Source organism: Embleya sp. AB8, assembly GCF_049739465.1.
Taxonomy (GTDB): domain Bacteria; phylum Actinomycetota; class Actinomycetes; order Streptomycetales; family Streptomycetaceae; genus Embleya.
The window spans coordinates 1-115,343 of sequence record NZ_JBMHHY010000016.1 but is presented as its reverse complement, the minus strand read 5'-3'; the positions used below and the strand labels follow the sequence as shown (position 1 = coordinate 115,343).

96 protein-coding genes and 1 riboswitch (1 of these 97 running past the window's edge) are annotated in these 115,343 nt (G+C 71.4%); of the genes, 46 read left to right on the top strand and 50 right to left on the bottom strand.

Annotated features, from left to right (window positions below):
• The 4 genes from ABIA38_RS24385 to ABIA38_RS24370 all read left to right on the top strand — a co-directional run.
• Window positions 1–298, top strand: partial view of a TetR family transcriptional regulator gene (locus tag ABIA38_RS24385; RefSeq protein WP_424640929.1) — the end only. Its footprint begins 329 nt before the window's first position; only the last 298 of its 627 coding nucleotides appear in the window; its start codon lies off the left edge, out of view; the stop codon is at window positions 296–298.
• A gap of 89 nt (window positions 299–387) precedes the next feature.
• Entirely contained in the window at window positions 388–2,448 is a 2,061-nt protein-coding gene (locus ABIA38_RS24380; RefSeq protein ID WP_424640928.1) for a HelD family protein, read from the top strand.
• A gap of 123 nt (window positions 2,449–2,571) precedes the next feature.
• The gene (locus tag ABIA38_RS24375; RefSeq protein ID WP_424640927.1) at window positions 2,572–3,207 is read left to right on the top strand and encodes an SGNH/GDSL hydrolase family protein; all 636 of its coding nucleotides are present in this window, start codon (window positions 2,572–2,574) and stop codon (window positions 3,205–3,207) included.
• A gap of 116 nt (window positions 3,208–3,323) precedes the next feature.
• Window positions 3,324–4,892: a DUF2079 domain-containing protein gene (locus ABIA38_RS24370; protein WP_424640926.1), complete on the top strand. Its 1,569-nt coding sequence runs from the start codon at window positions 3,324–3,326 to the stop codon at window positions 4,890–4,892.
• On the opposite strand, the gene ABIA38_RS24365 is transcribed toward ABIA38_RS24370, so the two are convergent.
• The gene (locus ABIA38_RS24365; RefSeq protein ID WP_424640925.1) at window positions 4,870–5,664 is read right to left on the bottom strand and encodes a maleylpyruvate isomerase family mycothiol-dependent enzyme; all 795 of its coding nucleotides are present in this window, start codon (window positions 5,662–5,664) and stop codon (window positions 4,870–4,872) included. The genes ABIA38_RS24370 and ABIA38_RS24365 overlap by 23 nt on opposite strands.
• A gap of 254 nt (window positions 5,665–5,918) precedes the next feature.
• Between ABIA38_RS24365 and ABIA38_RS24360 the strand changes: the two genes are divergently transcribed.
• Entirely contained in the window at window positions 5,919–6,188 is a 270-nt protein-coding gene (locus ABIA38_RS24360; protein WP_424640924.1) for a type B 50S ribosomal protein L31, read from the top strand.
• A 318-nt stretch (window positions 6,189–6,506) separates the two neighbouring features.
• Window positions 6,507–7,364 carry an SAM-dependent methyltransferase gene (locus ABIA38_RS24355; RefSeq protein ID WP_424640923.1) on the top strand — a complete coding sequence of 286 codons (858 nt, stop codon included), beginning with the start codon at window positions 6,507–6,509 and terminating at the stop codon, window positions 7,362–7,364.
• A gap of 46 nt (window positions 7,365–7,410) precedes the next feature.
• On the opposite strand, the gene ABIA38_RS24350 is transcribed toward ABIA38_RS24355, so the two are convergent.
• On the bottom strand, window positions 7,411–8,445 hold the full coding sequence (locus ABIA38_RS24350) for a Gfo/Idh/MocA family protein (protein ID WP_424640922.1): 1,035 nt from the start codon (window positions 8,443–8,445) through the stop codon (window positions 7,411–7,413).
• 72 nt (window positions 8,446–8,517) lie between these two features.
• Window positions 8,518–9,117: a TetR/AcrR family transcriptional regulator gene (locus ABIA38_RS24345; RefSeq protein WP_424640921.1), complete on the bottom strand. Its 600-nt coding sequence runs from the start codon at window positions 9,115–9,117 to the stop codon at window positions 8,518–8,520.
• A gap of 199 nt (window positions 9,118–9,316) precedes the next feature.
• Here ABIA38_RS24345 and ABIA38_RS24340 point away from each other — a divergent pair, with 199 nt between their 5' ends.
• Window positions 9,317–10,501 (top strand): MFS transporter, encoded by a 1,185-nt coding sequence (locus tag ABIA38_RS24340; RefSeq protein ID WP_424640920.1) that lies wholly within the window; start codon window positions 9,317–9,319, stop codon window positions 10,499–10,501.
• Window positions 10,502–10,514: 13 nt separating this feature from the next.
• On the opposite strand, the gene ABIA38_RS24335 is transcribed toward ABIA38_RS24340, so the two are convergent.
• The 7 genes from ABIA38_RS24335 to ABIA38_RS24305 form a co-directional block, all read right to left on the bottom strand.
• A complete protein-coding gene (locus tag ABIA38_RS24335) occupies window positions 10,515–11,114 on the bottom strand; it encodes a TIGR03086 family metal-binding protein (protein WP_424640919.1) in 600 nt (199 codons plus the stop codon).
• A gap of 241 nt (window positions 11,115–11,355) precedes the next feature.
• Window positions 11,356–12,159, bottom strand: a complete 804-nt coding sequence (locus tag ABIA38_RS24330) for an SDR family oxidoreductase (RefSeq protein WP_424640918.1) — start codon at window positions 12,157–12,159, stop codon at window positions 11,356–11,358.
• Window positions 12,149–12,559: a hypothetical protein gene (locus tag ABIA38_RS24325; protein WP_424640917.1), complete on the bottom strand. Its 411-nt coding sequence runs from the start codon at window positions 12,557–12,559 to the stop codon at window positions 12,149–12,151. The genes ABIA38_RS24330 and ABIA38_RS24325 overlap by 11 nt, the downstream gene beginning before the upstream one ends.
• A 155-nt stretch (window positions 12,560–12,714) precedes the next feature.
• Entirely contained in the window at window positions 12,715–15,036 is a 2,322-nt protein-coding gene (locus ABIA38_RS24320) for a hypothetical protein (RefSeq protein ID WP_424640916.1), read from the bottom strand.
• The gene (locus ABIA38_RS24315) at window positions 15,033–15,830 is read right to left on the bottom strand and encodes a hypothetical protein (RefSeq protein ID WP_424640915.1); all 798 of its coding nucleotides are present in this window, start codon (window positions 15,828–15,830) and stop codon (window positions 15,033–15,035) included. Before ABIA38_RS24315 ends, ABIA38_RS24320 begins: the two co-directional genes overlap by 4 nt.
• A gap of 87 nt (window positions 15,831–15,917) precedes the next feature.
• Window positions 15,918–16,616, bottom strand: a complete 699-nt coding sequence (locus tag ABIA38_RS24310) for a Crp/Fnr family transcriptional regulator (protein WP_424640914.1) — start codon at window positions 16,614–16,616, stop codon at window positions 15,918–15,920.
• Window positions 16,617–16,637: 21 nt separating this feature from the next.
• Entirely contained in the window at window positions 16,638–17,132 is a 495-nt protein-coding gene (locus tag ABIA38_RS24305; RefSeq protein ID WP_424640913.1) for a Pycsar system effector family protein, read from the bottom strand.
• Between the two features lie 804 nt (window positions 17,133–17,936).
• Here ABIA38_RS24305 and ABIA38_RS24300 point away from each other — a divergent pair.
• Entirely contained in the window at window positions 17,937–19,517 is a 1,581-nt protein-coding gene (locus ABIA38_RS24300; protein WP_424640912.1) for an alpha/beta fold hydrolase, read from the top strand.
• Window positions 19,518–19,602: 85 nt separating this feature from the next.
• On the opposite strand, the gene ABIA38_RS24295 is transcribed toward ABIA38_RS24300, so the two are convergent.
• From ABIA38_RS24295 to ABIA38_RS24280, 4 genes are all read right to left on the bottom strand, one after another.
• Window positions 19,603–21,213 (bottom strand): MFS transporter, encoded by a 1,611-nt coding sequence (locus tag ABIA38_RS24295; RefSeq protein WP_424640911.1) that lies wholly within the window; start codon window positions 21,211–21,213, stop codon window positions 19,603–19,605.
• A 181-nt stretch (window positions 21,214–21,394) separates the two neighbouring features.
• On the bottom strand, window positions 21,395–22,102 hold the full coding sequence (locus ABIA38_RS24290; RefSeq protein ID WP_424640910.1) for a TetR/AcrR family transcriptional regulator: 708 nt from the start codon (window positions 22,100–22,102) through the stop codon (window positions 21,395–21,397).
• Between the two features lie 228 nt (window positions 22,103–22,330).
• Window positions 22,331–23,320: an aldo/keto reductase gene (locus tag ABIA38_RS24285; RefSeq protein WP_424641045.1), complete on the bottom strand. Its 990-nt coding sequence runs from the start codon at window positions 23,318–23,320 to the stop codon at window positions 22,331–22,333.
• Between the two features lie 93 nt (window positions 23,321–23,413).
• Entirely contained in the window at window positions 23,414–24,835 is a 1,422-nt protein-coding gene (locus tag ABIA38_RS24280; protein ID WP_424640909.1) for a PLP-dependent aminotransferase family protein, read from the bottom strand.
• A gap of 121 nt (window positions 24,836–24,956) precedes the next feature.
• Between ABIA38_RS24280 and ABIA38_RS24275 the strand changes: the two genes are divergently transcribed.
• From ABIA38_RS24275 to ABIA38_RS24260, 4 genes are all read left to right on the top strand, one after another.
• Complete coding sequence (locus ABIA38_RS24275; RefSeq protein ID WP_424640908.1) at window positions 24,957–25,823, top strand: SCO6745 family protein; 867 nt, start codon at window positions 24,957–24,959, stop codon at window positions 25,821–25,823.
• Complete coding sequence (locus ABIA38_RS24270) at window positions 25,820–26,614, top strand: crotonase/enoyl-CoA hydratase family protein (protein ID WP_424640907.1); 795 nt, start codon at window positions 25,820–25,822, stop codon at window positions 26,612–26,614. The genes ABIA38_RS24275 and ABIA38_RS24270 overlap by 4 nt, the downstream gene beginning before the upstream one ends.
• Before the next feature lie 621 nt (window positions 26,615–27,235).
• On the top strand, window positions 27,236–28,552 hold the full coding sequence (locus tag ABIA38_RS24265) for a hypothetical protein (RefSeq protein WP_424640906.1): 1,317 nt from the start codon (window positions 27,236–27,238) through the stop codon (window positions 28,550–28,552).
• A gap of 65 nt (window positions 28,553–28,617) precedes the next feature.
• Window positions 28,618–29,184 carry a DUF1203 domain-containing protein gene (locus tag ABIA38_RS24260; protein ID WP_424640905.1) on the top strand — a complete coding sequence of 189 codons (567 nt, stop codon included), beginning with the start codon at window positions 28,618–28,620 and terminating at the stop codon, window positions 29,182–29,184.
• Between the two features lie 137 nt (window positions 29,185–29,321).
• Here ABIA38_RS24260 and ABIA38_RS24255 read toward each other — a convergent pair whose 3' ends face one another.
• Window positions 29,322–30,188 (bottom strand): alpha/beta fold hydrolase, encoded by an 867-nt coding sequence (locus ABIA38_RS24255; protein WP_424640904.1) that lies wholly within the window; start codon window positions 30,186–30,188, stop codon window positions 29,322–29,324.
• Window positions 30,189–30,370: 182 nt separating this feature from the next.
• Here ABIA38_RS24255 and ABIA38_RS24250 point away from each other — a divergent pair, with 182 nt between their 5' ends.
• Entirely contained in the window at window positions 30,371–30,940 is a 570-nt protein-coding gene (locus ABIA38_RS24250) for a Uma2 family endonuclease (protein WP_424640903.1), read from the top strand.
• Here ABIA38_RS24250 and ABIA38_RS24245 read toward each other — a convergent pair.
• Window positions 30,909–31,931: an Lrp/AsnC family transcriptional regulator gene (locus tag ABIA38_RS24245; RefSeq protein ID WP_424640902.1), complete on the bottom strand. Its 1,023-nt coding sequence runs from the start codon at window positions 31,929–31,931 to the stop codon at window positions 30,909–30,911. The two genes, ABIA38_RS24250 and ABIA38_RS24245, sit on opposite strands and share 32 nt — an antisense overlap.
• Before the next feature lie 86 nt (window positions 31,932–32,017).
• Between ABIA38_RS24245 and ABIA38_RS24240 the strand changes: the two genes are divergently transcribed.
• Window positions 32,018–33,454, top strand: a complete 1,437-nt coding sequence (locus ABIA38_RS24240) for a UbiD family decarboxylase (protein ID WP_424640901.1) — start codon at window positions 32,018–32,020, stop codon at window positions 33,452–33,454.
• Window positions 33,451–34,059, top strand: coding sequence for a UbiX family flavin prenyltransferase (locus tag ABIA38_RS24235; protein WP_424640900.1), 609 nt, complete (start codon window positions 33,451–33,453; stop codon window positions 34,057–34,059). Before ABIA38_RS24240 ends, ABIA38_RS24235 begins: the two co-directional genes overlap by 4 nt.
• Window positions 34,060–34,242: 183 nt before the next feature.
• On the opposite strand, the gene ABIA38_RS24230 is transcribed toward ABIA38_RS24235, so the two are convergent.
• Together ABIA38_RS24230 and ABIA38_RS24225 are read right to left on the bottom strand one after the other, a co-directional pair.
• Window positions 34,243–35,460 carry a beta-propeller fold lactonase family protein gene (locus tag ABIA38_RS24230; RefSeq protein ID WP_424640899.1) on the bottom strand — a complete coding sequence of 406 codons (1,218 nt, stop codon included), beginning with the start codon at window positions 35,458–35,460 and terminating at the stop codon, window positions 34,243–34,245.
• Entirely contained in the window at window positions 35,460–36,287 is an 828-nt protein-coding gene (locus ABIA38_RS24225; protein WP_424640898.1) for a polysaccharide deacetylase family protein, read from the bottom strand. Before ABIA38_RS24225 ends, ABIA38_RS24230 begins: the two co-directional genes overlap by 1 nt.
• A gap of 470 nt (window positions 36,288–36,757) precedes the next feature.
• On the opposite strand from ABIA38_RS24225, the gene ABIA38_RS24220 reads away from it, so the two are divergent.
• Complete coding sequence (locus ABIA38_RS24220; protein WP_424640897.1) at window positions 36,758–37,408, top strand: Type 1 glutamine amidotransferase-like domain-containing protein; 651 nt, start codon at window positions 36,758–36,760, stop codon at window positions 37,406–37,408.
• 69 nt (window positions 37,409–37,477) lie between these two features.
• Here the strand turns inward: ABIA38_RS24220 and ABIA38_RS24215 are convergent, their stop codons facing one another.
• Window positions 37,478–38,410, bottom strand: a complete 933-nt coding sequence (locus ABIA38_RS24215; protein ID WP_424640896.1) for a hypothetical protein — start codon at window positions 38,408–38,410, stop codon at window positions 37,478–37,480.
• 207 nt (window positions 38,411–38,617) lie between these two features.
• On the opposite strand from ABIA38_RS24215, the gene ABIA38_RS24210 reads away from it, so the two are divergent.
• Window positions 38,618–40,102 carry a hypothetical protein gene (locus ABIA38_RS24210; protein WP_424640895.1) on the top strand — a complete coding sequence of 495 codons (1,485 nt, stop codon included), beginning with the start codon at window positions 38,618–38,620 and terminating at the stop codon, window positions 40,100–40,102.
• Between the two features lie 392 nt (window positions 40,103–40,494).
• Here ABIA38_RS24210 and ABIA38_RS24205 read toward each other — a convergent pair whose 3' ends face one another.
• From ABIA38_RS24205 to ABIA38_RS24190, 4 genes are all read right to left on the bottom strand, one after another.
• The gene (locus tag ABIA38_RS24205; protein ID WP_424640894.1) at window positions 40,495–41,751 is read right to left on the bottom strand and encodes a transglycosylase family protein; all 1,257 of its coding nucleotides are present in this window, start codon (window positions 41,749–41,751) and stop codon (window positions 40,495–40,497) included.
• 4 nt (window positions 41,752–41,755) lie between these two features.
• A riboswitch (cyclic di-AMP (ydaO/yuaA leader) is annotated at window positions 41,756–41,953 on the bottom strand.
• 696 nt (window positions 41,954–42,649) lie between these two features.
• Window positions 42,650–43,798, bottom strand: coding sequence for a (Fe-S)-binding protein (locus tag ABIA38_RS24200; RefSeq protein ID WP_424640893.1), 1,149 nt, complete (start codon window positions 43,796–43,798; stop codon window positions 42,650–42,652).
• The gene (locus ABIA38_RS24195; protein ID WP_424640892.1) at window positions 43,795–45,180 is read right to left on the bottom strand and encodes an FAD-binding oxidoreductase; all 1,386 of its coding nucleotides are present in this window, start codon (window positions 45,178–45,180) and stop codon (window positions 43,795–43,797) included. Before ABIA38_RS24195 ends, ABIA38_RS24200 begins: the two co-directional genes overlap by 4 nt.
• 298 nt (window positions 45,181–45,478) lie before the next feature.
• Window positions 45,479–46,246: an SDR family NAD(P)-dependent oxidoreductase gene (locus ABIA38_RS24190; protein ID WP_424640891.1), complete on the bottom strand. Its 768-nt coding sequence runs from the start codon at window positions 46,244–46,246 to the stop codon at window positions 45,479–45,481.
• A gap of 116 nt (window positions 46,247–46,362) precedes the next feature.
• Between ABIA38_RS24190 and ABIA38_RS24185 the strand changes: the two genes are divergently transcribed.
• From ABIA38_RS24185 to ABIA38_RS24140, 10 genes are all read left to right on the top strand, one after another.
• Window positions 46,363–47,136 carry an IclR family transcriptional regulator gene (locus tag ABIA38_RS24185; protein WP_424640890.1) on the top strand — a complete coding sequence of 258 codons (774 nt, stop codon included), beginning with the start codon at window positions 46,363–46,365 and terminating at the stop codon, window positions 47,134–47,136.
• A gap of 352 nt (window positions 47,137–47,488) precedes the next feature.
• The gene (locus tag ABIA38_RS24180) at window positions 47,489–48,340 is read left to right on the top strand and encodes a fumarylacetoacetate hydrolase family protein (RefSeq protein ID WP_424640889.1); all 852 of its coding nucleotides are present in this window, start codon (window positions 47,489–47,491) and stop codon (window positions 48,338–48,340) included.
• A gap of 23 nt (window positions 48,341–48,363) precedes the next feature.
• Window positions 48,364–49,236 (top strand): SMP-30/gluconolactonase/LRE family protein, encoded by an 873-nt coding sequence (locus ABIA38_RS24175; RefSeq protein ID WP_424640888.1) that lies wholly within the window; start codon window positions 48,364–48,366, stop codon window positions 49,234–49,236.
• Between the two features lie 127 nt (window positions 49,237–49,363).
• Window positions 49,364–50,299, top strand: coding sequence for a zinc-dependent alcohol dehydrogenase (locus ABIA38_RS24170; RefSeq protein WP_424640887.1), 936 nt, complete (start codon window positions 49,364–49,366; stop codon window positions 50,297–50,299).
• 51 nt (window positions 50,300–50,350) lie between these two features.
• A complete protein-coding gene (locus tag ABIA38_RS24165; protein WP_424640886.1) occupies window positions 50,351–51,646 on the top strand; it encodes an alpha-glucosidase/alpha-galactosidase in 1,296 nt (431 codons plus the stop codon).
• Between the two features lie 29 nt (window positions 51,647–51,675).
• The gene (locus ABIA38_RS24160) at window positions 51,676–52,767 is read left to right on the top strand and encodes an amidohydrolase family protein (RefSeq protein ID WP_424640885.1); all 1,092 of its coding nucleotides are present in this window, start codon (window positions 51,676–51,678) and stop codon (window positions 52,765–52,767) included.
• Window positions 52,764–53,687: a carbohydrate ABC transporter permease gene (locus ABIA38_RS24155; protein ID WP_424640884.1), complete on the top strand. Its 924-nt coding sequence runs from the start codon at window positions 52,764–52,766 to the stop codon at window positions 53,685–53,687. Before ABIA38_RS24160 ends, ABIA38_RS24155 begins: the two co-directional genes overlap by 4 nt.
• A gap of 10 nt (window positions 53,688–53,697) precedes the next feature.
• Window positions 53,698–54,660 (top strand): carbohydrate ABC transporter permease, encoded by a 963-nt coding sequence (locus ABIA38_RS24150; protein ID WP_424640883.1) that lies wholly within the window; start codon window positions 53,698–53,700, stop codon window positions 54,658–54,660.
• 19 nt (window positions 54,661–54,679) lie between these two features.
• Complete coding sequence (locus tag ABIA38_RS24145) at window positions 54,680–56,050, top strand: ABC transporter substrate-binding protein (protein ID WP_424640882.1); 1,371 nt, start codon at window positions 54,680–54,682, stop codon at window positions 56,048–56,050.
• 41 nt (window positions 56,051–56,091) lie between these two features.
• Window positions 56,092–57,975, top strand: coding sequence for a spherulation-specific family 4 protein (locus tag ABIA38_RS24140; protein WP_424640881.1), 1,884 nt, complete (start codon window positions 56,092–56,094; stop codon window positions 57,973–57,975).
• A 104-nt stretch (window positions 57,976–58,079) separates the two neighbouring features.
• On the opposite strand, the gene ABIA38_RS24135 is transcribed toward ABIA38_RS24140, so the two are convergent.
• The 3 genes from ABIA38_RS24135 to ABIA38_RS24125 form a co-directional block, all read right to left on the bottom strand.
• On the bottom strand, window positions 58,080–58,952 hold the full coding sequence (locus ABIA38_RS24135; protein WP_424640880.1) for an aldo/keto reductase: 873 nt from the start codon (window positions 58,950–58,952) through the stop codon (window positions 58,080–58,082).
• A 182-nt stretch (window positions 58,953–59,134) separates the two neighbouring features.
• Window positions 59,135–60,157: an endo alpha-1,4 polygalactosaminidase gene (locus ABIA38_RS24130; protein WP_424640879.1), complete on the bottom strand. Its 1,023-nt coding sequence runs from the start codon at window positions 60,155–60,157 to the stop codon at window positions 59,135–59,137.
• Between the two features lie 238 nt (window positions 60,158–60,395).
• A complete protein-coding gene (locus ABIA38_RS24125; RefSeq protein ID WP_424640878.1) occupies window positions 60,396–60,647 on the bottom strand; it encodes a hypothetical protein in 252 nt (83 codons plus the stop codon).
• Window positions 60,648–60,867: 220 nt separating this feature from the next.
• Between ABIA38_RS24125 and ABIA38_RS24120 the strand changes: the two genes are divergently transcribed.
• The 6 genes from ABIA38_RS24120 to ABIA38_RS24095 all read left to right on the top strand — a co-directional run bounded on the left by ABIA38_RS24120 (window position 60,868) and on the right by ABIA38_RS24095 (window position 68,451).
• A complete protein-coding gene (locus tag ABIA38_RS24120) occupies window positions 60,868–61,020 on the top strand; it encodes a hypothetical protein (protein WP_424640877.1) in 153 nt (50 codons plus the stop codon).
• Window positions 61,020–61,484 carry a S26 family signal peptidase gene (locus ABIA38_RS24115; protein ID WP_424640876.1) on the top strand — a complete coding sequence of 155 codons (465 nt, stop codon included), beginning with the start codon at window positions 61,020–61,022 and terminating at the stop codon, window positions 61,482–61,484. Before ABIA38_RS24120 ends, ABIA38_RS24115 begins: the two co-directional genes overlap by 1 nt.
• 146 nt (window positions 61,485–61,630) lie before the next feature.
• Window positions 61,631–62,797, top strand: coding sequence for an L-rhamnose isomerase (rhaI, locus tag ABIA38_RS24110; RefSeq protein ID WP_424640875.1), 1,167 nt, complete (start codon window positions 61,631–61,633; stop codon window positions 62,795–62,797).
• A gap of 57 nt (window positions 62,798–62,854) precedes the next feature.
• On the top strand, window positions 62,855–64,897 hold the full coding sequence (locus ABIA38_RS24105) for a bifunctional aldolase/short-chain dehydrogenase (protein WP_424640874.1): 2,043 nt from the start codon (window positions 62,855–62,857) through the stop codon (window positions 64,895–64,897).
• Window positions 64,898–65,824: 927 nt separating this feature from the next.
• The gene (locus tag ABIA38_RS24100) at window positions 65,825–67,312 is read left to right on the top strand and encodes a rhamnulokinase (RefSeq protein ID WP_424640873.1); all 1,488 of its coding nucleotides are present in this window, start codon (window positions 65,825–65,827) and stop codon (window positions 67,310–67,312) included.
• Window positions 67,313–67,392: 80 nt separating this feature from the next.
• Entirely contained in the window at window positions 67,393–68,451 is a 1,059-nt protein-coding gene (locus ABIA38_RS24095) for a LacI family DNA-binding transcriptional regulator (RefSeq protein WP_424640872.1), read from the top strand.
• A 6-nt stretch (window positions 68,452–68,457) separates the two neighbouring features.
• Here the strand turns inward: ABIA38_RS24095 and ABIA38_RS24090 are convergent, their stop codons facing one another.
• Window positions 68,458–71,013 (bottom strand): collagenase, encoded by a 2,556-nt coding sequence (locus ABIA38_RS24090; RefSeq protein ID WP_424640871.1) that lies wholly within the window; start codon window positions 71,011–71,013, stop codon window positions 68,458–68,460.
• A 1,794-nt stretch (window positions 71,014–72,807) separates the two neighbouring features.
• On the opposite strand from ABIA38_RS24090, the gene ABIA38_RS24085 reads away from it, so the two are divergent.
• Window positions 72,808–75,132, top strand: coding sequence for a glycosyl hydrolase family 18 protein (locus ABIA38_RS24085; RefSeq protein ID WP_424640870.1), 2,325 nt, complete (start codon window positions 72,808–72,810; stop codon window positions 75,130–75,132).
• Window positions 75,133–75,281: 149 nt separating this feature from the next.
• On the opposite strand, the gene ABIA38_RS24080 is transcribed toward ABIA38_RS24085, so the two are convergent.
• The 7 genes from ABIA38_RS24080 to ABIA38_RS24050 all read right to left on the bottom strand — a co-directional run bounded on the left by ABIA38_RS24080 (window position 75,282) and on the right by ABIA38_RS24050 (window position 83,519).
• Entirely contained in the window at window positions 75,282–76,736 is a 1,455-nt protein-coding gene (locus tag ABIA38_RS24080) for an amidase (RefSeq protein ID WP_424640869.1), read from the bottom strand.
• 443 nt (window positions 76,737–77,179) lie between these two features.
• Entirely contained in the window at window positions 77,180–77,950 is a 771-nt protein-coding gene (locus ABIA38_RS24075) for a tyrosine-protein phosphatase (protein ID WP_424640868.1), read from the bottom strand.
• Window positions 77,951–77,976: 26 nt separating this feature from the next.
• Window positions 77,977–78,915, bottom strand: a complete 939-nt coding sequence (locus ABIA38_RS24070; protein WP_424640867.1) for a carbohydrate ABC transporter permease — start codon at window positions 78,913–78,915, stop codon at window positions 77,977–77,979.
• A 101-nt stretch (window positions 78,916–79,016) separates the two neighbouring features.
• Window positions 79,017–79,979, bottom strand: coding sequence for a carbohydrate ABC transporter permease (locus tag ABIA38_RS24065; protein ID WP_424640866.1), 963 nt, complete (start codon window positions 79,977–79,979; stop codon window positions 79,017–79,019).
• A 9-nt stretch (window positions 79,980–79,988) separates the two neighbouring features.
• Window positions 79,989–80,840, bottom strand: coding sequence for a metallophosphoesterase (locus ABIA38_RS24060; protein WP_424640865.1), 852 nt, complete (start codon window positions 80,838–80,840; stop codon window positions 79,989–79,991).
• Between the two features lie 80 nt (window positions 80,841–80,920).
• Complete coding sequence (locus ABIA38_RS24055) at window positions 80,921–82,294, bottom strand: ABC transporter substrate-binding protein (protein ID WP_424640864.1); 1,374 nt, start codon at window positions 82,292–82,294, stop codon at window positions 80,921–80,923.
• Window positions 82,295–82,364: 70 nt separating this feature from the next.
• On the bottom strand, window positions 82,365–83,519 hold the full coding sequence (locus tag ABIA38_RS24050) for an ABC transporter ATP-binding protein (RefSeq protein ID WP_424640863.1): 1,155 nt from the start codon (window positions 83,517–83,519) through the stop codon (window positions 82,365–82,367).
• A gap of 400 nt (window positions 83,520–83,919) precedes the next feature.
• Between ABIA38_RS24050 and ABIA38_RS24045 the strand changes: the two genes are divergently transcribed.
• Window positions 83,920–86,463, top strand: a complete 2,544-nt coding sequence (locus tag ABIA38_RS24045) for a hypothetical protein (protein WP_424640862.1) — start codon at window positions 83,920–83,922, stop codon at window positions 86,461–86,463.
• Between the two features lie 18 nt (window positions 86,464–86,481).
• Here the strand turns inward: ABIA38_RS24045 and ABIA38_RS24040 are convergent, their stop codons facing one another.
• From ABIA38_RS24040 to ABIA38_RS24010, 7 genes are all read right to left on the bottom strand, one after another.
• On the bottom strand, window positions 86,482–86,961 hold the full coding sequence (locus tag ABIA38_RS24040) for a VOC family protein (RefSeq protein ID WP_424640861.1): 480 nt from the start codon (window positions 86,959–86,961) through the stop codon (window positions 86,482–86,484).
• Between the two features lie 151 nt (window positions 86,962–87,112).
• On the bottom strand, window positions 87,113–87,886 hold the full coding sequence (locus ABIA38_RS24035; protein WP_424640860.1) for a copper homeostasis protein CutC: 774 nt from the start codon (window positions 87,884–87,886) through the stop codon (window positions 87,113–87,115).
• Between the two features lie 308 nt (window positions 87,887–88,194).
• Window positions 88,195–89,235 carry an asparaginase gene (locus tag ABIA38_RS24030; protein WP_424640859.1) on the bottom strand — a complete coding sequence of 347 codons (1,041 nt, stop codon included), beginning with the start codon at window positions 89,233–89,235 and terminating at the stop codon, window positions 88,195–88,197.
• Window positions 89,232–90,092: an amino acid ABC transporter permease gene (locus ABIA38_RS24025; protein ID WP_424640858.1), complete on the bottom strand. Its 861-nt coding sequence runs from the start codon at window positions 90,090–90,092 to the stop codon at window positions 89,232–89,234. The genes ABIA38_RS24030 and ABIA38_RS24025 overlap by 4 nt, the downstream gene beginning before the upstream one ends.
• Complete coding sequence (locus tag ABIA38_RS24020; protein ID WP_424640857.1) at window positions 90,089–90,733, bottom strand: amino acid ABC transporter permease; 645 nt, start codon at window positions 90,731–90,733, stop codon at window positions 90,089–90,091. The genes ABIA38_RS24025 and ABIA38_RS24020 overlap by 4 nt, the downstream gene beginning before the upstream one ends.
• A 619-nt stretch (window positions 90,734–91,352) precedes the next feature.
• Window positions 91,353–92,291 (bottom strand): glutamate ABC transporter substrate-binding protein, encoded by a 939-nt coding sequence (locus tag ABIA38_RS24015; protein ID WP_424640856.1) that lies wholly within the window; start codon window positions 92,289–92,291, stop codon window positions 91,353–91,355.
• Window positions 92,292–92,449: 158 nt separating this feature from the next.
• Complete coding sequence (locus ABIA38_RS24010; RefSeq protein ID WP_424640855.1) at window positions 92,450–93,217, bottom strand: amino acid ABC transporter ATP-binding protein; 768 nt, start codon at window positions 93,215–93,217, stop codon at window positions 92,450–92,452.
• Between the two features lie 147 nt (window positions 93,218–93,364).
• Here ABIA38_RS24010 and ABIA38_RS24005 point away from each other — a divergent pair, with 147 nt between their 5' ends.
• The 5 genes from ABIA38_RS24005 (at window position 93,365) to ABIA38_RS23985 (ending at window position 98,005) form a co-directional block, all read left to right on the top strand.
• On the top strand, window positions 93,365–94,519 hold the full coding sequence (locus ABIA38_RS24005; RefSeq protein ID WP_424640854.1) for an ROK family protein: 1,155 nt from the start codon (window positions 93,365–93,367) through the stop codon (window positions 94,517–94,519).
• A 156-nt stretch (window positions 94,520–94,675) separates the two neighbouring features.
• Window positions 94,676–95,338 carry an isochorismatase family protein gene (locus tag ABIA38_RS24000; RefSeq protein WP_424640853.1) on the top strand — a complete coding sequence of 221 codons (663 nt, stop codon included), beginning with the start codon at window positions 94,676–94,678 and terminating at the stop codon, window positions 95,336–95,338.
• Window positions 95,339–95,428: 90 nt separating this feature from the next.
• The gene (locus tag ABIA38_RS23995; RefSeq protein ID WP_424640852.1) at window positions 95,429–96,385 is read left to right on the top strand and encodes a sporulation protein; all 957 of its coding nucleotides are present in this window, start codon (window positions 95,429–95,431) and stop codon (window positions 96,383–96,385) included.
• Between the two features lie 294 nt (window positions 96,386–96,679).
• A complete protein-coding gene (locus tag ABIA38_RS23990; protein WP_424640851.1) occupies window positions 96,680–97,339 on the top strand; it encodes a zinc ribbon domain-containing protein in 660 nt (219 codons plus the stop codon).
• Window positions 97,340–97,624: 285 nt separating this feature from the next.
• The gene (locus tag ABIA38_RS23985; protein ID WP_424640850.1) at window positions 97,625–98,005 is read left to right on the top strand and encodes a winged helix-turn-helix transcriptional regulator; all 381 of its coding nucleotides are present in this window, start codon (window positions 97,625–97,627) and stop codon (window positions 98,003–98,005) included.
• A 91-nt stretch (window positions 98,006–98,096) separates the two neighbouring features.
• Here ABIA38_RS23985 and ABIA38_RS23980 read toward each other — a convergent pair whose 3' ends face one another.
• Window positions 98,097–98,675 carry a TetR/AcrR family transcriptional regulator gene (locus ABIA38_RS23980; protein ID WP_424640849.1) on the bottom strand — a complete coding sequence of 193 codons (579 nt, stop codon included), beginning with the start codon at window positions 98,673–98,675 and terminating at the stop codon, window positions 98,097–98,099.
• 236 nt (window positions 98,676–98,911) lie between these two features.
• Between ABIA38_RS23980 and ABIA38_RS23975 the strand changes: the two genes are divergently transcribed.
• A complete protein-coding gene (locus ABIA38_RS23975; protein WP_424640848.1) occupies window positions 98,912–99,499 on the top strand; it encodes a LuxR C-terminal-related transcriptional regulator in 588 nt (195 codons plus the stop codon).
• An 85-nt stretch (window positions 99,500–99,584) separates the two neighbouring features.
• Here the strand turns inward: ABIA38_RS23975 and ABIA38_RS23970 are convergent, their stop codons facing one another.
• From ABIA38_RS23970 to ABIA38_RS23935, 8 genes are all read right to left on the bottom strand, one after another.
• Window positions 99,585–101,429 carry an ATP-binding cassette domain-containing protein gene (locus ABIA38_RS23970; protein ID WP_424640847.1) on the bottom strand — a complete coding sequence of 615 codons (1,845 nt, stop codon included), beginning with the start codon at window positions 101,427–101,429 and terminating at the stop codon, window positions 99,585–99,587.
• On the bottom strand, window positions 101,426–103,717 hold the full coding sequence (locus ABIA38_RS23965; RefSeq protein ID WP_424640846.1) for an ABC transporter transmembrane domain-containing protein: 2,292 nt from the start codon (window positions 103,715–103,717) through the stop codon (window positions 101,426–101,428). The genes ABIA38_RS23970 and ABIA38_RS23965 overlap by 4 nt, the downstream gene beginning before the upstream one ends.
• Window positions 103,718–103,858: 141 nt before the next feature.
• Window positions 103,859–103,987, bottom strand: coding sequence for a SapB/AmfS family lanthipeptide (locus ABIA38_RS23960; RefSeq protein ID WP_424640845.1), 129 nt, complete (start codon window positions 103,985–103,987; stop codon window positions 103,859–103,861).
• A 102-nt stretch (window positions 103,988–104,089) separates the two neighbouring features.
• Entirely contained in the window at window positions 104,090–106,726 is a 2,637-nt protein-coding gene (gene lanKC, locus ABIA38_RS23955) for a class III lanthionine synthetase LanKC (RefSeq protein WP_424640844.1), read from the bottom strand.
• Between the two features lie 550 nt (window positions 106,727–107,276).
• Window positions 107,277–108,146, bottom strand: a complete 870-nt coding sequence (locus ABIA38_RS23950; RefSeq protein WP_424640843.1) for a biotin-dependent carboxyltransferase family protein — start codon at window positions 108,144–108,146, stop codon at window positions 107,277–107,279.
• A gap of 202 nt (window positions 108,147–108,348) precedes the next feature.
• Window positions 108,349–108,969 carry a 5-oxoprolinase subunit B family protein gene (locus ABIA38_RS23945; protein WP_424640842.1) on the bottom strand — a complete coding sequence of 207 codons (621 nt, stop codon included), beginning with the start codon at window positions 108,967–108,969 and terminating at the stop codon, window positions 108,349–108,351.
• On the bottom strand, window positions 108,966–109,748 hold the full coding sequence (locus ABIA38_RS23940; protein WP_424640841.1) for a LamB/YcsF family protein: 783 nt from the start codon (window positions 109,746–109,748) through the stop codon (window positions 108,966–108,968). Before ABIA38_RS23940 ends, ABIA38_RS23945 begins: the two co-directional genes overlap by 4 nt.
• Window positions 109,749–109,750: 2 nt before the next feature.
• Window positions 109,751–110,473 carry a GntR family transcriptional regulator gene (locus tag ABIA38_RS23935; protein WP_424640840.1) on the bottom strand — a complete coding sequence of 241 codons (723 nt, stop codon included), beginning with the start codon at window positions 110,471–110,473 and terminating at the stop codon, window positions 109,751–109,753.
• A gap of 156 nt (window positions 110,474–110,629) precedes the next feature.
• Here ABIA38_RS23935 and ABIA38_RS23930 point away from each other — a divergent pair, with 156 nt between their 5' ends.
• The 5 genes from ABIA38_RS23930 to ABIA38_RS23910 all read left to right on the top strand — a co-directional run bounded on the left by ABIA38_RS23930 (window position 110,630) and on the right by ABIA38_RS23910 (window position 115,008).
• Window positions 110,630–111,379 (top strand): DUF969 domain-containing protein, encoded by a 750-nt coding sequence (locus ABIA38_RS23930; protein ID WP_424640839.1) that lies wholly within the window; start codon window positions 110,630–110,632, stop codon window positions 111,377–111,379.
• The gene (locus tag ABIA38_RS23925; protein WP_424640838.1) at window positions 111,376–112,344 is read left to right on the top strand and encodes a DUF979 domain-containing protein; all 969 of its coding nucleotides are present in this window, start codon (window positions 111,376–111,378) and stop codon (window positions 112,342–112,344) included. The genes ABIA38_RS23930 and ABIA38_RS23925 overlap by 4 nt, the downstream gene beginning before the upstream one ends.
• A gap of 50 nt (window positions 112,345–112,394) precedes the next feature.
• Window positions 112,395–113,039, top strand: a complete 645-nt coding sequence (gene pcp / locus ABIA38_RS23920; RefSeq protein WP_424640837.1) for a pyroglutamyl-peptidase I — start codon at window positions 112,395–112,397, stop codon at window positions 113,037–113,039.
• Window positions 113,040–113,600: 561 nt separating this feature from the next.
• The gene (locus ABIA38_RS23915) at window positions 113,601–114,119 is read left to right on the top strand and encodes a hypothetical protein (RefSeq protein WP_424640836.1); all 519 of its coding nucleotides are present in this window, start codon (window positions 113,601–113,603) and stop codon (window positions 114,117–114,119) included.
• 268 nt (window positions 114,120–114,387) lie between these two features.
• Window positions 114,388–115,008: a class F sortase gene (locus ABIA38_RS23910; protein ID WP_424641044.1), complete on the top strand. Its 621-nt coding sequence runs from the start codon at window positions 114,388–114,390 to the stop codon at window positions 115,006–115,008.
• Window positions 115,009–115,343: the final 335 nt, after the last annotated feature.

Here is a 115,343-nt window from a genome sequence, read left to right as displayed (position 1 = left end):
TCCGCGCGTGGTGGCCTTCCACCGGCTGGTCTTCGGCACGCCGGGCCTGGTCGCCCGCCTGGCCGCCTACACCGAGGCGGCCGAGGCGGCGCTGGCCGAGGCGCTGGGCGGCCCGGATCCGGTCGAGGCGCGCCTGGCGGCCGGGCAGATCGTCGCGGTGCAGCGGATTCTGGCCCGGGAGACCTGGCGGCGGATCGCGGCGGGGGAGCGGGCCGCGGCCCTGTATCCGCAGGCCGTCGCGGCGGCGGAGCGGGCCTTCGCGGGATTGGCGGGGGGCCTGACCCGCTATGCCCGGTAGGCGCGGCATCCGCGGGCCAGCGATCATGCAACCGAGTTAGATCTTTAACCGAGTAACATCTTTGACCGAGTTGCATTACCCTGGTCGGCATGACGTCACTCGATGCGGAACTCCGCCGCGAGCGTGCCTACCACGAGACCTGCCGTACGGCACTGGCCGCGATGGTCGAGCGGGCCGCCGAACACGTGGTCACCGGCGTCGACGTGTCCGCGTCCGGCGCCGATGCCGAGGCGCTCGGCTACGCACTGCGCAGCCGGGCGAAGGAGATGGGCGAACTCCCGGACAGCCCACTGTTCTTCGGCCGACTGGACTTCGCCGACACGGACGCCGCGGGGGAGCACCGGGGGCGGCACTACCACATCGGCCGGCGGCGGATCACCACCGACCTGGCCGCCCCACCGCTGGTGGTGGACTGGCGCGCGCCGATCTCCCGGGCCTTCTACCGCGCCAGTGCCCGCGACCCGCACGGGGTCGCGGTACGCCGCCGATTCGGCTGGGCGCCGTGGAGCGCGGGCGCCGCCGAGGACCTGACCAGCCTGGAGGACGAGCACCTGGGCGTCCCGGGCGGCGCGGCGGGCCTCGGCGCGATCCTGGCCGGCGAACTCGGCCGCCCCCGGGTCGGTCCGATGCGCGACATCGTGGCCACCATCCAGCCCGAACAGGACGACCTGGTCCGCCGCGACCCGGCCGCCTCGTTGTGCGTGCAGGGCGCGCCCGGCACCGGCAAGACCGCCGTCGGCCTGCACCGCGCCGCCTTCCTCCTCTACGCCCATCCGCAGCGCATCCGCCGCGGCGGCCTGCTCGTGATCGGCCCCAACCGGGCCTTCCTGCACTACATCGCCGAGGTACTGCCCTCCCTCGGCGAGACCGGCGTACGCCAGGCCACCATCGAGGACGAGGTCGGTCGACAACCGATCCGCGCCCGGGACGAACCGGCCGCCGAGGCGGTCAAGCACGACGCGCGGATGGCCGCCGTCGTGCGCCGCGCCCTCTACGCCCGGGTCACCGCGCCGACGCAATCGGTCGTCGTCCCCGACGGCGCCTACCGGCGGCGCATCCCGCTGGAGCAACTGGCCCGGATCGTCGAACTGGTGCGCGCCGAGGACACCCCGTACGACATCGGCCGAGAGCGGGTCCGGGCCCGCGCGGTGACCGTGCTGCAACGCCAGGCCGAGCGCAACTCCGGCCCACCGACCGGGGATTGGCTGCGCCGGATGGGCCGATCCCGGCCGATCGGCGAATTCGTCGACCGGTGCTGGCCCAGGGTCCACCCCGAGCAGGTGCTCGCCGAACTGCTCACCGAGCCGGACCTGCTGGCCGCGGCGGCAGCCGGCCTCCTCACCGCCGCCGAACAGCGCACCATCACCTGGGCCAAGCCGCCGCGCTCATGGAAGAGCGCCCGCTGGTCGGCCGCCGACCTGGTCCTGCTCGACGAACTCGCCGGCCTGCTCGAACGCCCGCCCACCTACGGCCACGTCGTGGTGGACGAGGCGCAGGACCTGTCCCCGATGCAGTGCCGGGCGCTGGGTCGGCGGATCGGCCTCGGCTCGGTGACCGTGCTCGGCGACCTGGCCCAGGGCACCACCCCGTGGTCCGCCCGGACCTGGCCCGAACAACTCGCCCACCTGGGCCGCCCCGATGCCGCGGTGGCCCCGCTCACCGTCGGCTTCCGCGTCCCGGCGGTCCTGGTGGCGCTCGCCAACCGGCTGCTCGCCGCCCTGGACGTGGACGTACCCGCGGCCCGATCACTGCGCGACGACGGCGAGTTGACCATCCGTCAGAGCGCCGACCCGGTCGCCGCGACGGTCGCGGCGGTGCGCGCCGCACTGGCCCGCGAGGGCTCGATCGGGGTGATCGCGCCCGACGCGCAGACCGAGGCGTTGCGCGCCGCGCTGACCGAGGCCGGCATCGCCACCGACACACCCGAGGCGCCGGCTCCGGGCGGCACGGCGCGGGTGACGGTGTTGCCCGCGACGCTGGCCAAGGGACTGGAGTACGACCACGTGGTCGCGGTCGAACCGGCCGCGATCGTGGCCGCCGAGCCACGCGGGATCGGCCGGCTCTACGTGGTGCTGACCCGGGCGGTGTCCCGCTTGGACATCGTGCACGAGCACCCACTGCCGGCCGAGTTGCGCGCGGCGACGACATAGTGCCGCATCCGGCCGTGCGCCACCCGTTCGCGGTAGTCGGGCGGGCGGGGCGTGGGCGGCCAACCTACCGTGTGGGGAGGACCGGAGCCGGGACCTGGCCGCCGGCTCGACTCGGGAGGAACGATGACCGGCGCGCGGCACGAGATCCCGGTGATGATCGCCGGCGACGCGATCGGGCACGTCGGCAGTGGCGACCGAACCTGGCGCTATCGACTGTGGCGCCACCTGCGCGCCCACAATGTACGGCTCGACCTGGTCGGTTCCAAGGACCCGCTCGACCACATCGAGGCCGAGGTCGCCGAGTACCACCCCGACTACCTGCTGGTGCTGCTCGGCGTCGACGAACTGCGCCGGCCGCCGATCGACCCGGCCCGCTTCGAGCGCAACCTGCGCGCCTTCATCGCCGACGCCCGGCGCGCCGACCCGCGCCTGCGGATCGTGCTCGGCCACGTGTTGCCCACGCATCATGCGGGCCCCGACCCGGAGTTCGCCGCCCGGGCGGCCGGGTACAACGCGCGCATCGACACGATCGCGGCCGAACTGGGCACCGAGGACTCTCCGATCGTGGTCGCCCCCACTGACGCCGAGTTCGACGCCGCCACGCACACCGGCGACGGCCTGCACCCGAACCCGGCCGGCGAATACCGCATCGCGGCGGCCTTCGCCGACGTCCTCGCCGACCGCTTCCACCTCGGCGTCCACTACCCGCGACCCTTCCCCAGGGTCGGCGACATCCCCAAGCGCGGCGGCACGAGCTGACCCCGAGGCGCGGGGACGGGCCTGTGGCGCTCGCTGCGCCTGCCGCGCCCGCCAAGCCCGCCCCGCCCGCCGCGTTGCTCCGGCGGCGGCGCATACCGGCCGATAGCCTGCGCAGAGTGAGTGAGCATGGATCCACCACCAGCCTCCCCTCCCCGGCCACCTCGGGGGTTCGAGACGGACTGCGGCGGCGGGCCGAGGGCGTGCGGGAGCGGATCGCACGGGCCGGACGGGCCGGACGGGCCGGACGGGCCGATGACGCGCCGCCGGCGCTCGTGGTGCGCGGGTTGTCCTGGCTGCTCGCGGTGTGCGCCGGCGCGCTCTACGTCGCGCACGGCGTGCGGCGGCAACATCGACTCGAGACCACCGGCTACGACCTGGGCATCTTCGAACAGGTCGTGCGCTCGTACGCACATGGACGTGCTCCCGTGGCCGACCTCAAGGGCCTCGGATACAACGCGTTCGGCGACCACTTCCACCCGATCCTGGCCCTGCTCGGCCCGATCTACCGGATCTTCCCGGGCGCCGAGACACTGCTGATCGCCCAGGCCGTACTGGTCGGCCTGTCGGTGCTGCCGGTGACCAGGGTGGCGATCCGGCGCTGCGGGCCGGCCGGCGGCCTGGCGCTCGGCGTGGCCTACGCGTTGTCCTGGGGGCTGCAGAGCCTGCTCCGCTTCGACTTCCACGAGGTCGCGTTCGCCGTACCACTGCTCGCCTTCGCGCTCGCCGCGCTGATCGAGGGCCGATATCGCGCGGCGGTGGCCTGGTCCGTACCGCTGGTCCTGGTCAAGGAGGACCTCGGCGTCACAGTCGCCGTACTCGGCCTGCTGATCGCCTGGCGCGCCCACCGCGCTCCCGTACCCGACCGCTCGGCGGTGCGTGCCGGGCTGGTACTGGCGGTCTTCGGCCTGGTCGTCGCGGCGCTCGTGGTGGGTGTCGTACTGCCCGCCGCCAACCCGAACGGCGGCTACGCGTACTGGGATTCGCTGGACGGCAGCAGGTCGGACAGCCCCGGCCCGGACATCCGGCTGCACGAACAACTGCGCACGGTATGGCTCTTGTTGCTCGTGGTCGGCTTCGCGGCGCTGCGTTCGTCGGTGGCGCTGGTGGGGCTGCCGACGCTGGGTTGGCGGTTCCTGTCCGATGTGCCGCTGCACTGGGGGACCTCGTTCCACTACAGCGCGACGCTGATGCCGGTGCTCTTCCTCGCCGCGGCGGACGCGTGGCCGGGGCTGCGCGCGGCGCGCCCGTGGCCGATGCGCGCGTACGCCCGAGTGTTGCCGGCGGGCTGCCTGCTCGTGGCGCTCGTCCTGGTCGACGACTTCCCGTTCCGGGACATGCTGCACGGCTGGTTCTGGCGCACCGACGCGCGCTACGTGGCGACTCGGCACATGGTCGACCTGGTGCCGGACGGGGCGCACGTGTCCGCCTCGAACCACCTGGTGCCGCAACTCACCTCACGCACGGTGGTGTCGCTGCTCCCGGACCCGCGGATCCGCCCGCAGTGGGTGGTGGCGGACACCTGGGCGGGCGGGTTCCCGGTGTCGTTGGCGGAGCAGAACGTGTATCTGGACCGGCTGCGCGGCGCGGGTTGCGCCCAGGCGGGCGCGGAACTGGGCATCGTGGTGTTGCACTGCGCGGCCGGAACCGCGCCGCCGGCGGAGCCTATACCGCAGGCGCCAAAGTGAAGTAGCGGTCCAGTACGGCCCGGTCGCCGGTGACGGCCAGGCGGTCCGCCGGGATCCGCTGCCACAGGAACAACACCAGGTCCGACGCCGTACCGGCGATCTCCACCTGCCCGGGCGACTGCGGGTCCTCGATCAGGAACCGGTCACCGGCGAAGCACACCACCCACGCCCCCTCGCCGTCGGTCCGCCGAAAGCGCAGCCGCTCGCCCGAGCCGGGCGGTGCCTGCCGCCGGGCCCGCCGCGCCGGTACCAGTACCTCGAAGTTCCGGTCGATCGCATCGAGGGCCAACTCGACGGCCATCGGCCCGGCTTGGCCCAGGGCGTGTTCGGCGTCCCAACGGTGTACCGCCGTCTCGATGGCCTGCATGCGCTGCCAGAAGCCGACGCTCTGCTCCGCGGACCAGGTCCAGACCACCCGGTCGGCCGGGGTCTGCTCGAAGCACGTCGCCAACGCCTCGGCGCCGGCGGCGAACCAGTCGACCAGGCCGACCGGCAGCGGGCCCCGGGTGGGCGTGCGGCCGGGCTCCGGCCAACCCGTGCGGTCGGCGGGCAGTCGGTAGAAGGTCGGGTCGCCCGGTTCGGGTGGTGTGCTCTGCCGGGCCTCGATCACCCCGGTCACCTGGCGGTGCACGATGCCGAGGTGGCCGACCAGGTCGGTGACGGTCCACTCCGGACAGGACGGTACGGCGGGAGCCTCGGCGGCTGCCAGGGCGCGCCGCGCGGCGGTCTCGAAGGCCCGGGCCTCGCGGCGGAAATGTGTGATGTGGTCCATGGCCCGATTATTCGCCGGGTGCGGCGGGCGGCGGGCCGTGACCGGCCGAACGCGGGGCGCAATCGTGGCGGGCCGGCGGCGTTGCGCCGTACGGACGTGTGCTCTCGCGGGTGGCGGCGATGTTGGCGAGGCTGTTGGCGAGTCGCCCCGCGAGTCGCCCGCCGCATGGTCCGGCGCGTCGTCGGAAGAACTCGCGTGCGTCGTGCGTTGGCGCGTGCGCACGTCGGAACGCAGCCCGCAACCGAGGAGCAGCCATGAAGCAGGACAAGCACCCGCCGTACGGCCCGGTGGTCTTCCGGGACCGGTCCGCCGGATACGCCTTCCTGACCAAGTCCACCGCGGTCAGCGAACAGACCATCGAGTGGGACGACGGCAACACCTATCCGGTGATCGACGTGGAGATCTCCTCGGAGAGCCATCCCTTCTACACGGGCAACGCCCGGCCGGTGGACCCCGAGGGGGAGATCGCCAAGTTCGAGCGCCGTTACGGGAAGGGCGAGGGCGGCGGGGAGCAGGCGCGCTGACGGGCGCGCCGACCGGGCGGTGGGCGGTGGGTGGTCGGCGGCGGGGTGGTCGTCCCGCTCGCCGACTGCCGCCCGTCGTAGGGGAGTTCGTGGGACGGGCCGGCGTCGGGCGGGCGTCCGCCGGGTGTCGTCCGGGAGTTGCGCGGGTGTCGTCCGGGAGTTGCGCGGGAGTTGGGCGGGAGTTGGGCGGAGTCGGACGGCCGGTTTCCGGGAAAACGTCACAGTTGGTGCTTGGCGGTGGCAATAACCGGAGAAGATCACCAATAGGCTTACCACCAACGGGAACCGACGATTCCATATCCTACGGTTGGAGCCTTCATGACTGACGACTCGCGCACGGCCGACGACCACGCGGCGAACGGTACGGGCGAGCCGGACGACGGCTGGCGCCCGGTCGGCATCGACATCTCCACGCCCAGCATCGCGCGCGTCTACGACGCGGTGCTCGGCGGCAAGGACAACTACCCGGTCGACCGCGCGATAGCCCAGGCGTCGTTGGCGATCGTCCCGGAGATCGGCGACGTCGGCCGGTACAACCGGGAGATCCTCGGGCGCGGGGTGCGGTTCATGGCCGAACAGGGCATCCGCCAGTTCCTCGACCTCGGGTCCGGCCTGCCGACCGTGCAGAACACCCACCAGGTGGCCCAGGCCCACTCGCCCGAGGCCCGGGTGGTCTATGTGGACAAGGACCCGATCGTGCTCGCGCACGGCCGGGCCCTGCTCGCCGAGAACGACCGGACCACCGTGGTCACCGCCGACCTGCGCAACCCGGCGGAGATCCTGGACCACCCGGACGTGCGCGCGCTGATCGACTTCGACGAGCCGATCGGCCTGATGCTGGTCGGCGTCGTGCACCACCTCAACGACGACGAGGGGCCGGGGGACATCGTCGAGGAGTACAAGAAGGCGCTGCCGCCCGGGAGTTACCTCTTCCTCACGCACTTCTGCGCGTCCAGCCCGGACGCGGTCGCGCTGGAGAAGGCGCTGCTCACCGACCTGGGTTCGGGACGCTTCCGCACCCTGGAGGAGATCGGCGCCTACTTCGACGGCTTCGAATCGGTCGAGCCCGGTGTGGTGTTCCTGCCGCAGTGGCGTCCGGAGGAGCCGGTCGAGGAGCCGCTGACGGTCGGTCAGAAGCTGATGGCGGGCGGCATCGCCCGGAAGCCGACGGCCTGACCCGCCGTCCCGGAGTTGCCCCACGAGCGTCGCGGCACGCGAAGTCTCAGCGTGCCGCGGCGAGTTGGCGTTCGGCGCGGGCGATCACCTCCTGGAGGTAGAGCCCGCGGCGGACATCGCAGACATGCTCGCCCCCGTCCCGGACCAGCGCCGCGAACTCCGCGCGCAGCACGGCGAATGCGGCGGCGTCGATCGCCTCGGTCAGGTCCAGCGCGAGCGCCCCGGTCGACCCGTACAGCTCCACGTCGTAGCGGTGCCCGCCGGTCGCGGTACCGCACAGCACCACCTGGGACACCGCGCCGCCCGCGTGCACGAGCTGGAGCGCGGTCCACCCGGCGCCGGGGGAATCGGCGCGCACGTCCACGACATCGCCGAGCGCGACGCTCATCAGGTCGAACGCGTGCGGGCCGATGTCCAGGATCGCCCCGCGCGTCTGCCGCCACGGCGAGGCGGCGAACGGACCGTCCAGGAACGCGCCGCTGACACAGCTCAGCCGGCCGCCGCGCCAGGGCGTCTCGGCGTTCTCGGCGTGGGCCAGGAACTCCCGTACGCGCGGCGCGTATCGCGCGCTCAGCGCGACCATCGAGCCGACCCCCGCCGCGCCGATCACCTCGGCCAACCGGCGCGCGGTGTCCGGGTCGGCGGCGATCGGCTTCTCCAGGAGTACGGCCTTGCCCGCCCGCGCGGCACGTTCGGCCAGCGCGGGTTGTGCCTCGGGGGCGACCGCGAATACCACCGCCTCGCACCGATCGAGCAGCTCGTCGTACTCGACGCACGCGACCGCGCCGTAGGGCTCGGCCAGCGCGCGGGCCGCCTCGGGGCGGCGGGCCCAGACGGCGGTCAGCCGGGTCTCGGGGCCGGCGGCGAACACGGGTGCGTGGACCCGGGTCGCCCAGGGGCCGGCGCCGACGAGTCCCACGGCGACGGGCGCGCGCTGCGTGGTCTGGTCGGTGCGCTCGGAATACTCGGTGCGCTCGGTCTGCTCGGTCTGCTCGGAGTGCTCCGTGGGCTTCGTGTGCTCCGCAGGCTTTGTGCGCTCTGTTTGTTCCGTTTGTTCTGTGTGTTCTGTGTGTTCCGCCATCGTGCCTGCCTCCGCTGTGTGCGCCGCCCGTCCCCGCCGGGCGAGCGTACCGGCGGGGTGGCGCCGGCTCGGTTACGCCGCGCGTGTGCGTAGGCCGAGCAGGACCAGATCGACACTGCGGGTGACCAGGTCCCGGTCCAGCGGGGCGTGCCGGAACAGCGCCCGGTAGTAGCTCGGCGCGGCCAGCGCGTCCAGCACGAAGGCCAGCTCTGCCCCGTCCGGTTCGCGGATCTCGCCGCGCGCGGCGGCGCGGCGCAGGACGGTCTCGGTGCTGTGCCGACGGGCCTGGAAGACCCGGTCGAGGAAGCTCTCGCGCAACTCCGGATCGCGGGCCAGGTCGGCGATCAGGGCGGGCAGTACGGACCCGAGCACGGTGCTCTCGAACGCGGTCACCAGGGTCCCGATGCCGGCCAGCAGATCGGCACGCAGATCGCCGGTGTCGGAGGTGGGCTCGGTGCCGATCAGGTCGGCGACCGCGTCGGTGACCAGGTGCTGTTTGGACGGCCAGCGGCGGTAGATGGCCGGGCGGTAGACGTCGGCGTTCTTGGCCACCTGACCGATGGTCAGCTCGGCGTAGCCGACCTCGGCGAGCAGGTCGAGGGTCGCGGCCCGGACGGCGGCGTCGATCTGCGGGTCCTTTTGGCGACCGGCGGCTCGGGGGGCGGGGGGCACGAGCGGGTCCTTCCGGGAGTTGAATTGATACAGGTCGTACTGTATCACTTTCGGGGTGGCCCTTCGTTGGGGAGGGCCCTTCGGCTTGGGAGGGCTTCGCATGCCCATTTCCGCTTCTCGTCCTCGTCTTCGGCCTCGCCCGTCTTCGCCTTCGCGTTCTCGTTCTCGTTCTCGTCCTGGTATTCGGCGGTCTGCGGTCGTGGGTTCCGGCGCACGGCCCGGGCTCGCGTTCGGCGCGCTGCTCGCGCTGGGTCTGGTCGCGCTCGATCTGCGGGCACCGGTGACCGCGACCGGTCCGCTGCTCGCCCGGATCCGGGCCGACCTGGGCCTGTCCGGGGCGGCCGTCGGCGTGCTGACCTCGCTGCCGGTGTTGTGCCTGGGCGTGTTCGCCTTCGTCGGCCCGGTGCTCGGTCGGCGGTGGGGGGAGGCGCGCGTCGTGCTCGCGAGCCTGGTCCTGCTCGTCGCCGGCGCGGCGTTGCGGCTGATCCCGGCGGCCTGGGCGCTGTTCGCCGGCACGATCCTGGTCGGCGCGGCGATCGGCCTGGCCAACGTGCTGCTGCCCGGCCTGATTCGGCGGCGGTTCGCGGGGGCGGTGGCGGGGGTGACGGCGTTCTACTCCGCCTGCCTGACCCTCGGCGGCGCGGGCGGGTCCGCGCTGGCGGCGCCGCTGGCCGAGGCGACCGGATCGAGTTGGCGGGCCCCGCTCGCACTGGTCGCGATACCGCTGTCGGTGGCGGCGATCGCCGCGTGGTGGCCCGGAGTTCGGGCGGACGCTCGGCAGCCGGGCGGGACGCCGCCGGTGCGGGTGCGGCTGTGGCGGGACGCGACGGCGTGGCGGGTGACCGTGTTCTTCGCGGCCCAGGCGCTGTTGGCGTATGTGGTGTTCGGCTGGCTGCCGACGATGGCGCAGGATCGTGGGATCGGCGAGACGGGCAGCGGGTTGCTGCTGTCGCTGACCAGCCTGGTGGGCGTGGCCGGTGCGGCGTTGTTGCCCTCGGTGTATCGACGGTTGCCCGATCAGCGTGGACCGGCGGTGCTGGTCGCGCTGCTCAGCGGCGCCGGGTTGGCCGGGGTCGTACTGGCGCCGGCCCCGGCGGGGGTGTGGGTGGCGGGTGTCCTCCTCGGGCTCGGCCAGGGAGCCGGTTTCGCGATCGCGCTGAGCCTGATCGGGCTGCGGACGCGCACCGGCGACCAGACCGCCGCGTTGTCCTCGATGGCCCAGGGCGTCGGGTTCCTGCTCGCCACGATCGGCCCGTTCGGCGCGGGCCTGTTGCACGACGCGAGCGGTGGGTGGCGGGTGCCGTTGGTGGCGCTGTTGGTGGTATGCGCCGTGCAACTGGCCGCGGGGCTGGGCGCCGGGCGGGTCCGGGAGGTGGCGGGGTGAGCGGACTCCCGGGCTACTTCGGCCAGTTCGGGGAGCGGCCCAGAACCCGCAGCACCTGGTCGAGGGTGGCCGGCTCGTCGGGTCGGTCGAGGGAGAGGGCCGGGGCGAACGAGGCGCCGGGGCGGGTCCGGGCCGTACCGCCGGGGACGGCTTCGGCGATCGGCAGGACGGCGGTCAGCAGGTCGGCGTCGAACTCGACGGTGACCCCGATGGCGGCCGCGACATCCCACGCGTGCACCACGTAGTCCACGAAGTGGAAGCCCATCGCCTCCGCCCCCGGGAACGACTGGCCGCCGCGCACCTCCGGCAACCACCACTCCCGCTCCAACGCACCGGCATCGGCGAACGCCGCGACGATCTCGGCCGCGGACGCCGCGAACACCTTGCCGGGCTCGGCCCCCACGGGCCGGTCGACCCACGCACTCGAGTCGGTACGCTCCCCCCGAGCCGCCGCCGCGAAGCCATGGTTCTGCCCGGTCATGTGCGCGAGCAGCTGCCCCAAATCCCAGGCGGAGCAGGGCGTGGGCAACGAGAGCTGGTCGACGGTCACCCGATCGACGACCTTTTGGGCAACGTGCAGGGCCCGCCGATCCAATTCAGCAAGATCACTCATCCCGCGAGCCTAGCCGGCCCGGCGGTCGAGGGCATCCGAAATTTCGGAGCAGCCGGGTGCCTCCCGTCCCGGTGTCGCTCCGCCGGTCTTCACACGCCGAGTCGGTGGCCGGGGACGCGAGATGGCCCCGTCGATGTCGTTCGGACGTGACGAACGGTTGCGGAGGGATCGGATCCGCAACCGTTCGTGGCTGCCCTCGGCCATGCGCCGCGCTCGGTAGCGCGCAGCCGTCGTGTCGAGGTCAGCGGGCGAATCTCTCGGCCAGGTATTCCTCCCAGGTGCGCTTGCCCGCCGCCCGGTCGGGGGCGGTCAGGGCGCCGGAACGGATGGCTGCTCCGAGCTTGCCCGGGATGAAGACGGGGAGGACGGGACGGCGCTTGCCCGCCGCCCGTAGCCAGTCCTTGGCCAGGCGGTCGGCCCGGTACACCGTGGGCCCGGCCAGGTCCGGCACTCTTCCCCAGCCCCCGGCCGGGGGCGCCCCCGTGGCCGCGTCGCCCAGGGCCAACTCGAGGAGCCGGTCCGCCACTTCGCCCTGGTGTACCGGCTGGCAGTCGGTGCCGCTCGGTACGATGACCACCGGCAGCTTGGACATGACCCCGAAGGCCCGGTCGAGCAGGTCGGGAAACTGGGTGGCGCGCAGATTGGTCCAGCCGATCCCCGAGGCGGCGAGCAGCCGCTCCCCCTCCAGCTTGATTCGGTAGTAGGAGTACGGGATCCGGTCGACGCCGACGATCGAGATGTTGACGACGTGCTCGACCCCGGCCCGCAGCGCAGCCGCCAGTAGGTGTTCGAAGGCCGGGATGTCGTTCTTGACGTGCCGGACGTCGCTCGCGCAGTGGATGATCGTACGGACCCCGGCGAATGCCTCGTCCAACCCGGCGCCGATCGTCAGGTCACCGGTGAACCAGGCCACCTCCGAGTCGTCCGGCAGCACGGTCTTGCGGGTGAGGGCGCGCACCGGCGGCCCGGCGCCGCGCGCGCGGTCCAACACCTCGCGGCCGAGCACACCCGTCGCGCCGGTCACCATGATCGCGTCATTCTCCATCGGCCACAGCCCTTCTCGTCTTCGTCGTCACTGTCGTCACTGATGAAGAACCGAAGACGCACGTGTTTCGTGACGGCTCGGGCAACCGATTCGCGAGAGAGGCCGACCCATCCGGGTTTCGGGTGATTCGGATCCCGATGATCTCGGCCTTGCCGATCGCCGGCACCCCGAACGAGGTCAGCGCACCGTTCTCCCAACCGGGCGCCACCGGACAGCCGTTCGCATCGACGATCTCGATCCGCACCCCGCCCGCCCACCGGGCCCCACCGGACAGGCGGACCCGCCACGAACCGGGCCCGTTCGCCCGGCCGACCACCGACTGCCGGGTCGCTGCCACTGCGCTGCCGCCGTCCGAACAGGCGAGCATCTGGTTGGCAAGAAAATCCTCCAGACGTGCCATCGCTCCCCCCCCGCCTCCAGGAACCGAGCAAGGAACTCACTGCCCAGCCTTAGCGAGGAGACGAACCTCGCCCGGACATCGGTCAGATGGTGCTTGGCCCGGCGATACAGCTGCAGCGCGTTCGTCTCCGACCAGTCGTGGTAGTGAGTGCACGGTTACTCACCCCGGTGTCGGTGGCGAACGATCGCTTCTTTGAGGACCCGCCCCCAGAATGATTCGAAGAAGCCGGGGTCGTCAGCGAAGAATCGATGCAGGCCGTTTTGGTGGATGTCCGGCTCGTAAACATCGGCGAACAGATCGATCAAAAGGTCTCGCGGTAGGAGGCCTCGCTGCACAAGATCGCTCCACCTGCTCATTTGGTCATAGGTGATATCCCTGGCCTCGGCGAGGTTCAGGAGCCGCTGCCAGGCTCCGACGAAGCGCTGTCTGCCACCTTCCGTCGAAGCGTCAGTGAGCAGGAGGATCGCGCCTTCGTCACTGGAGGCGAGAGCAAGGAAGACGACCAGCGCCTGATGCGCCAACTTCTCATCGCCGAGCCAAGCCACCACAGCTCCACGGACTTCATCAGGGCGGGCCGATGCCAGACGGCTGAAGGCGCTGATGGCCGCCGGGAAGCCGAAACCGCCCTGCTCGGCAGCCCACCGAAGTCGGGTCAATGCGATCGTGGGCTTCTCCACGCCCAGTTTGCCGCCACAGATCTCCGTGACGAGAGTGATCCTCTCGTTGGTCGAGGCGGCTTTTGCCCACACGTAGAGGAGATTTCTGACGATGGGACCGATCTGCGGGTCCAGCGCGGCTGCGGAGAGCGTTTCAACGGCCAGCGGACGGCGCCGACCGACCAGGACCGTTCCGATCTCTTCCAGAATCCCGCCGTGGGGCTGCGCGATCGCCAACTGGAGCAGCATCGTGGAGGCTCGTCGAGCGTCCTCCTCCGGAATCGCCGGGTCGGCGACTACAGACACGACCCACTCGCGCAACAGGCGGGTTTGGGTCGGGAATTCCTCCCACAGATTCTGCACAACGGCAGTCGCCAGGTCGTGCTTGTCCTCCTCGTGAAACGCTCGGCCGTCCCGCGCGGTGAGTCTTGCGGCTTGGAGACGCCGCGAGGAGGTGGCGTCCGCAAGGACGTCTCCCGAGCGGCGCGAGACGGCCAGTTTCTCCAGCAACTTGTCTGCGGCTTTGAGGACCGAACGGGACAACCCGCCGTGCAACAGGGCGCCCGCCCACACCATGGCTCGCGTGGCCAGCAGGTCCGGGTGCCCCGGCCCACCGGGGACCGGGTTGAGGAGTTCCTCGATGTGGTCTTGCCAGCCGCGGAATTCATCGACGATCCGGGCGAAATTGGCTTCCTTCGCGTCTGTGATGATGCGTGCGAGGCGGCGCGCCTCTCGAGCGGATGGGTTCGATTCCCAGATCTGCTTGAACGCTGGATCCTCGAGCCAGTCCAAGCGGTCGGAGCCCGAGTGCGCGCCCAGTTCCTTGACGATGAGTGCTCTGGCGTCGGGGGACGAAAGTTTGACCGTGAAGTCGAGGGTCGGTTCGACCCAAGTCCCTTTCCATGCCTGCGGAGTGGTCAGAATGACCAGGAAGCTGTCCCGGACGAGTGCCTCGCGTCCGTAGGCGGCCAGGTCTCGTCCGAAGCGGCCGTCCGGTTCGTCCGCTACGAACTCCGATAGATCGAGCACGTAGCCGTGGCTCTTTCCGGTGGGCAATCCCGCGACATCAGGTTTGGACCAATCGGGCTCGAGGTCGAAAAGCTGGAGGGGGTGAGAAGCCGTCCGGACCGTACGCAACAGTCGCAATGCGGTCGTTCGACGTCCGTTTCCGGGAGTGGCGTTGAGAACCACTACGCCGCGGGCGGCCAACAACCCGATGGCCGAGTCCAACTGTTCCGGCATGCGAGGCGCGACGAAGCGGAACTCGGAGCAGGCTTCGAGATCGGCGCTGGACACCGGCACTGGCCTGACGTAGTCACCCCTCCCATAGTTGTGGATGCTTTGGGTGATCGCCTGGTAGGTGGGGCCGGATCCTAGCGCGTTGAAGACTGCGTTCTTAGGCTGCTCGGGCGTAGGAGCGTCCGACGCGTCCGTGTGGGGGAGTTCGTTCTCGGTACGAACGATCTTACTATCGGTGGGTTCGGGTGCCCCGTCGTCGGGAGCGTTCCCCTCCGCTGCCGAACCGATCGGGGATCCGGGCGGTCCCGAACTCGGGGACGGTGGCTGAAACCAGTGTTCCTCATCGTCGAGACTCTCGTACCGTTCCGGTAGCGGGCCGTCCGCCGCGCTCGGCTCGTCGACCTCCGCCTGATCCGGCACCCGGTGCGAGGGAAGGCTTATTGCGCGGGAATCGTTCCGCCACACGTACCAGCCGGAGCTGGGCCACATGAGGTCATCGGCACTGACCGGATCGGTCTCCTGATACGCGTCTCGGAGCACGTCACCGTCGGACAGGCCATGGTTGGAATGGCCGTTCGTCACTGTTGTCGCCCTCCGAACGTGTTGTGAATCGTTTGGTCGTAGCCGTGAATGGCGTGGTCGCCGCTGCTGTTGAAAGTCACGTTGGTTGGGGCAGCCTCGGCGAGCGTCGTGGCGGCGAGCCGTGGTGCGGCCGGCAGGCCCTCGATGGGCAACGTGCCTTTGGGTGACTCGAAGATGGCCGGGTCGGCCAACCGCCAATCCAAGCCCGGCACATGGAGCCAAGCGGGCTGTTCGAAGGTCTTGACTTTCACCAGGCGCCGCGAGTATCGCTGATCCACCGTCTCTCCGGTCGCACAGCCGCTGTCGAACACGTCCTCGTACACTCGCTGGGAAATGATCACCGCAGTATTGGTGATCTCGGGGTTTGCCCGCGCCAGCAGGCTCCGCAGTGCCTGGTCGTCCAGCAGCCGATGGGTATGCACCATCGGAACACCGAGTCCACTGGCGGGCAATGGGCCGACATGGATGCTCACCCGGAGCTGCAATGGTGGCTGACCGGGGTGCTTGGTCCGCCACGTCGACAGGACCTCACGCAAGGCATCCGGAAAGCATCCCACTAGCCCCGGGAGCACCTCGGGGTCCAGGCCGGCAACGTAGCCGTCACCGGTGTGTTGCCCGAACATCCGGCGTTCCCAGCGGCCGCTCAGACCGATGGTGGTCAGCGCGCGGGCCAGGAGTTGCTGGATGTCCGAGTTCACCTGCTGCATGACCTTGCTGGTGTGGGCACTGAAGTTCCGGGCATCGACGGCCAGGACCGCTCGATAGGGCCACAGTGCTTCCCAGGACGGCGTCATGGTCACTCCCTTGTCCGCATTGTTCGAGTAGCCTCATCGGCTACTTTTCTGGACTGCGGAAACCGGAACCGTCCAGGATTGGACGTTCTAGTTGTGACGTGCCTCATATGCACTGTCTCGGCCCGGCTCCGCACTTGGAGCGGCCGCGGCTTCCAGGCCGACCGGATCCAGCACGATCAAGTGGCTCCGACCCAGCGAGAGGACGGACGCCACTCGCAGTCGATTCAGCACGGGCATGGCGGTTGATCGACTCATCGCCGCCATGGCGGCCAACTCTTCGCGTGGCATGCCAAGTTCCACGAGTACGCCATCGTTTACGGGCCGGCCGATCTCCCGGGCGAGACATGCCACGACGCGCGCCAGCCGAGCCGCCGGAGGCAATCTGACAAGGTCGCTACGCAGGCGTTCGTTCTCCTGCATGCGATCTACCGCGAGGCGATACACCTCGGTTGTGAGCCGGTGTCGGTCGACGTAGCCGCGGAAGGCGTGAGCGGGGAGAACATATCCGACACAGGCCGAGACGGCCTGGATCGTCGCCGAGCGGCGGCGATCGAGGAGTGCCCCCATTTCGCCCAACACTTCTCCGGGGCCACGCAGCATGAGAGTGAGGGTGTCGCCGTTTTCCGCACTCTGCACCACTTTGACGATGCCCTCGGTCAGGGCGATGACCGACGTGGCCGATTCTCCCTGGCGCAATAACTGGGTGCCGCGTCGATAAGGTCTCCGCCGACCCCGAGCGATGAGCTCCTGCCAGGCGGATTCCGGGACGATGTCACGAAAGTTCACCCCGACTCCTTCGACCAACCGTTACCCGACGGCTGCCGTCAGGCCCAGGGTCACCGATCCGGCCACTGCCAAGGCGAGCGACCACTGCACACGCCGGTGCTTGGACCAGGCGATCTCACTCATCACGATCAACTGCCTGGACAATGCCGGCAGGAGATCGTTGTCTCGCAGCGCGGTCTCGAGTGCGACCGGATCCCAGGTGCGCATGTGACCGAAAAACAGGAAGTCCCCATCCGCGTCCGGGCCGCGCCGTTCCTTGCGCAGGTTGGGCGAGATCGCAACGGCGGCGCAGGCGGCGCCACAGGCCAGGAAACCGGCGGCCACGCACAGGATCGGCCGCGCCGTGCCGGAGCCGAAACCTCGGGATCCCTGATCCGATCCGACCAGCACCCCCAGAACAGCAAGGATTGTCGACTGGAAGGTCAGGGCGAACGACGCCTTCGCATCCGCCTTTCCGGTCCAGTCCGCGAGCGCGCCATGTATTCTCCACGCGGCCTCGAGCGGATCTGCGGGCATCGTTCCCCCTTGACTGCCACATGGATGCCGTCCGGCCCTCGACTGCTGCGAGCCCTCCTCCCGAAGCCGCATTCCATGGTAATAGGACATGCTCGTACGAGTGGCGAAATCCGTTATTTTTGGAAATGAGCAGACCGTAACCGCTTGGCACATCCCGAAGCGATGCAACCGCCGATGCTGTCGATGCACGCGGGCAGCTGGCATCAGCGGATTCAGCACCAATCATGACTATATCGGGTGAAATATCCCTTCATCGTTTCGGCGTCACCGGCTTGAACTCCGCCGATTGCGGGTGGTCGGCAACCAAGAAGGCTGCGGGCGACAGCGGGGAGCAGATGCGGGCTTCAACAGGGCAACGGCCCGCGCGACTCCGGCGCTTGCCGGACCGGCGGGAGTTCGGGTGGGTGCGTGTCACCCGCGCGTGGGGAGTGCACAGGCCGTGCGCCGGTCGGTTGGGTGGGGGATCGGTGGCGGGGATGCGGCGGGGATGCTTCGCCCGGCTGTGCGGGCGGGGATGTGGCGCGGGTGAGCGGGAACATACCGTTGTCGGGACGCCTTGCCCCGGCCGAGTCCCGGTCCTACCCGTTTGCTTCGGGCCCAGGCCCTGTCCCATCCGTTTGCTTCGGGCCGCGGCCCTGTCCCGCCCGTTCGTCCGGGTCGAGGCCCGGCCCGGCCCGCTTGCTCGGATCGAGTCCCGGTTCATCCGTGCCTGTTCGACTGGAGTCCCGCATGCAGCCGATCGACCCACCGGCCCCGGCCCCGGCACCGTTGCCATCGCCGTCCCGGTCGGCGTTTCGTCGGTCCGTGGTGCGGCGGCGGGCGCGGGTCGGGGTTTCGTGTGCGGTGTTGTTGGCCGGTGTGGCCGGGACCCTGGTGGGGACCAACGCGCAGGCCGCGGGCGGTGTGGATGCCGCTGCCGGGGTGGTGAATCCGTACGGGGCACTCGGGGCGCAGCGTCCGCAGTGGCAGGTGTGTGACTGGTATACCGCTCCCGGGCCGGATGATCCCGATTGGCGGGAGTATCCGGTCACCTACTGCGCGGACGTGCGGGCGCCGCTCGACTGGTACGACCGGAGCAAGGGCACGATCACCGTACGGGTGACCCGAGTTCCCAGTACCGGCGGCCCGGCCCGGCGCGGCGTGCTCCTGGTCAACCCGGGCGGTCCCGGCAGCGACGGCTCGCAGTCGGCCACCCGGACCGCCAAGTCGCAGCCCGAACTGCAGCACGCCTACGACCTGATCGGCTTCGCGCCGCGCGGCGTCGCGCCCTCGACGAGGGTGGACTGTGCCGTCGACTGGTCGCGATACGACCCGGTCGCCGACACCCGGGACCGTTCGCCGGGCAACACCGCGCGGCAGCTCGAGGACGCGCGCCTGGTCGGACGGGCCTGCGCGGGCGCGGCGTTCGCGCCGTACGCGACCAGCGATCAGACCGCGCGGGACATGGACCTGATCCGGGCCGTGCTCGGCGAGCGGCGTACCAACTACCTCGGCTTCTCCTACGGCACCTGGCTGGGCGCGTGGTACGCGGCCGGCTTTCGCAACCGCGTGGACCGGTTCGTCCTGGATTCGAACATGAACTGGCTCGCCACTCCGGAGGACGTCTACGTGGACGCGTGGGCGCGTGGCTTCCAGCGCCGCTTCGATGTGCAGTTCCTGCCCTGGCTGGCCCGTCACGACGACCGGTACGGGTTCGGTGCCACGCCGGAGGCGGCGTACGCGGCGTACGAGGAGTTGCGGGCCGCGGTCGCCGAGCAGGAGCGCGGTACGGCGTTCGACGCGGCGCAGGCGACCGTGCTGTACAACTCGGGTGATTGGCCGCGTTGGGCCGAGCAACTGCGCACGATGCGCGCCGATCCGAGTCGCGCGCCGGCCCTGCTGGCGCCGCCGAGGGTGCCGGTCGGCAAGCCGGACAGCGGGGCGCACTGGGCGCTGCGCTGCGGGGACGCCCGGTGGTCGCAGGATCCCGCGTACTGGGTGGAGCGGGGCGATCGGCTCGGCGCGCGTTTCCCGGTGGCCGGTTCCCTGGCCACCGAACAGCCCTGTGCCTTCTACCCGTTCGCCACCGCGCACGCCGCCGCGCCGAATGCGGCCAAGCTGCCCCGGATGCTCATGGTGCAGAACCAGCTCGATCCGGCGACGCCGGCCGACGGCGCGTTGGCCGCCGCCGCGGAGTCCCGGCAGCCGATGATCTTCGTCCGGGACGCGGGCGATCACATCGCGTACAACAGCGGCAACGCGTGCGTCGACGCCCGGGTGAACGACTACCTCGTGCGCGGCGGCCGGCCGACCACGGTGATCTGCGAGGGACTGCCGCTGCCCCTGGACGACGTGGTCCACCCGGTGGGCGCGGCCGGGCCACAGCCCCCGCAGCCGACGCGCTAGCCGGACACGACGCGGGCCCCATCGCCGACCAGGTCGGCGATGGGGCCCGCGTCTCGATCACCCGATCGGGGCGGAGACCGGTGGATCAGTGCACGAGCACCGGGATCGGTACCTCGTCGGCGTCCGTGTCCCCGTCCGCGTTCTTGTCGTTCGCGGCGACCATCGTGCTGTCCCCGTGTCCGACGGTGATGAACGTGAACGCGATCGTCGAGGCCACCGCCAGGATGCCGACCGCCCACCAGATCGCGGTGGCGTAGCCGTGCACCATGGCCTGCATCTTCAGCGCCTCCAGGCCACCGGAGCCGGCCGCGTGCGAGGCCACGTAGGACGTGGTGGCACTGGCCGCGATGGTGTTCAACAGCGCCGTCCCGATCGCGCCGCCGACCTGCTGCGACGTGTTGACCATCGCCGAGGCGACGCCCGCGTCGCGCGGCTGGACGCCGTACGTGGCCAGGCTCATCGCCGGCATGAACGCGGTGCCCATGCCCAGGCCGAGCAGGATCTGCGCGGGCAGGATCAGCCCGACGTAGGAGCTGCCGACCTCGAGCTGGGTGAGCAGCAGCATGCCGACACCCGCGGTCAGGAAGCCGGGGCCCATCAGCAGCCGGGCGGGCACCCGGGTCATCAGCCGTGCGCCGATCTGGGTCGAGCCGGTGATCATGCCCGCGATCATCGGCAGGAAGGCCAGGCCGGTCTTGACCGGCGAGAAGCCCTTGACGATCTGGAGGTAGTAGGTGAGGAACAGGAACAGGCCGAACATCGCGATGATCGCGAGGCCGAGCGAGAGGTAGATACCGGCCCGGTTGCGCTCGCCGAGCACCCGCAGCGGCAGCAGCGGGGCCTTGACCCGGCTCTCCACGAAGACGAACGAGGCGAGCAGCACGACGGCGGCGACGAACAGACCCACGGTGCTGCCGGCGGTCCAACCGTGGCTCTCCGCGCGGGTGAAGGCGTAGACCAGGGTGCCCAGGCCGACCGAGGACAACACCACGCCGGGGATGTCCAGCGGCGAACGGTTGCGGGTGCCGAACGGCTCCCGGATCACCAGCACCGCGCCCGCGATGGCGACCACGGCGAACGGGATGTTGACGAAGAACGTCCAGCGCCAGTTCATGTATTCGGTCAGCACGCCGCCCAGGATCAGGCCCACCGCGCCACCACCACCGGCGATCGCGCCGAAGATGCCGAACGCCTTGGCACGTTCCTTGGCGTCGGTGAACATCACCGCGAGCAGGGACAGTGCGGAGGGGGCGAGCAGCGCGCCGAAGATGCCCTGGAGCGCACGGGCGCCGAGCAACATCCCGGTGCTCGCGGCTATGCCGCCGAGCGCGGACGCGGCGGCGAAGCCGGTCAGGCCGACGATGAAGGTGCGCCGCCGACCCCACAGGTCGGCGATCCGGCCGCCGAACAGCAGCAGCCCGCCGAACGCGAGGGCGTACGCGGTGATCACCCATTGTTTGTTGCCGTCGGAGATGCCCAGGTCGGTCTGGGCGGACGGCAGCGCGATGTTCACGATGGTGCCGTCGAGGACGACCATCAGCTGGGCGACGGCGATGAAGATCAGCGCTTTCCAGCGCCGGGGGTCGGGGCCGCCGGTATCGGGCACCGGGCTTTTGAGGCGGTCGGGTCCGGACCGGGCGGACGCGGACGAATCGGACTTGGACAGGTCGGTCTTGGGCGGGGTGGTTCCAGACATGGGGGTACTCACCTGGGGGTGCGAAGCGACGGTGGGCGTCGCGATGGGGTGGACGGTGCGCCCTCGCCCGCGCGCTGGGCGCGCGGCGACGGTGAAGTGTTGCCGGGGCTATCGGTACATGGTCACAGGCGGGTCCGACATCCGATGGAGTCGCCGGAGTCGCCGGAGTCGGTGGGACGCGTCAGCGCCGGTCGGGCCGGGCCTGGTCCTCCTCGGTGTCGGTCAGGTGTTCCAGATCCCGCATCGACACCGCGGTGCCGGGCAGCGGGGTGGGGTCGGGTGCGCGCAGACCGTCGAGCAGCACGTCGAGGTGACGGTGTACGAACCGGTCGTTCACCATGCAGCCGCCCATCCCGGGCAGCGGTCGGGTGAGTTGGGTGATCGCCATCAGCAGATCACCCGAGCCGATGTCGGCCCGCAGCCGGCCCTCGGCCCGAGAGCGCGTCATCAGCGTCTCGACCAGGTGCTCCAGCCGCGTCCGGGCCGCGATCAGCTCGGGGTGTGTCTTGTCGACGGTGTCGGACATCAGCGTGCACAGCGCGCCGATCCGCTCCTCCGTCGCGCCGTGTGCGAAGCGCCGCAGGGCCGTGAAGGCCTCCGGCTCCTCGGCCGCGGCCAGCTCGCCCTGCTCGGTCATCCGTTCCAGGACGGAAAGGATGACCCGATGGGCCAGCTCGCCGCGGTCGGCGAAGTGGCGGTAGAGGGTCGCGTTGCCGACCCCGGCGCGACGCGCGACCTCGTCGAACGGCACGTCCGCGCCGTGCTCGACGAACATCTCGCGCGCCGCGGCGATGATCCGCTCGCGGTTGCGTCGGGCGTCGGCGCGAAGCCGCGGACCACGGTCCTCGACGACGTCGGTGATGACGGCGACGCCTGCGGTGCTGCCCATGATCCGGCTCCTTCCCATCCTGTCGGTGTGTGCTGACCGAGGCCCGATGCACAACCGGGGAAAGAATCCCCGATTGTTGATTCGCTCGGTTAAACGGACAGGAAGTCCCCGGATATTTCGATTGGCGACGTGACCTGGGTCACATTGTTCGAATCGGGTGTTCGTCGGGTGCTTGTCGGCTGGTCGTCGGGTGCTCGTCGGGTGCTCGTCGGGTCTCCCGCAGGCTCCCTACCAGGCGAAAGACTCCGGAGCCGGGCCCGGGCCGGGGAAGATCCGGTCGAGTTCGGCGAGCGCGTCCGCGTCCAGCTCGACGCTCAGTGCGCGTAGCGCCGACTCGAGTTGGCCGAGCGTACGGGGGCCCACGATCGGCCCGGTCACCTCCGGCCGGGTGAGCAGCCAGGCCAGCGCGACCTCGCTCGGCGGCGTGCCGAGCTTGGTGCACAGTTCCTCGTACGCCTCGATCTGCCCGCGCCGCGCGGCCAACTGCGTCTGCGCCCGGTCACCGCCCGTGCGATGCCGGCCGCCCTCGCGCTCCTTCTCCAGTACGCCGCCGAGCAGGCCGCCCTGTAGCGGCGACCACGGGATGACGCCGAGTCCGTACGCCTGCGCGGCCGGCAGTACCTCGGCCTCCGCCGCGCGTTCGGCCAGGTTGTACAGGCACTGCTCGCTGACCAGCCCGAGCGACGAGCGGCGGGCCGCGGCCTCCTGGGCCTGGGCGATATGCCAGCCGGCGAAGTTGGACGAGCCGACGTAGAGCACCTTGCCCTGGGCGACCAGCAGGTCCATCGCCTGCCACAGCTCCTCCCACGGCACCCGCCGGTCGATGTGGTGCATCTGGTAGACGTCGATGTGGTCGGTGCCCAGCCGGCGCAGGCTGTTCTCGCACGCCTGACGGATGTGCCGGGCGCTCAGGCCGCCCGAGTTGGGCAGATCGCCCCAGCTTCCGTAGACCTTGGTGGCCAGGACGACCCGGTCCCGATGGTCGCCGCGGGCCAGCCAGCGCCCGACCAGTTCCTCGGTCGCGCCCCGGGCACCGGCGCCGGTCAGCTGGGAACGTCCGTATACGTCGGCCGTGTCGAAGAGGTTGATCCCGGCGTCGAGCGCGACGTCCATGATCCGGCCGCTGTCGCGTTCGTCGGTGGCGGGGCCGAAGTTCATCGTGCCCAGGACCAGCCGGCCGACGGTGAGTCCGGTGCGGCCGAGTTGCGTGTAGGGCATGTCGATCGAGGGCGTGGCGGTGGGGGAGGAGGTCATGTCCTGGTCGCTGCCCAGCGCGGTGGGCGCGGAACCGCCGATCGGGCGCCGGGTCGGTCAGCGACTTGCCGCCAGCCGCCGGGTGTGCTCCTCCCACGCGGCGGTCAGTCGGTCGACGGCGGATTCGAGGGTGGCCGCCGATTCGGCGAAGGACAGGCGTACGCCGGAGCGGTGCCGGCCGTCCACGCACGCGGCGACGCCGGGGGCGACCAGGACGCCGTAGCGCGCGGCCAGGTGCACAAATGTGGTGGCATCGGCGACCGGCAGCGCGGCCCACAACGACAGGCCCGCCTGCGGCGGGTCCACCCGCCACGCCGGCAACTGGCCCGCCACCAGGTCGAGCAGCAGGTCCCGGCGCTCGGTCAGGGCGCGGCGCAGCCCGTCCTGCCAGGGCGCGTCGGCGGCGCGCAGCAGCCGGGCGGCCAACACCTGCGCCGGCACGCTCGGCGCCACCGCGCCGGTCGCGGCGGCCTGTGCCAGGTAGCCGCGCAGTGCGCCCGGGGCGCGCAGCCAGCCCACCCGCAGGCCGGCCCAGAACATCTTGGACAACGAGCCGATCGCGATCACCGCGTCGTCGCCGGCGGCGAGTGGGCCGGGCCGGTCGGCGCCCGGGGCCAGGTCCAGGCCGGCCTGGGCCAGGTCCTCGACCAGGACCGCGTCCCGGCCCCGGGACACCGCGAGCAGCGCGCGGCGCCGGGTGCCGGCCAGGGTCGCGCCGGTGGGGTCGTGGGCGGCCGAGGCGACCAGGATCACCGGCGCGTGCAGGCGGGCGGCGGCCCGGTCGACGGCCGCCACGTCCAGCCCGAGCGTGTCCACCCCGACGCCGATCAGCCGGCCCCCGGCCGCCGCCACCGTGGCGGCCAGGCCGGGTGTGGTCGGGCAGCCGGTGAGCACCGTGCGCCCCGGCGAGACCAGCGCCGCGATCACCAGGGACAGCGCGTGCCGGGCGCCGGCGGTGACGATCAGCTGGTCGGGGGTGGTCGGCAGGCCCAGGTGGGTGCTCAGGTGCGCGGCCAGTGCGGCGCGCAATTCGGGCAGGCCGCCGGGGTGCAGGCCGTGGCCGTCCCGACCGGACAGGGTGAACGAGCCGTCCACGGGCGGGAGATGGCCGGTGCCGGCTGGGACGGACAGGGACAGGTCGAGGACCTCGGCATCGGGGACGAGGCGGCGGACCGGGAGTACGGCGGCGGTGGGCGGGTGGGTCCAGCCGGGGCGCGGTTCGACGAACGTGCCGGCGCCCTGGCGGCGCTGGACCAGGCCGGCGGCGGCGAGCGTCTCGTAGCCGCGGACGACGGTGCCGCGACCGACGCCGAGGGCGTCCGCGAGCGGGCGCTCCGCGGGGAGGCGGGCGCCGGCGCCGGCCAGGCCGCGTTCGATCGCCTCGGCCAACGACTCGGCGATCCGCCGGTGGCGCGGGCCGGGCCGGGCCTGCCACTCGTCCAGGGCGATCCGTACCCACCAGCCCAGATCCTGGTCCATTCGCTCAGATTGGCACTGTCTCGGGCGTGGGACAACGGGCAGGGTGGCTGTCGTTATCGGTGATCGGTGCCGGTATTCGGCGTTCACCCGCCGTTGTCGGCTCGCAGGGAGAGGCCCGCCGTTGTCTTCCACCCCCACCCCAACCCTGGCCAGACGCTTCTGGGAAACGATCGAACCCGTCCACGCGGTCGCCTACTTCGCGCCCGAACCGGCCGAGGCGGCCCGCGCGTTGGGCCTGATCGGCTGGTGGATGGGGTACTTCGCGGGCCGCCTCGCGCCACTGGGCCCGCTGCGCGCACCCGAGGCCAACGCGCTGTGCTTCGCGTTCGCGCCCGCCCGGGTGGCCCGCGCGCTGCCGGACGCGTGGGCGTACACGACGCCCGCGAAGGTGCTGGACACCCGGATCGGCGCGGTCGAGGCGGCGCTGACCCGGGTCCTGCCTCCGGTCGGCGACCGCCTCCTCGAACGGCTCGCCGACCTGCTGGAGCGGGCCGTCGAGGGATGCGGGTACGAGGGCCGGCCGCTCGCCGCGGCCTGGTCGGGGGTGCGGCGTCCGGACAGTGTGGTCGGCCGGCTGTGGCTGGCCACTACGGTGCTGCGCGAACATCGCGGCGACGGGCACATCATCGCCGTCGTACACGCCGGCCTCACCGGCATCGAGGCCACCCTCACCCACGCCGCCACCGGCAACGTCCCGCGCGACCTGCTGCAGAGCAGCAGAGGCTGGTCCGACGCGCAGTGGGAACTGGCCCGCCGCCGCCTGGTCGCGCGCGGCCTGCTCGACCGCGACTCCCGACTCACCAAGACCGGCGGAGCGTTGCGCCGCGACATCGAACACGCCACCGACCGCCTCGCCGCCGACCCGGTCACCCTGCTGGGCGCCGCCGGCGTGGAGGAGGCGATCACGCTGGCCACGCCGCTGGCCCGACACCTGGTCGACAGCGGTCTGATCCCCGTACCCAACCCGATCGGAGCACCACGCCCGTGAAGCCCCAGGCACCATTCGACACGGTCCGCGTCGAGCGCGACGGCGCCATCACCACGCTGACCATCGACCGGCCGAAGAAGCTCAACGCGCTCGACTACGCCACCATCGACGCGCTCACCGCAGCGCTGGACGCGGTGGAGGCCGACGACACACAACGGGCTGTCATCCTGACCGGCGCGGGCGAGCGCGCGTTCAGTGCCGGTGCGGACATCGGCGACCTGGCCGGCAGCATCGCCGGCGGCGTCGATCGGGCGCTGCGCGAGATCGTCGGCCGCGGCCAGGGCCTGACCCGACGCATCGAGAACTTCCCCAAGCCGATGATCGCCGCAGTCAACGGCCTTGCCTACGGCGGCGGTTGCGAGATCACCGAGGCCGCACCGCTGGCCGTCGCGGCCGAGCACGCCACGTTCGCCAAGCCCGAGATCACCCTGGGCTTCCCGCCGCCGTTCGGCGGATCGCAGCGGTTGCCCCGGCACGTCGGCCGCAAGCTCGGCCTGGAACTGATCCTGACCGGCGACCCGATCGACGCCCCGCGCGCCGCCGAACTCGGCCTGGTCAACCGGGTGGTACCGGCCGAGGACCTGATGCCGACGGCGGTCGCCCTGGCCGAGCGGATCATCCGGCATCCGGCGAGCGCGGTACACGCGTGCCTGGCCGCGGTGACGCGGGGGATCAACCTGCCGATCGACGAGGGTTTGGCGGTGGAGGCGTCGTGGTTCGCGACCACGGTCCCGACGGCGGGCGTCACGGCGGGCCTGGAACGCTTCCTGAGCCGAACGCGGACGATGTAGGCGGGGGTTGGTCGCTGTTGGGTGCCGTGCCGGCCCGGGGTGCGGTCGCCGGGTTGAGGTGCGTCCCGGGTTGACTCGGAGCCTGGCTACCGGGCCGGGCCGGGACGCGTCCGGGGCCGACCCGGGGCGTGGCTGCCGGGCATGGATGCTTTCCGGGCCGGAGGCGTCCGGGGTAGGCGGGGGTTCGTCGTTGCCGGCGGTCTCCGCGCCGATTGGGGGCGCCATCGGGGCAGGGTGCTTCCTGGGTCGGAGGTGTGTGTTGCGGGCGGCTGTACACCGTCGTTCGTCGCCTTCGTGCCTATCGGGGGTGTCCCTGCCGGGGCGGGGTGCTTCGTGGGTCGAACGCGTCCGGTGTGGGCGGGGGTTCGCCGTCCGTGGTCTTCGTGCCGGTCGTGGCGCCGTGGCGTCGTAGCACTGCGGCGCCGAGGCCGGTTCGGTGTGTTCCCGGGCTGAACGCGTACTTTGTGGGCGGCGGTTCATCGATTGCGGTCTTCGTGGCGGCAGGGGTTCGTCGCCGGGTTGGAACGCTTCGTCGGCGAAATGCGTCCGTTGTAGGCGGGGGTCGGCGTTCGACCGCCCTCGCCACGGTCGGCCCGCCGACGCGGATCGCTCCCGATCCGCGTGGTCGGCCGGCCACGACGCAGGGGGACGATCCACATCGCCATCGCCGAACCCGGGCGAACCGCCAAGGAGCCGGGCGGACTTGCCGCCGATGTCGACGCCGACGCGGAAAACGCGGACGCGGATTCCCAGGCCAAGGCCGGTGCCGGTGTCGGTGCCGAGGGCGATGCCTCGGCGCACCGGGCCGGTGTCCGCGAGGTCGATGCGGCCGATGCGGCCGACGGTCGGGCCGACTCGCCCGAGGCCGACGGGCCCGCTGCGGCGCCGCCGCGTCGAGGGTGGTTGCGGCGTCGGTGGCGGTCGTGGAGTCGGTGGCGGCGGATCACCGTCGTCGTGCTGCTCCTGGTGAGTCTGCCGGTCGTACCCGTCGCCGCCGCCGCGCTCGCGCTGCGCCTGGAGTACGCCGGCGACCCGTCGGACCAGGCCCGTACCCGCGGCCGGGACGCGATCTGGCTCGGCCACGCGTGGGTGGACGGCCGCAAGGGCCCGGCCGAACTGGCCGCGCTGGCCGGGCGGTTACGCGGTACCGGCATCCGCGACCTGTACGTGCACACCGGCCCCCTCGAAGACGACGGCACACTTCCGGCCCGCGACTACCCCAGGGCGAGGTGGCTGATCGACGCGGTACACCACGAACTGCCGGGCGTCCGCGTCCAGGCCTGGCTCGGCAACATCGTCTCGCACGGCGGCCCCGGCCTGCACCTGGACCAACCGCGTGTCCGCGAGGCCGTCACCGCGTCGGCCGCCCACGTCCTCGATGCCGGTTTCGACGGCGTGCACTTCGACCTGGAACCGATCTGGTCCGGAAACGAGGACTTCCTGACCCTGCTCACCGCCACCCACGCGCTCACCACCGCCCGCGGCAGGCAACTCTCCGTCGCCGCCGCCCAGATCGACCCGCTGCCGGCCCTGCACTCGGCCGCGCAACTGCTTCGCGACCACCCGAAGTGGTGGTCCCAACGCTACTTCGGCCAAGTGGCCCGCCGCGTCGACCAGATCGCGATGATGTCCTACGACACGTCGATGCCGCTGGAGTCCCTGTACGGCGGCTACGTGGCCGAACAAACCGCCCTGGCCCTCGAAGCGACCCCGTCCCGGGTGGACGTGCTGATGGGCCTACCCGCCTACTACGCCGATACGTGGGGCCACCGCGGCTCCGCCGAAACCGTCCCGGCGGCGATCCGAGGCGTCCGCCTGGCCGTCACCCGGCACGCCCTGCACCGCCCCTCCGTCGGGGTGGCCCTGTACGTCGACTTCACCGCCACGGACGAGGACTGGTCGGCCTACCACAAGGGTTGGTGCCGCCTGGACTCGTAGCCCACCCCCAACGCGCCGTCCGAATCCCGCCGGCACCCGAGCCGAACCCCCAGCACCCTGATCCCATGACGACCGCCACCACGGCAACCACCGAATCCCCCGAGTCCACCGAATCCCCCGAGTCCACCGCATCAACCACCCCCGCCATCCCGACCTTCACCGTCCACGCGATCCCCCCGGACCTGCTCGGCAAGGTCCGCAGCACCGGCCTGGATGTCTCCGGCAACCCGATCGAGTTCCGCGTCGCCGGCGGCGGCGAACCGCTGCGCTGCTGCCTTCGCGAGGCCGCCCCGGCCGAACCCATCATCCTGTTCGGCTACGAACCCCCGCTCCCGACGAGCCCGTACCGAGAGATCGGCCCGGTCTTCACGCACGCCGCTCCCTGCCCCGGCCCCACCACCGACGCCTACCCGCCGCACTGGCGAAACCGCGCCCAGATCTTCCGCGCCTACGACGCCGACGGCCGCATCCACCCCACGTCCCGAGCGCACGACGGCGGATCCCCGGAGGAAACCCTCACCACGATCCTCGCCGACCCGGAAATAGCCCAGATCCACATCCGCAACATCACCTACGGCTGCTTCATGTTCGTTGTCACCCGCCCGACAACTCTCGCGACAACTCCCGCCTGACCCACGCGAGTTCGCGGGCCGCGCGGCCACGCGTCCGCGCGGCCACACCGAAGCGATTGCCGCGGCAGCCGGAGGAACCCAAAAGCACGACGCCCCCGGCAACCACGGTCGACGACAACCGATGTCTCGTCGACGGATCAGGCGTCGGGAGTGGCAACCGCCTGTTCAGCGGTAGGCCCGCCGGCCTCGACGTCCGGCCGGTTGCCCAGGAATCCGGCGACCAGGTCGCGGAATTCCGCCGGCTTGTCGATCCAGGGCCAGTGTCCGCATCCGGCCAGCACCTGCGACCGGGCGGCCGGGTAGCAGGACGCGACGAGCCGCGTCGGCGCGGTGCCTGCCACGCCGTCCTCGGCACCGGCGACCGCCAGCACCGGGCCGAGCACAGCGGCGCGGCGGGCAACTTCGGCGGTGGCAGCCGCGGTGGAGGCGGGGCGCACATAGAAGGCCTCGCGCAGCCACGAAGGCGGCTGCGGATAGCCGGCCTCGGCCTCGTAGTGCCTTCGTGTCGCCTCCGACCAGGCGCCGTAGCTCCACGGCGACACCCCGGCGGCCAGCGCCTCGGCACTTCCCGGCTCGCAGGCCCGCCGCTCCCGAATGGCAGCCACCTCGGCCTCGTCCACCTCCCGGGCGACCAGGCCGACCGGGGTAACCAGTACCAGCTTGCCCAACCGCTCCGGGTGGCGGGCCGCGAATTCCTGAGCCGTCAGGGTGCCGGCCGAGTGGCCGAGCACGTCCACCCGCTCCATGCCCAGGTGTCGGCGCAGTTCCTCGACGTCCCGGCCCTGCTCGGTGAAGGCGCAACTGCCACGGTCCGCGGGGACGTCGGACCGCCCGGCGGCCCGGGCATCGAGGAGTACCAGAGTGTGGTGGCGATCCAGTCCGCCGAGATCGCCGAGATCGCGGACGTCCGCCCCCGGCCCGCCCGCCAGGCAGACCAGCGCCGGGCCGCTCCCGGTGGTCGAGTAGTACAACCTGGTTCCGTCAAACGAAGTGAAGTAAGGCACGAGACGCATCCTCGCAGGGAATGGCTTCGCCGGTTGCGGGTGTTGTCCGTACCCGAACGTGACCGTCGGCGATCGGGCGCGGTCAGGTCATCCCGACCGGTTCGCCGGGATCAGGACGGCACCGGGAAGCGCCGCGCGGGCCGGGAGGCCGAGTCGTGGGTCGGCGGATGCAAGGATGGAGCATGGCTGATTTCCGGATCCCCGAGCGTCACGCCCAGTTGCTCGAGTACGCGCAGAGCCTGACCCCGCCATCTGGCTGGAAGATCGAAGTCTCCGGCGACGAGATCATCATGATGGCAGGGCCGTCGGTGATCCATCAGCGCAATCTGCTGATCGTTCGCGAGCAGTTCGACACGCATCGGCCGGGTGATCTGATGCCGAGCGAGAACACCGATCTGGCATCGCCGAATGTCGGAAAGTTGCGTAATCCGGATCTGACCTACATTCCCGTCGCGGTGGTCGAACTCGGCGGCAACGACGTGCCGGCGGAACTGGCGGCGATTGCGGTGGAGATCGTTTCGCCGTCGAATCCGGAGAATGATTTGGTCGGGAAGGTGCGGGACTACCCGCTGATGGATATCCCGCTGTACCTCCTGGTCGATCCGCGCGAGGCGGCGATCACGCTCTACTCCGAACCGGGTGACGGGCGTTACCACCGACAGTGGAACGGGAAGTTCGGGGACACCGTGCCGATTCCCGAACCCTTTGGGTTCGGGTTGGTTACCGCCGGGCTTGTTCGTTATCCGGTTTGATCGGGTGGACCTTCGGGATTGTGCCCACTCGTTTCACGGTGCGGATTATCGGGGCGGTTTCCACCGTTTCGATGCCTGGTAGTGGGCCCAGGCGGTCGGCCAGGTAGGTGTACAGGGCCTCGTCGTCGGCGGTCAGGGTGGTGGCCACCAGGTTGGTGCGGCCTGTGGTGGCGGCTGCGTAGGCGACCTCCGGGTGGGTGGCCAGGGTGGCGCCGATGGTGGCCAGGTGGGCCGGGCGCACGGTCAGCCACATGGCGGTGGCGGACGGGTTGCCGATCGGGCGTTCGTCGACTTCCAGGTCGAAGAAGAGGGCGCCGGCCGTGCGCAGGTGGGTGATCCGGCGGCGGGCCGTGGACTCGTGGCAGCGCGCGGTCGCGGCGAGCGCGGCGTGTGGGGCTCGGCCGTCGCGGCTGAGCACGGCGAGCAGGACGTGGTCGAGGTCGGTGAGTTCGACCGGGCCGGATCGGGCGTCGGGGGTCGGGTAGGGCGGGGCGAGCGCGTCCTGTTGGGCCTGGCTCAGGGCGGGCCGGCCGAGTACGCTCGCCGGGCCGTCCCACGAAGTGGGGCCGCCCTTGAACAGCCGCAGCAGGCGGTGTGCGGTGATCGAGGTGACCCGGCGGCCGGCCGGGATGCGGTCCAAGAGGAGTTCGTCGCGGTCGTCGTCGCCGGCGCCGGCCACCACCAGGTGGCAGACGATCTCGGTGCCGCCGGAGGCAAGCCGGACCCAGCGGGTGTCCTCGCGCTCGGCCAGCGCGCGGGCCAGACCGAGCGCCGCGTGCGGGACGCACTGGAGGCGCAGCACCCACACGCTCTGCCCGACCGGTCGCGGGTTGAGCCGGCCCACCACGCGCAGTGCGGCGGTCTCGCGCAGGCGCGCATAGCGCCGGGCCACCATCTGGTCGGAGACGCCGAGCGCCGACGCGATTCGGCGCAGCGGCGCGCGTCCGTCGATTTTCAGTGCGTGGATCAGCTGTAGATCGAGGTATTCCACGTATAGGGAGTCTATATCCGGCAGGATCCGGCGTCCGGCTCGCGACTCGTTGCCTCGGGTGGTGGTGGGTTCGGATCCTCGTTCCCATGAGCAATTTCAAGGATCTGCGGCACTACATCGAGAACCTGACCACCACCCTCGGCGCCGACGAGGTCCGGCAGGTCGACGGCGCCGACCGGGACGCGGACATCGGCGGGATCACCGAGCTGATGGCGGAGCGTGAGGGGCCCGCGCTGATGTTCGACAACATTCCCGGATTCCCGGCGGGCTTCCGGGTGTTCACCAACTTCATGGGTACGCCGGCGCGTACCGCGGTGGCCCTGGGCCTGCCGCCGGACACCGCCAAGCTGGACATCGTGCGGGCCTGGAAGGACCTGAGCAAGCGGCTGGAGCCGATCCCGCCGGTGACCGTGGACACCGGTGCGGTCCTGGAGAACGTACTGGTCGGGGACGACGTGGACCTCGGCATCTTCCCCGCACCGCAGTGGCACGACGCGGACGGCGGTCGGTACATCGGCACCGCGTGCATGGTGATCACCCGCGACCCGGACACCGGGTGGGTCAACGTGGGCACCTACCGGGCCTGCGTCCAGGGTCGGGATCGGCTCTCGCTGTGGATGCTGGGCAACCGGCACGCCCGGGCGATCGCCGAGAAGTACTGGGCGCGCGGGCAGACCTGTCCGATCGCGGTCGTGGTCGGCCAGGACCCGATCCTGTCCACCGCGGCGGCGATCGCGGCGCCGGCGGGGATGTCCGAGTACGACCTGGCCGGCGGGCTGCGCGGGGAGGGCGTCGAGGTGCTGTTCGCCCCCGGCAGCGATCTGCCGGTACCGGCCCACGCGGAGATCGTGATCGAGGGCGAAATGCCGTCGCCGGCGGAGGAGTCGGTACTGGAGGGCCCGTTCGGCGAGTGGACCGGCTATTACACGCACTCCGGGCAGGAGACGGTGGTGCGGGTGACCCGGATCCTGCACCGGAACGATCCGATCATCCTGGGCGCGCCGCCGATGTTGCCCACCGTGCCGGCCGGCGATCAGGCGGTGCCGCTGTACTCGGCGTCGGTGACCTGGGATCACCTGGAGGCGTCCGGCGTACAGCACGTCAAGGGTGTATGGGCCTACGCCCGTCAGCTGATGATGGTCGTCTCGATCGAGCAGACCGGCGCGGGCGACGCGATGCACGCGCTGTTCGCGGCGCTCGGCCGCAAGCGCACCGGCGGGATGGAGCGCTACTTCGTGGTGGTCGACGAGGACATCGACATCACCGACATCAACCACGTGTTGTGGGCGATGTTCACCCGGGTCGACCCGGCCGAGTCGATCCAGGTGTTGCGCGCGCCGACCACCGCGATCGATCCGCGGCTGTCGCCGGACAAGCGGGCGGCGGGCGATCTGTCGATGGGCGTGGTGTTGATCGACGCGTGCAAGCCGTTTGCGTGGAAGGACCGGTATCCGGCTGCCAACCGCTTCGACGAGGCGAGCCGCGAGGCGCTGCGCCGGCGCTGGGCGGGCGTCCTGTCGTGACCACCGTCGCCGCTCCCGGCCGGCTGATCGTCGGGGTCACCGGCGCCACCGGGGCGCCGATCGCGGCCCGGATGTTGGAGATCCTGCGCCGGGTGCCGTACCTGGAGACCCATCTGATCCTGAGCACGTGGGCCCGCTCCACGATCGAGGTGGAGACCCCGTACTCGGTCCGCGAGTTCAGCGAACTGGCCGATGTCACGCACAGGTTCGGCGAGCTGGGGGCGACCGTGTCGTCCGGGTCCTATCCGGTCGCGGGCATGGTGGTGGTGCCGTGCAGCATGAAGTCGCTCGCGGCGATTCGGCACGGGTTCGCGGACAATCTGCTCACTCGGGCGGCGGATGTCACGCTCAAGGAGCGGCGTCCGCTGGTGCTGGTGCCGCGCGAGACGCCGCTGAGCGAGATCCATCTGGAGAACATGCTGGCGCTGGCTCGGATGGGGGTGCGGATCGTGCCGCCGATGCCGGCGTTCTACGACCGGCCGGGCAGTGTCGCCGAGGTCGTGGACCACATCGTGATGCGCGTCCTGGACCAACTCGGCCTGCCCGCCGCCGACGCGGAACTCGGCGAGCGTTGGCCGGGATTGTCCGACCTACGCGCCCGGTGAGGTGGAGGCGGTGAAGTGGAGGCAGTGAAGCGGATGCGGTGAGGCGGAGGTGGTGAAGCGGATGCGGTGAGGCGCGGGGTGCGGCGCAAGCGGCGAGGGATGCCCGTCCCTCGCCGCCCGCGTGTGTGGGCACCCGGCGCCGCGCCCGGTGCCGGTGCCGCGCCCGGCACCAGGGTCGTCCGGTCAGCGGAAGACGCCGGTGTGGCCGAGCGAGTAGCGGCCGGGTTGCGGGTAGACGCACAACCCGTGCGGGCCGATGCCGACCGGGATCCGGGCGAGCAGCTTGCCGTCGGTGGTGTCGATCGCGTACACCTCGGCGTTGTACCGCCCGCTGAGCCACAACACCTTGCCGTCGGCGGACACCCCGCCCATGTCCGGGCTGCCGCCGCCGGGGAGTTGCCACTTGGCGGCCAGCGTGCCGGTGGCGAAGTCGAGTACCGAGATCGAGCCCTCGCCCCGGTTGGAGATGTACAGGCTCTTCGAATCGCGGCTGGCGTAGAGGCCGTGCGCGCCCTTGCCGGTCTTCAGCTTGGTGGGGGTGGTGAAGGCGTCGCCGTCGAGCACCCAGACGCCGTCGGCCATCATGTCGGCGATGTACCAGGTGCGGCCGTCGGGGGAGATCTTGACGTCCTGCGGCATCGAACCGGACTGCGGGATCTTCTGCTTGGCCAGCACCTTCATCTCGGCGGTGTCGACCTTGAGCAACTCGCCGGAGAACTCGCACGAGACGATGAAGTACTTGCCGTCGGGCGAGAAGTCGGCGTGGTTGACCCCCGCGCACTGGCTCGGCACGGACTTGACCACGGCCATCGTGTGCGCGTCGCGGAACACCAGTTGGCGGTCCATCGAGGCCATCACGACCGCGTATTTGCCGTCCGGCGTGAAGTAGAGGTTGTACGGGTCGTGCACATCCACCGGCTCGCCGGTCTTGCCGGTCGCCGGGTCGAGCGGGGTCAGCGTGTTGCCGAGGTCGTTGTTGACCCACAGGGTCTTCAGGTCCCAGGACGGCACCACGTGTTGCGGCTGCCGGCCGACCTTGATCGTCTCGACGACCTTGTAGGTGGTCGGGTCGATCACGCTGACCGTGTTCGACTCGGTGTTGGGTACGTAGACCCGGGACGGGAAGTCCTTGACCGCGTCGGCGAGCATGCCGGGGCGGTCGGCCGCGTACAGGTCGTGCGGGTCGAGCGGCGGGGGCATCCCGGGGAGCAGGTTCGCGGTCGCCGCGGCCGGCTCGGGCGCCGGGGCCGAGGGGACGACGGCCGCAGGTTTGCTCGGGGAGGGCGTCGCCGTCGACCCCGTGGAGGACCCGCAGGCGGCGGCCAGCAGGCAACATCCCGCCAACAGCAGGGCGGCCGGGCCGGGGACGCGGCGGCGGGTGGGGGATAGGTGAGTGGTCATCAGGTGACGAGCTCCGACATCGTGACCGCCCGCAGACCGCGGGTGCGTAGGCCGTCGAGGATGGCGGGCATCGCGGCTACGGTGCCCGGGTGTCCGAAGTGCAGGCTGACCACCGAGCCCGGCCGCACCGCGGTCAGCACGGTACGGGTGACGGCGGCGGGGCCGGGGTCGGTGAAGTCCAGTGAGTCCAGGTCGTAGCCCAGGCAGTGCGCGTATCCGGCGCGGCGGGCCTGGTCGCCGACCAGGGCGGTGCAGTCCTTGGCCCGGGAGGGGCGGAACCAGCGGCCGATCGAGCCGGTGAGCCGGCGCAGGCGGTCGGCGCACTGGGTGATCTCGGCGTAGGTCTGCTCGGCGGACATCGTGGAGATGTCGCCGTGATGCATGGTGTGATTGCCCAGCTCGTGGCCGCGGGTGAGGACTCGGTGGGCCATCTGTGGCTGTTCGTCGAGCCACGAGCCGACGGCCAGTACGGTGCCGTGCGCGCCGGCCGATTCCAACTGGCCGAGCAGCGATTCGGCGAGCTGCGGACTGCCCTGGCCGTGGAAGGTCAGCGCCACCTGGGGGCGACCCGCGGGGCCGGAAGTGAGCTGGAACGGCAACCCGGCGGGCAGCGGTGGTGGCTCCGGATAGGCGGCCGGCGCGGAGCTGTTGCCGCCGGTTGTTCGTGCGGCGGAGGAGGTGGACGCGTGCGGGGACGCCTTTGGGGACGCCGGCGGGGACGCCTGCGAACCCCCGTCGCCACACCCGGACGCCACCGCACCGGCGGCACCGAGCGCGGCGGCGCGGGCCAACTGCCGAAGCAGGCTCCGACGATCGAGAGGCGTCACCCTGGCGACCCTACGGGTCGAGGCCGCCCGAGAGCAGTAGGTGTGCGCTTGACTACTCAGCGTGTCGCACGCACCTCGCTGCGCTCGGCCCTGCCTGGTGCCGGCGCGGTGCCCGTCGCGGGCCGGGCCAGCCTGCGGCTGTGGCGTCCTCAAACGCCGGACGGGCTGGTTTGGTTGGCGTTTCGGGAGCTGGTTGCGGTTCGGGGCGGTGGGCTGGGGCCGGGCCGGGTCGGGTCGGTGTCGTTGCTGGGCTTGGCATTGCCCGGTGCGCACCTCGCTGCGCTCGGCCTTGCCTGGTGCTGGCGCGGGGTCCGTCGCGGGTCGGGCCGGTCTGTGGCTGTGGCGTCCTCAAGCGCCGGACGGGCTGGATTGGTTGGCGTTTCGGGAGTTGGTTGCGGTTTGTGGCGGTGGGCCGGGGTCGGGTCGGTATCCGGCTCCGGGCCGTGGTCGGCTTCGGTTAGGGTCCGGTGATGCGGTTGTATCTTTCGTCTTTTGGGGTCGGGGACCACTCGGCGCGGTTGCTCGCGTTGTTCGAGCGGGCCGAAGGGGCCGAGGTTGCGGTGGTCGTCAATGCGATCGACGAGCGGCCGGCGGCCGTGCGTGCGCTCGGGGTCGAGCAGGAGTCGGATGCGATGCGGGCCCTGGGGCTGCGGCCGACCGAGGTCGACCTGCGTGCGTACTTCGATCGGCCCGCCGCCGAAGTCGCCGCCGTGCTGGGCCGGTTCGCCGCAGTGTGGGTGCGCGGCGGCAATGTGTTCCTGCTGCGCCACGCGCTGGCCCGCAGCGGGGCGGACACCGTACTGGTGGACCTGTTGCGCCGCGACGCCATCGTCTACGCGGGCTACAGCGCCGGTGCCTGTGTCCTCGCGCCCAGCCTGCGCGGGCTCGAACGGTGCGACGACGCGGACGTGGTGACCGCGCTGTACGGCGACCCGGTGTGTTGGGACGGCCTGGCGGTGCTGGACCACGCCGTCGTACCGCACTTCGACACCCCCGGTCACCCCGAGAGCGAGGTACTCGGCCGGGTGGTGGCCGAATATCGCGCCTCGGGCGTGCCGCACCGCACGCTGCGCGACGACCAGGTGCTCGTACACGACGGCGACCGCGTCGAGGTGCACTGACCTCGACCGGCGGCCGGGCGGCGCCGCCCCGTGGTGGGCGCCGTCCGGCCGTACCGAGGTGTCCTGGCCTCAGCCCTGCGTCGGCGGCACCGCCCCCTGCCACGCGCGCAGGATGTTCAGCGCCTCGATCGTGACGCCGGGGCGGGACTCCACGCGTACCGTCGGGGACCACTCCGCCCAGCGGATCGGCCAGCCCCCGTCGGCCTCTTGGGCTTCGGCCAACGCGCGCAGGCCCACCCGCAGTTCCGCGTCGGTGAACCAGGTCCGGGCCACGTTGTCCGGGTGTGGGGCGTAGTCGTGCGGCAGGTGGTATTCGCCGACCGCGTAGCCGGGGGCGAGTCGGGCGCGGTCCGGGTGCGCCGGGTCGAGCAGGACCAGCCTTTGCTCGCGCACCAGTTCGCCCAGCCGGCGGGACTGCCGCTCGGCCCAGGCCCGATCGGGGGTGTGGTCGAGGAAGGTGACCGCGGCCTCGATCTCGTACGGGTGGGTGTCGGCCAACTTCTCCACGGCGGTGTGGCAGAACTCGGTCGCCGCCGTCACCCACGCGTGTTCGACCCCGGCCCGGAGCAGCGGCCCGAGGATCCAGCCGGTCGGAATCAGGCCGGCCACCGGCGGCTCCGGGACCACCAGCCACGGCGGGTGCGGGTAGTCGCGCAGCGCGGGCAGCGCCGGTGGCACCCCACCGACCTCCGTGGACACGCTCGCCAGCCAGTCGCACAGCCGGGACATCCGGGCCGCGTCGCGCAACGCGTCGGTCTCCACCAGGACCGGCATCGCTGTGCGCAGGGTGGCCGGGTGCGGTACGGGTCCGCGTACGTCCGGCTCCAGGCCGTACGCGTAGCCCCCGTCCGGGGTCAGGTAGGCGTCCAGCGCGGCAAGCACCCCGGCGGGCGCCTCGCGATCGCCGAACAGGTATGCGAAGCGGCGCTGTTCCAGCACGCGACCGGATGTCCACAGGAACTGTTCGGCCCGCGCGAGCATTTCATCCGTGATCCATTGCATGTCTCGACGCTAGGTGTCCGACCGCGACCGGTCTTGAACGAATCGGACATCGGGCGCGTCGCCGAGGGATGCGTGGCCGGTGCGTGTCGGGACGTGGGCCCGGCGGTGACGGTTGGTGGAATTCGACCGCGCGGGGGTTGGCCCGCGAGCCCTTCGCCGGCCACGGTGGGCGGGTCAGGCTCGCCGATTTTGTTCGGGGGATTGCTCGTGTTCGCTCGATCTCGCATCCAAGGGCCGCGCCGCGCCGTGTTGGCCGGCGCCGTACTGGCCGCCGCGGTCGGCCTGGTTGGTCCGGTCCCGGCGGCCCAGGCCGCCGAGTCGGCCGAGTCGGCCCAGTCGGCCGATTCGGCCCAATCCGCCGACGCGCACGGCACGTTCTCCGTGCGGCGTGGCGGCCGTCCCGTCGTGGTCCCGTTCCGGACCGGGCGCGACGGCGAGGCGCTGGTCACGCTGACCCTGGCCGCGCCCGGCGTCGACTGGGGCAAGGCCGGCGCGGAGTCGGCGGTCGTACAGCTGTTCGTCGACGGGCGGCCCGCCGGCGACGTGGTGGTGTTCGGCAACGAGCCGACCGAGCGCAGCTTCGCGCTCGGCGCGCTGCGCAAGGGCCGGCACGAACTCGGCGTCAAGTTCGCCGAGGACCGCTCGCCGGGCGGCACCGTGGTGCGGATCTCCCGACTGCGTACCGAGAACATCGCGGTCGGCGACCGGCGGCACGCCGTGGCGGCGAATGCGCCGATCCTGTACGGCCGAAACATCCCGAACAACCCGGGCGGCGCGACCGGCCCGTTCCAGAACGCGGTCACCGACACACCCATCCTGGCCTGGTCCCAGGAGGCGCCGGCGCCCACGGCCGGGCATCGGATACTGACCTACTCGATCATCTGGAGCAACGAGGACGGCGGTACCTCGACGCCCGCCCTGATGGCCCGTTGGGGTCGGACCACCGACATCGAGTGGGTGTACCACGTCGAGGTGGACGGCCGTGGCAAGGTGGTGCCGGGCACGGCGTTCTTCCAGTCGGCCGAGCACGGCACCCAGCCGTTCACCGGGCGCTACGAGGACGGCCATCCGCTGCTGCAGACCTGCACGTTGAACAACAACATGTGCGATGTCGTGGACGACCCGATGCGGTTCGCGCCGTCGGCGATGGAGCGGCTGGCCGACCCGACCAAGACCGCGCGCGAGGAGATCATGGACCGGCACCCATGGGTGTATCCGGTGATGGCCAAGGAGATGCGCCGCGAGGGCCGGGTGGTCGCCGACCCGCCGGCCGACACCACGACGCTGATCGCCGACCCGCAGGACTACCTGTACGCGGTGGTCCGCAAGACCACGTCGGCCAAGCCGCCCGGCGCGACCGGCTGGAACGGCGTCGCGCTCGGCGTGCGGATCAAGGGTGACGCGACCCTGTACCGCTCGGACCGCGGCCGGCCGGACTGGTCCCTCGAGCGCGACCTGCCGGCGGCGACGACGGTACGGCTCCCGCACGGGACCAAGGCGTCGGACATCGTCGAGGTGGTGGCGATTCGCACGGTGAAGGGGGTCGATCCCGGGTCCACCATCACGGTGAACGGGATCAACCGGGCGTTTGTGCTGGACCGGAACGACCGGCCGGGAGCGGCGGTGCCGGTCCACCCGAAGCCGGTCACGCTGACCGCGGCGGCGCCGGAGGCGGTGCTGTATCGCCGGTGAGCCGGTTGATACCGGACGCCGGCCGGGCTTGATGGGGTGTTCTCAAGCGCGGTCGGACACCGGTGCCGCGCTCCGCGACGGGCGCGGCACCGGGGATACCGAACGCCGGCCGGGCCGAATGCGGCCCGGCCGGCGTTCGGGCTCCGTCGTGGACCCGGCGCGGCCTGCGGCCCAGGCGTCCTCAAACGCCGGACGGGCTGTCTTGGTCGGGGTTGTGCAGAATCGGTTGCGGTTTGCGACCGGGGCGCTCGCCGGGCCGGAACGCCGCAAGGGCCGGGCTCGTCGACTGGTGGTCGACGGGCCCGGCCCTTTGGCTACCGCGTTACTGCGCTACTGCGTTTTTGCCGTGCTGCGTTACTGCCGTACTACGGAACTGCCCGGTGACGCGACGATCAGAGGTTGACGCCGTGCGCGCGCAGGTAGGTGACGGGGTTGATGCCGCTGCCGTAGTTCGGGGTGGTGCGGATCTCGAAGTGCAGGTGCGGGCCGGTCACGTTGCCGGTCGCGCCCGAGAGGCCGATCTGCTGGCCGGTGCTCACCGTGGCGCCGGCGCGGACGCCGATGCTGGAGAGGTGGGCGTACTGCGAGTACTTGCCGTCCGCGTGCTTGATCACGATCTCGTTGCCGTACGCACCGCCGTTGCCGGCGCTGACCACGGTGCCCGAGGTGATCGCCTTCACCGGGGTGCCGGTGCCGACCACGAAGTCCTGGCCGGTGTGGCTGCCGCTGGACCACATGCTGCCGCTGGTGCCGAACGCGGTGCCCAGGGCGCCGTTCACGGGGGCGACGTAGCCGGACGAGTTCACCGCGGTGCTGCCGGCCTTGGCCGAGGTGTCCTTGGTGGTGTCCGCGGCCTTGGCCTTGGGGGCCACCTGCACCGACGCCGACGGCAGCGACTCGGTCTTGGTCTCGGTCTTGGCGGCCGGGGCCTCGGTCTTGGCGGCGGCCGTGGCCTTGCCGGCGAGCGAGAGCTTCAGACCGATGTCGATCAGGTCCGGGTTGCCACCGATGGCGGCCTTGTTGTCGGCGTACAGCTTGTGCCAGCCGCCGGCGATGTCCTTGTCCGCGGCGATCTTGGACAGGCTGTCGCCCTTGACCACGGAGTACGTGGTGGTGGCGGCGGTGGCCTCGGCGGCCGGGACGACCTCGATCTTCGGGGCCGGGGCGGTCGTCGGCGCGTCGGCCGGCTTCTCGGCGGCCTTCGGGGCGACCTTGACGGTGGTCTTGGCCGAGCCGGACTTGGCGCTCGGAGTCACGCCCGGGGTCGCCATGCCCTTGGTCAGGCCCGCCGGGCCCGAGGTGTTCGGCCACGCGCCGGGACCCTGGACGGCCAGGACCTTCTCGGCGATGGCGATCTGCTGCTCCTTGGTGGCCAGGTCGGCACGCGGGGCGTACTGCTGACCGCCGAACTCGTTCCACGTGCTCTGGGTGAACTGCAGGCCACCGTAGAAACCGTTGCCGGTGTTGATCGACCAGTTGCCCGAGCTCTCGCCCTGGGCGACCTTGTCCCACACGGAGACGGGGGCGGCGTTCGCGGTGGTCGCGAAACCGGTGATCAGCGGGGCGGCGACGATCGCGCCGGCCAGGCCGAGAGTAAGCGCGAGACGCGCGTTCTTGGGCTTGCGGGCAGGGGTGATGAACGACTGCACGAAGATTTTCCTTCTCCCACGCCTACGAAGTGAGCTGTCGGATTCGGGCTGGAGAGTCTCGCCCGGCCGTGTTCGGCTCCTCGTCGTGCGAGGAGTCGGGCACGGCTTCACCCCAAGCCGTTCGGATATCCGCGTTGTCGCGGACGCCCGGGACGGCGTTCCACTTGGTTCCCCCGCTCCTGCCTTTCGGGTTTCGTACCGTGGCCTCTCCGGCGGCAGGATTCGGCGAACCGGGAGACGCATTCCGCCGAGCACCGGACCGGTGTGGCGGAGCACCAAGCTACGCACACACCCGACGCGGATCCAAACATCACGATTCGCCGAAACCGAAGAATCGGGTCGGAAGGGTGGAATAACGGGACCGAAAGTCCCGAGAGCCGTACGCATTGTGCCCGAATCGGTTACGCATTGCCGATATCGAAATCACGCCGAGTGAGAATCGGGAAAACTCGGTTTACGGTGCGTGCGAGTTCCTGACAATCGGTACGCACGATGTGACCTGCGTCATAGGGTTTCGGGCGATCGGGGCCGAATGCGGTTCGGGTCCTCGGCCGGCGGCGGAGAAGCCCAGGTGGTGGCGGGTTCGGCGCGGGTTGCGCGACGCGGGGGTGACGGAACGCGATGCGGCGGGGGCGGGGCGGGGGCCGGCGACCGGGCGACGCACCTGGCAACCGGGCGACGCACCTATGGAAGTGGAAGCCGCACCTATAGAAGAAGCCGCACCTATAGAAGGGGAGCGGTCCATGAAGGGGAGCGGCCCGCGCCCGCGGACCGGGCACGACGCACGCGGCTCCCCCCGTGTGGAGTCGCATGCGTCGAACGCGGCCCGCGGGCGCGGGCCCGACGGGTCGGCGCGGTGGCCGGAAGCGGGTGGGCGCCGGCGGATCGGCGCGGTGGGTCAGCGCACGCGCGCGCCGCCGTCCGCCTCGGTGAGGAACTCGGCCAGGTGCACCGCGCGCACCCGCGACTTTCGCCGGCGCAGCCCGGTGCGCAGCTGACGCAGGCAGCCCGGGTTGACCGCGACCACGACATCGGCGCCGGTCGCCTCGATCGCGTCCAGCTTGCGATCCAGGATCCGGCGGGACTCGATCGGCCGGAGCAGGGAGTACGTGCCGGCCGCGCCGCAGCACTCCCCGGCGCCCGGGGTCTCCACGAAGTCGGCGACCTGGGCCAGGAGTTCGCGTGGTTCGCGCCAGACGCCCAGGCCGTTGCGCAGGTGGCAGGAGTCCTGGAGGGTGACCTTGACCCGGCGGCCGGCCACCCGGCGTTCGGGCAGCTCGGATACGTCGACCACCTCGGACAGTTCGGCGACCCGATCCCGGCCGATCACGTCGGCCAGGTGCGCCGCGCAGCCCCCGGAGGTGGTGACGATCCGGCCGGGCAACTGCTCGCCGAGGCGTTCGGCCATGACGCGCCCCTTCTTCAGCTCGCCGTTGTGCGCGTGCAGCGCGCCGCAACATCCCTGGTTGTCGGGCACGGCGAGGCCGGGCAACAACTTCCGGGCGGCCCGGGCCACCCTGGGGAACATCGCGCGTTCGAAGCAGCCGAGCATCAACGAGGCGCCCGCGCCCGGGACTTGCTCGCCGGCTGCCCTGGCGCTCGCGGCGGCTGGGGTCGGGGTCTTGGCCGGGGTCTTGGCAGCAGGAGCGGTCGCGCGCTTTCGTGCGGCGGGCAGTACGTACCGTCCCCACCCCATCGCCCGGACCACCGGTGGCATGCTCACCACGACGGTCAACAGCCGGGCCAGTGGCGGGCGTTGCCGACCGCGCCACTGGTGTTCGCGCCACTGTTCGAGCAGCGAGCCGTACGGCACACCCGCCGGGCAGACCGGTTCGCAGGCCCGGCAGCCCAGGCAGGCCGAGGACTGTTCGAGCAGGACCGGATCGTCGGCGTCGAGCTTTCCGGTTTCCAGGGCCCGCATCAGATTGATCCGGCCGCGCGGCGAGGACGCCTCGTCGCCGGTCTCCGCGTAGGTCGGGCAGGCCGGCAGACAGAACCCGCAGGAGATGCAGCGGGAGAGTTCCTCGGGATCGAATACACCGGTCATGAGCCGAGCTTTCCGGGATTGAGGATGCGGGCCGGATCGAAGGCGGTTTTGATGCGGCGCAGCAAGTCGAGCTGATCGTCCCCGAGTTGGGCCCGCAGGTGGGGCAACTTGGCGGCGCCGACGCCGTGTTCCCCGGTGATCGTGCCGCCCAGCTCGATCGCGGTGCGGAAGATGTCGTCGAACGCGGCGTGCGCGCGCTCGACCGACTCCGTGTCGTTCGGGTCGGCCACCACGCAGGTCGGGTGCAGGTTGCCGTCGCCGGCGTGGCCGAAGGTGGCGATGGTGACGTCGTGCTTGTCGGCGATCGTGTCGATCCGGTCGACCATCTCGGCGATCCTCGGGCGCGGCACGGTGGCGTCCTCGAGGATGGTCAGCGAGCCGAGGCGGGACAGTGCGGGCAGCGAACAGCGGCGTGCGGTGAGCAGTGCCTCGGCGCCCGCCACGTCCTCGGCCAGGGTCCATTCGGTGGCACCGGCCGCGTCGCACAGTTCGGCCATCCGGGCCAGATCGCGCGTGACCGCGTCGGCGGCGCCGTCGTCGCCGAACAGCAGCAGGGCCCCCGCGTCCCGGCGCAGACCCAGGTGGGCGAAGTCCTCGACCGCGTTGATACAGCTGCGGTCCAGGAATTCGAGCGTCGCGGGCACGATGCCGGCCGAGAGGATGTCGCCGACCGCGCGGCCGGCGTGCGCCAGGTCGGGGAAGTAGGCAAGCCCGGTGCCGGTGTCGGCGGGGGCCGGGAGGAGGGCGATGGTGATCTCGGTGATCACCGCGAGGGTCCCCTCCGAGCCGGTGAGCAGCCGGGTCAGGTCGTAGCCGGCCACGTCCTTCCACAACCGGCCACCGGTGCGGATCACTTCGCCGGTGGGCAGCACGGCCTCCAGGCCGAGTACGTAGTTGCGGGTGACGCCGTATTTGAGTCCGCGCAGGCCGCCCGCGCAGGTGGCGACGTTGCCGCCGACGGTGGAGACCGTACGGCTGCCCGGGTCGGGCGGGAACAGCAGGCCGTGTCCGGTCGCGGCGGTCGCGAGCGCCGCGGTGGTCACGCCGGGCTCGACCACGGCGAGCAGTTCGGCCGGGCTGATCTCGCGGATCCTGTTCATCCGGGTGGTGACCAGCACGATGCCGCCGTCGAGCGCGACGGTGGCGGCGCACAGGTTGGAGCCCGCGCCCCGGGGGACGACCGGGACGCGGTGTTCGGTCGCCAGGCGCAGTACGGCGGCCACCTCGGCGGTGTCGGCCGGGAAGACCACGGCATCCGGGAGCCGGTCGAACAGGGGGGTGGCGTCGCGTGCGTACGGGACGAGTTCACCGGCGGCGTGCCGGACGTGTTCGGCGCCGACGATCGCGCTCAGGCGATCGATCAGGTCCGTGGACAGGGGCATGCGACGTGCTCTCCCTCGGTCGAACGGGCGGCTCCAGCGGGGCTGTCGGGTGGCGCGGGTGGTTCGGGCGCCGCTGCGCTGGTGCCGGGTGGAGCGGTGGTGCGGGGCTGCCGGGTGGCGCGGGTGGTTCGGGTGGTTCAGGCGCTGCGATGGTGCCGGGTGCCGGGTGCCGGGTGGCGCGGCGGTGTCGGGTCGTACGGGAGGTGCGGTGGTGCTGGGTGCTGCGGGTCATGCTGTGGCCGCGTGGCCGCGTGGCGCCGGGCCACCCGGCGGGTACGCGTGGCCGGGCGAACTCGGGCTACATGACCGCGAGTTGGCCGCCGTCGATGACCAACTCCGCGCCGTGTACGAAGGATGCGTCGTCGGAGGCGAGGAACGCGTAGGCGGCGGCCACGTCTTCGGCCAGGCCGGCCCGGCCGAGCGGGATCCGGTCCTTGATGTAGTCGGTTTCGAAGTCGCCGTCGGTCATTGCGCCGGCGATGGAGGCGTTGAGTGGTGTACGGATGTATCCGGGACACAGGGTGTTCACCCGGATCCCGTGCCGACCCAGTTCGACCGCCATGGTCTTGCCGAGCAGGAGGACTCCTCCCTTGGAGGCGTTGTAGTGCGCGTAGTCCTCCTCGCCCGCGATCCCGTTCGTGGACGACATGTTGACGATCACCCCGGCCGCGCCGCGGGCGACCAGGTGTCGGCCGACGGCCTGGCCGACCAGGAACATCCCGCGCAGGTTCACCGCGAGCATCTTGTCGAAGTGCTCGGGGGTGATCTCCAGGAACGGTTCGCGCCAGGCGATGCCGGCGTTGTTCGCGAGTACGTCGACGGCGCCGAGTTCGCGTACGGCAGCCGCCATGAGCGCGGCCACGTCCGACTCGCGGCTGACGTCGAAGGCGCCGCCGGCGACGTCGCCGTGCGGGCGCAGTTCGTTGACCGCTCGTTCGACCTCGGTCGGGTCGAGGCCGCTGACGAAGACGCGACAGCCCTCCTCGAGGAAACGGCGGGCGGCGGCGAGGCCGATTCCGCTGCTGCCGCCGCTGACCAGCACCCGCTTGCCGATGAGTCCGCGCATCGCTTCTCCTCCATGGGCTCCGATGAGCCGGGACGGTATCAGCGATTACGCGATACGGTCTATCATTCCACTAGACGGAACGCCATCCCATTTATGCCTCGTCCCTAGGGGGGACCTTGACCGGCAACAGCGATTCGCCCGTGATCAGCGTGGATCGAGCACTGCGGATCCTGATGCGGATGGGCGAAATGCCCCGAGGTATCACGCTGGAGGAACTCGCGGGTGATCTGGACGTGCCCAAGAGCACGTTGCATCGGCTGCTCGGGGCGCTCAAACACCGGGGGTTCGCGACCCAGCCCGAGGTGAACGGCCCGTACTTCATCGGCAGTCAGCTGCTGGCCACCGCGTTTCGCTTCCACGACGACATCGATCTGCGCACGATGGTCCATCCGCTCCTTGCCGACCTGCGTCGGTTGACCGACGAGACCGTGCACGTGGCGATCCTGGACGTGGGCGAGGTGGTCTACCTGGACAAGGTCGAGGCGTCCGGCGCGGTCAAGCTCTCGTCGGTGATCGGCGGGCGCAATCCGGCGCACAGCACGGGGGTCGGCAAAGCCCTGCTGGCCTGGACATATCCCACCGACGAGGCACTGCGGGCATGGGCCACGCCGCGGTTGCCGCTACGCGCGGCGACTCGGCATACGCTCACGTCGGTGCCGAAGTTGGCGGCCGAGTTGGACGAGGTGCGCAGGCGCGGGTACGCGACCGACCTGGAGGAGAACGAGTTGGGGCTGCGGTGTGTCGCGGTGCCGTTGTTCCTGGGGCGGTCGGCGCCCGCCGCCGCGATCAGCGTGACCGGGCTCAAGTCGCGGATGACGTCGGCGCGGATCGCGGAGCTGGCCGACGCGCTTCGCTCGCGTGTCGCGGAGTGGGCGGGGTCGGTCGACTAGGTCGCTGACCTGTGGGCCCGGTCGCGGGCCGGGCCCGGCCCGCGACCGAGGCGTCCGCAAACGCCGGACGGGCTCGAACACCGGACGGGCTGTGTTGGTCGGCCTTCGGGAGTCGGCTGCGGTCTGTGACGACTTGCTCGTACATACCGTTCGGTTGTCCCTAAAGGGCTGGATTACTGATACGCAGCGTGATCCAACTGGCCCTGCCCGTAAGCGAATTACCTTGGACCCCCGAATCGGCGAGTGGCCGATTCGGGGGTCTCTTGACATCCCCCGTTGGCCGTTGTTTTACTCACCTCGCCACTTGGAATTGCATTCCGTCAGACGGAATGATGAAGGACGGGGAAGCGGCATGAGGCTGGCGACAGTCGAGTACGAGGGACGGCCGGTGGCCGTGGTCGAGCGCGACGGGGGGCTGTATCGGCTCGACGGGCCCGGCGACGGCACGCTCGGTGCGCTGGTCGCGGCCGGCCCCGAGGCGGTGCGCGAGGCGGCCGACGCCGCCGCCGAGGAGATCGTCGCGACGCGCTACCTGGCGCCGCTGCGACCGGGCAAGATCGTTGCGATCGGCCTGAACTACCTGGACCACATCCGCGAGGCCGGCGTCGAACCGCCCACCAGTCCGCTGGTGTTCGCCAAGTTCCCGTCCAGCGTGATCGGCACCGGCGAGGCGATCGTCGTCGACGCCGAACTCACCAAGGACGTGGACTGGGAGGTCGAACTGGGCGTGCTGATCGGCCGCCCGCTGCGCAACGCGGACAAGGACGAGGCGATGGCGGCGATCGCCGGCTACACCGTCGCCAACGACGTCTCGGCCCGTGATCTGCAGTTCGCCGACGGCCAATGGGTGCGCGGGAAGAGCCTGGACACCTTCTGTCCGCTGGGCCCGGTCGTGGTCACCCCCGACGAGGTGGCCGACCCGCAGGCGCTGGCGCTGCGCACCCGGGTCAACGGGGAGACCGTCCAGGACTCCTCGACCGCCGAAATGGTGTTCGGCATCGCCGAGCTGTTGTCCTACTGCTCGCGCGCCTTCACCCTGGAGCCCGGCGACCTGGTGCTCACCGGCACCCCGTGGGGCTGCGGCGCGTTCATGGACCCGCCGCGCCGGCTCGTGCCCGGCGACGTGCTGGAGACCGAGGTCGAGGGCATCGGACTCCTGGTCAACCCGGTGGTCGGCGCCGAGACATCGCCGGAGCGCGGGTGATCCTCGGCGGTTCCGTTCCCGACGTGGGAGCGGGGCCGACCCTGCTGTCCCCGCCGGCGACGGTGCTGGGCGAAAGCCCGTGCTGGGACCGACACACCGGACGCCTGCTGTGGGTGGACATCCCGGCGGGCCGGATCCACTACCTGGTACCGGACACCGACCTGCACGGCCGGTACGACATCGGCCGACCGGTCAGCGCGGTGGTCCCGCGCGCGGCGGGCGGCTACGCCCTCGCGGTGCGCGAGGGGTTCGCCGTACTCGACCTCGACGGCGAGGTACGGATCGTCGCCGAGGTGGAGGGCGACCGACCGGGCAACCGGATGAACGACGGCGCCTGCGACCGCGCCGGCCGGTTCTTCGCCGGCACCAAGGCGGAGGACGACACCCCCGGCGCGGGCGCCCTGTACCGCCTGGACCCACCCACCGAGGACGACCGACACCCGCGACCGGTACAGGTGTTCGCGGACGTGACCATCTCCAACGGGATCGGCTGGAGCCCGGACGAGACACTGCTCTACTACGTGGACACCGACACCCGTCGGATCGACGTCGCCGACTACGCCGCCGACACCGGCGCCGTCTCCGGCCGCCGACCCTTCGTCGAGATCCCCGCCGACGCCGGTTGGCCGGACGGGCTGGCCGTCGACGCCGAGGGCGGCGTGTGGGTCGCGCTGTGGGAGGGCGGCGCGATCCGCCGCTACACCCCCGACGGCCGGCTCGACCGGATCCTGTCCGTCCCGGCCCGCCGGGTCACGAACTGCGGGTTCGGCGGCCCGAACCTGGACGTGCTGTACGTGACCACGGCCGCGACCGACGACCGGGAACCGCTGGGCGGCCGGTTGTTCGCGTTCCGGCCCGGGGTGCGCGGCCAGGCCGCGCACCCCTACCGAGGCTGACCTCCACCCGCGGCCGAGTACCGCCGCGACCCCACGATCGACCCAACGCCCGCCCCAGGGCGAGATGGAGAGTGCACGTGATGGGCAATCAGCGCACCGGCGACGCCACGACGCAGGGGGCACGACGGTGAGGGCACTCGTGTTCACCGGGCCCTCGACCGTCGAGATGGACGACGTTGCCGAACCCGAAGTGGGCGAGGACGAGGTCCTCGTACACGTGCGCAGCGCGGGCATCTGCGGCAGCGAACTGCACGGGGTACGCACCCCCGGCTTCCGGATCCCGCCGCTGGTGATGGGACACGAGTTCGCCGGCGTCACCGACGACGGCATCTCGGTCACCGTCAATCCGATCCTGTCCTGCGGCACCTGCGACCTGTGCCGGACCGGCCTGCGTCAGGTCTGCCGCGAGCGTCGGATCATCGGCGTACACCTGCCCGGCGGCTTCGCCGAGCGGGTCGCGGTACCGCGCGCCGCGCTGCACAAGCTGCCCGACGACATGTCGTGGGAGGCGGCGGCGGTGGTGGAACCGGCGGCCAACGCGGTCCACGCCTGGCGGCTCGCGGACGTGGCCCCCGGCGCCCGGGTCGGAGTGATCGGCGCCGGCGCGATCGGCCTGGTCTGCGTGCTGGCCGCGTCGACCGAGCAGACCGCGAGCATCGCGGTCGCCGACCGCTCGCCCGAACGGCGGCGGATGGCGGCCAAGTTGGGCGCCGACACGGTCGGCGGCGAACTGGCCGGCGAGTACGACGTGGTCTTCGACGCGGTCGGCACCGCCGAGACGCACGAGCAGTCGGTCCGGCTGCTGCGCCCGGGCGGCGTGGCGATCTGGCTCGGCCTGGCCGGCGCCGACGCCGGATTCGACGCGACCGTGCTGGTGCGTACCGAGAAGCGGGTGCTCGGCTCGTTCGCCTACACCAACGAGGAGTTCGAGCGGGCCCTCGACCTCGTCGGCGGCTGGGGCCTGGGCTGGACCGCCAGCTACCCGCTGGAGTCCGGCGCGGAGATCTTCACCGAGCTGATGCGCGGCGGCAGCCACCCGGTCAAGGCGATCCTGCGCCCCTGACCCCGCGTCAACCGCCCGACCCGAAGCCGCTATTACGAAGGTGACTGGAACATGGCAAGGATCGTGCTCATCGGAGCCGGCAGCATCACGTTCGCCAAGAACCTGCTCTCCGATCTGCTGACCTACCCCGAACTGACCGACGAGATGACCGTCGTGCTGCACGACATCGACGTCGAACGGCTGAACACCGCCGAGCAGATGACCCGTTGGATGATCGACCACCTCGGCGTCGGGGCCAAGGTCGAGGCGCACCTGGGTCGCCGCCGGGCGCTGGCCGGCGCCGACTACGTGATCAACGAGATCGCGGTGGGCGGGGTCAAGGCCGCGCACCTCGACTTCGAGATCCCCGCCCGCTACGGGCTGCGCCAGACCATCGGCGACACCCTCGGCATCGGCGGCATCTTCCGCGCGCTGCGCACGATCCCGGTGATGGTCGGGATCGGCAAGGACATGGCCGAACTGTGCCCGAACGCGGTGCTGATCACCTACAGCAACCCGATGTCGATGATCCCGCGCTCGGTCTACGAGGGCACCGGGATGAAGAACGTGGTCGGCGTCTGTCACTCGATCCGCGACACCGAGGCGACGCTCGCCAAGCTGGTCGGGGTGCCGAAGGAGGAGATCTCCTTCCGCACCGCCGGCGTCAACCACCAGGCGTTCGTGCTGCGCTTCGAGCACAACGGCGAGGATCTGTACTCCCGCCTGGACGAGGTGATCGCGGCGAACCCGGAGATGCAGCGCCGGGTGCGGGTCGAGCTCTACCGCCGCTTCGGCTACTTCCCGACCGAGTCCAGCGAGCACGGCTCGGAGTACCTGCCGTGGTTCCTGTCCCGCGAGGACCAGGTGGAGCAGTTCCGGCTGCCGATCGGCACCTACCTGGACTGGCTCCAGGACAACCTGGACACCTACGAGTCGCTGGTCGCCGGACTGCGTGCGGGTGACGGCGTGGAGATCAAGCCGGGCAACGAACTGGCCTCGCTGATCATCCACTCCACCGAGACCGGCACCCCGCGGGTGCTGCACGGCAACGTGATCAACGACGGGCTGATCACCAACCTGCCCTCGGACGCCTTCGTCGAGGTGCCGTGCCTGGTGGACAAGGCCGGCGTCCAGCCCACCCGGATCGGCGCGTTGCCCCCGCAGTTGGCCGCGCTCAACCGGAACTACCTCAACGTCGGCGACCTGACCGTGCGTGCCGCCCTTGAGGGCCGCCGCGACCACGTCTACCACGCCGCCATGCTCGACCCGAACGCGTCCGCGACGCTGACGCTCCAGCAGATCCAGGATCTGGTCGACGAGTTGATCGTCGCACACGGCGCCGCGCTGCCCGACGGCATCCGCAACTGATCCGTCCGACCCCGACAGGGAGCGAGTAGATGATCCCGCACTTCCCCCACGAAACAGTCGTGCCGGCGCACGTCAAGGACCTGCCGCTGGCCCAGTACACGCCGCGCTCGCGGCTCGTCGTCGGGGCGCACGAGGTCGAGCGGGCCTCGCTCCCGGTCGTGGACGCGCACATCCACCTCGGCCGCTGGCTCAGCGAGGACGGCGGCTGGGTGGTGCCCGACGTGGGTGCCCTGATCGCGATGATGGACGAGTTGGGCATCCGCGGCATGGTCAATCTGGACGGGCGCTGGGGCAAGGAACTCGACGAGAACCTGGAGCGCTACGACCTCGCCCACCCCGGCCGGTTCGCCACCTTCTGCCACGTGGACTGGCGCGAGCTGGACACCCCCGGATTCGCCGAACGGATCGCGGCCGGCATCCGGCGGGCCGCCGAATCCGGCGCGGTCGGGCTCAAGGTCTGGAAGGACCTGGGCCTGCAACTGCACGACCACGACGGCACGTTGGTGATGGTCGACGACCCGCGTCTGGACCCCCTGTGGGCCACCGCGGGCGAGGTCGGGCTGCCGATCTGGATCCACACCGCGGATCCCGTCGCCTTCTTCGACCCCATCGACGAGCACAACGAACGACTGGAACTGCTCCTGGCCCGACCCGACTGGTCGTTCGCCGACGAGCGTTTCCCCAGCTTCGAGCGCCTGGTCGAGGCACTGGAGAACGCCGTGTCCCGGCACCCGGACACCACCTTCATCGGGGTGCACATGGGCTGCTACCCGGAAAACCTCCAGTGGGTCGGCCGGATGCTGGACACCTACCCCAACTTCCACGTCGACATCGCGGCGCGGATCGCCGAGTTGGGCAGGCAGCCCAGGGCGACCAGGGAGCTGATCCTGCGGCACCCCGACCGGGTGTTGTTCGGCACCGACGAGATCCCGCCGGACAGGGGCAGCTACCAACGACACTTCCGCTTCCTGGAGACCGCGGATGAGCATTTCCCGCACTCCGACCAGGACCCGCCGCTGATGGGTCGCTGGGCGATCAGCGGGCTCGACCTGCCGCAGGACGCGCTGCGCAAGGTGTACGCGGACAACGCGCTGCGGCTCGTGCCCAGGCTGGCCTCATGAGCCTGACCCTGGCGCGCAGCAAGAGCCCGACCGGCACGGCGAAGAGTCGTGCCCGGGCCAAGGAGACCCGGGCCGCCGGCCTGTTCCTGCTGCCCGCCTTCATCGGCTTCGCGGTCTTCTACCTCTATCCCACCGGTCGCGGCATCTGGATCTCGCTCACCGACTGGAACCTGCTCTCCGACCCCAAGTACGTCGGCACCGAGAACTACGCCGAGGTGATCAAGGACCCGCAGTTCTGGAACGCGATCAAGGTCACCGCGTACTTCGTCTTCATCACCCTCGGCGTGCAGGTCGTCGTCGCCCTCATGCTCGCCGCGATCATGGTCCGACTCACCGGCTCGGTGGTGGTCCGCGCCCTGCTCCTGGTGCCGTGGCTGGTGCCCAACGTGACCATCGGCCTGATCTGGTTGTGGATGCTCGACGCCAACCTCGGCTTCGTCAACCACCTGCTCGATTCGTCCGGCGCCGATACGCACGGCTTCTTCGCCTCGCCGGACGAAGCCCTCGCGAGCATCTCGATGGTCAACGTCTGGGCGGGCACCGGATACGTGGCCCTGCTGCTCTACGCCGGGATGTTGCAGATCCCGGGGGAGCTGTACGAATCCGCGTCGCTGGACGGCGCGGGCGAGATCCGGATGTTCTTCAAGATCACCCTGCCCCTGCTGCGGCCGATCCTGGCCCTGGTGATGGTGGTCTCGGTGATCGGCTCGTTCCAGATCTTCGACACGATCGCGGTGACCACCAAGGGTGGTCCGGTCGATGCCACCCGGGTCGCCTACTACTACATCTACCAGGAGGCGTTCACCCACTTCCGGATGGGCTACGCCGCCGCGATGGCGCTGTGTCTGGTGGTCGTCCTGGGCGGACTGACCTGGCTGCAGATGCGCCTGCTGCGCGCTTCGACATCCGATCTGGCGTGAGGGGTTGACCATGGCCACATCCACTCAGGTCCGGCCGGCGGCGGAGGCCGTGCCGCCCGCCCCGGTCGCCGAGACCACCCGCAAGACCCGACGCCGGAAGCCATGGACCCCGGGCCGCGCGCTGGCCTGGCTGCTCCTGGGCATCTCGCTCGTGGTGACCCTCTTCCCCTTCTATTGGATGTTGCGCACCGCGCTGACCGACGGGAACCATCTCTACACCGACAGCACCTCGCTGTGGCCCGAGCACTTCACCTTCGCCAACTTCAAGCGGGTGCTCGGACTGGCGTCGGACCAGGAGAGCCGCGCGGCCGGCGGCTCGGGTGCGGACCTGGACTTCCTGCTCTACACCCGCAACTCGATCATCTACACCACCGTGATCGTGGTCGGGCAGACCCTCTCGTGTGCGATGGCCGGCTACGCACTGGCCCGACTGCGGTTCCGCGGCCGGGGGTTCGCCTTCGGCGTGGTGGTCGCCACGCTGATGGTGCCGCCGATCTTCACGCTGTTGCCCAACTTCGTGACGGTCAAGGACCTCGGGCTGATGAACAGCTTCGCCGGCATGATCGCGCCGACCCTGCTGATGACCCCGTTCACGGTGTTCTTCCTGCGCCAGTTCTTCATGTCGATCCCGCGCGAGATCGAGGAGGCGGCGATGCTCGACGGCGCCGGCCACTGGCGGATCTTCTGGCGGGTGGTGCTGCCGATGAGCAAGGGTCCGATCCTGACCATCGCGCTGACCACCGCCGTGATGTCCTGGAAGGACTACCTGTGGCCGCTCCTGGTCGGCAACGACTCGGACCACCGGGTGTTGACCACCGGCATCGGCGTGTTCCTCCAGCAGTCCCCCAACGCTCGTCCCGACTGGACCGGCCTGATGGCCGCCTCCACCCTTTCGGTGATCCCGATGCTGATCCTGCTGGTGGTCTTCGGCCGGCGAATCGTCAACGGCCTCAACTTCACCGGCCTCAAGTGAAATTCCCGAGGAGATGCCCATGTCCCGTTCCGTGACGCGTCGTTCGCTGAGATCGCCCGTCGTCAAGACCTCCGCAGTGGTGGCCGGCCTGGTGCTGGTCGCCGCCGGCTGCGGCTCCAGCAGCTCGTCCGGGAGCGGCGACGGTTCGGTCAAGCTCAAGTACACGCTGTGGGACGACAACCAGGTCCCCGCGTACAAGAAGTGCGCGGACGCCTTCCACGCGAAGAACCCGAAGATCAGCGTCGAGGTCACCCAGACCGCGTGGGCGCAGTACTGGCAGAACCTGACCACGCAGGTCGTCTCGGGCACCGCGCCGGACGTGTTCACCGACTCGGTGCTCTACTTCCCGCAGTTCCAGAAGAACAACCAGATCCAGGACCTCACCCCCTACATCCAGCGGGACAGTGTGGATCTGCAGCAGTACCAGCCCAACCTGGCCGACGTGTGGACACGTGACGGCAAGCGCTACGGCCTGCCCAAGGACTGGGGCACGATGGGCGTCGCCTACAACAAGGAGATGGCGCAGAAGGCGCAGATCACCCCCGAGGCGCTGAACGCGTGGAACTGGAACCCGAACGACGGCGGCGAGTTCGGCCGCACGGTGGCCGCGTTGACCGTGGACCAGAACGGCCACAACGGCCTGGACCCGGCCTTCGACAAGACCAAGGTCAAGACCTACGGCCTGGTCGTCGACTACGAGGGCGGCGCGGTCGGCCAGGACTCGTGGGGCCCGTTCGCCGCCGCCAACGGCTTCCAATACGTGGACAAGAACCCGTTCGGCACCAAGTACAACTACACCGACCCCAAGCTTGTGCAGACTCTCGACTGGTTTGCCTCGCTCATCAAGAAGGGGTACATGCCGCCCTACGACAAGCAGTCGAAGGTCGGCCAGGACGTACTGGTGCAGTCCGGCAAGGCCGCGATGACCATCGCCGGCTCGTGGATGGCCAAGACCTACATGGCCGACGGCAAGGTCGCCTTCACCGGCATGCCGACCGGACCGGCCGGGCGCAAGACGCCGATCAACGGCCTGTCCGACGCGATCTACGCGAACGGCAAGCACAAGGACGAGTCCTGGCAGTGGGTGAAGTTCCTGTCCTCGACCGAGTGTCAGGACATCGTCGCCAATGAGGCCGTGGTCTTCCCGGCGATCACCTCCTCCTCGGAGAAGGCCGAGGCCGCGCAGCAGGCCGCCGGTCGGGACATGCGCGTGTTCACCGAACCGGTGAAGACCCTCGGCCAGACCTTCTCGCTTCCGGTCACCGACCAGGGCGACCGGATCCTGGACATCGTGCAGAGCCAGATCGACCGGGTCTGGCTGGGGCAGGCCGACGCGAAGTCCGCGCTCGGCCAGGCCAACAGCGATGTCAACGCCCTACTCAAGAAGTGAGCCACCGTCCCATCCGGAAAGCCATTCCCGAAGGAGTACGCATGCGCACGAGATCTCGCGCCCGCTCATGGAGAGCGCGCACGGCCGCGGCCGGCACCGCGGCGGCGGCCCTGCTCGGCGGCTCGCTGATCGCCGCCCCGATGGCCCAGGCCGACCCCGGCCCGGGGATCAACCAGCAGGTCGGCATCCCGGCCTACTTCCACCCCGGCGTCGGCACGGATGCCCAACCGGGCGGCAAGCAGTATTGGGCGACGCTGGCCAGTGGCAGCGGTACGCCGGGGCTGACGATCGTCAACATCGCGAATGGGCCGAGCTTCGAGGAGACGCAGCCGAATCCCGTATTCAAGGACGCGATCCAGAAGGTGCGCCAGGCGGGTGGCAAGGTGATCGCCTACGTGGACACCGGCTACTTCGGCACCAGCGACAAACACTTGACCACGCGCCTCGGTGATTCGTCCATCGAGGCGTGGCGGATCCAGATCCAACACGACCTGGACAAGTGGTACCGGCTGTACGGGCCCGACATCGACGGCATCTTCTTCGACCAGGGGCAGAACGACTGCGCCTACGTCAACGAGTACAAGGCGCTCACCTCCTACACCAAGCGCAACCACCCGGGCGCGCTGGTGGTGGACAACCCCGGTATCGACATCCCGCAGTGCTACGCGGACGCGGCCGACATCCAGGTGACCTTCGAGGGCAGCTACAACACCTACCAGTCCTTCACCCCGCCGCAGTGGGAACTCGACAGTGACCCGGGCAAGTTCTGGCACCTGATCTACGACACCCCGGCGGACAAGGCTCCCCTGGCGATCACGCAGAGCAAGCAGAAGAACGCCGGGACCGTATACGTCACGCCCCTCCCGCTCGACCCCAACCCGTGGGGCGCCGTTCCGGACAGCGCGTACTGGTCGGCCGAACTCGCCGCCGCGAAGGTCGCCCCGACCGCTGCCCCGGCGACCCCGGCGCAGCCCACCGCGACCACCACTTCGGCCACGTCGGTACAGCTGAGCTGGCCGAACTCGGGTCCGAGCACGGTGGCCGGCTACGACGTCTACCGGGACGGCGTCAAGATCGGTGCGGTGCCGCACCAGACCACCGGCACCTCGCAGTTCGCCGCGGCGGACCTGAACCCGTCCACCGCCTACTCGTTCACGGTTCGCGCCCGCAACGACGCGGGGGTGTTGTCCGCCGCGAGCCCGGCGTTGAATGTGACGACGTCGGCGGCGGGCGTCAACCCTCCGGGCGTGCCCGGTTCCTACACCGGCTCGGTCGCCGGTCCCACCTCGGTGAATCTCTCCTGGGCCGCGTCGACGCCGGGTTCGGCCGTCCTGGAGGCATACGACGTCTACCAGGACAACGCCCGGGTCGCGTCGGTGCCGGCGAGTCAGACCTCGGTCCGGCTCGGTGACATGACGCCCGACTCGACCCACACGTTCGACGTGGTCGCCCGCGATGCGACCGGGCGCGTCTCGGCGCACACCGCGTCGGTCACGCTGACTCCGCCGTCTCCGGTGGGCGGTCCGATCGTGAAGTACTCGGCGACGATGACCGCGAGCTCCGTGCAGTATCGGGCGACCTTCCAACTCCCGTTCGGTTCGCACCACGTATTCATCGACGCGGACAACAAGGCGAGCACCGGCTTCATACCGTTCGGTGCCCAGGGGGTCGGGGCCGACTTCATGTTGGAGAACGGCATCCTGTACAAGGCCGCCAAGGACGGGCCGGTCTGGGACAACACGACGTGGAAAGCGGTGGATCTGGGTCCGGGCGTGTCACCGCTGAAGTCCACCACCAACGACGAATACGTCTGGGAGGTGCCGACGTCCGTCTTCGCAGGCATGAACACGGGCACACAGCACATCGCCTTCCACGGCAGCCTGCCGGACGCCTACACGCCGATCGTGACCGTCGTCCAGCAGTAGCCACCCCCTGGCGGGCATCCCGGCCGCCGTTCCCGGCCGGGATGCCCCCACAGACGACGAACCCCTGATCGGCGGATCAGGGGTTCGTCTTGCGTGTACCGGCCTCAGACCGCGGCCGACAGCGCCTCGAACTGCTCGTCGGAGAGCCGGATCCGGGCCGCCTCGGTGTTCTCCTCCAGGTGCGCGACGCTGGAGGTGCCCGGGATCGGCAACATCACCGGGGAGCGGTGCAGCAGCCAGGCCAGCGCCAACTGGCTCGGGGCAGCACCGTGTTCCTTGGCGATCGCATCCAACGGGCCGCCCGGACGGGCCAGTTCGCCGGTGGCCATCGGGAACCACGGGATGAAGGCGATGTCCTCGGCCGCCGCGTAGTCGAGCACGCCCTCGGCCTTGCGGTTGGCCAGGTTGTACAGGTTCTGCACGGACACGATCTCGACGATCTCCCGGGCCTCGCGCAGTTGCTCCACGGTGACCTCGGACAGGCCGAGGTGCCGGATCTTGCCCTCCTCGCGCAGCCGGGCCAGTTCGCCGAGCTGATCGGCGAGCGGCACCTGCGGGTCGATCCGGTGCAGCTGGTAGAGGTCGATCCGCTCCAGGCCGAGGTGACGCAGGCTCAGTTCGGTTTGCTGGCGCAGGTATTCGGGTCGGCCGAGGGCGTGCCACTCGCCCGGACCGGTGCGCGCGAAGCCGCCCTTGGTGGCGATCACCACGTCGTCGGCGTACGGATGCAGGGCTTCACGGATCAGTTGCTCGCTGACGAACGGGCCGTAGGAATCCGCGGTGTCGATGAAGTTCACCCCGAGTTCGACGGCCCGGCGCAACACCCGGATCGCCTCCGGGCGATCCTTCGGCTCGCCCCAGACGCCGGTCCCGGTGAGCTGCATGGCGCCGAACCCCAGTCGGCGCACCGGCAGGTCGCCGCCGATCGAGTAGCTGCCGGATTCCCGGGCGGGGCCGGACGCGGACGAGAGGGTCATGGGTTTCTCCGTGGTGGGTCGGGCGGCCCGACGGGCCGGACGGCGCGGACGAACGGTCCAGCTCATTGTGCCCCCGAGCCGGCCACGGATGGTGGCCGGCGCGCGAATCGCAGGTGCGGGACGTGGTGTCCGTCCACCGGGTGAGCAGGTTCGGGCGCCGACACGCGCGCGAGTGTGCGGGCTCAGCAGGTGCCGTACTGGTAGTCGCCCTTGCCCTTGGCGCTGACCTGGCGGTCGCGCAGCACGATGGAGAGCTTGCCGCGCCAGCCCTGGCAGGCCTTGTCCAGGTCGGCCCTGGTGTACTCGACGACCAGGACCCGGTTGGCGAACGCCGAGGCGTACGCCCCGCACTCGTCGTAGTGGCCGCACTCCTCCGCGACGGCGAAGTCGAAGCCGGTCTGCGCGCGCCGGTCGGCCAGCTCGGTGGTGTTCTTCTGGGCGACGGCGAGCCCGGCGGCATGCCCGCGCCGGACCAACAACTGGGCGAAGGCCGCATCCTGATCCAGGGTCAGCAGGCCGGCCGAGCGGCTGTACGAGTCGAGGTTGTCGATCTCCAGGGCCTGGAAGCCCTTGTGCGCGCAGTCGTCGATCCACGGGCCGACCACCTCGGCCAGTTTGACCCGCTTGGCCTCGGTGGACACGTCGAGCACGGCCTCGCCCCAGGCCTCGTCCATCACCACCTTGCCGTCCTTGCGCAGCAGCAGGTCGGGGTGTTCCTTCTCCCACCACGGCAGTGCGTCGGGTTGCGCCTGGTAACCATTGACGTAGCAGATGTTGTAGAGCCCGGACTCGGGCTGCGTGGACCGGTCGCGGATCACCACGCGGACATTCGACGGCGGCTGGTACGGGCCGCCGATCTGGTAGTCGAAGTCGGCGGCGGCGGGGGGCAGTACGACCTGTTTCGCCGGTCCGGTGGAGGCACCGGGGCCGGTGCTCGCGGTGGGACCGACGGGCGTTTTGGTGGCGGCCGGCGTCCCGGCAGCGGTGGATGTCCCGGGGCGGGCGGAGGTGGGGGGTATACCGGGTGCGGCCGAGGTGGTGGGCGTCCGGACGCCGGACGGGGTGCCGGTGGCCGTTTTGGGCGGATCCGCTTGCGAGCTCGAATCGTCACCGGCGTCGCAGGCCGCGGCGGTCAGCACGAGGGCCACCGCGGCGGCCAGGACGGCGGCCTTTCGACGACTGTGGGTAAAGCACAAACCGGGCACACGTGCTCCTTGTGAGACGGTCGGAAACCGATCTCATCCGGCGCGGCCAATTCACACCGGTGGATATTTGCTGCCGGTAATACTGCGGCATTCGCGCACGAGATCGGCTCTCGGTGCCGAGAGTATCGGTCCGGGCCGCCGGAATCGAATTCACCGACGAAAATGATCATGCCGAGAGAATCCGTGCCGATAGCTGATCCTGCCCGGAATCCACTCGCGCGCAGCCGAATCCGTCATATCAGGCCGCAGTGCGCACCCGGGCGGAAAGGGTCTTCGGGTCGAAACCGGCGGCGGTGACCGTGCCCGCCGCGTCCACGAGTGCGAACACAGGATATCCGGCCACCGCGAAACCGCGACCCAGCGCACCGTCCATCGGCTCGACCACCACCTGCGCCACCCCGGACAGTGCGCTCACGTGCCCGCTCGGGTCACCACCGTCCTCGTGCACCACCGCCGGCACCCGCCGACCCTCGCCTCGGGGGAAGGGCATGCGAAAACTCCCGACAGAGCGAGAAAAGGTGGCGGCCACAGGAGGACGTGAACGCGGCCGACACGCGGGACCGAGGAAATGTAACCCCCATGGCGCCAATGGCAACAGTGCTCACCCGAGGGCAACCGAAACGGCGGGCGGGAAGCAAATCAATTTCCTCGCTTTCTCTTGCGACGCAGGAGATCAAGGGTTTAGCGTCACCGCCGCGGATACGATCGCCGTGCCCGCGGACGGGCGGATCGCCGAACCGGGCGGCCACGACGAGCTGATGGCGTTGCGCGAGGGGCACTACGCCCGGCTGTTCGGGCTGCAGGCGGCCGGGTATCGGGACCGGGTCGACGACGATTCGACGAAGATCGCGGAGGACGCGTAGTGGGGACGGTCGGACGTACCGCGACGATCGGTGCGGCGCTTGCCGCCGGCGGGCTGGTCGGGGTGTGGGCGGTGCGGTCGCGGATCGCGCTGATCCGGGTGACCGGGATGAGCATGGCGCCGACGTTCGTGGACGGCGAGCGGCTGGTGGTGCGCCGGACCACCCGGGTGCGCCGTGGCGACGCGATCGTCTTTCGCAATCCGGTCCGGTTCGGCGCCGACGACGAGCTGCACTGGCTGGTCAAGCGGGTGGCGGCGGTGCCGGGCGATCCGGTGCCGATCGAGGTGTGCGCGGCGGTGCACGCGGTGCGGGGGACGGCGGTGCCGCCTCGGTCGCTGGTGGTGCGGGGGGACGCGGTGTGTACGCAGGATTCGCGGCACTTCGGGTACGTGTCGACCTCGACGGTACTGGGTGTCGTGGTGGCGGGCGGGCGGCGTGGGCCCGGCGAGGGCGGGCGCTCTTGACGGGTTCCCCGGTCGGGACGTACGTTCCTCGGCATCGGATTGAAACGTTTCATTTTCACTTCCGAGGTCGGGTCGGTCGTCGGGGTCAGTCCCGTCAGTCGGGTTAGTCGGGTCAGTCGCGTCAGTCGGGTCAGGAGTGTGTTTCCATGCAGGACCTCACGGCGGTGCGGGCCGCCCTTCGTGCCCAGCGGATCGAGACGCCCTCGTGGGCGTACGGGAACTCCGGCACCCGGTTCAAGGTGTTCGCCCAGGAGGGTGTGCCGCGCGATCCGTTCGAGAAGATCGCCGACGCGGCGCAGGTGCACACGTACACCGGGATCGCGCCGATCGTGTCGCTGCACATCCCGTGGGACCGGGTCGAGGACTACACCGAACTGGCCCAGTTCGCCCGGGAGCACGGGGTACGGATCGGCGCGATCAACGCCAACGTGTTCCAGGACGACGACTACCGGCTCGGCAGCGTGACCAACCCCGATCCGGGCGTGCGGCGGAAGGCGATCGACCATCTGCTCGCGTGCGTGGACGTGTTGGACGCGACCGGGTCGCGCGACCTGAAACTGTGGTTCTCCGACGGGACGAACTACCCGGGCCAGGGGGACATCGCCGATCGGCAGGGCCTGCTCGCCGAGGCGTTGGCCGAGGTGTACGCGCGGCTCGGCGCGGAGCAGCGGATCCTGCTGGAGTACAAGTTGTTCGAGCCCGCGTTCTACATGACGGATGTGCCGGACTGGGGCACGGCGTACGCGCATTGCCTCAAGCTCGGCTCTCGGGCGGTGGTCTGTGTGGACACCGGGCACCACGCGCCGGGGACGAACATCGAGTTCATCGTGGCGTTTTTGCTGCGTGCAGGCCGGTTGGGGGCGTTCGACTTCAACTCGCGGTTCTACGCGGACGACGACCTGATGGTGGGGGCGGCCGATCCGTTCCAGCTGTTCCGGATCATGCACGAGGTGGTGCGCGGTGGTGGGTTGGCTCCGGCGGTCGGGGTGAACTTCATGCTCGATCAGTGCCACAACATCGAGCCGAAGATCCCGGCCCAGATCCGGTCGGTGACGAATGTGCAGGAGGCGACCGCGAAGGCGCTCCTGGTGGACGCGCAGGCGCTCGCGGACGCGCAGCGGGCCGGTGACGTACTGGCGGCCAATGCCGTGCTGATGGACGCGTACAACACCGATGTCCGGCCGCTGCTGCGGGAGTTGCGGGTGGAGCAGGGGCTGGCGCCGGATCCGGTGGCCGCCTACCACGCGTCGGGGTACGCGGAGCGCATCCGGGCCGAGCGGGTGGGCGGGACGCAAGCCGGCTGGGGCGCCTGAGCCTTGGCGGATCGTTGGAATCGAGAACAAGATCGAGAACAAGAAGGAGAACCGCCGATGTCCGGCTCCCCGCCCGAGGTCGATCGTCTGCTCAGCCGCTCCCGGGTGTTGGGGGCGGATCCGCGCAATACCAACTACGCCGGGGGCAATACGTCCGCCAAGGGCACCGGGATCGACCCGGTCACCGGTGCGCCGGTGGAGCTGATGTGGGTCAAGGGGTCGGGCGGTGACCTCGGCACGTTGACCGAGGACGGGCTCGCGGTGTTGCGCCTCGACCGGCTGCGGGCCCTGGCCGAGGTGTATCCGGGGGACGAGCGCGAGGACGAGATGGTCGCGGCGTTCGACTTCTGCGCACACGGCAAGGGGGGCGCGGCGCCGTCGATCGACACCGCGATGCACGGTTTGCTGGGCGCGGCGCACGTGGATCACCTGCATCCCGACTCGGGCATCGCGCTGGCCACCTCGGCGGACGGCGAGCGGCTCACGGCCGAGTGTTTCGGGGACAGCGTGGTGTGGGTGCCGTGGCGGCGGCCGGGGTTTCGGCTCGGCCTGGACATCGCGGCGATCCGGGCGGCGCATCCGGCGGCGATCGGTTGTGTACTCGGCGGGCACGGGATCACCGCGTGGGGGGAGAGCAGCGCCGAGTGCGAACGTAATTCGCTGCACATCATCCGGGCGGCGGAGAAGTTCATCGCGTCGCGGGTCGAGCCGGCCCGGCATGCGTTCGGCGCGCTGCTCGCCGAGCCGTTGGCCGAGGACGAACGCCGGGCCCGGGCCGCCGAGTTGGCGCCGGTGCTGCGCGGGTTGGCGTCGACCGATCGGGCTCGGGTGGGGCATTTCACGGACAGCGCGCCGGTGTTGGAGTTCCTGTCCCGGGCCGAACATCCTCGGTTGGCGGCGCTCGGCACGTCGTGCCCGGACCACTTCCTGCGGACCAAGGTTCGGCCGCTGGTCCTGGATCTGGCGGCGGACGCGCCGATCGAGGACGTGGTGGCTCGGCTGCGGGTGCTGCACGCGGAATACCGGGCCGAGTACGCGGCGTACTACGCGCGGCATGCCGAGGCGGATTCGCCCGCGATGCGGGGGGCCGATCCGGCGATCGTGTTGGTGCCGGGGATCGGCATGTTCTCCTTCGGCAAGGACAAGCAGACCGCGCGGGTGGCGGGGGAGTTCTACGTCAACGCGATCAATGTGATGCGCGGTGCGGAGACGATCTCGACGTATGCGCCGATCGACGAGCGGGAGAAGTTCCGGATCGAGTACTGGGCGCTGGAGGAGGCCAAGTTGGCCCGGCAGCCGGCGCCGCGTCCGCTGGCGGCGCGGGTGGCGCTGGTCACCGGCGCGGGGTCGGGGATCGGGAAGGCGATCGCCGAGCGGCTGGTCGCCGAGGGGGCCTGCGTGGTGGTCGCGGACCTGAACGCGGCGAGCGCGATCGAGGTGGCGGCGGCGCTGGGCGGGTCGGACCGGGCGGTACCGGTGACGGTGGACGTGACGTCGGAGGAGGGCATCCTGGCCGCGTTCGCGGCGGCGGCGTTGGCGTTCGGCGGGGTGGACCTGGTGGTCAACAACGCCGGGTTGTCCATCTCCAAGCCGCTCCTGGAGACGACGGCGCGCGACTGGGACGTCCAGCACGACGTGATGGCACGCGGGTCGTTCCTGGTCTCGCGGGAGGCGGCGCGGCTGATGATCGGGCAGGGGATGGGCGGCGACATCGTCTATATCGCGTCCAAGAACGGGGTGTTCGCCGGGCCGAACAACATCGCCTACGGCGCGACCAAGGCCGATCAGGCGCACCAGGTACGGCTGTTGGCCGCCGAGCTGGGGTCGGCCGGGATCCGGGTCAACGGCGTCAATCCGGACGGCGTGGTGCGCGGGTCGGGGATCTTCGCGGCCGGGTGGGGGGCGCAGCGGGCGGCGGTGTACGGGGTGGCGGAGGCCGAGTTGGGCGAGTACTACGCGCAGCGCACGTTGTTGAAGCGCGAGGTCCTGCCGGAGCACGTGGCCAATGCGGTGTTTGCCCTCACGGCGGGCGACCTGTCGCACACCACGGGCTTGCACATCCCGGTCGACGCGGGGGTGGCGGCGGCGTTCCTCCGCTGAACACGGGCCGCTTGGTGGACCTGGCCGGGTGCAGGTGGCGGCCCGGGACGCTCTCGGCCGGCCTCCGGCCGTGGTGGCCTCAAACGCCGGCCGGGCTGTTGTGGGTGGGTTTTGTGCTGGTGGTGGCGGTGGTTGTGGTTGTCGTCGGGTGGATTGACCGGGCCTGCGGCCGGTGGCCTCAAACGCCGGCCGGGCTGTTGTGGGTGGGTTTTGTGCCGGTGGTGGCGGCGGTTGTGGTTGTCGTCGGGTCGATTGACCCGGCCTCCGGCCGTGGTGGCCTCAAACGCCGGCCGGGCTGGATTTGGTGGGATTCGGTCGCGTGGTCGGGTCGCTGTTGGGCCGAGCGACCTGGCCTCCGGCCGTGGTGGCCTCAAACGCCGGCCGGGCTGGATCTGGTGGGATTCGGTCGTGGGGTCCGGGTCGCCGTTGACCCAAGCGACCCGGGCCGCCGCAACTCGGCTCGCCGCGAGGCGATCCGCCGCGATCGGGCTTGCTGCGACGCGACCCTCTGCGATCGGGCTTGCTGTGAGGTGATCCGCCGTGACCGGGTTCGCCGCGACGCGGCCCGCAGCAACCGGGCCCGCTGCGAGGCGGCCCGCTGCGAGGCGGCCCGCCGCGATCGGGCTTGCTGCGAGGCGGTTCGCAGCAACCGGGCTCACTGCGGGGGGATTGGCCGCGATCGGCTCGCCGCGAGGCAACCGGCCGCAACCCGACCCGCTACAACCCGGGCCGCTGCGAGGCTACCCGCAACAACCCGGCCCGCCGTGAGGTGACCCGCCGTGCCCACGGCCCGCCGCGAGGCAACCTGCCGCGCCCCGGGCCTGCCGCGCGGCAACCCGCTGCGCGGCGGCCCCGGTGTCGGCCCGGCTGAATCAGCCCGGCCGGCGTTTGAGGCCACTGTTGCCTGGATTGGGAAAGGAGTTGGCCATGCCTGGTGCGCGGACGTTTGTTGCCGTGGATCTCGGTGCCTCCAGTGGACGTGTGTTGGCCGGATGTGTCGGGCCGGGGGTGTTGAGTGTGCGTGAGGCGCATCGGTTTGTGAATCGGCCGGTGTCGGTTGGCGGGACGTTGTACTGGGATGTACTCGCGCTGTATGGCGGTGTGTTGGATGGGTTGCGGGCGGTGGGGCGGACTGCCGGGGCACCCGTGAGTGTCGGGATCGATTCCTGGGCGGTGGACTTCGGGCTGCTCGACGAGAATGGGAGCTTGCTCGGGAACCCCGTGCACTATCGGGACCGGCGCACCGATGGCGTGCCGGAGCGGGTGCATTCCCGGGTGGGGGCCGGGGAGTTGTACCGGATCACCGGGGTGCAGGAGGCGGGATTCAATACCGTGCATCAGCTTGTCGCGGTGGCCGGCACGCCCCAGTTCGCGGCCGCTCGGCGGGTGTTGTTGATTCCGGACCTGATTTCCTATTGGTTGACCGGGGTGGCGGGGACGGAGGTCACCAATGCCTCCACTACGCAACTTCTGGATCCGACCACCGGGACGTGGTCGACGCGGATCATGGGTGCGCTCGGGTTGGATCCCGGGTTGTTCGCGCCGTTGCGGCTGCCCGGTGACGACGCCGGGGAGTTGACCGGTGAGGTGTTGGCGGAGACCGGATTGGGCGGGCCCGTCCGGGTGACCGCCGTCGGGTCGCATGACACGGCTTCGGCGGTGGTCGGTGTACCGGCCAGTGGCGAGCGGTTCGCCTTCGTTTCCAGTGGGACCTGGTCGTTGGTCGGGGTGGAGCTGGCTGCGCCGGTGTCGACGGAGGAGAGTCGGCGGGCGAACTTCACCAATGAGCTGGGCGTCGACGGGACGGTGCGCTACCTGCGCAATGTGATGGGGCTTTGGCTGCTTCAGGAGTGCATGCGGCACTGGGATCGGCTCGGTCGGCCGCACTCGCTGGAACGGCTCCTGGACGATGCGGCGCGGGTGCCGGAGCTGCGCTTCGTGGTGGATGCCGGCGATCCGGGCTTCCTGGCTCCCGGGGACATGCCGGCGCGGATCGTGGCGGCCTGTCGGCAGGCGGGGGAGGTGGTGCCGCAGACGCCCGGGGAGATCGTGCGATGCATCCTGGACAGCCTCGCGCTGGCCTATCGCGCCGCCGTGTCGGATGCGCAGCGCCTTTCCGGGCAGGCCGTGGACGTCGTCCATGTGGTGGGTGGTGGGGCGTTGAATACGTTGTTGTGTCAGGCGACCGCGGATGCCTGTGGGTTGCCCGTGGTGGCCGGGCCGACCGAGGCGGCGGCGCTGGGCAACCTGCTGGTGCAGGCGCGGGCCGCGGGGAGTGTGGGTGGATCGCTCGCCGAGCTTCGCCGGTTGGTGCGGGAGACCCAGCCGCTGCGCCGCTACGAGCCGCGCGGGACCGGGGCCGCGTGGGATGCTGCGGCCGATCGGCTGCCGGTGCGCGTGGACCGGTCCCGGTAGGGCGTTCGCGGTGACAACGCATAGGCTGCCCTGATTGCGCCCGCCGGCCCGTACCGGCCTGGAGAAGCGGATCGATCCGGATGACGACGTCGAGCATCAAAGAGGTGGCCCGTCGGGCCGGCGTGTCGGTGGGCACGGTGTCCAATGTGCTCAACCATCCGGAGCGGGTGGCCGAGGCGACCCGGACCCGGGTCCTGGAGGCGGTGGAGCTGCTCGGTTTCGTCCGCAACGACTCGGCCCGGTCGTTGCGTTCGGGGGTGGCGAACACCGTCGGGTTGATCGTGCTGGATGTGGCCAACCCGTTCTTCACGGATGTTGCGCGCGGTGTCGAGGACGTGTGCAACGAGACCGGCTCGGTGGTCATCCTGTGCAATTCCGACGACTCCGGCGCCAAACAGGACCGCTATCTGCGCGTACTCCAGGAGCAGCGGGTGCGCGGCGTGCTGGTCACCCCCGCGCGGGACGCCGAGCTGCCGGTGGTGGAGCTGCGCGCCCGGGGCCTGGCGGTGGTCCTGCTGGACCGTACCGACGAGCGGGCCGACCTGTGTTCGGTCGCGGTGGACGACGTGGCCGGCGGTCGGCTTGCGGCGGAGCATCTGTTGGCCGAGGGGCATCGTGAGGTCGCGTTCGTCTCCGGTCCGCGGTCCATCCGGCAGTGCGAGGATCGGCGTCGGGGGTTGCGAACCGCGTTGCGTGACGCGGGACTTCACCTGGGTACGGCGGTCCGCGAGGTGTTGGTGCCGGCGATGAACGCGCGTTCGGGTGCCGAGGCCGCGTGGCGTCTGCTGGCGGCGGGCCCGCTGCCCTCGGCGGTGTTCTGCGCGAACGACCTGCTGGCGATGGGGTTCCTGCGCGAGTTGTTGCGCGCGGGGGTGCGGGTGCCGACGGACGTCGCGCTCGTGGGGTACGACGACATCGAGTTCGCCGCGGCGGCCGCGGTGCCGTTGACCTCGGTGCGGCAGCCGACGTATCGGCTCGGGCGCACGGCGGCCGAACTGCTTTTCGAGGAGAGCGAGGAGCCGGACACGCACACCCATCGACAGGTGGTGTTCCGGCCGGAGTTGGTGGTCCGCGAGTCGACGGCCGGCGGCGGCGAGGCCGGGTGGGTCTCGCCGCCGCCGGTACCACCGGTGTCGTAGTCGGGCTCAGAAGGTCGTGGTGACCGACGTGCCGGCGAACGCCTGCTTCGCGTCGAGGCTGATGTAGTGGTAGCCCTGGGACGGGGCCGTGATGGTCAACGTCTCGGCGTTGCCCGGGTTGGTGGACTTGGCGGTGTAGGCGGTGGGGGTGGCCCACACGTCACTGTTGTAGTAGAGGTCGGCGTTGCCCGTACCGCCGGCGGTGACGATGTCCAGGCGCGGGGTCCCGGCCGGGATGTAGATGTAGAACCAGACGGTGCTCCCGGTGCCGGCGCTCAGCGAGCTGCGGCGGCAGTTCTTGCCCAGGGCGCGGGTGTCCGGGTCGGTGCATTCGGCGGTGCCGCCGCCGGTGACGGTGACGCTCTGCGTGGTGCTCGCGGTGGCGCCGCCGTTGTCGGTGACGGTCAGTCGCACGGTGTAGGTGCCGGCGGCGTAGGTCTTGGTCGGGTTGGCCTCGGTCGAGGTGGTGCCGTCGCCGAAGTCCCAGGCGCGGGTGGCGATGGTGCCGTCGGGGTCGGTGGAGGTGTCGGTGAAGGCGACCGAGGTGCCGGTCACCGTGCTGGTGAAGCTCGCCACCGGCGGGCGGTTGGTCGGCGTGCCGCCGCTGCAGTCGCCGGCCGCGCAGGCGGCCAGCCAGGTGTACCAGTCGCTGTCGTAGCGGGTGCCGATGCCGGTGGTCAGGAAGGTGCGCGCGCCGGCCCAGTCGCCGGTGCGGTAGTAGCCGAGCAGGCGGGTGATGTCCGCGGGGTGCTTTTGCAGCATGTAGCGCACGCCCAGGTAGCCCCAGCGGTAGATGCGGGTGGTGTCGTTGGCGTAGGTGTTGTCGAAGACGGTACTCAGCGCGTAGGTGTGCTTGGCCGCCTCGGTCATCGCCTCGGTGTAGGGGACGTTGCGGTAGGAGTAGGAGATGTACTCCGCGAAGCCCTCGATCCACCAGATGGTCGGCGTGCTCACGCCCGCGTTGAAGTCGCCGTACATGTCGAAGCGACCGTCGAGGTAGTGGGTGTACTCGTGGTTGAGGTTCCAGATGGCGAACGTGGGTCGTTGCCACTCGGCCTCGTAGGCGATGAAGCGGGGCTGGTTGCCGATCGCGCTCGGGTCGCCCTCCAGGTACATTCCGCCGTTGTTGGTGTCGATGCCGAAGATTCCGCCGGCGTAGGTCTGGTAGTCGGCGCTGGAGTGGAAGACCACGACCTCGATCGTGGAGTTGTGGTCGTTGGCGACCGGGCCGTTGTCCGCGACCACGCGGTGGAAGTAGGCGTCCTGGTTGCGCAGGCTCGTGCACGCGGCGGCCAGGTTGGTCGCGTCGACGTCCTGGGCGCGGATGCGGATGCTGTCGCTGCACGTGTAGTTGATGGTCAGCACCGCGGCGGCGAGCCGGGCCTGGAGGTTGCAGGTGTCGTAATAGGCACACTGCGCCTTGTCGTAGTAGTCGGTCGACTCGGCCAGTCCGACCCACATCGCCGCGGTCGGTCCGGTGATCGAGGTGGCCTGCAGGTGGGTCCGGATCAGCGGGCGGACCTTGGCCTGGAGGGGTGCGTACTGGACGAAGCGGGCCAGTTCGCGGCCGGAGTTGACGGTCAGGTAGCCGCGGTCGGTGCCGAGCAGGTCGCGGTGCGCGGTGGCGAAGGTGTCCAGCGCGTCGACGATGCTCGGGTCGGCCTGTACGGCGGTGACGAACTCGGGTACCTGGTGGCCGCGGAAGAGCACGGTGAACACGTTGTTGACGGCGGCCTTCATCCACCACGACGCGTCGTAGCCGGCGTTGTAGCCGGCCAACAGGCGCTTGACCACGTAGAGATAGCGGGCGTTCTCCTCGGCGCTGTCGATCAACGTGACCGCCTCGGCCAGCGTCTCGCCGTTGGCGTCGGTGACGTCCGAGGAGTGCGCGTTGGCGAAGAACGTGTCCAGACCGGAGCGGATCGCGGCCTGCAGCGTGGGACCGTACGTGCCGACGTCGTCCTTGTGGTACCAGTGCACGTAGTAGCCCGCGCGCAGGAAGAGCACGAGCTGCGGCGCGCCGGTGCTGCTGTTACCCGGGTAGGACGCGGCCATGTCCCGCAACGCGTAGGCGACCGTGGTCATCTGCGCTTCGTTGAAGACCGAGTGGGCGTCCGGGCCGGTGATCTGGAACAGCGTGTTGACGCAGTCCGTGGTGGAGGACGTGATCTGCTGGACGAGTGCCGAGCCGGTCCGGCTCGCGAAGTCGGCGACCGTGCAAGTCGCCGCCGCCGCACGCCGGTTGGCGGTGGTCGACGGGCGGGCCGGCCGGACGCTCGTGGCCGCCTGGTCGTAGTCGCGCCGGGCGTTGTCCGCGGCGCTCGCGGACACCGGTGGCCGATCGGGTATCGGCAGCGGTTTGCCCTGGGTGTGTGGGGAGTCGTCCGTCGCGGCGCTGGGGGCGGCGCCGGGCGGGGTGGTGGCGACGGTGGTCGATCGGGCGGCGACGGGATCGGCGGGGGCGGCCGATCCGGGCTGGGTGAACAGCCCGAAGCCCATCGCGAGCGAGATGACCACTATCGAGATACGACGAAGTCCCTGTCGTGCCGAGTTGGTTCGCAAAGACCGTCTCCTTGCGGAACAGAGGCCGCGCGGACGCGCGCCTCGTGAGGGGGGTGGTGCCACGGCATGAGCGGTTCGTCGCCGGCCTCTGTGCGAGCGGGGACCGAGGTCGGCGCGAGCGTGGTTCCCGAGCCCTGCCCCACCGCGAATTGCGCACGGTGACGGGGCAGTTCGTGCCGCAGCGGACCGGAAGGGGAGCGTCCGGACGACCGCGTGGCATGTACCATGTCACAAATCACATTGCGCAGGAAGAGCACTCGGGCACGGAGTACGCGCGGGCGACGGTGCGCTCGGGCGGCGATGCGCGCGGGTGAGGGGCGCCGGGGTGTGGGGCGGGCGGGCGTACGGGCGCAGGGTGTGGGTATGAGGCGGTGCGGTGGCGGGGTGCGGGTGGGGTGCGTGGGGCGACCACGGTGCCGAGCTTCGCGCGCGGCGCGCCGCTCCTGCGCCTGGCGCCGCTGCCGCTGGCAACCAGGCTTCCCGGCTTGGGAGTTCGGCTGTGGGCGGGCGGCGGGCGCGTCGCTGTTCGTGGCTCGGCGCCCGAGTTCGGCTGCGTGGTGGTGCGGTGGCGCGGTGTGGGCGGGGTGCGTGGGGCGACCGCGGTGCCGAGTTCCGTGCGCTGCGTGCCGCTTCCGCGTGTGACCCCGCTGCCGCTGGCAACCGGGCTTCCCGGCTTGGGAGCTCGGCTGTGGGCAGGCGGCGGGCGCGTCGCTGTTCGTGGCTCGGCGCCCGAGTTCGGCTGCGTGGTGGTGCGGTGGCGCGGTGCGGGCGGGGTGCGTGGGGCGACCACGGTGCCGAGCTTCGCGCGCGGCGCGCCGCTCCTGCGCCTGGCGCCGCTGCCGCTGGCAACCGGGCTTCCCGGCTTGGGAGTTGTGGGCGGGCGGCGGGCGCGTCGCTGTTCGTGGCTCGGCGCCCGAGTTCGGCTGCGTGGTGGTGCGGTGGCGCGGTGCGGGCGGGGTGCGTGGGGCGACCGCGGCGCCGAGCTTCGCGCGCTGCGTGCCGCTTCCGCGTGTGACCCCGCTGCCGCCGGCAACCGGGCTTCCCGGCTTGGGAGCTCGGCTGTGGGCAGGCGGCGGGCGCGTCGCCGTTCCTGGCTCGGCGCCCGAGTTCGGCTGCGCGCGGCGCGGTGGCGCGGTGCGGGTGGGGTGCGTGGGGCGACCACGGTGCCGAGTTCCGTGCGCTGCGCGCCGCTTCCGCGTCGTCTGACGCCGCTGCCGCTGCCGCCGGCAACCCGGCTTCCCCGCTTCGGAGTTCGGCCGCGGGCCGGCCTCGGCCATATTGCCGCCCGTAACCCGGCTTCCCGACTTCCGAGTCCGGTCGCGCGCCGGTGCCGAGCGCGCCGCCGTTTGTGGCCTGGTGCCCGAGTTCGGCCGCGCGCCGGCGCTGAGCGCATCGCCGTCCGTGGCCCGGCGCCCGAGTTCGGCCGCGCGCGGGCGCCGAGCGCATCGCCGTTCGTGACCCGGCGCCCCAATTCGGCCGCGCCCCGGCTCCGTTCGCGCGGCCCGCTGTGACCCGGTGCCCCAGTTCGGCCGCGCCCCGGTGCCGACCGCGCTGCCCTCCGCGGCCCGGCGTCCGAGTTCGACGCCGCTGCCGCCTCGCTCCCCGCGCCGGTCGGCCGGTCGTTGTTTGCCAACTTGCCTGATTGTGCCGGTCCTTGCCGAGCGTGGGTCGCTACTGGTCTAGACCTTGATTATTGGTCCAGACCTTCATTACGCTCGCTCTACTGTGTGAGCCGGACAACCCGGCTCATTGTGGGGCACAGGTTCTCCGTCGGATCACAATCCAGGAGCACCCATGGCCATCGGAACCGTGAGGCGCACCAAACGCACCACCTTCGGCAAAAGACTCACCGCGATCTGTGCATCCCTGCTCCTCCCACTCGCCGCGATGGTCGGCCTGTCGGCCGCGCCGGCGCACGCCGCCGCCGGGGCGACCGCCTCGTTCGCCAAAACCTCCGACTGGGGGAGCGGCTTCCAGGGGGAGTGGACGATCAAGAACACCGGTACCACCGCCATCACCGGCTGGACCGTCGAGTGGGACTTCCCCACCGGCACCAGCGTGGGCGCGTACTGGGACGCCTTGATCACCTCGTCCGCATCGCACTACACCGCCAAGAACCGCGACTACAACGGAAGCCTGGCACCGGGAGCCAGCGCGAAGTTCGGCTTCGTCGGCTCCGGGACCGGCAGTCCCGCCGGCTGCAAGCTCAACGGGGGATCGTGTGACGGCACGCCGCCCACGGACAACCCGCCGAGCGCACCGGGGCAGCCCACCGCCACCGCCACCACCGCGACCTCCATCTCGCTGAGCTGGGCCGCGGCCACCGACGACCACGGCGTCAAGAACTACGACGTCTACCGGGGCAACACCGTGGTCGCCACGGTCACCGGCACCGCGTATACCGACACCGGCTTGACCGCGGACACCGCGTACACGTACAAGATCGTCGCCCGGGACACCATCGACCAGACCGGACCCGCGTCGCCGACCGCCACGCTGCGTACGGCTCCCGGCGGCGGCACCGACACACCGCCCTCGGCACCGGGCACGCCCACGGCGAGCGCGGTCACCGACACGTCGCTCACCCTGACCTGGGCGGCGGCCACCGACGACCACGGCGTCAAGAACTACGACGTCTACCGCGGCGCCACCAAGATCGCGACCGTGACCGGGACTTCGTACACCGACACCGGCCTGACCGCGAACACCACCTACACCTACACGGTGGTCGCCCGGGACACCATCGACCAGACCGGCCCGGCCAGTGCGCCGCTCACCGTCAAGACCACCGGCGGCGGCACCCCGAGCACCGACTTCGTCCGGGTGGGCTACTTCGTGCAGTGGGGCATCTACGGCCGCGCCTACACGATGAAGACCCTCGACACCTCGGGCGCGGCGGCCAAGCTGACCCACCTCAACTACGCCTTCTCCAACATCGATCCGAACAACCTCACCTGCCTCAACGGCGTCACCAAGGCCACCACCCCGGGACCGCAGGATCCCAACCAGGGTGACGGCGCGGGCGATTCGTGGGCCGACTACGAACGCTCCGTAGGCGCAGGCGAATCCGTCAACGGCACCGCCGACACGTGGGACCAGCCGTTGGCCGGAAGCTACAACCAGCTCAAGCAACTCAAGGCCAAGTACCCGAAGTTGCAGTCGCTGATCTCGATCGGCGGCTGGACGTACAGCAAGTACTTCTCGGACGTCGCCAAGACCGACGCGTCCCGGCAGAAGTTCGTCAAGTCCTGCGTGGACATGTACCTCAAGGGCAACCTGCCGGTGACCAACGGACGCGGCGGTGCCGGCGTGGCGGCCGGCATCTTCGACGGCTTCGACATCGACTGGGAGTGGCCCGCCTCCGACGGCGGGCACGCCGGGAACCACTTCTCTCCCGACGACAAGAACAACCTGACCCTGCTGATGGCCGAGTTCCGCAAGCAGATGGACGCCTACAGCGCGACCACCGGCAAGCACTACCTGCTCACCGCGTTCACCCCGGCCGACCCGGCCAAGCTGGCCGCGGGCTGGGACATCACCACGCGCGACGGCACGCCCAGCGTGTTCGACTACATGGACTACGCCAACGTCCAGGGCTACGACTTCCACGGCTCCGGCAGCGACAACAGCTGGGAACCGAACCGCACCGGCGACCAGGGCAACCTGTACGCGGACACGGCGGACCCGTACCCGACCAAGTTCAGTGTGGAATCCACCATCCAGTACTACCTGGACCAGGGCGTCGACCCGCGCAAGCTGGCCCTGGGGCTCGCCTTCTACGGGCGTGGCTGGCAACAGGTCACGGACGGTGGGAAGAACGGCGAATGGCAGACCGCCCACGGCGCCGCACCGGGCCAGTTCCCGGAGGAGTCCGGCACCAGGGGCTACGCGAACCTGATCGCGTCGGTACCGAATCTGACCGTCTATCACAACCAGCAGTCGATCGCCACGTATGGCTTCACCGGTGACAACGGCCAGTGGTGGACCTTCGACGACGACTGGTCCATCGGGAAGAAGACGGCCTGGCTCCGTTCCAAGAACCTCCTGGGCGCAATGATCTGGGAGATGAGCGGGGATACCGGGGTACTGATGACCGCGGTCGACAACGGGCTGAAATAGCCCACCCGAGCGGAGAGTCGGGACGCGGTGAGTGGCGCGTTCCGGCTCTCCCCACGGCCGCGGGCGTCGAACGGCGGGCAACCGCCCGACCGGCGCCCGCGGTCGGCCCACGTCCGGTCCGAGACCCGGCGGGCCACGGTGGCCGTCGATCACGAGGTGGCGTAGGCCGGGGCGTGGCGGGGCCAGGGGCGGGTGCGTTCGAGTTGGGCGGCGACGGCCAGGAGCAGCGGCTCGGCGCCGGGCCGGCCGACCAGTTGTACGGCGGTGGGCAGGCCGTTGCCGCCGGTGCCCATCGGGACGGTGGCGGCCGGGTAGCCGGCCAGGTTCCACGGCGCGGTCATCGGCGCGTACCGACCCGAGGCGACGACGCTGCGCAGCCACGAGCCCTCGCCCCAGTGGTGGGCGGGCGGCGCGAAGCGGGCCAACGTCGGCATCACCAGCACGTCGTACCGCTCGAAGAACGGCGCCAACGCGGCCCGAAACCGCTCCCGATCGGCGGCCCGCGGCGGACGCACCGCGGCGGCGATCCGGCCCGCCCGCACGTGCCGGACCGTGCGCGCCTGCAACCTGCCCCGCCTGCGCGGGTCGGCCAGATAGGGCGCCGCGTCGTGCCCGGGCAGCGCCAGCCAGCGCGTCGTGCACGCGAGCGCGGTCCACAACGGATAGCGCGGCTCGGTCCGTTCGACCGCGTGGCCGAGGTCGCGCAGGATCCGGCCCGCCTCGCCGACCCGCGCCCTCAGCTCGCGCTGCACGACGATGCCGGCGGCGGGCGGCTTGACCGACAGCGCGATCCGGATCCCGCCGGGGGTGGCCAGGTCGGCCGGCAGCTCGTCGGCCATCACCGCGAGCATCAGCGCCGCGTCCTCGACGGTGGTGGTCAGCGGGCCGTTCTCGGCCATGTGGTCCCAGCTGTCCGTGCCGATTTCGGCCGGCACCACGCCCGTTCCCGGCTTGATGCCGAACAGGCCGCAGTTCGCGGCGGGGATCCGGATCGAGCCGGCTCCGTCGTTCCCGTGCGCGATCGGCACGAGACCGGCCGCCACCGCCGCGGCCGAGCCGCCCGAGGAGCCGCCGGCGGTGACCGCGAGGTTCCACGGGTTGCGGCTGGTGCCGTAGACGTTGTCCGTCATGGGGTAGATGCCCAACTCGGGCAGGTTGGTCAGGCCCACGACCACCGCCCCGGCGGCGCGCAGCCGGGCCACCACCACATGGTCGGCCGGCTGCGGCCGATCGGCGGTGGCGGCCGAGCCGACCCGCATCGGCTCGCCGGCCACCGCGATGTTGTCCTTGATCGCGATCGGGACGCCCGCCAACGGCAGTTCGGCCCGATCGGCGCGCGCGTCGACCGCATCGGCCTCGGCGAGCGCCGCCTCGGCCCGCACCCGAACGAACGCCCCCAGCCGCCCGTCCCGCCGGGCGATCCGCGCCAGGTGTTGCCGAACCACCTCGCGCGCGCTCACCTGTCCCGCCCGCACCGCGGCGGCGATATCCGTCGCCGTCCGCCCGATCCATTCGCCGTTGCCGCCGTCCGAACCCTCGATGCCGTGCAAGCCGTCCGAGCCGTGCAAGCCGTGCAACCGGTCCGTGCCGTCTGTGTCGTCCATGCCGTCCTCCGAAGGGAAGATCCGCCGATTCCCGTGGCGTGTCCGCCAACCGTGCCGGCCGGCGGGCCGTACGTCACGAGAAGACCGACAGACACCTACGAAAGTCGGGGCGAGATCGTCTCGTTCGAACCCGAAGCGAGACCACCTCGGTGGCCGACCCGTACCCGACCTCTCGACGATCACCCCTGTGCGAAGACCGCCGCCGGTGCGGACCCGACGGCAACCTCGGCACGCCGCACCCGACTTGCCACGCACCGGACGCGGCCCGACCCGCTCGGCCCGCCCGACCCCGGTAGACGTTGTAGCCGCCTCGGATCACCAGGTCCTTCCTTCTTCCGGTCGACGATGGCGAGGAAGCCGTCCGCGTCGACGACGCCACGAGTACGCGGCGGAGCCCGGCAGTTGGTGTGCCGGGCCCTGCCGCGTGGGTCTACCTACGGTGCTCAGCCCTCGTAGCCGGCGGCCAGAAGACGCTCGCGTAGCGCCGCGCGGTGCTGCTCGGTAACGCCGTTGTCGGTCAGCAGGCCGGTGAACCCGTCGTGGGTGGCGTGCAGTTCGGTCAGGCACGTGTGCATCGCCTCGGCCGGGGCCTGCAGGAGCACGGCCGGCATCGTGGTGTGGTCCAGGCCGGGGACGGCGATACCGTTCGTGGCCCGGATCGCGGGTAGCGCGTCCTCGGTGCGGGTGTAGTCGGCGGTGATCGACTCCGGTGTGGCGCCGAGGAGTTCGAGCAGGGCGGCAACGACGATGCCGGTGCGGTCCTTGCCGGCCGTGCAGTGGATCAACGTGGGCGGGCAGTCCGGCGCGGCCAGGAGGTGGACGGCGGCGGCCAGATCGGCGGCGTTCTGCACCGCCAACGCGGCGTACCAGCGGCCGAGTTCGACCGGGCCGAACGGGTCCGGCCAGACCGGTGTGCTGGTGCTTGCCGTCGGGGCGATGGCGAGCGGGTGCACGCGTACGCCGGCCGGGAGTTCGGGCCACGGACGGGCGCTGCGTTCGAGGTCGCTGCGCAGGTCGAGGATCAGTGCGACGCCCAGTTCGTCGAGCAGCGTTGCCGCCGCGTCGGCGGCGAGGTTGTGCGGGCCCGCCGAGCGATACAGCAGGCCCGTACGGATCCGGCCGTCGGGGTCGGCGGGCGACACGTCGGCCAGATCGCGCAGGTTGAGCAACGGGCGTTCGGCGACCGGAGGTTGGGTGTGCGGGGCGAGCGACATGGGGATCTCCCAGGGATGGTGGCCGGCTACTTGAGGCCGGAGCGGACGAAGGCGTCGATGACGTGCCGCTGGAGCAGCGCGTACACCGCGAAGATCGGCAGGCAGGCCAGGCCGGACGCGGCCATCAGGGCGCCCCAGTTGTTGCCCTCGGCGCCCATGAAGCCGCGGATGCCGACTTGGACCACCGAGTCGGCGCGTTGGAGCACCATGGCCGGCCAGAAGTACTCGTTCCAGGCCGAGATGAACAGCAGGATGAACAGCGAGGCCAGCGCCGGTCGCAGATTGGGCACCACGACCGTCCACAACGTGCCCCATGAGGTGCGCCCGTCCATCCGGGCCGCGTCGAGCAGTTCCTTCGGGAAGGCGGCCAGGTGTTGCCGGAGCATCAGCACCGCCATCGCCGAGCACAGCGTGGGCACCACGATCCCGGCCAGCGTGTTGAGCAGTCCGAGGTTGGACAACATCACGTAGTTCGGGATCATGGTGACCTGGAACGGCACCAGCCAACTGCCCACGAACAGCAGGAAGAGCGCCCGCTGACCGAAGAACTTCCAGGCGGCGAAGGCATATGCGGCGAACAGACTGATCAACGTCTGACCCAGCGCGGTGGCCAGGGCGACGGCGAACGTGTTCAGCAACATCCGTGCGATCGGGATCGACTCCCACACATGCCGGACGTTGGCCAGGGACGGTGGCCCGGGCAGCAGCGACTGGCCCAGCGCGTCGCCGGGTTCGCGCAGCGCGACCACGTACATCCAGTAGACCGGGAACACGCACACGACGCTCAGCTTGGCCAGCACGAGATGCCCGACCAGCGTGCGGCCTCGGGATTGACTGCCCACGGGCCGATCGTCGGTCGAGGCCGAGGCCGCGGCCGGGAGCGGGATCGGGACCGCTGATTGGGCCACGCGCCGTGCGGGGGCCTCGACTTCGACGAAGGCGCCGGAGATAGCTGCGGTGGACATGGGGATCGTCTCTCAGTCGTCGTGGAATCCGTAGTCGTGGAATCCGTAGTCGTGGAACCCGTAGCCGTGGAATCGGTCGCGGTGGCATCGGCTGCGGTGGATCAGTCGTCGTGGAAGCTGAGCTGGTCGGCGAGCCGGACGAAGGCCATCGCCACCACCGCGAAGCCGACGAAGAACACCGTTCCGGCCGCCGCCGCGTAGCCTGCGTCGAAGCTGCGGAAGCCGAACTGCCACAGCAGGTAGTAGATGTTGGTGGTGGCCCCGCCCGGCCCGCCCTGGGTGAGCGTGTCGATCAGCGGGAAGGTCCACTGCGCGGACAGCAGGATGGTCATCAGCGCGAGGAAGACCAGCGTCGGGGACAGCAGCGGCAGGGTGATCCGTCGGGCGATCTGCGCCCGCGTCGCCCCGTCCAGGGCCGCCGCGTCGGCATAGTCCCGGTTGATCCCGGACAGCCCCGCCGAGACCACCACGACCGCGAAGCCGATCATCTGCCAGCCGCAGATCCCGATCAGCGCGAGCAGCGCCGGCCCGGGCTCCCGGAAGACGTTGACCGGCCCGATCCCGAACGCGGTCAGCGCCCGGGTCACCGGACCGCCCTCGGGTTCGAGCAACCAGCGCCACACCGCGGCCGTGGCCACCGGGGTGACCAGGGTCGGTACGAAGATCAGCGCCCGGTAGACCGCCCGACTGCGACCCTGGACGTGCTGCGCGAGCAGCGCGATCACGACCGGGATCACCACCGAGAACGGCAACAGGCCGAGCACGTACCACCCGGTGTTGATCAGCGCGTCGTGCAGCTCGGGCAGCGCCAACACCCGGCGGTAGTTGTCCAGTCCGACCGGTTCCATCGGCGTGGTCGGCAGCAGATTCCAGCGGTAGAAGGACAGTTGCACGGTCTGCGCGAACGGCCGATACGTCCACACGATCAGCAGGGTCAGCGCCGGGAGCAGGTAGAGGTAGGGCGGCGCGGTTGCCGCGAGCCGGCGGAGCAACCCCGGGCGGGCCCGCGTCGACGCGGCGATCGACGCCGACGCGGGTGCCGGGCGGGCGAGTTCGACGAACACCGGCGAGCCTCAGCCCTGCGTCGGGAGGTGCTCCGCCAGGTAGCGGCGCAGCGTCTCGGCGTCGAGTTCGTACACCGGCGCGCCGCGCCCGATCGGCACGAAGGTGGCGGTGGCGCCGTCGGCGTAGACGTCGATCCGGGTGTAGCCGCCGCCGGTGTAGCCCCGGATCAGCCCGGCCGGTGCGAGTACGTCGGCGCCGTACGCGGTTGCGGGGGCCACCCACACCGGCACACCGCCGAGTACCCCACAGGTGGCGTGGTGCGCGTGTCCGGCGACGATCAGCTTGACGTCGGAGTCGCGGACCAGCTCCGCGAGTTCGGCGTGCGGGCGCAGCGTGAGCAGCTCCAGCACCTCGAGCGGCGAGGGGATGGGCGGGTGGTGCAGGGCCAGGATCGTGCCGTGCGCGGCCGGCTCGGCGAGCAGGTCGCGCAGCCAGTCCAGTTGAGCCGGCGTCAGATCACCGTGGTGTTGCCCGGGTTCGCTGGTGTCCAGCATGATCACCCGAAGCCCGTCGAACTCGGCGACGAAGTCGCGCACCAGGTCGGTGGGTTCCTCGCCGAGCAGGCCCTCGCGGAAGGCCTCGCGGGCGTCGTGGTTGCCCATCCCGAACAGCGCGGGCGCGCCGATCCGGGCGGCGGCGGGCTCGACGGCGGCACGCAGCCGGCGATAGGACGCGGGATCCCCGGCGTCCGCGAGGTCCCCGGTGAACAGCAGTGCGGTGGGCCGGACTTCGGCCTGCTCGACCTCGGCGAGCGCGGTCTCCAGGTTGGCCAGGGTGTCCACGCTGCCGTGCAGCAGGGTGCCCTCGGGCACGACATGGACGTCACTGAACTGGATCAGAGTGTGGCTGGGGGTACGCACGGGATTCCTCCGGAGCTGGGGTGAACGAAACGCGGGTACGGTCCGAATGCGGGTACGGTTCGAATGCGGGTACGGTCCGACTACTTCGGCAGCAGTGCCTCGGCCCGCCGGCGGGCCTCGCCCAGCGTGGCCGCCGGGTCCTTGCCCTGATAGACGGACGCCTCGACGGCCTGCATCAGCAGGTCGCGGATCTGTACGTAGCTGTTCCCGGGGAAGGACGTCCACGGCCGGAGTCGGTCCAGCTGGGCCAGGTTGGGCGCGAGCAGCGGGTTCTTGTCCGCCCACGGCTTCAGGCCCGCCGGGTCGTCCACGAGGGACGGGCGCAGCGGCAGGTAGCCGATCCTGCTGGAGATCTGCGTGTAGGCGCGGTCGCTGGTCATGAAGGTGATGAACTCCCAGGCGGCGCGCTGCTTCACCGGATCGTCGGCGAGCACCATCAGGGCCGAGCCGGAGTTGGTCGGCACGGTCGGCTTGCCGGCGAAGGCGGGCAGTGCCGCCGCGCGCAGCTCCCACTTGGCGGCGCCGGCCGCCTGTTGGAAGGTGCCCTGGAGCGAGCTGCTCTCCAGGACCATGCCGAGATTGCCCCGACTGAACGCGTCGATGGCCTGGGCCTGGGTCAGATTGGGCGAGGCACCGGAGGCGACCAGGTCGGCGAGCGTACCGACGGCGGAGACCGCCGGGGCCTCGGCGAAGGTGAGTTGCCTGCGGTCGGCGGAGATCACCGAGCCGCCGTTGGAGCCGACGATCGCCTGGAGGCACCAGTCGCCCGACGGCGCGGTGGCGCAGTCCACGTACGCCCCGCCCTTGCCGGTCTTGGCCTTGATCGCCAACCCGGCCTGCTTGACCTCGTCCCACGTGCTCGGCGGCCGGTCCGGGTCCAGGCCGGCGGCGCGGAACGCCTCGGCGTTGTAGAACATCACCGGCGTGGAGAACACGTACGGCATGCCGTAGGTCTTGCCGTTCCAGTCGCCCAGGGTGCGGGCGTTCGGCGCGAACGGGTGGGTGCCGCCGAAGGCGGCCTGTACGGCGGGTTTGCCGACCAGGTCGTCCAAGGCCTTGACCTTGAGCCCGTTGACCGCGAAGTCCAGGTCGCCGAAGGTGACTTGGGCGACATCCGGGGCCTTGCCGACGACCAACTGGCTCTGCAGCGAACCGACCACGTTCTGTGCGCCGCCCTGGGGTGGGCGGGCGGTGACCTTGATGTTGGGGTGTGCGTCCTGGAACTCCTTGACCAGGCCGTTGATCGTGTCGGTCCAGATGCCGGCCTGGGAGAGGTTGTAGGACTCGAAGACGATCTCGGCCTTCTGGTCCGGGCGCAGTTCCGGTGCGGCGGCGGCCGATTTCCCGGTCTTGCCGGAGTCGGCCGAGGTGCTGCCCAGGCCGCCGCACGCGGAGGCGGTCAGCACGATCAGGGCGGCGGCGCAGCCGAGTCGAAGGGTATGGGGGAGGTGCACGAGGGCTCCAGGTGGGGCGGGGATGGCGGGTCGGTCGGTGCGAGGGGGGTAGGCGCGTGGCGGGCGCGGGTCAGCCGCGGCCGACGACCGCGGCGGGGTGGTCGGCCGGGGTGGCGCTGCCCTGCCACACCAGTCGGCGGCCGGAGTCGGCGTCGAACAGGTGTAGTCGCGCGGGGTCGGCGGTCAGCGTGACCGGGTCGCCGGGGGCCAGGCGCAGTGGCCTCGGCCCGCGCAGCGCGACCTGACCGGCCGGGCCGGCGCCGGCCGGGCCGGTGGCGCACAGCGCGACCTCCTCGCTGCCCAGGTTCTCCACCGCCTCGACCACCGCGCGGATCCGCACCGCGTCCCGGGCGGCGTCCTCGCCGACGGGGGTCAGGTGTTCGGGCCGGATGCCCAGGATCACCTCGCGGGCGGGTACCCGGCCGGGCCACAGCGGCGCGACCACGCCGGGGGCCTCGACCCGGAGCAGGCCCTGCTCGGTGCTCGCCAATCGGCCGGGGATCAGGTTCATCGGCGGCGCGCCGAGGAAGGACGCGACGAACACCGACGCGGGTTCGTCGTACACCTCGGTCGGCGTGCCGACCTGTTCGAGTCGGCCGCCGTCGAGCAGCGCGATCCGGGTGGCCATCGTCATCGCCTCGACCTGATCGTGCGTGACGTAGACGAAGGTGGCGGCCAACCGCCGGTGTAGGGCCGCGAGTTCGACCCGGGTCGCGGTGCGCAGTTTGGCGTCCAGGTTGGACAGCGGCTCGTCCATCAGGAACGCCTTGGGTTCGCGGACCAACGCCCGGCCGAGCGCGACGCGTTGGCGTTGGCCGCCGGAGAGTTCCTTGGGCCGGCGGGCAAGCAGGGTGTCCAGTTGCAGCTGGGCGGCGACCTCGGCGACCCGGCCGCGGACCACGTCCTTGGGGATTCGGCGAACGCGCAGCGGGAAGCCGATGTTGCGCTCGACGCTCAGGTGCGGGTAGAGCGCGTAGCTCTGGAAGACCATCGCCAGGTCGCGGCGTCGGGGCGGGGTGTGGGTGATGTCCGCGTCGTCGAGCAGGATGCGGCCCGAGGTGGGCGGCAGCAGACCGGCGAGCATGCGCAGCAGCGTGGTCTTGCCACATCCGCTGGGTCCGAGCAGGGCCAGGAACTCGCCGTCCTCGATGTCGAGCGAGACAGCGTCCACGGCGGTCGTGTCGCCGAACTGCCGGGTCAGCGCGTCGAGCCGGATGCGGCCCACGACTCCTCCTCTGGTACGGAACCCGTACGGGAACGTGGTGCGGGAACGTGGTGCGGGAACCACCGAGGGCGCCGACGAATCGGGACACACGGCGGGGATGCACCCCAGCGTGTCCGGCCCGCGTGAACAGGTCGGGCATACGGAACATCGGCTTCCGATACGGGGCAAGGCAGGGGGCCGGACACCCGCTGAACATACGGCCGCGTATGGAGAAACGGAGTGGGTCATCGATATGACAGTTAGTCATATCGCTAATTCGTCTGCGCAGGTAGGACGGGTGCTCGGGTGGTCGGCGACCCCGTTCGTACACATTCGGCGGACCTCGTTGATACAAACGTGGCTGCCGGCCGACGGCGGTTTGGCACGGCACTGCACGGCACGCCACGAAACGGGGACGGCCATGGACGAGCGCAACGACACAACGGACACGACGGACATGACGGACGCGGCGGACGCGGCGCGGCGGCCGGCCGACCTGCTCGCGCGGCTGATCGGGTGCCGGATCACCGAGGCCGATCAGCGGGAACTGCGCGACCTGGCCCACACGTTGCGGGCCGCCGACGAGGTCTGCGACGTGGTCGACGCGGTCCGGCTCAGGTCCGCGACCACCGACACGGGGCGTCGAATCCACGGATCGGACCTGGATCTGCTCGACGCCGCGCTCGCGGCCGGCATACCGGTTGCCGACCCGCCGGCCGACCTGGCGCTACCCCTGTCCGGCTGGCTCGATCTGCGCACGAGCCGGCGCGACCTCGCCGCCCTGGGCGCCGACCCGCGCTTTCGGCCGCTGCTGCGCGACGCGGTCTTCGACGGGCAAGGTGATCTGCTCGCGCTCGGCCGGCCCGGCGGGGTGCTGCGCGATCGGGCGGACGCCGTGGCCGCGGTCCTGGCCGCGAGCGGCCTGGTCGACATCGTGTGCGACGCGGTGGCCGGCTGGGTCGAGGCGATCCGGGCCGGCGGCCTGCCCGCGCTGCACGAGGCCGTCCACCACCTGGACCTGCTCGGCCCGGCCCGGCTGATCCGAGCCCGGCCGGACCTCGGCCCGGCGATCCGGGAGATCTTCGCGGCCGACCCGGCCGCGCTGCTGGCCCGGACCTGGCAGGCCGGCCTGGTGGACGAACTGCGGCACCGGGCGCTCGACACCTTCACCGGGCTCGGGCATGCCGCCGACGTATACCCGGTGACCATCGCCGACTCCGTCGACCCGACCGAGGCGGACGCGTTCATCGTGACCAACGGCCACCGCAGCGTGGTCTTCGGCGCCCGACGCCGGATCGGCCACGCGCGGCACCCGAAGTTGCCCGCCGCCGGGGATTCCAGCGCCCCCGCGCATCGACACCGGCTCGAACACGACTGGCTCACCGCCTTCCTGCTCGCGCCGGGCGAGCGATGGGGATGGGAACCGGTCACCCTCGTCGCGCCCGCCGGGCGAGTGGCGTCCGAGCTACGGCGGGGCGAATCGGGCTGGTGGGAGCGGGTCGACCCGGCCGGAGCGGTCACCGCACGCTGGTACCAGGGCCCGGCCCGCCCGCTTCGGGCCGGCGGCTACCACAGCGTCGGCCGGCTCCGCCACCGCTGGACGGCCGGCAGCGAACTGGTGCCACCCGCAGGCGCGTTGCGCCATCTCACGGTGCGCGACCGGGCCGGCTCGCGGGTGCTGCGGCGCGCCGACCGCGACCTTGCGGACCGGGTGCTGGGCACGGTCGACCCGGCACTGGCCGACCGGATCACCGAACTCGGCCGGCGAATCCCGGTCGGCGCCGGGTCGCCCGAAACGGCCGACACCTGCCGGGAGATCCGCGCGGCGATCGGTCCGCTGCTCCCCGGGATCACCGCCGACCGGCTGTGGGACGGCGTCGCCGGTACGGTCTGGACGGCCGTCGAATGCCGGGTCCTGATCGCCCGTCACCTGGACCCGACCCCCGCCGCCGACGGCCCGACCGCCGCCAAGGACCCGACGGCCGCCAAGGACCCGACCCGGGTCCACGCGCTGCGCACCGAACCGCTGCCCTATCCGCGGTCCGACCATGGCACCCTGCGGGCCCGGATGTTCACCGAGATGCAGGAGATGTTCGAACGCCTGGGCGCTCTGGCCGCCGTCCCCGCCGGCGCACCACTCCCGCCGAGGGTCGAACCGGCGCACGCCCAGGGGTGGGAGGCGATGATCGGCCGGCTCGGCAACCGCGCGCTGCGCCTCGCGCTCCTGCCGTCCGTGGACGAGCGCGGGGACGAGGTGCGTCGTGATCACCTACGGGCCTGGGGCGTACCGGAGTTCGCCGATCCCGGGGGCCACTGGCGAGTCCTCGAGGTGGCGGCCGTCGACGCGGAATGCCGGCCCGTGTCGGGCAGGGTGTACCGCAGTGCGCACGGCTACCGGATCGAGTTGACGCCGGCGCCCTCCGCCGACCGGACCGTGCCGGTGCTGGAATACGCCGCCGACGGCCGGTTCGACGCGGCGCCGCCGTTCGGGACGATCATCGGTGAGCGGGTGTGCGTCGGGTGGGGTGGCATGGACCGGATCTCCGCGCTGCTCCGGCTGCACGCGGCCCGCGGCCGGGCGCCGTGGCCGGCCGCCGCGGTGGCCGAATTCGCCGCTGCGACCGGGATGTCGGTGGCCTGCGCGGCCGTCCTCACGGCGGGGCTCGAACCGGGAACCGGGTATCGCCTTCGGCAGGGCGGCTACCCCGAGGACCTGCCCGGGCCGGCCGGCCTGAACTCGCGGGACGTGGCCGACGCGGCCGGCGAACTCGCCCCGATCGACCCGGATCGTTGCCTGGCCGTCTCCGAACTGCTGATGCCCGACGACCCGGCCGACCTGTGGGCCGGCCGGCTCGCCGTCGAGCGCGCGGCGACCTGGTGGCTCGCGACCTCGGCCGAGCGGGACAGGGACACCTTCGCCGCGAACCACCCGTCGCCGGCGGACTTCGCCCGGACCCACGGGTAGGCCCGGCCGCCACGCGGATTACTCGCCCGCGTACGCCTTGCGCAGCGCGGCGATGTCGAGCTTGCCCATCGCCATCATCGCGGCGGTGGTGCGCGACGCCTTCACCGGGTCCGGGTCACTGATCAGGTCGATCAGCTCGTCCGGTACGACCTGCCAGGACAGGCCGTACCTGTCCTTGAGCCAGCCGCACGGTCCCTCCTCGCCGCCGTCGGAGAGCTTGCGCCAGTAGTAGTCCACCTCGTCCTGGTCGGCGCAGTGGATCTGGAACGAGATCGCCTCGTCGAAGGTGAACTGCGGGCCGCCGTTGAGGCCGATGAACTTCTGCCCGTTGATCTCGAACTCGACGGCGAGCACCGAGCCGGCCGGGCCGGGGCCGGCCTCGGTGTAGCGGCCGATCCGACCGAGCTTGCCGTCCTCGAAGATGGACAGGTAGTGGTTCGCGGCCTCCTCGGCCTGGCCGTCGAACCACAGACAGGTGGTGAATGGTTTGTCGGTCATCGCGACCTCCGGTACCTCGGTTGCGCGCCGCTGGGGCGTGTCGGGACCTTCCACCAGTACCGACCTGTCCCGAACCGCAAACTCATCGCTGCCCGGCGCCCGGATTCCCGGTTTCGTACCGAGATTTCCGCCCGCCCGGCCCGGTCGCCGGTCAGCGGTCGCGGGCGGCCTCGACCACGTCGCGGATCCCGGCCGCGGAGGTCACCCGTCGGGCGTACTCCGGCTGGCGCAGCGCACCCCCCATGTAGGGGTGCGGGTTGCGGTGCGTCGCGCTGCTCTCCAGGATCTCGCCGGCGGCGAAGTGCACCTCGGTGACCCCGGTGGCGGCCAGGATACGATCGATGTTGCGCGCGGTGATCCCGCCGCCCGGCATGACCACGATCCGGCCCGCCGCCTGCTCGACCAGGCGGGCGATCAGCGGCGCGCCCTCCAGCACGCTGCTGTCCTGCCCGGACGTGAGCACCCGGTCCACGCCCAGCTCGATCAGTTCCTCCAGCGCCGCGTGCGGATCGCGGGTCATGTCGAATGCGCGGTGGAACGTGACCGAGCAATCACCGGCCGCCGCCAGCAACTCCTCGACCACCGGCCGATCCAGCTCCCCCTCCGGCGTCAGCGCCCCGATCACCACACCGTGCGCGCCCGCCGCCCGAATCGCCTCGACATCGCGCCGCATCGCCGCGGCCTCGTACCGGTCGTAGACGAAGTCCCCGCCGCGCGGTCGCACGATCACATGCACCCGAATGCGCTCGACGGCGGCCAGCGTGGTCTCGATCAGGCCGAGGCTGGGCGTGATGCCCCCCTCGAACAGATCCGCGCACAGCTCGACCCGGTGCGCCCCGACCTGCTCGGCGGCCAGCGCGCCGGGCACATCGTCGATGCAGATCTCGTAGCTGACGGCGGGGGTGGCGCCGGGGTTGACGATCATGTCGCGCATCTCCTGGTGAATGGTGGGGGTGGGTCGAAGGATTCGAAGGGTCCGGGACGGCGGCCCGGGGACGGCGCCCGAAGGGCATCCGGCGGGCTCGGCCCGCGCACGGACGCGAGGGTCGGGTGTACCGGCCGCCCGCGCGGCGTGGGCGCACGCGGGCGGCCGGCGTCGAAGGGTGCCGAAGCGGGCGAAATGCCCGCCGCCACACGGGTGGTGGGGTTTCGTCGGACCGGGTACGAGCGGGGCGCGCCCTGGCCCCGCACGGTGACGCCAGAGCCGTGCCTGGACTGGTGCCGCGCCCGGCACTACGTCAGTGGCGAGCTCACCCGGACCTCGCCGACCGGTTCGCCGCCGCCGAGGACCGGGACCGTCGTCCACTCGTGCGCCTCCGCCGTGTCCACGCCCAGCGTGCGCAGTGCGGCCAACGCGAGCGCCGTGGTTGCTCGCGGGCTGCCGTCGATCACCTTGATGGCGACCGCGTGACCCGCGGTGGTCGCCGCGACGAAGACGCCCTCGGCGCCGCCCTTGGCCAGGACACCCGGGAGCAGCCGCATCACCTCGGTGTTGGCCTGGCCGTCGCCGCCCACGTACGCCGGGTGTTCGCGCATCGCGGTGGCCACCGTGCGCTCGGGACCGCTGCCCGCGATGGCGAGGGCCCGGATGCCTCGGGCCAGTCCGGTCAGGGTCATCGCGAACACCGGTGCGCCGCAGCCGTCCACGGCGGTGTGCGCGACCCGCTCGGCGGCCAACTCCTCGATACCCTCGCGGACCAGCAGTTGCAGCGGGTGGTTCGGGTCGAGGTAACCCTCGGTCGGCCACCCGGCCGCCACACACGCCGCCAACATCGCGGCATGCTTGCCCGAACAGTTCATCCGCTCGCGGGTGTCCGGCTCGCCGCGCCCGATCATCGCCCGATACGTGGCCTCGTCCTCCGGCCGGCTCGCCGGACACCGCAGCGCCTCGCCGGTCAGGCCCGCGCCGGCCAGGATCTCCTCGACCGCCTCGACGTGGAAGTCCTGCCCGGTGTGGCTGCCCGCCGCGATCGCCACGTGTGCCCCGCGCAGCGGCGCGCCGGCCCGCAGACACGCCAGCGCCTGGAACGGCTTAGCCGAGGAACGTGGTACCACCGGCTCGCCGGGCACGCCCAGTTCGAGCGCCGGCCGGCCGTCCGGGCCCAGCGCGACCAGGCTGCCGAAGTGCCGGCTCTCCACGAAGCCGGAGCGCACCACCTCGGCGAGTTCGGCGTAGCGCGGACTGGGCTCGGACGGGCTCTGCTCGGCGCGCATGGGGTCCTCCGGTTCCGGGGCGGGCCGAGCCGATCGGCCCACGATCGTGGGGGTGTTCATCGTTTCGACGCCGCGCCGGAGCGCACCAACAGGGTGCGCAGGTTGCGCCGGCCGGCCGGGCGGAAGCCCTGCCGGGCCTCCAGTGTGCGGGCCAGCTTGGACAGCGAGGCGTTCAACACGATGTAGACGAGGGCGATGATGATGTACGTCTGGATCAACAGTCGGTTGTAGGTGGCCAACATCCGCCCGCTGTACAGCAGTTCCGAGTAGCTGACGATGAAGCCGAGTGAGGTGTCCTTGAGCAGTCCGACCGACTGGCTGACCAGCGAGGGCAACAACCGGCGGACCGCCTGCGGCAATACGATCAGCCGCATGGTCTGAGTGTCCGTCAGCCCGACCGCGAGCCCGGCCTCCCGCTGGCCGCGGTCCAGGGACAGGATGCCGGCCCGGAAGATCTCCGCGAACACCGCCGACGCGGACACCGACAGCGGCAGTACCAACTTCCAGAACAGCGGCAGGTCGATGCCGTAGTGCGGCAGCCCGAACAGCACCAGGTAGACCAGGAGCAGCACCGGAACCGTGCGCATCACCTCGATGTAGGCGACGGCCGGCCAGCGCAACACCCGCTTGCGGGACAGCCGGCCGAGCGCGAGGACGATCCCGCCGCACACGGACAGCGCGGTGGCGACCGCGGCGGCCCGGACGGTGGCCCACAGGCCCTCCAGCAGGTATCGCCACATCGGCCAGGTCGTGTACGGCCGCCACTTGTCGGCGTCGAGCTGCCCGTGGTCCGCGAAGCGGCGTACGGCCAGCGCCAGCAACCCGGCCACCAGGACGCCGACCACAACGGTGGCGATCCGCATTCGGCGCCGGGCGATCGGCCCGGGTTCGTCGAACAACACGCGGGATGCGCTCATCGCACGATCGCCACCTTTCGCTCGATCACGCCGGTGACGATCCCGGCCGTGGCGCAGATGACCATGTAACCCAATCCCGCGCCGACGAACACCGGGATCGGCTGGGCCTCCAGGAGGTTGACCCGGTTGGCCGCCGAGGTCAGCTCCACCACGCCGACCGCGGCGGCCAGCGAGGTGTTCATCGTGAGGGCGATGAAGATGTTGCCGATCGGCTGGACCACGCCGCGCAACGCCTGCGGCAGGATCACCAGACGCAACGACTGACTGAACGTCAGGCCCAGTGCCCGGGCCGCCTCGGCCTGACCGATCGAGACGGTGTTGATCCCGGAGCGGACCGCCTCGGCGATGTAGGCCGCCTCGTAGAGCGCGATCACGATCACTGCGGTGGTGAACAGCGGGAAGATCACCCCCACTTCGGGCAGTCCGAAGACGAACAGCACGAGCAGGACCAGCAGCGGGGTGTTCTGGAACGTCTCCACGTACACCGTGCCCACTCCGCGCAGCGCGGCGACGGGGGACACCCGCAGGGCGGCCACCACGACGCCGATCAGCAGCGCGCCGAGGAAGGAGAGCGCGGTGAGTTCGAGCGTGGTGGTGATGCCGTCGGTGAAGGCGGAGAGATGTCGCAGCACGACATCCATCGGCGAGGGCCTTTCGGGAGGGGGCGGGCGGGGCGCGAGGAGAGAGGAGTCGGGAGAGGTGGGGAGGCGCGGGGGTGGTGGTGCCGGTCCCGACGCGCGAGGGAGGTCGGGTCGGGACCGGCGTCGGCGGGACCACGCCGGCCGGGTCGGCACCGGTCGGCACCGGCACCGGCTTCGGCACCGGCCTCGGCCGAGAGCGGCGCCGGCTCGGACCGGCCCCGGCCGGGCGCGGCGCCGGGCGCGATGCGGCGCCGCCGGCCGGGCCGCCGACGGGAGTCCCGCCGACCGAATCGGGGCCGCGGCGCGGTCGGTTCGGTCGGGCGGGCTCGGGAGCGGGCGCCGTTCCGGCCCGGGCCTACCGGGTGCGATGCGGTGCCGCCCGGAAGGCTGCCGGCGGGGGTCCCGTCGGGGTCCCGCCGACCGAACCGGCGTCGGGGCGCGATCGGTTCGGTCGGCGGGCCCGGGAGGGGCCCGGCTCCCGACGGGTCGTCAGGAGCCGGAGCGCCCTCGGTTTCGGCTCGGGCTCGGGAGCCGGGAGTGCCGTCCCGCCCCGGGCTCGGGAGCCGAGGGCGCGGTTCGGCCCTGGCTCGGGAGCCGTGGGTGCCGTTCCGGTCCGGGCTCAGGAGCCGGGGACGCCGCCGATCGCGGGCGGGTTCGGCGCGTTGCCCTCGACGACCGTGCCGAGGGTCTGCTTCCAGACGGCCTGCCACGAGCCGTCCTGGCCGATCTTGCGCAGCCAGTCGTTGACGAAGGTCTTGAACGCGGCGTCGTCGTGCTTGAGGCCGATGCCGTACGGGTCGGCGGTGAACGGCTCGCCGACCACCGTGGTGTCCGGGTTCTGCTTGACGTCCGCGACCAGGAGCGCCTGGTCCTGGACGTACGCGTCGCCGCGGCCCTGGCGCAGCGCGGTCACGCACTCCGGGTCGCTGCCGAAGGTGACCACCTTCGCGTCCGGGGCGACCTGCTTGATCGCGGCGATCGCGGGCGTGTTGGCGCCGGCGATCACGGTCTTCCCGTTCAGGTCGGCCGGCACCTTGATGCCGGACGCGCCCTTCTTGGTCAGGATGGCCTGGCCCGACGAGTAGTACGGGCCGGCGAAGGCGACCTGTTCGGCCCGCTTGGGGGTGATCGTGTAGGTCTGGAAGACCACGTCGACGGTGCCGTTCTGGAGCAGTGCCTCACGGGTCTCGGTGGCCGAACTGACGATCTTCACCTCGGGCTTGCCGATGATGTACTTCGCCAGGAGTCGGCCCATCTCGGCGTCGAACCCGTCCGTCTTGCCGGATATCGGGTTGAGCTGCGACCACAGCGGCGCGTCCTGCGAGCCGCCGACGATCAGGTAGCCGCGCTCCTTGATCTTCGCCATCGTAGACCCGGACAGGATCGCGGTGTCCGGCGCGACGTCGGCCTTCTTGGCGACGTCCTCGCCGGCGGGCTTGGACCCGCCGGGGACGTCCGAGGAGGAGCCGCCGGAGCAGGCGGCCAGCGCGGTCAGGGACAGCGCCGCGAGGACCGCCGGGACGGCGGTGCGCAGGCGACGGAGGGGGAAGCCGGACATCGGGGCCTTCCTTTGCAGCTAGGGGTGCAGGGGACGAGGGCGTACGGGGCCGGGGAACGCGGCGGTGGTCCGGACGCTCGGCGGATCGGCGGTGTGGCCGCCCGGTCGGTCGAGCCGGTGACCGGTGACCGCCGACTCGGTGACTCGGTGGCGGGGCGTCAGTGACTGAGCACCTTGGACAGGAAGTCCCGGGCGCGGTCGGTGGTCGGGGCGGTGAAGAAGGTGTCGGGGGTGCCGACCTCGACGATCTGGCCGTCGGCCATGAAGACCACCCGGTCTGCGGCCCGGCGGGCGAAGCCCATCTCGTGCGTGACCACGACCATGGTCATCCCTTCTCGGGCCAAATCGACCATGACGTCAAGGACCTCGTTGACCATTTCCGGGTCGAGCGCGCTGGTCGGTTCGTCGAACAACATCACCTTGGGCTGCATGGCCAGCGCCCGGGCGATCGCGGCGCGCTGCTGTTGTCCGCCGGACAGCTGCGCCGGGTAGTGGTCGGCCTTGTCGGCGATGCCCACCCGGTCCAGGAGTTCGCGGGCGCGGCGGTCGGCCTCGCTCGCGGACAGGCCCTTGACCCGGGTCGGGCCGAGGGTGACGTTCTGCAGCACGGTCTTGTGCGCGAACAGGTTGAACTGCTGGAAGACCATGCCCACTTCGGTGCGGAGCTTGGCCAAGGCGCGACCCTCGGCGGGCAGTTCCTCGCCGTCCAGGAGGACCACGCCCGAGTCGACGTTCTCCAGGCGGTTCAGGCAGCGGCACAGCGTCGACTTGCCCGCGCCGGAGGGGCCGATCAGTACGACCACCTCCCCGGCGGCGACGGTCAGGTCCACGTCGGTCAGCACGCGGACCGCGCCGAACGACTTGTTGATGGCGCGCGCCTCGACCATGGGCGTCACTACGGCGGAAGAAGGCGACGCGGGCTTCATCGACGCTCCATCTTTGTTCGGAATCGAAGTTTCGAGTGACAGTAGAAGTTAATTTCGAAGGAAGTCAATGCCTTGCTGGTTATTACCTGGTGTGCTATTCCTGTCACTGCCGTACCGCAGCAGGTGGCCTCGAACGGGAGTGGGACGTTGGGTGGAAGCGCGGGTGACCTGGTGCGACTGGTGGCCAGGGGGCACGGTCGATCCCGGGCGGAACTCGCCCGGTTGAGCGGCATGGCGCCGTCGAGCGTCTCCCTGCGGGTGGAGGAGCTGATCGAGGCCGGCCTGCTGCGCGAGGACGGCGAGGGTGCCTCCCGGGGCGGTCGCCGCCCGCGCCAACTACGCCTGCACGAGAACGCCGGCGTCGTGGTCGCGGTCGATGTCGGCACGCATCATGTGCGGATGGCGGTGCTCGACCTGGCCGGCCGGGTGCTCCTGGAACACGAACTCCCGGGCGACATCGCCGAAGGGCCCGAGCGGGTGACCGAACGGCTCCTGGAGAACCTGCGCTTGACGCTGCGTCAGGCCACCGTCGAACACCTGCCGCTGCTCGGGGTCGGGATCGGCATGCCAGGACCGGTCGACCCGGCCGCCGCCAAGGTGGTCGCGCCGTCCCGGATGCCCGGCTGGAACGACTTCCCGATCGGCCGACGGATGAGCGAACTGCTCGGCGTGCGTGTGGTGGTGGAGAACGACGCCAATCTGATGGCGGTCGGCGAACACCGCTACGGCTGGCCGGACCGGGACAACCTGATGGCGGTCAAGGCCGGCACCGGGATCGGCTGCGGGATAATCGTGTCCGGCCGGCTGCACCGGGGCCGCGGCGCCGCCGGCGACATCAGCCACGTACCGGTGCACGTCCCCGAACCGGTCACCTGCTCGTGCGGCCACTCCGACTGCCTGGAGGTACACGCCAGCGGCGCCGCGCTGCGCCGCACGCTGCGCGCCCAGGGCATCGACGTCACCTCGTCGCGCCACCTGGTCGAACTGGTCAACGACGGCGTCCCCGAGGCGACCACGCTGGTCCGCAACGCCGGCCGGCTGGCCGGCCAGGTGCTGGTGCCGCTGGTGAACTTCTTCAACCCGGACGTACTGGTGCTCGGCGGCGGGCTGTCCGCCGCCGAACCGTTCGTGGCCGCCGTACGCGGCGCGATCTACGAGCGCTGCCTGCCGCTGGCCACGCGGGACTTGGAGATCGCCACCGCGGTCACCGGGCGGGACGCGTGTCTGCTCGGCGCGGGCAGCCTGGTCCTGGACGAGGTGCTCGCCAGCGAGTGGGTGGATGACACACTGGCCGCACGCTGACGACGCGGCCGGCGCCGGCCGACCCACAGGGCCGGCGCGGCTCGCGGCGGCGGCAGCGGATCTTCTCAAGCTCTCGATATAGAGCTATTGTGGCGCACGTCATATTCACGCCATATCCGATGTGGCGAGAACGTGCTCTTCGAGGAGGTCCCGGTCATGGGCTACCAGGTGAGTGCCATCGATCCGGCGCGTACCGCGCTGATCGTCGTCGACGTCCAGCACGACTTCATCTCCCCCGGCGCCCCACTGGAGTCGCCCGCCGGCCGCGCCATGTTGCCGACCCTGGCCGCGCTGCTCGACGAGTGTCGCCGGGTGGGCATCCTGGTCGTCTACACCGCGCATGTACACCGCGCGGACGGTTCCGACCGGGGCCGCTACGGCGACCTCTATCCGCCGATCGCCGCCGGTACCGCGCTTGTCGACGGCACGCCGGGCAGCGAGATCCATCCCGATGTGGCGCCCGCCGAGGGCGAGATCGTGGTCAAGAAGCACCGCTACAGCGGATTCCACGGCACCGACCTGGACATGTTGCTGCGCGGCCGGGGCATCACCACCGTCGCGGTCACCGGGGTGACCACCGAGGACTGTGTACACGCCACCGCGCGCGACGCGATGTTCCGCGACTACTGGACCGTGGTGATCGCCGACGCGTGCGCCACGTACGATCATCCCGACCTGGGGTGGGGTGCGATGTCCGCCGACGAGGTACACCGCGCCGCGCTGGTGGTGTTGGCCCAGTCCACGGCCGACGTGGTCACCGCCGAACAGTTCGTCAAGCGGGTGGCGCAGACGGACGGCGCCGACTCGGAGTCGCGCTAAGAATTTTATAAGTTGCGCAAGTCTGCAACTATCGGAGCTCCCCGTGCGTTCCTTCCAGCGAACAGCACATCTCCGAAAGGACGACACCTGATGGTGTTCAACCGAGTTCTCGATGCCATCGGCGTGGGCACCCCCACCGTGGAAACCGTCGTGTCCACACCCCTGGTCCGACCCGGCGACACCCTCGAGGGCCAGATCACCGTGGTCGGCGGAAGCCGGGCGGCCGAGCTCAAGGGTGTCACCCTGTCCCTGGTCGCGCTGACCGCCGGTGCCGCCCGCCCCGGCGGCGGTGACGGATCCGTCGCGTTCGCCGACGCGGTCGGCTCGGGCCCACTTCGGCTCGGCGCGCAGGAACAGCGGGTGATTCCCTTCTCGTTCCGCGTCCCCTACGAGGCTCCGTTCACCACGATCGCGGGGCAACGACTGACCAGCCCGGCGGTGTCCGTGCGGACCACGCTCGACCTGGACGGTCGTAAGCACAAGAGCGTGTCGAACCCGGTCGAGATCGAGCCGCTGCCCGTCCAGCACCGGGTCCTGGACGCCGCGCTGACCCTCGGATTCGCGTTCAAGGACGCCGACCTGACGGCGGGTCGGGTCGGTGCGGGACCCGGCCTGCCGTTCCGCCAGGACGTCGCCTTCTACGCCTCGCCGGCCTACGCGGACACCTGCCGCGAGGTCGCGCTGTCCTTCGAGTCCTCGCCGAACGGCACCTACGTATCGGTGCATGTGGGCTCGCCCGCCGAGGCGTTCGGCCAGGTCGCCGACCGCAACCGGTTGGAGAACACCGACCTGCGCAAGGACCTGGACAGTCTGCTCGACTCCTGGATCCGCAAGGCGGTCGAGGACTACGCGGCCCGCAACCCGCGCGGCGCGCAGCCGAGCCCGTGGGTGAACTCCGGCGGGCAGAACGCACCTTCGCAGGGCGGCGGTCGCGGTGGCGGCTCCGGGATGGGCGGCGTGGTCGGCGGGCTGGCCGCCGGCGCGGCGGGCGGCTTCCTGGGCGGGATGCTGGCGGAAGAGATGTTCGGGGATGACGACGACGACTGATCGGAGACGGGGGAGCGGGCGTAGGTGATCACCCGATCACGTACGCCCGCTCCGCGTTGCCCGGGTGGCTGCCCGGAGGTGCTCGGAGGGCGCTCGGAGGGTGCTCGGGGTGGCCCGGGCGCCGAAAGCGGGACGTGGCCGCCCGGCGATCCTTTGCTTGCGCAATAATCCAAGCGTCGGGAGGGGGTCTCCCGCCGCGCGTCGCCCTCGGGCGTGGCGAGGTCGTGCCGCGTCGGCGGGGTCTCGCACGGTCGAGCGTCGACGCACCTTGGGAACATCCAGAGGGGGGTGTCGATGAGCGAGGAGATCTACTTCTCTCGCAACTACTCGGACCTGTGCGTGTCGTCGGGCACCGGTGCGGGCTTCCAATTCGAGTTCAGCTGTCAGCGCTGCTACGACACCTGGCGCTCGCCGTTCGAGGCGTGGCACAGCGGTCGTGCCGCCGACTGGCTCCAGCGCGGGGTCAGCGCCGCCTGGGGCGTGTTCGGACGGGCCGGCTCGGAGGCGAGCACCGCGGCGAGCGGCCTGGCCACGGCCGGCTACGGCCGGGCCCGGGACACCGCGTTCACCAAGGCGATCCAGAACGCGGAGGGACACTTCAACCGCTGCGGACGCTGCACCAACTACGTATGCGGGCGCTGCTTCGACACCTCGCTCGGGTTGTGCGCGACCTGCGCGCCGGACACCGCCGCCGAGGCCGCCGCGGCGACCGTACGCGGGCGCAACGACGCGGTGAGCGAGCGGGCGATGGCGGCAGGCGCCCAGGAGGGCGCGCGCTACGACGTGAACCGGCCGCTGCAGCTGGTCTGTCCGCAGTGCTCCGCCGAGACGCACGGCGCCCGATTCTGCCCGGGCTGCGGACACCGCCTCGCCCAGACCAGCTCGTGCGGCTCGTGCCAAGCGACGGTACCGGCAGGCTCCGCCTTCTGCCCCGATTGCGGCACCCGCCAGTAGCGCCGCGCCCACTGTCGGGAGGTGGGTAGCACCACCACCTCCCGACAGGGCCCGTGCGCCCCGAACCCTCAGGCGCCCTCGCCCGCCTCCGTCGCGAGCAGCTCACGCCTCGCCGCAGTGATCCCCCGGGCATCCCAACCGGGGCGCGGCACCGAGGCCGATAGCAAGGAACTCCACGTACTCCAGGGGTGTGCGGCCGCACATGCTCTCTTGTGGTTACTCGGGAACTGTCGGAGAGTGGACGCCGACCTGAAAGAACGCACTTTCCAGTGATTGGGGGACCCGATGGGGGCCAAGCAGTTCACCGGCTCGCCCGAGGACGCGGACCTGAGGCGCGCGGACTCCCTGGCGCGGGAGATCTTCTCGGACGTCGCCAACAAGTGGGCGTTCCTGATCATCGAGGCGCTCGGTGATCGCACCCTGCGGTTCGGCGAGTTGCGGAACGAGGTCGAAGGTGTCAGTCACAAGATGCTCACCCAGAACCTGCGCATGCTGGAGCGCTACGGCCTGGTCGAGCGGGACGTACACCCCACCGTGCCGCCGCGGGTCGAGTACACCCTGACCGAGCCGGGCCGAGCCCTGCGCGCCACGGTCGACGGGATGTGCGGCTGGACGCACCGCTACCTCGGTGACATCGAGGCCGCCCGCCGGCGCTTCGACACCTGATGCGCCGCTCGGCCGCGCGGTGCGGGTGCACCCGAAGGCGCGGCACGGGCGCTGTGGCTGGGGGCGGTTCGACTCGGGCCTTCGGTTGGGGTCAGGGTTGCAGTCGGGCCAGTTCGACGGTGATCGCGTCGGACATCAGGGCTCGGGCGTGGGTCACCGGGAGGATGTCGGCGAGCCAGCGGCCGCTGAGGCCCTCCAGCAACGCGGTCAGGCGTTCGGCGGCGGCCCGGGTGTGCGCCGGGGGAGCGGTCGGGATCGCCCGGGCGATCAGTTCGGCGATCTCGATGGACCACTCCTCGGTGGCCTGGCGCAGGTCGTCCCGGAGCGACTCGTCGAATACCGCGCTCGCCTGCAACTCGCCCCACGCGGTGCTGTTTTCCCGGACCACCGGGTCGTCCTGGAGTTCCAGGAGCAGGCGTTCGGCGAGTTCGGCGCGTGGTGATGCCGGGCGGGCCTCGGCGGCTCGTTCCGTCGTGTACCGGTCGGCTCGGTCGTTGATGAACTGCAATGTGGCCCGCAGGACGCCGGTGCGGTCCTTGAAGTGGTAGTACACCAGCCCCGTCGACACGCCGGCCTCGGCCGCCAGTTCCTCGACGCGCAGGCCTCGTACGCCCCGGCGCGCGATGACGCGGGCGGCGGCTTCCATGATCGTGGTGCGACGGTCCGACACAGGGGGACACCCTATCGCCGCCGGGGTGTGCCTGCTGTGCCGGCCGGCGTGACCCCGATCGATACCGGGCCCGACCGATCATGGTTCGACAGGAGATGCGAGCCACGGATCTTAATGTCGCATAAAAGCATCATCCGATTACCGGTAGTGCTGAGGCTCCTGGGATGGGGTAGCTATCGACGTGTTTGACGGGTGCTTCGCTCCGTCGACGACGAGACGACCTCTGGAGGCCCGGCATGATCCGAGTTCTGTTGGTGCACGACACGGAACTGATGCGATCGGCGCTCACCGCGCTGCTCGATCGTGAGGACGACATCGAGGTGATTGCGGAGAACTGGGCCGACGCACCCGGGCGAGCACGATCCGAACGTCCGCATGTGTGCGTGGTGGACGTCGATTGTCCCGGCGCCGCGCGTTTACCCTGTCGCCCGGTCGACCGGGACTGCGCACTGCTCGTGCTGGCCACCATCTCCCGACCGGGCACGCTGCGCCGGGCGGTCGAGGCCAGGGCCCTCGGTTTTGTGGACAAGGACGCGCAGCCGCTGCAACTACCGCGCGCGATCCGGCTGATCGCGGGCGGTCGACGCTACGTGGACGGGTCGCTCGCGCTCGATCTGCTGCGTGCCGCCACGGCGCCGCTCACCCCGCGCGAACTGGGCGTGCTCGCGCTCGCCGCGAAGGGGGCCTCACCGCCGGAGATCGCGCACAGCCTGCGGCTGAGCATCGGGACGGTACGCAACTACATGTCCGCGATCACCCGAAAAACCGGTGCGCGCAACCGTATCGACGCAATCCGGATCTCCCGGGACGCGGGCTGGGTGTGACCGGGCCGCAATAGGCGCCGCCGGGCTCGGGCCGCCGACTCCCGACTCCCGACGCGGGCGCTGGTGCGGGTGCGTTCGGGTGCGCTCAGATGCGTTCGGTGTGCCAGTGGCCGACCAGGTCGCGGTACAGGGGTGACCGGTCCAGGAGTTCGTGATGTGTGCCGCAGACCGCGTGTACGCCGTCGAGGACCAGAATACGACCGGCCCGGCGGGCCGAGCTGATCCGGTGGGCCACCACGAGCAGTGTCCCGGGTCGGGCGGCGAAGGCGCGCTCGGCCCGGTGTTCGGCGGCGGGGTCGAGATGGCAGGTGGCCTCGTCCAACAACACCAGGGGCGCGGGGGAGGCGTACGCCCGGCCCAGTGCGAACAGTTGGCGCTCGCCCTGGGACAGCGTGCCGGGATCCACCACGGCGTCGAGGCCGCCCAGTCGATGGATCAGCGGGAGCAGGCCGACCGCGTCCGCCGAGGCGGTCAGCGCCGAGTCGGCGGCGCCGTCCGGGCACAGTTGGAGCAGGTTCTCCCGTACGGTGCCGGTGAAGACGTACGCCTGCTGCGGAACGAGTACGCGCAGCCGGGACGGATCGGCGGGCAGCGGGTGGGCCGGTCGACCCGCCACGCGCACCTCGCCCCGATCGGCCGCGAGCAGACCGGCGACCAGCGCGGCCAGCGTCGACTTGCCGATCCCGCTGGGGCCCACCACCACGAGATGTTCACCGGGGACGACGACCAGGTCCAGATCACGCAGCACGGGCTGGGCGTTCGGCCCGTAGGCGAACGTCACACCACACACCTCGACGCCACCGGGGCCGGCGGCGCGTATGGTGCGTGTGATGCGCGTGGCGCGCGTAGTGGTTGCCGCAATCGTCGTGGTGCGGGCCGTGTTCGTGGCGCTGGCAACGACCACGGCACCGGCAGCGCTCGCCGCACCCGGAGCGCCCGCGCTCTCCGCAGCGCCCGTCCCCGCCGCCGACCTCGGCCCCTCGGTCAGCCGATCCAGGATGACCAGCAGCCTGGTACCCGCCGCGCCCAGTGCGTTCATCAAGGTGTGCAGCGCGGGCAACAACGCCTGTGTCAGGTAGGTCAGCGCGCCGAGCAGGACGCCCGCCGTCAGGCCTCGGCGCAACAGCCAGGGCGCGGCGACCAGCAGGAGCAGGACCGGCAACTGCCCGGCCACGCCGAGCGCGACGACGCGCGCGGCGGCCCAGCGGGCGAGCGAGCGGGCCGCCCGGGCCTGGGCCTCGATCAGGGCGTGTGTCCGGGCGGCGACCGATTCGCGGGCGCCGGCCGCCAAGATGTCGCGCAACCCCTCGGCCACCGCGCCGAGTTGCGTGGACAGCGCCTCGTCGGCGTCCAGGAAGGCGCGCTGCCGGGCCGCCATCGGGATCAGCGTGGCCAGGAAGAGCAGCAGCCCGAGCAGCAGCGGCGGCAACACCACGATCAGCAACTCCGGGGCCAGCGCGGCCAGTCCGAACAGGGCGCCGATCGCCGTGAAGACGAACGAGCGGGCCACCAGGACCAGTCCGGCGAAGCTGTCCCGGGCGATCTCGGTCTGATTGGTCAACCGGGACACCACCGCGCCGTCCGCCGCACGCGAGGGGGACTCGATCGCCTCGACGAGCGCCCGGGTCGCCACCCGGCGGATCAACCCGTCGCGCAACGGCTCGACCAGATCGGCGAGTCCGCGAAAGACACCGCCGGTGGCCAGACCGCCGAGCAGGATCGCCACCGCCGCGACGGCCAGCCAGGCCAGGCCCGTTCCGGTACGCCCGGCCAGGAAGCCGCGGTCGAGGGCCATCGCCACGGCGTAGCCGCCGAGGAACGTCTGCGCCGACTCCAGCAACGACCAGGCGCCGAGCCGGACCAGGACGCGCCGCCGCCGGGCCAGGAACCGCCGGGCCAGCGCCGGCACCGCGGACCGCCCGGCCGTCATCGCCCGACCCCACTCGAATCCACCGAACCCCCGGCCGGCCGGCCGACCCGGCCCGGCGCCCCCGACTGGGCCTGCCCGGCGCGGTGGTCGGCCCGGCCGTCCGTGCCCGGTTCGGCCGGCATCGCCGTTCGACCCACCGTGCTCGCCGGACCCGGTTCGGCTTCGAGCGGCCTGCGCCCGACCGGTCCCGCCGGGCCCGGTGCGACGCACTCGGCTTGGTGGTCGGCTCGGCCGTCCGTGCCCGGTTCGGCCGGCATCGCCGTTCGACCCACCGTGCTCGCCGAGCCCGGTTCGGCGTCGAGCGGCCTGCGCCCGACCGGCCCCGCCGGGCCCGGTGCGACGCGCGCCGCCTCGTGCCCGACCCGGCCTGTCGGGTCCGGAATGGCGCACACCGCTGGGCGGTCGGCCCGGTCCCGCGAGCCCGGTTCGGTCTCGGCCGGCTCGTGCCCGACCCGGCCCGCCGGGATCGGATCAGCTCGCCCCGCTCGGCGGTCGGTCCCGTTGCCCGGGCCCGGATCGGCACCCCCCGTCTCCTCCCCGCCGCCCCCTTCAGCCGCATCCCCATCGGCGAACACCGCGCGATATTCCGCCTGTTCCCACAATGTCTCGTGGGTGCCCACCGCGCGCACCCGCCCGTTCTCCAGCCATGCCACCAGGTCGGCGCGGGCCGCCGAGGAGACCCGGTGGGCGATCAACAGACGCGTTCCGGTGCGGACTTCGTGGGCCAGCGCGCGGCCGACGCGTAGTTCGGTGACGCTGTCCAGGCTGGAGGTGGCGTCGTCGAGCACAAGCAGTCGGCCGGCGTGCGCGAATGCCCGGGCCAGGCCCAGGCGTTGCAGTTCGCCGCCGGACAGGGGCGCATCGGCCCGGGGCGCGGCGTAGCCGGCCGGGAGCAGGCGGATGAAGGTGTCCGCGCCGGCCGCCGAGGCCGCCGCCTCGATCCGGTCCGGTGCGGGGCGGTAGGGCCCGAAGCCGATGCCGTCGGCGATCGTGTCGCCGAACAGCGCGGGTCGTTCGAACGCGTACCCGACCTCGCACCGCAACTGCGCGGGATCGATCTCGGTCAGCGGTACGCCGTCCAGGAGCACCACGCCCGCGTCCGCGTCGGTCAGCCGCCCGGCGACCGCCGCCAGGGTGGACTTGCCCGCGCCGGAGAGCCCGACCACGGCCGTCGTACCACCCCCGGGTACCACCAGATCGACGCCGCGCAACACCGCTGCCCCGCCTCGGAGTACGGTGACGCCGCGCAGTTCGAGCCGGCCGGGCCCAGCGGCCGGCAACGCACGGCTGCCCGATCGGAGCGCGGGGATGCCGAGTAGTACGGCGGTGCGTCGGGCCGCCGCCCGGCTGCGGATGAGCGAGTCCAGCCCGCCGACCGCCACGCCCAGACCGGCGGCGAGTGCGGTGTAGCGCGAGGCGGCGAGCAGTTCGCCGACGGTCAGGTCGCCGGCCGCCAGTCGGACCCCGCCGACGGCCAGTACGGCGGTGCTCAACATCGGCACCAGGATGCCGGCGCCGGCCATGGCCCGCCCGTACACCAGCCACATCCGCCGGCCCTGCTCGGCCAGTCGGGGCAACGGCGCGAGGATCCGGTCCAGTTCGTGGTTCGTGCCGCCGGCGGCGGCGATGCTGCGGGCCCCGCCGAGCGCCTCGACCAGCCGGCCGGCGATCTCGCCCTGGACCCGCTGGTAGCGCGTGACGCTGTCCGAGGAGCCGCGCGCGAACGACCGCAGCAGCCAGATCAGCAGCGGTACGCCGGCCAGGAACGCGGCGACCAGCCAGACGTCGATGACGGCGAGGGCGATCAGCCCGCCGAGCGGTACGAGCAGTGCGGCGAGGCCGGTCGCGGCGGTGGTGGGCGCGGTGCTCGCCTCGGCGACATTGCCGGTCAGCCGGGTGACCAGGTCGCCGGGTGGGCCGTGTTCGGCGGCCCGATGCGGTGCGACGGACAGCAGGTGGTCGATGCCCAGGCGGCGCAGCCACGCGGCGCTGCGCGCGGTGATGATGCCGCCGAGCAGGGCTTCGAGCGCGGTGCAGGCGATCTCGACGACGATCAGGATCGCGCACACGGTGACCGCGACGCGCAGTCCGGCGCCGTGCTCGAGCAGCAGGTCGAGGGTGTGGCCCAGGACGGCCGGCAGCGCGATGGCGACGCCTGCGGAGCCCACGCTGCACGCGAATACGGCCGCGGTCCGGCCCGCGCTGTGCCGGACGGCGCCGGCCAGCAGGTGTGCGGGTTTGGGGGGCGCGGTCGGTGCGTGGTCGGGGTGGTCGTCCGTGGCGGTCATGCCGGCGCGGTTCCTCGCCTTCGTGGCAGGGGTAGGGCAGGGACAACGGTCCCGGGCGGAATGCCCCCGCCCGGGACCGTGTCGCACTGATCTGTTCGACCTACCTCCGGGTGGTCGAGCCACCCTCGGGGATCGACCGGATTACTCGCAGTTGAGCAGGCTCAGGCTGCTGTTGCCGCAGAGCAGGAGGCTGAGCTGGCTGCCGCCGTGGCCGCCGCCGCCGAGCTCGGTCTCTTCGGTGGACATGGCCTGCAGGTCGAGAAGTGCCATGGTGATCGTTCCTCTCGGTTGTGGTGCACGATCGATCGGGATGGTGCGCGGCCCCCGGGACGGCGGGCCGGTCCTGCCTCGATCCCCATGCGGGGACCGGCTTCAGGGCCGCCGAAGCGGCGGGAGGAAGGGCAGTTGCACGGGGTGTTCGTGCAGTGCGCTGCCCAACGCGAGCAGGCAACCGGCGGTGCCGGTGGCCAGGTCCATCGAGAGCCGCATCATCTGGTCGCCGGCGAAGGCCAGTTCGCCGCGATAGGGGATCGCTCCCCAGGCCAGCTGGCCGAACAGGCGGTGCGCCTCGGCGGTGCGCCGGTCGGGTTCGCCGGTGGTGGTACGGCTCAGGTGCAGGATCATCCCGGCGGTGCCGCGGAACAGGCCCGGGTGGGCGTAGAACCGGGCACGGGCGGCGCGGACGATCTCGCCCCGCGCGGCCTCGAATTCGGCGTCGGGGCGGTGCGCGAGGTAGTCGTCGAGCACCATGCCGATGCCGACACTGCCGGCTCCGAGGTAGGGCAACGTCCGCGTTCCCTCGTCGACGTGCAGGGTGCCGCCGATGGCGACCACACAGCGGGCCAGGTCGCGCCGCAACGCGTCGGCGGCGGCGTCCAACAGGGCCGGTTCGCCGAGGCGTTCGTACAGGCGCAGGAACAGCAGGGCGCTGCCGGTGGCGCCGTACAGGAGCCCGGCCCGGGTCGGCGCGGGGCCGCCGGCCGGCCGGTCGGCGAGCTGCTCGGCGCAGGACAACGCCTGGGCGTGCAGGGCGGGTTCGCCGGTGGAGGTGCCGAGTGCGTCCAGGGCCAGCCCGAGACCGGCCAGTCCGCTGTAGAGGTCGGGGGCGAGACCGCGCCGATCCGTGCCGATGATCGACTCGGCCAGATCCAGGGCGTGTTCGCGATGGCCGAGTCGGTCCAGGACCCACGCGACGCCGGAGAGACCGTCGTAGCAGCCCACCCGACTGCCGGCCGGCGGGTTCTTGGCGGCCCGCAACAGCCATTCCTCGCCCGCCGGGTAGCGCTCGGCGCCGGTCTCGGCCAGCGCGTACAGCACGCCGGCCGCGCCGGTGCCGAGACACGCGCCGCCGCCGGGCACGGTGAACTGCGTGATGTCGCCCGGGAAGCAGCGGTCCTCGCGCTCGGGCGTGGCGGAGAGCCGGATCGCCCGGGCCATCGAGTCCCGACTGTGCGGCCAGTCGCCGGGATCCACGGGCAGGTAGCCATTTGCCTGGCCCGACCGGGCCGACCCGGTGGTACCGGCCGCGGCCGGCGAGCCCGCCGCGGTCACCGACTGCGCCGCAGGCTCCGTCCGACCCGGTTCGTACTCGCGCAGGATCTCCGCGACCGCCGGGTCCAACCAGCCCGCCGGGATCGGGAATGCCGCAGCGGCAACCCGGGCCAGGTGTTCGGCCTTGTTCCGGTCCATCGCGAACAGGCTGGTCAGCGGCAGGAACAGGGCGATCCGCAGACACGCCAGTGCGTACCGGTCGATCGCGAAGCCGCGTCGGTCGCGGGGTGCGACGAAGCCGGGATTGGCCACCGACTGGCGCCTGGTCTCGTCGTCGATCGCGGCGGCCTCGAAGTCGAGCAGCGTCACCGACTTCTCGTCCTCGGCCATCATGATGTTGAACAGGTGCAGATCGTTGAACACCACGCCCCGTGCGTGGATCTGCGCGACCGCGTCCTCGACCAGGCCGTGTACGCGCATGGCCCATTCGGTGTAGTCGGCGAGCTGCTCGGGCGTGGGGTCGGTCTCGATCAGCGGGTGTCGACGGGCGAAGAAGGTGTTCAGCGGCCGACCGGAGACGAACTCCAGGACCAGGAACCGGTGTTCCCCGACGGCGAACCAGTCGCGCACCTCGGGTGTGCAGGCCAGGCCGGCCAGCCGGCGCAGCGCGTCCCGCTCGCGTTCCAGGCGGGTGACCGCGTCCGCGCCGTCCGCGCCCAGTCCGGCGTGCGGGCGGCCCTCCTTGAGTACCACCTGCTCGTCGGTGCGCCGGTCGCGGCCCAGGTAGACCCCGCCGCCGTTGGAGAAGTGCAGCGCACTCTCGATCAGGTACGGGAGTTCGCCGACGGTGGTGGCGGCACGGGCGGCCAGGTGCGGTTCGAGGAACGCGGGCGGGGTGATCCAGGGCGGTATGTGGAACGTGGGTTCGCGACGGTCGGGGACCAGGGTGCCGGTGTCGTCCGCGATGGCCGGACACACTTCCCCGCGTGCGTTGTGGCAATGGCGCTCGGTGAAGGCGCCGTAGCGCAGGTACACCGGGCCTTCGCCCCAGCGCAGATCGCTGAGGATGTACGGCCCGGGTTCGCCGGCCAGTCGGGTGGACAACTCCTCCGCGATCGTGTGACATCGGGCGTCGTCGGCGGGGTAGATGGTGACGAACTTCCCGCTGCCGGCCCGATCGGCGTACTTGGTGTTGCGGGTGTGCAGCAGATACGGGCTGGGCAGGCACTTGAAGGCGATGCCTCGGGGGACGCAGTAGTCCCAGACCTCGGCGAGCACCCGTTCGGCGTTCTCGTGCACCGCGGAGACGTGGATCTTCCAGCCCTGGTGCGGCAGTTCGCAGTCCACCGGCCGGCACACGAGCCATTCGCCGAGCGGGTCCCGGCGCCAGTCGTCGGGCAGGGCACGGCGCACCGTCTCGTAGTGCGCCCCCGGACCACCCTCGTCCGTGCGGAGCCGGTGCGGCGCGTCGTAGAACAACCGATCGGCGTCGCAGTAGCCCGCGTAGCCCTGATTCATCGCACTCCCATTCCCGTTGGCCGGGTGCCACGGGGAACACTGCCGGCGCGCCGAGGCTGCCGAAAGTGGCAATCATCACCAATCAAGCGTGCGGAACTCACCGGGCCGGACGTGAGGAACTCATGGGTGAGCAGGCCGAGTTGCTGGTGGCCGGTGGTGTGCGGGGGAGTGCGCCGGCGCACGCCGACGGCCTGCTTTTGCTACCGCTCGGCTCGGGTGAACTCCCGGTCGGTGGTGAGCAGTTCGGTGGGTGGGCGGACGGCGAACGGCAGCAACGCGCGGATCGGGAGCAGTGGGCACGGCGGCGCCCCGACGGTCACCTCGCGGATCCCGGCCACCGCCTCGAACTCGCGGCCGACGGTGGGGAAATGTGTGTCGTTGTCGTTGCCGACGTCGGGCGTCTCGAGCCGGACCCGTTCGGCGCCGACGGCGATGCCGAGGGAGCGGTGCCGGACGATCGTGGCGGCGTGCGCTCCGACGGCGGCGACACCACCCGGGCGCGCCGACCGCGACGTCCGACCCGACTCCGACCCCGGCCCCGATCCCGGCCTCAGTGCGCCGTGACCGCGAAGCGCAGTGGGGTGCCCGGGACCGCCTGGGCGGCGGCGGCGAGGTGTTCCTCGGGGACCACGCCGATCACCGGGTAGCCGCCGGTGACCGGGTGGTCCGCCAGGAACAGCACCGGGCGGCCGTCCGGGGGGACCTGGACCGCGCCCAACACCATGCCCTCGCTGGGTAGTTCGCCGGTGCGCGCCCAGCTCAGCGCGGGTCCGTCGGTACGCAGCCCGATGCGGTTGCTCGCCGAGGCCACGGTGTACCGCGCGACGCCCAGCGAGTCGCGGGCGGCCGGGGTGAACCAGTCCTGTCGCGGGCCGAGTACCAGCGGCAGGACCAGTTCGGTGGGCGGCCCGGGTCGCCGGGACACGTCCGCGTCGGGCGGCGTGGCGCCGGTCGGCTCGCCGAGCGGGAGTACGTCCCCGTCGGCCAGCGGCGCCGGGCCCAGGCCGGACAGCAGGTCGGCGGATCGGCTGCCCAGGACCGGTTCGACCGCGACTCCGCCGGCGAAGGCCAGGTAGCTGCGGAGTCCGGCGGTTGCCGGGCCGACGTCGAGCACGGCGCCCGCCGGAACCCGAACGGCCGCGCCCCACGCGACCGGGCACCCGTCGACCCGGACCGGGCAGGGCGCGCCGACCACCGCGGCCACGGTGGTCGCGCGCACCCGCACCGCGGTGCCGGTCACAGTGGTCTCCAGGGTCGCCGCCTCGGCCGGATTCCCCACGAGCCGATTGGCCACCCGATGCGCCGGCTGGTCCAACGCCCCGGACCGCGGCACCCCAAGATGCGCAAACCCCCCACGCCCCAGATCCTGAACGGTCGTCAGAGCCCCGGCCCGAACCACCTCGAAGCCCCGCACACTCACGCGCCCACCACCCCGAACCCCCACGAACCCACCGCGCCGGACGACCCGAACCCGCCTCGAAGGCCCACGCCCTGACCGGCCGCCGGCTCTCCGGGCGGCCTCATCCCGACCGTCCGCGTACCTGCACCCACCACCGCGAACCCGCCCCTACCGCGCACGCCCCTCGGCGCCCCGGCCCGACCCGCGCCGGCGCCACTCGTACTCATCCCGCGCCCACCGGCACGAACCGCACCCGTACGCCCGGGGCGAACAGTGCGGCCGGCTCCCGGGTCGCGTCCCACAGGATCGCGTCCGTGCTGCCGATCAGTTGCCAGCCGCCGGGGGAGGAGCGTGGGTATACGCCCGCGTACTCCCCGGCCAGGCCGACCGAGCCGACCGGGACCGCGGTACGAGGGGTGGCGCGCCGGGCCAGGTGGTAGCGCTCGGGCAGGCCGGTCAGGTAGCCGAAGCCCGGGGCGAAACCGCAGAACGCGACCCGGAAGGTGATCGCGCCGACGATCTCGGGGATCGCCGCCGGCGGCACCGACCACAACTCGGCGACCTCGGCCAGGTCCGGCCCGTCGTAGCGGACCGCGATCTCGATCCGCTCCCCCGACTCGGCGGACAGCGGCGGGATCCGCCATCCGGTGACCTCGGCGGCCAGCGCGGCCGGCTCCGCCAGGCCGTCGAGCAGCACCGTACGCGCCGCCGGCACGATCTCCCGGACCGCCGGGAGCGTGCCCGCCGCGCGTCGGCGCAGCAGTTCGGCGTGCAGCGCCTCGGCCCGGTCGGCCGTGTCCACCTCCAGGAGCAGTGCGTGTCGGCCCACCGGCAGGGTCCTCACGCGAACGGCTCCAGGGACACCTCGGCGGCCAGCAGCGCGCGGCGGACCCGCAGCGCCAACTCGGCCGCACCCGGGGTGTCGCCGTGCAGGCACAACGACCGGGCCGAGACGGCGACCCGCTCTCCCGTGAGGGCGACGACGGCGCCCTCACGCGCCATCGTCAACGAGCGGGACACCACCCGGTCGCCGTCCTGGACGACGGCTCCGGGTTCCCCGCGCGGCACGAGCGTGCCCTGCGCGGTGTATGCCCGATCCGCGAACGCCTCGCGTACGCAAGGCAGTCCGGCGGTCGAGGCGGCTTCGAGCAGACGCGAGCCGGGCAGCCCCAGGACCGGCAGCGCGCCACCGGCCAGCTGCACCCCGGCGACCACCGCGGCGGCCTGGTCCGCGTCCCACACCGTACGGTTGTACAACGCGCCGTGCGGCTTGACATACGCCACCCGCGCTCCCGCGGCGCGCGCGAAGACCTCCAACGCGCCGATCTGGTACGCCACTTCGGCGGCCAACTCGGCGGCCGGTACGTCCATCGCCCGGCGGCCGAAGCCGGCCAGGTCGCGATAGGAGACCTGGGCGCCGATCCGTACCCCCTGCTCGGCGGCCAGTTCGCAGACCCGGCGCATCGTGACCGGATCCCCGGCGTGGAACCCGCACGCGACGTTGGCGCTGGTGACCACGGACAGCAGCGCCGCGTCGTCGGTCAGCGTCCAGCGGCCGAAGCCCTCGCCCAGGTCGGCGTTGAGGTCGATCACGGTCGTACGTGTACTCGTACCGGTGCTCATGTTCACGCGCCGTCCATCCGCATCGCGGTGCAGATCATCTCGCACGCGTCGTCGAGGTAGCGCTCCAACACCGCCGCCGCGCCGAGCGTGTCGCCCGCCGCCAGCAGGTCGACGATCTGCCGGTTGCGGCACAGGAACGGCTCGTGCAGCGCGCGGGCCGAGGGCATGGCCAGGAAGGCCAGGCGCAGTTCGGCGATCAACCGGGTCATGTACTCGTCCAGGCGCGGGCTGCCCGCGAGCGCGACCACGGCCCGGTGGAAGCGCAGGTCCGCGGTGCCCACCTCGGCCCAGTCGCCGGTCGCGGCCGCCGCCTCGCCGCCGGCCACCGCCGCGTGCAGCGTGGCGAGTCGCTCGGGGCCGGCCACTTCGGCGTGCCGCAGTCCGGTGCCCTCCAGGGCCCGGCGGACCGCGTAGATGTCGATCACGTCGTCGGGGTCGAGCATCCGGACGAAGACGCCGCGGTTCATCTCGTGTACGACCAGTCGGCCGTCCACCAGCGTGCGAAACGCCTCGCGCAGCGTGTTGCGGGAGACGCCGAGGGCGGCGCCCAGGGCCTGTTCGGAGAGTCGGGTGCCCGGGGGCAGCGCGCCCTCGGCGATCCGATCCCGCAGCACCTCGGCGACGCGCTGCGCGGTGCCGGCTCGACCGAGCAGATCTCGATCGGCGGCGAGGCGCCCGAGCGTTTCGTCGGCCGAGGGCCGTGCGAGGTCGACGTCTTGGGCCATGTGGGGTCCCCCAGAGTGCGACGAGCGGTGCGGGAGGAGTAGATCAAGTTCCCGAGCCGTTCACAAGGTCTTGTGGGATTGTTCAACAATAGCTTAGCCTCCTCGGCACCTCCTCGTCCCCTCTGTTCGAGGACCCGAGCGTGGAAGGCTGCGCAAATGATTGTGCTCCTCGGCGTCCTGCTGGTGATCGTCGGGTTCGCCACCCGACGCAACCCCCTGCTGGTGGTCGGCGTCTCCGGCGTGGCCACCGGCCTGCTCGGCGACCTGTCGCCGCGCGAAGTGCTCGCCGCCTTCGGCAACGGCTTCGCGTCCAGCCGGGGTGTCACCATCTTCGCGATCACCCTGCCGGTGATCGGCCTCCTGGAACGCAACGGCCTCCAGGAGCAGGCCCGGAACCTGATCGCGAAGTTCGGCAGGCTGACCACCGGACGCTTCCTGGTGCTCTATCTCGGACTACGCCAACTCACCGCCGCCGTCGGCCTGGTCAGCCTGGGCGGCCCGGCCCAGACGGTCCGCCCGCTGGTGGTCCCGATGGCCGAGGGCGCGGCGGAACGCACGCACGGCGCGTTGCCGGAGAAGACGCGCGAGAAGATCCGTTCGCATGCCGCGGGCGCCGACAACGTCGGGCTGTTCTTCGGCGAGGACTGCTTCCTGGCGGTCGGCTCGATCCTGCTGATCACCGGGTTTGTGAACACCACGTACCACCAGCACATCGAGCCGCTGCACGTGGCGCTGTGGGCGATCCCCACCGCGGTCTTCGCCTTCCTCATCCACGGCGGCCGACTGCTGCGCCTGGACCGGACGTTGGCCCGCGACCTCGCGACGGCCGCCGCCGGCGCGCCCGTCGCCGCAACCGTTGCCGCAGGTCCCGCCGGGGTCGGCGTTGCCGAGGGGAAGCTCAAGTGATCAAGGTCGAATGGTTCTTCTGGCTGGTCGGCGCCGTATTCCTGGTGATGGCTGCGCAGATGCTGGTGGACCGCACCAACCCCAAACGATTCGGCAGCGCCGCGTTCTGGGGTCTGCTCGGCGCGGGCTTCATCTACAGCACCCGGGTCGTGGAGAAGACCTCGCCGGCCGAACCGCTGGGCGTGGCCGTATTGGTGATGGTGTGTCTGGCCGGCTTCGGGTTCACCGGCAGGGGCACGGTAGCGACCACCACGCGCGAGCAACGGGTGGCCCTGGCCTCCCGATTGGGGGGCAGGATCTTCATCCCGGCGCTGACCATCCCGGTGGTGGCGATGATCTTCGCGGTCGTGGTGAAGAAGTGGCACATCGGCTCCGACCCGGTACTGCAAAAGGGCAGCGAGACCATCCTCGGGCTCGGCATCGGGGCGATCGTCGCCCTGGTGGTGGGCATGCTGGTGGTCCGGGAGAAGCGGATCAGCGTGCCGATCCACGAGGGCCGCTCGATGCTGGAGGCGATGGGCTGGGCCCTGCTGCTGCCGCAACTGCTCGCCACGCTCGGCTCGATCTTCCAGGTGTCGGGGGTGGGCAAGCAGGTCGGCGTGCTCACCTCGAAGGTGCTGCCGGACGGCAAGATCTACATCGCGGTGATCGTGTACTGCCTGGGCATGTTCCTGTTCACCCTGATCATGGGCAACGCCTTCGCCGCGTTCCCGGTGATGACCGCGGCGATCGGCTGGCCGGTCCTGGTGGTCGAGGGTGGTGGCGACCCGGCGGTGGTGCTCGCGCTGGGGATGCTCGCGGGCTTCTGCGGCACGCTGTGTACGCCGATGGCGGCCAACTTCAACCTCGTGCCCGCGGCGTTGCTCGGGCTCAAGGACCAATACGGGCCGATCAAGGCGCAGTTGCCGACGGCGGGGGCGCTGCTTGTGGTCAACATCGGGATCATGTCGGCATTCGCCTTCTGAGCCCGTCCCGTCCCGTCGTATGTCGTATGTCGTTTCAGGAGGCAACAGCCATGACCCGCGTACTCGTCACCGGTTTCGAGCCCTTCGGCGACGAGGCCACCAACCCGTCGTGGGCGGCCGTCCGACTGTTCGCGGACGCGCCCGGGGCCGGCCTCGAGGTGACCGCGGTCGAGCTCTCGTGCGTGTACGGGCTCGCCCTGGACGAACTGCGCGCGGCGGTGGCGCGGGTCGAGCCGGATCTGGTGGTGTGCGTGGGGCAGGCGGGCGGGCGGCCGAACGTGACGGTGGAGCGGGTCGCGATCAATATCGACGACGCGCGGATCCCGGACAACGCCGGCCGACAGCCGATCGACGTGGCGATCGTCGAGGGCGGCCCCGCCGCGTACTTCGCGACGCTGCCGATCAAGGCGTGCGTGGAGGCGGTCCGCGCGGCGGGGGTGCCGGCGGCGGTGTCGCACACGGCGGGCACGTTCGTCTGCAACCACGTCTTCTACGGCCTGATGCACCTGCTCGCCACCGAACATCCCGCCGCCCGGGGCGGCTTCGTCCACATCCCGTACTCCTCCGACCAGGTCACCGACCGTGCGGAGCCGTCGCTCCCGGTGCCCACGATGGTCACCGCGCTCCGGGCGATCGTGACCACGGCGGCGAGCCGCACCGAGGACATCACCGCACCGGGCGGCACGACCCACTGATGCCCGTGGGCGCCGTGCTCCGCCGCGCGGCGCGGCGCCGGCGGGGTTGCGTCCCCGTCCGTGGACCTTACGGGGGGTCCACGGACCGGGGCCGGATCGGGGGCGGGGGTGGTCGGCGGCGGCGCCGCACGGGGTACGGCGCCGCCGCCGACCGGGTGCGTCGGGGGGCGGTCCGGGAATCGGGCGCGGCCCGTACGCCGCCCGGACCGTGATCCGCCGGTCGAGGCGGTAACCGGACCGCGACCCACCGGTCGAGGCGGTATCCGGAAGTCGCACCTCGGTGCCGCTCCCGAGCCGGGCGCCGCGTCGCCATGGGTTGCGCGCGGGCCGCCGGCGGTCACCCGTTCGGGCAGTCGGGCTGGACTTTCCGGAAACCGGGCCCCTGGGGTGGATGAGGCGGGCCAGTCCGGGACCTCCACCTTGACTTTCGGTAGTCAAAAGATCACATTGTGACGTTTTCCACATGCGTGCGCATCTCCGCCCGGTTTTCCTGGAAGCCGCGAGCGCGGTTGTCCGCAGCGGTGGGCCCCACCGCCTCCGGGCTCGCCGGAGGTTGACGACATGCCCTCGATCAACAGGCTGCTGGGCCCGATGTTGCTCGGCGCGGGTCTGGCGATGGCGGTCCCGGCGACCGCGCACGCCCTGCCGGCCGGTAATCCCGTGGACTGCGCGCAGGCGGTCGCCGCCGCCGCGAAGGCGCAGCTCCAGTACGACGCCGCGGTGGTGGACCTCGGCCGGGACGCCGCCGGCGGGCGGCCCGACCGGGCCCGGCAGGAGCAGGTCGAGCGGGCCAAGACCGAGATGAACGCCACCGCCTCCACCGCCGCGCGACTGTGCCCGGACGTCAAGGCCCCGGCGCACGAGGGCACATCAACCGACAAGGGCCCGGCATCCTCGGCCGAGAACGAGCACGGGACGCCCCCGGAGCATGCGGTCGGCCATGTCGCGGCCCCCTCGGGCAGCATGGACACCGGCGGCGGCAGTACCTCCGACACCCCGAGCGGCAGCGAAATCGCGGTCGGCGCGGCCCTGTTCGCCACCGGTGCCGGCCTGGCCCTGCGCCGCCTCCGGGGTCGCTGAACCGCCGCCTCCGGCCGCCCACCCGCGTTCCCGCCCCGCCGATCCCCTCGCGCGGTACGGGAACGCGGTGACGTGTAGCGGCTTCGTGGGTTCGGGTGTACGAGCCCGTCGCGGTGTGCGCTCTCGATCCGCCGCCCGGCCCGCAGCGAGCAGCCCGCAGCAGCCTGTCCCAGCCACCGAGTCAGGAGCCCGCGTGGACGCAGCCGTTCCCGCCGACGAGCCTCGTCGCAGGCGTGGCCTCGGGTCCGTCGGCGCGGGGGTCGTCGTGATGTGCCTGGGGGCCGTGTTGCTCGTCAACGGGACCGGCGCTCCGGGACCGCCGCCGCAACCGGCGAGTGGGCAGAGCTATCCGGATGTGGTGCGGCCGGTGCCGCGTGATCCGCCCCCGCTCGCCCCGTTGTCCGCCGCCGCGCCGATTCGGGTACGGATCCCGGCGATTCGGGTGGATGCGCCGTTGACCGGGCTCGATCTGCAGGCCGGCGGCCGACTCGCGGCACCGCCGGCGGACGAGCCGAATCTCGCGGGCTGGTATCGGGACGGCACCACCCCCGGCGCCGGCGGTACCGCGATCGTGGCCGGACACGTGGACACCGGGGAGGGGCCGGCCGTCTTCTACCACCTCGGCGCCCTGCACCCGGGGAACACCGTCGAGGTGGACCGCGCCGACGGCGACACCGCGATCTTCACGATCGACGCGATCGAGGTCTACCGCGCCGAGCACTTCCCCGACCACCGCGTCTACACGGCCGCGACGGGCGCGGAACTACGCCTGATCACCTGCGGCGCCGGCTACGACCACACCGAACAGCACTACCTGGGCAACGTCGTCGCCTACGCCCACCTCACCGCCCATCGACCCCTCGGCGCGCCGCCGCTGCGCCGTTCCTGACGAGCACCCGGGCCCCGCTCACCCTCCACGCCGCCCCGAGCCGGCACGCCGCCGCCCCCGGACACCCGCCGGCCGCACGAGCGCACCCCCCCGACCGGCCGAGCATCCCCGTCACACCACCCCCAACCCGCAGCCACCCACCGAGCGCCGCAGCCGACCGCCCGAACGACCTCCGCTCACGCGGGCGCCGCAGCCACCCGCCCAACGGCCTTTACCCACCGGGGCGCCGCAACCCACTGTCCGAACGGCCCGCGCCTACCGGGGTGTTACGGCCCGGCGTCGGAACGGCCCGGTGCGTTCGGGTGCTGCGGCTGGCTTCCCGAACGGCTTGCGCT

Bases quoted from the DNA above. Each gene is read 5' to 3' on its own strand.
- ABIA38_RS24035 (WP_424640860.1), bottom strand. From the start codon at position 87,886: ATGATCGTCAACCCCGGCGCCACCCCCGCCGTCAGCTACGAGATCTGC.
- pcp (WP_424640837.1), top strand. From the start codon at position 112,395: ATGACCCGCGTACTCGTCACCGGTTTCGAGCCCTTCGGCGACGAGGCC.
- ABIA38_RS23930 (WP_424640839.1), top strand. From the start codon at position 110,630: ATGATTGTGCTCCTCGGCGTCCTGCTGGTGATCGTCGGGTTCGCCACC.
- ABIA38_RS24140 (WP_424640881.1), top strand. From the start codon at position 56,092: ATGCGCACGAGATCTCGCGCCCGCTCATGGAGAGCGCGCACGGCCGCG.
- ABIA38_RS24295 (WP_424640911.1), bottom strand. From the start codon at position 21,213: ATGTCTGGAACCACCCCGCCCAAGACCGACCTGTCCAAGTCCGATTCG.
- ABIA38_RS24250 (WP_424640903.1), top strand. From the start codon at position 30,371: ATGGCTGATTTCCGGATCCCCGAGCGTCACGCCCAGTTGCTCGAGTAC.
- ABIA38_RS24280 (WP_424640909.1), bottom strand. From the start codon at position 24,835: ATGGACCAGGATCTGGGCTGGTGGGTACGGATCGCCCTGGACGAGTGG.
- ABIA38_RS24290 (WP_424640910.1), bottom strand. From the start codon at position 22,102: ATGGGCAGCACCGCAGGCGTCGCCGTCATCACCGACGTCGTCGAGGAC.
- ABIA38_RS24360 (WP_424640924.1), top strand. From the start codon at position 5,919: ATGAAGCAGGACAAGCACCCGCCGTACGGCCCGGTGGTCTTCCGGGAC.
- ABIA38_RS23915 (WP_424640836.1), top strand. From the start codon at position 113,601: ATGCCCTCGATCAACAGGCTGCTGGGCCCGATGTTGCTCGGCGCGGGT.
- ABIA38_RS24240 (WP_424640901.1), top strand. From the start codon at position 32,018: ATGAGCAATTTCAAGGATCTGCGGCACTACATCGAGAACCTGACCACC.
- ABIA38_RS24045 (WP_424640862.1), top strand. From the start codon at position 83,920: ATGGACGAGCGCAACGACACAACGGACACGACGGACATGACGGACGCG.
- ABIA38_RS24000 (WP_424640853.1), top strand. From the start codon at position 94,676: ATGGGCTACCAGGTGAGTGCCATCGATCCGGCGCGTACCGCGCTGATC.
- ABIA38_RS24330 (WP_424640918.1), bottom strand. From the start codon at position 12,159: ATGGAGAATGACGCGATCATGGTGACCGGCGCGACGGGTGTGCTCGGC.
- ABIA38_RS23970 (WP_424640847.1), bottom strand. From the start codon at position 101,429: ATGACGGCCGGGCGGTCCGCGGTGCCGGCGCTGGCCCGGCGGTTCCTG.
- rhaI (WP_424640875.1), top strand. From the start codon at position 61,631: ATGCAGGACCTCACGGCGGTGCGGGCCGCCCTTCGTGCCCAGCGGATC.
- ABIA38_RS24080 (WP_424640869.1), bottom strand. From the start codon at position 76,736: ATGGACGACACAGACGGCACGGACCGGTTGCACGGCTTGCACGGCTCG.
- ABIA38_RS24380 (WP_424640928.1), top strand. From the start codon at position 388: ATGACGTCACTCGATGCGGAACTCCGCCGCGAGCGTGCCTACCACGAG.
- ABIA38_RS23990 (WP_424640851.1), top strand. From the start codon at position 96,680: ATGAGCGAGGAGATCTACTTCTCTCGCAACTACTCGGACCTGTGCGTG.
- ABIA38_RS24095 (WP_424640872.1), top strand. From the start codon at position 67,393: ATGACGACGTCGAGCATCAAAGAGGTGGCCCGTCGGGCCGGCGTGTCG.
- ABIA38_RS24365 (WP_424640925.1), bottom strand. From the start codon at position 5,664: ATGGACCACATCACACATTTCCGCCGCGAGGCCCGGGCCTTCGAGACC.
- ABIA38_RS24155 (WP_424640884.1), top strand. From the start codon at position 52,764: ATGAGCCTGACCCTGGCGCGCAGCAAGAGCCCGACCGGCACGGCGAAG.
- ABIA38_RS24215 (WP_424640896.1), bottom strand. From the start codon at position 38,410: ATGCAATGGATCACGGATGAAATGCTCGCGCGGGCCGAACAGTTCCTG.
- ABIA38_RS23960 (WP_424640845.1), bottom strand. From the start codon at position 103,987: ATGGCACTTCTCGACCTGCAGGCCATGTCCACCGAAGAGACCGAGCTC.
- ABIA38_RS24100 (WP_424640873.1), top strand. From the start codon at position 65,825: ATGCCTGGTGCGCGGACGTTTGTTGCCGTGGATCTCGGTGCCTCCAGT.
- ABIA38_RS24195 (WP_424640892.1), bottom strand. From the start codon at position 45,180: ATGCCCCTGTCCACGGACCTGATCGATCGCCTGAGCGCGATCGTCGGC.
- ABIA38_RS24015 (WP_424640856.1), bottom strand. From the start codon at position 92,291: ATGTCCGGCTTCCCCCTCCGTCGCCTGCGCACCGCCGTCCCGGCGGTC.
- ABIA38_RS24125 (WP_424640878.1), bottom strand. From the start codon at position 60,647: ATGCCCTTCCCCCGAGGCGAGGGTCGGCGGGTGCCGGCGGTGGTGCAC.
- ABIA38_RS24040 (WP_424640861.1), bottom strand. From the start codon at position 86,961: ATGACCGACAAACCATTCACCACCTGTCTGTGGTTCGACGGCCAGGCC.
- ABIA38_RS24070 (WP_424640867.1), bottom strand. From the start codon at position 78,915: ATGTCCACCGCAGCTATCTCCGGCGCCTTCGTCGAAGTCGAGGCCCCC.
- ABIA38_RS24230 (WP_424640899.1), bottom strand. From the start codon at position 35,460: ATGACCACTCACCTATCCCCCACCCGCCGCCGCGTCCCCGGCCCGGCC.
- ABIA38_RS24025 (WP_424640858.1), bottom strand. From the start codon at position 90,092: ATGAGCGCATCCCGCGTGTTGTTCGACGAACCCGGGCCGATCGCCCGG.
- ABIA38_RS24180 (WP_424640889.1), top strand. From the start codon at position 47,489: ATGAGGCTGGCGACAGTCGAGTACGAGGGACGGCCGGTGGCCGTGGTC.
- ABIA38_RS24375 (WP_424640927.1), top strand. From the start codon at position 2,572: ATGACCGGCGCGCGGCACGAGATCCCGGTGATGATCGCCGGCGACGCG.
- ABIA38_RS23910 (WP_424641044.1), top strand. From the start codon at position 114,388: ATGTGCCTGGGGGCCGTGTTGCTCGTCAACGGGACCGGCGCTCCGGGA.
- ABIA38_RS24030 (WP_424640859.1), bottom strand. From the start codon at position 89,235: ATGAACACCCCCACGATCGTGGGCCGATCGGCTCGGCCCGCCCCGGAA.
- ABIA38_RS24350 (WP_424640922.1), bottom strand. From the start codon at position 8,445: ATGGCGGAACACACAGAACACACAGAACAAACGGAACAAACAGAGCGC.
- ABIA38_RS24150 (WP_424640883.1), top strand. From the start codon at position 53,698: ATGGCCACATCCACTCAGGTCCGGCCGGCGGCGGAGGCCGTGCCGCCC.
- ABIA38_RS23935 (WP_424640840.1), bottom strand. From the start codon at position 110,473: ATGGCCCAAGACGTCGACCTCGCACGGCCCTCGGCCGACGAAACGCTC.
- ABIA38_RS24085 (WP_424640870.1), top strand. From the start codon at position 72,808: ATGGCCATCGGAACCGTGAGGCGCACCAAACGCACCACCTTCGGCAAA.
- ABIA38_RS24285 (WP_424641045.1), bottom strand. From the start codon at position 23,320: ATGCCCTACACGCAACTCGGCCGCACCGGACTCACCGTCGGCCGGCTG.
- ABIA38_RS24010 (WP_424640855.1), bottom strand. From the start codon at position 93,217: ATGAAGCCCGCGTCGCCTTCTTCCGCCGTAGTGACGCCCATGGTCGAG.
- ABIA38_RS24165 (WP_424640886.1), top strand. From the start codon at position 50,351: ATGGCAAGGATCGTGCTCATCGGAGCCGGCAGCATCACGTTCGCCAAG.
- ABIA38_RS23975 (WP_424640848.1), top strand. From the start codon at position 98,912: ATGATCCGAGTTCTGTTGGTGCACGACACGGAACTGATGCGATCGGCG.
- ABIA38_RS24335 (WP_424640919.1), bottom strand. From the start codon at position 11,114: ATGAGTGATCTTGCTGAATTGGATCGGCGGGCCCTGCACGTTGCCCAA.
- ABIA38_RS24145 (WP_424640882.1), top strand. From the start codon at position 54,680: ATGTCCCGTTCCGTGACGCGTCGTTCGCTGAGATCGCCCGTCGTCAAG.
- ABIA38_RS24020 (WP_424640857.1), bottom strand. From the start codon at position 90,733: ATGGATGTCGTGCTGCGACATCTCTCCGCCTTCACCGACGGCATCACC.
- ABIA38_RS24075 (WP_424640868.1), bottom strand. From the start codon at position 77,950: ATGTCGCTCGCCCCGCACACCCAACCTCCGGTCGCCGAACGCCCGTTG.
- ABIA38_RS23965 (WP_424640846.1), bottom strand. From the start codon at position 103,717: ATGACCGCCACGGACGACCACCCCGACCACGCACCGACCGCGCCCCCC.
- ABIA38_RS23995 (WP_424640852.1), top strand. From the start codon at position 95,429: ATGGTGTTCAACCGAGTTCTCGATGCCATCGGCGTGGGCACCCCCACC.
- ABIA38_RS24305 (WP_424640913.1), bottom strand. From the start codon at position 17,132: ATGCCCGCAGATCCGCTCGAGGCCGCGTGGAGAATACATGGCGCGCTC.
- ABIA38_RS24190 (WP_424640891.1), bottom strand. From the start codon at position 46,246: ATGCGCGGACTCATCGGCAAGCGGGTGCTGGTCAGCGGCGGCAGCAGC.
- ABIA38_RS24220 (WP_424640897.1), top strand. From the start codon at position 36,758: ATGCGGTTGTATCTTTCGTCTTTTGGGGTCGGGGACCACTCGGCGCGG.
- ABIA38_RS24315 (WP_424640915.1), bottom strand. From the start codon at position 15,830: ATGACGCCGTCCTGGGAAGCACTGTGGCCCTATCGAGCGGTCCTGGCC.
- ABIA38_RS24200 (WP_424640893.1), bottom strand. From the start codon at position 43,798: ATGACCGGTGTATTCGATCCCGAGGAACTCTCCCGCTGCATCTCCTGC.
- lanKC (WP_424640844.1), bottom strand. From the start codon at position 106,726: ATGAATCAGGGCTACGCGGGCTACTGCGACGCCGATCGGTTGTTCTAC.
- ABIA38_RS23940 (WP_424640841.1), bottom strand. From the start codon at position 109,748: ATGAGCACCGGTACGAGTACACGTACGACCGTGATCGACCTCAACGCC.
- ABIA38_RS24135 (WP_424640880.1), bottom strand. From the start codon at position 58,952: ATGACCCTCTCGTCCGCGTCCGGCCCCGCCCGGGAATCCGGCAGCTAC.
- ABIA38_RS24325 (WP_424640917.1), bottom strand. From the start codon at position 12,559: ATGGCACGTCTGGAGGATTTTCTTGCCAACCAGATGCTCGCCTGTTCG.
- ABIA38_RS24105 (WP_424640874.1), top strand. From the start codon at position 62,855: ATGTCCGGCTCCCCGCCCGAGGTCGATCGTCTGCTCAGCCGCTCCCGG.
- ABIA38_RS24260 (WP_424640905.1), top strand. From the start codon at position 28,618: ATGACGACCGCCACCACGGCAACCACCGAATCCCCCGAGTCCACCGAA.
- ABIA38_RS24355 (WP_424640923.1), top strand. From the start codon at position 6,507: ATGACTGACGACTCGCGCACGGCCGACGACCACGCGGCGAACGGTACG.
- ABIA38_RS23985 (WP_424640850.1), top strand. From the start codon at position 97,625: ATGGGGGCCAAGCAGTTCACCGGCTCGCCCGAGGACGCGGACCTGAGG.
- ABIA38_RS24160 (WP_424640885.1), top strand. From the start codon at position 51,676: ATGATCCCGCACTTCCCCCACGAAACAGTCGTGCCGGCGCACGTCAAG.